Consider the following 111,297-nt stretch of genomic DNA (forward strand, 5'->3'; position numbering starts at 1 on the left):
CTCAGCCATCGTTGGCACCCCGTTGAAATCCGGTCGACAACGATCCGGGAACCGGTTGGTTGCATCCCTGTCCGGCGCCCCCTTCCGCCGGCGGCGGCATTGCGGCTCACCCAGCCTTGACGGAACCGGCGCGGCGGGTATAAGTCACGCACCGGCGCGGGCAGGTCTCGCGCCGGATTGTTTTTGTGCGGCCAGAGGCGTTTTTCGCCCGGCTCAAGTCCATCCGCACCGAAGCCGCGGCGCTTTCGTCGTCGCACCCCGTCATCGACTGACCAAAAAGCCGGCCCGGGTTAACCCGAGGCCGGGTTCGAACACGAAGGAAGAAAAAGATGTTCGCAGTCATCAAAACCGGCGGCCGGCAATACCGTGTCGTTCCGGAAGATGTACTCGAAGTAGGCAAGATCGACGGCGACGTCGGCAGCATCATCCAGCTCGGCGAAGTGCTCGTGCTGGGCGGCGACACCCCGGTTCTCGGCGCCCCCACCGTGGCCGGCGCGACCGTGGCGGCCGAAGTGCTGGACCACAAGCGCGGTCCGAAGGTGATCGCGTTCAAGAAGCGTCGTCGCAAGCACTCCAAGCGCAAGCGCGGTTATCGCGATGAAATCACCGTGCTGCGGATCACCGAGATCCTCGCCGACGGCAAGAAGCCTTCGGTCGGCCCCCGTGCCAAGCGCGCGAAGGCGGCCCCGGCTGCGGAAGCTGCCGAGTAAGGCACTGCGCGCAGCAGGCGTGACAAAAAAGCGGGATGATTCCGTAACGGGATTCATCTAAAAGGTATTTCGGATTTTGGAGACGAGCCATGGCTCATAAAAAGGCGGGCGGTTCCTCGCGCAACGGACGTGATTCCGCAGGCAAGCGCCTCGGCGTGAAGGCGTTTGGCGGCGAGCACGTGATTCCCGGCAACATCATTGCGCGTCAGCGCGGCACTCAGTGGCATCCCGGCCTCAACGTCGGCATGGGCACTGATCACACCTTGTTCGCCAAGGTCGAAGGCCGCGTCGAATTCCGCGCCAAAGCCAACGGCCGCACCTACGTATCGGTACTCCCGATTGCGATGCAGGCGGCCGAATAGACGGTGGACAAAAATATGTGTCCGCCGGGTCCTGTCAAACCGGCGGAGCACAACTAAGGGCTCCAGGGGAGGCGGGAAAACCGGCCTCCCCTTTTTCTTTGCGTACTTTCACGGCGCATCTTCAGGAGCCCGCCATGTTGCAGGAGATCCCGACCACCACGCCCTCGTTGCGCGAGGCGAGACCTTGCGTCCTCGAGACCGAGCGGCTCACGCTGCGTAAACCGGTTCTCGCGGACGTCCAGGCCATCGCTTCGCTCGCCAACGATCGCCGTGTCGTCGAGATGACCCGGCGGATGCCGTTTCCCTACACGCGCGACGACGCCGGGCGCTTCGTGACCGCGCTGCCCAAGAGCAGCGACAGCGTGTTTCTGATCGAGGCCGAGGATCTCGAGCCGATCGGACTCGTCGGCGTCGACTGGAGCGACCGCGACGCTCCGGAGCTCGGTTATTGGCTGGGCGTGCAGCATTGGGGCAACGGCTACGCCACCGAAGCCGCGCGGGCAGTGATCGACTTCACCTTCGAGGTGCACGGCGCCAAGCAGATGATCTCCGGCGCCCGCGTCATCAATCCAGCGTCGCGCAACGTGCTGGAGAAGTGCGGCTTCCAATGGACCGGCGTCGAGCTGCACCGCTTCGAGTCGATCGGATCGTCGACCCCGGTCGACTGCTTCCGTCTGACCCGCGGGGTGTGGTCGTCGCTGAAAAAGTGGGGCACCACCAAGCGGCGGTGCTGATCAGCGCCTCGACACGCTATCATTGAAGTGAACGGATCGGCCGGGTTGTGACCCGGCCGATGTTGTTTCGAGACAGTCGTATCAAGCCGCGACCTCGCCGTTACCGACCGCTTAACCACGGCCGGAGGACGAGCCGTCAGCCTCGGTCGGAACCGAGTTCAGCACGCTGCGCAGGCTGCGTAGGACAGACTTCCAAACAGGGAGTTCAGACATGTCCGCTCATCGCTACATCCAAGCCGTCCTCGCCCGCGACCTCGCCGAAGAAATCAAGCCGCTCGCGCCGGCGACGATCGCGCAGGTCGAACTCACCGCCGACCGCGCTGCGGAGGCCGAGCAGCACCGCGAGCGGACCGAGCAGCTCAGCTTCCGCTTCGTCGATCTCGATCGCCGTTTCGGGATCTGATGTCCGCGAGCAGGCGCGTTCAATCGGCGCTTAACCATCGCCGGCTGATCGCGCCGCCGCCCACTTTGCAAATACGCGATCTTCATCAACCCCGTGTAGTTAGGCGTCAGTTCGACCAGGGAGATCCCGATGTCCGATTCGCCCGACCAAGCCGTCGCCGTCCGCGACGTACGTGATGAATTCCGAGCCGATCTCGACGCTTTCGAGGCGACCGAGCGCAAGCTCCTGATCGAGGAACGCCGCGAACGCGCGCGCGTGCTGAGCGAGCGATTCAGCGGGCTGGCGCTCCGGGTCGGCGAGTAATCAACCGCCCTCGGACGGCCGCGGCGTGCTGCGTTCGCGCCAACCGAGATAAAGCCCGGACGCGATGATGATCGCGACGCCGGCCACCGTCGCCCGCGACGGCACATCGCCGAACAGCAGCCAGCCGAACGCAGCAGCGAAAATGATCATCGTGTACTGATACGGCACCACGACGCTCGCCGGCGCCAACCGCAGCGAGCGATTGACGCACAGCAGACCCACCGCCGACACCGCACCCGAGATCGCAAACCACACCAGATCGGTCGCCGACGGCGTGATCCAGCCCGATGGGGCCAGCACGAGGCCGAGCAGCAGCGTGCCGGCGAACTGCTGCGAGGCCAGCACCATGTCGGGGGTCTGGCGCAGGAACCGCGTCAGCAACAGCAGGCCTGCAAACAGCACGCTGGCAAGAATCGCGATCAGCGCCGGCCAGCTCATGGTCTGGGTCGACGGCTGCAGCGCGATCAGCACGCCGACAAAGCCGACGACGATCGCGATCCCGCGCGGCCGGTCGATGGTCTCACCCAGAAACAACGCAGCGCCGACCGAGACGAACAGCGACGAGGCGAGATAGAAGGTGATGACGTCGGCGAGTGGCAGATAGGCGGTCGCCAGATAGAACACCGCGACTTCGCAGGCCGCGATCAGCGTCCGCGCCAGTTGCAGACCCGGCCTCTCCAGCTGCAGGAACGCCTTGCGCTGGCGCCAGATCAGCGGCGACAGCACCAGCAGTCCGGCCAACGCCCGCAGCACCAGCAGTTGCCCGACCGAATAGATCGCCACGACGGTCTTGCCGGCTGCGTCGGCGAACGAAAACGCCAGCATCGCCAGCAGCATCAGCAGGATGCCGGCGATCCGGGCGGTGCGCGGGTCGGACGCGGTGGTGATTTTGGCGAACAGCCCCATATTGGCCCGTATGATTGCGGTCGGCGCTTATCGCCCCGAGGCGCAAGCGGGCGCAAGGTGGCGCAGGGTCGCTTCGACTTTCAGACCGCCGCAGCGGCGGACGGTGATCGAAGTGTTGCCGCGCCCCCCGACCTTACGATACGGATGACCCATGAAATTCCTCGATGAAGCTAAGGTTTACATCCGCTCCGGCGACGGCGGGAACGGCTGCGTGGCGTTCCGCCGCGAGAAGTTCATCGAGTTCGGCGGCCCCAATGGCGGCAATGGCGGCCGCGGCGGTGACATCATCATCGAGGCCGCCGACGGCCTGAACACGCTGATCGATTACCGTTACCAGCAGCACTTCAAGGCGCAGAAGGGCGGCAACGGCATGGGCAGCGACCGCCACGGCGCGGGCGGCAAAGACATCGTCATGAAGGTGCCGGTCGGCACCCAGATTTTCGACGAGGACAAGGAAACGCTGATCCACGACTTCACCAAAGTCGGCGAGCGTTTCGTGTTGGCCAAGGGCGGCAATGGCGGTTTCGGCAACGCCCATTTCAAATCCTCGACCAACCGGGCGCCGCGTCACGCCAATCCCGGACTGCCCGGCGAAGAACGCTGGATCTGGCTGCGGCTGAAACTGATCGCCGACGCCGGCCTGGTCGGGCTGCCGAACGCCGGCAAATCGACCTTCCTGTCCAAAGTCAGCGCCGCCAAGCCGAAGATCGCCGACTATCCGTTCACCACGCTGCATCCGCAGCTCGGGGTGGTGAACAGCGATGGCCGCGAATTCGTGCTCGCCGATATTCCCGGTCTGATCGAGGGCGCCCATGAGGGCGCCGGCCTCGGTGACCGCTTCCTCGGCCATATCGAGCGCTGCCGGGTGCTGCTGCACCTGATCGACGCCACCTGCGAGCACGCTGGCAAGGCCTACAAGACGGTGCGCGGCGAACTCGAAGCCTATGCCGAGACGCTGGTCGACAAAATCGAGATCGTTGCACTGAACAAGATCGATGCGGTCGAACCGGACGAGCTCAAGAAGCAGAAGGATCGGCTGAAGCGCGCCGCCAAGAAGACGCCGCTGCTGCTGTCGGGCGTGACTGGCCAGGGCGTGCCGGAGGCGTTGCGTGCGCTGGTCGCGGTGATCGGCGAAGCGCCGGTCTCCGACAAGGCGATCGGCACCGCCGACAATCCGGCCGAAGCCAAGCCCTGGGCTCCGCAGGACGCCTGAACCAATCACGCCGGGCCGGTCACAACAGGTCTGCCGGTCCGTTCGCACGGCTTGCGTGACCCGGCTTGGTGCTGCAAAACGGGCCTCTTCCTGCCAGTCGCCCGCTTTGCGCGCCGCGACGTTGTGATCGATACCTCCATGGCCAGCCCTAAGCTTCACGATTTCCGCCACATCGTCGTCAAGGTCGGCTCGTCGCTGCTGATCGACTCCGCCGCCGGCGAGGTGCGGGCCGGGTGGCTGGCGGCGCTCGCCGCCGACATTGCCGAGCTGCATCGTGGCGGCCGGGACGTGATGGTGGTGTCGTCGGGCTCGATCGCGCTCGGACGGAGCCGGCTGAAGCTGCCGCGCGGCCCGCTCAAGCTGGAGGAAAGCCAGGCCGCCGCGGCGGTCGGGCAAATCGAACTGGCGCGGACCTGGTCGGAAGTGCTCGGCGCCCATGGCATCGGCGCCGGCCAGATTCTGGTGACGTTCCAGGACACCGAAGAGCGGCGGCGCTATCTCAACGCCCGCTCGACCATCGCCAAGCTGCTGGAATGGCGAGCGGTGCCGGTGATCAACGAGAACGACACCGTCGCCACCACCGAGATTCGCTACGGAGATAACGACCGGCTTGCGGCGCGGGTCGCCACCATGGCGAGCGCCGATCTGCTGATCCTGCTGTCCGACATCGACGGGCTGTACACCGCGCCACCCGGCAACAATCCGGACGCCACGCTGATTCCTGTCGTCGAAGCGATCACCGCCGAGATCGAGGGCATGGCCGGGGCGGCAGGCTCGGAGCTGTCGCGCGGCGGCATGCGCACCAAGATCGAGGCGGCCAAGATCGCGACCTCCGCTGGCACTCATATGCTGATCGCTTCCGGCAAGATCGATCATCCGCTCAAAGCGATCGCCGACGGCGGCAAGTGCACCTGGTTCCTGACGCCGGCCAATCCCGTGACGGCACGAAAGCGCTGGATTGCCGGCACGCTGGAGCCGAAGGGCACGCTGACGATCGACGCCGGCGCAGTCAGCGCGCTGCGCGCCGGCAAGAGCCTGCTGCCGGCAGGCGTGATCCGGGTCGACGGCCAATTTTCCCGCGGCGACGCCGTGATCGTGCGCGGCCCGGACACCCATGAGATCGGCCGCGGCCTGGTCGCTTACGACGCCGAGGATGCCGAGAAGATCAAAGGCCGGTCGTCGCCGGACGTGATGATGATCCTCGGAATCACCGGCCGCGCCGAGATGATCCATCGCGACGATCTAGTCGTCGGAACGGCGCCGACCTGACGCGCAGTCCTTGGGTGCCCCTGCCGCGTGTTAGCAAGCAGGGGTTTCGTGGACGTCCGGTTAGCAATGAACCGCCTGATCGCGGCAATCTCGTCGATTGCCGAAAGGACCGGGATCACCCGGCTTCCCCGCAACCGGCTTGGCGTAGCGGTCTTTTCCCCCTATTTACATGACCTACCACGGATTTTTCAGGCTCAACGCTATGACCGCCTCGCTCAAAGCCATCGACGGCAGCGCCGAACTCACGACGCTGATGACCGACCTGGGTCGGCAGGCCCGCGCCGCCGCCCGGATCCTGGCTCTGGCGCCGCCGGAGCAGAAGAACCGCGCGCTGGAAGCGATGGAGCGTGCAATCCGCGCCGGCGCAGACAAGATCCTGGCGGCGAATGCCGAGGACGTCGCCGATGCCAAAGCTGCCGGTACCACGTCGGCATTCTTGGACCGCCTGACGCTGACGCCGGCGCGCGTCGAAGCGATGGCCGAAGGCATCGCGGTGGTGCGCGGCATCGCCGACCCGGTCGGCACCGTGACCGAGAGCTGGCAGCGGCCGAACGGCATGACCATCGAGCGCGTCCGCGTGCCGCTCGGGGTGGTGGCGGTGATCTTCGAAAGCCGTCCCAACGTTGCGGCTGACGCCGGCGTGCTGTGCCTGAAGTCGGGCAATGCGGTGATCCTGCGCGGCGGCTCGGAGAGCTTCCGCTCCTGCCGCGCGATTCACGACTGCCTGGTGCAGGGTCTGCGCGAAGCGGGGCTGCCGGACGCGGCGATTACTTTGGTGCCGACCCGCGACCGTGCGGCTGTTGGATTACTCCTCGCCGGCCTCGATGGGTCTGTCGACGTCATCGTACCGCGCGGCGGCAAGAGCCTGGTCGCGCGCGTCGAAAGCGAAGCGCGGGTGCCGGTGTTCGCGCATCTCGAAGGCGTCAATCACGTCTATGTCGATCGCAGCGCTGATCTCGAGATGGCCAAGTCGATCGTGCTCAATGCCAAGATGCGCCGCACAGGTGTCTGCGGCGCCGCCGAAACGCTGCTGATCGATCGCGCGGCCGCCACAACGCATCTCGCTCCTCTGGTGACGATGCTGATCGATTCCGGTTGCGAGGTGCGCGGCGACCAGACCGTGCAGCAGGTCGATCCCCGGGTGAAGCCGGCAAGCGATGAGGACTGGGATACTGAGTATCTCGACGCAGTCATCGCCGCCAAGCTGGTCGACGGCGTCGACGGAGCGATCGTGCATATTCACAATCACGGATCGCACCACACCGATGCGATCGTTGCCGAAGATGCGCAGGCGGCGGCGAAATTTCTCGGCGAAGTCGATTCAGCGATCGTGCTGCATAACGCATCGACGCAGTTCGCCGATGGCGGTGAGTTCGGCTTCGGTGCCGAGATTGGAATCGCCACCGGCAAATTCCACGCCCGTGGACCGGTCGGCGCCGAGCAACTGACGACGTTCAAGTATCGCATCCATGGCAGCGGACAGACCCGGCCGTGATGCGGCCGTGCCGCCGAGGCTGAGGTGACGACGGACCTCGCCGCAGCCCGCCGCGCAATCCCGCCCTTCGCGCCGGGGATGCGGATCGGCCTGCTCGGCGGCTCGTTCAATCCGCCGCATCTGGCGCATCGCGCGATCAGTCAGTTCGCTATCAAACGGCTGAAGCTCGATCGGGTGTGGTGGCTGGTATCGCCGGGCAATCCGCTGAAGGATATCTCAAGCCTGCGCGAGATCGACGCCCGGGTTGCCGCGGCGCAGGCGATTGCAGACGATCCGCGCATCCAGGTCAGTCGTCTCGAAGCCGTCATCGGCACCCGCTACACTGCAGACACTCTCCGCTATTTGCGCCGGCATTGCCCCGGCGCTCGCTTCGTCTGGATCATGGGCGCCGACAATCTGGCTCAGTTCCATCGCTGGCAGCAGTGGCAGCAGATCGCGGCCGAGATCCCGATCGCGGTGATCGACCGTCCGCCGACCAGCTTCCGCGCACTTGCGGCTCCCGCCGCTCGGCGCCTGATGCGAATGCGAATTCCTAATAACAAAGCTGCGACACTGGCGGATCGCGAGCCGCCTGCCTGGGTGTATCTCACCGGGCTGAAATCGCCGGTGTCGTCGACCGCCTTGCGGAACCCCGACGGAAGCTGGAAGACATGATGGTCGCGCCCGCTGGACTCTCGGCGCGGCGCTCCCCACATCGGATGTGTGACTTTTGCGAGACGGCGTGGCGGCGTTTACGGCTCCCTCAAGGCGCTCTGGATTCCACTTTGCTGGAAATTGCTTTAGAATGACCTGTGGGCGCCGGGAGTCGGCACCCGCGATACAGTGAAAGGAAAGGTCCCTGACCACTTCTGTATTGTCCACGTCGGCTTTGCCGAAATCGGTCGCGGCAAAGGCTTCGCGGTCCGCGTCAACCAGGACTGCGCCAGTACCGACCCCTGAGGCGATCGCTCCGGATGCATCGCAGTTCAAGACTGCGCCGGATGCGGAAGCGACGCTGAAACTGATCCTCTCCCGCCTCGACGAGATGAAGGCGGAGGAGACGGTGACCATCGACCTCCGCGGCAAATCAGCGATGTTCGACTACGTGGTCGTCGCCACCGGACGGGCTAACCGTCACGTTGGCGCGATCGCCGAGAACGTCGTCAAGGCCCTGAAGCAGGCCGGCATCGCCGCGCCGCACGTCGAAGGCTTGCCGAACTGCGATTGGGTGCTGATCGACAGCGGCGACGTGGTGCTGCACGTCTTCCGTCCCGAGGTCCGCGAATTCTACAACCTCGAACGGTTGTGGACTCAAGGTCCGTCGCCGGCGAAGACGCTGTAGTCATCGCACTCCGTGTAGCGTCGGCGCGGCTGAAAACGCGTGTCTGACGGATGAGTAGCGCGGCTCTCGCGCAAAGGGCGCGTGAGCCGATGCGACTATTGATCCTGGCTGTCGGGAAGCTGAAACAGGGGCCGGAGCGCGAGCTCGCCGAGCGCTATCGGGCGCGGTTCGACGACCTCGGCCGCAAGCTCGGCTTTCGCGGTCTCGATGTCCATGAAATTGCCGAAAGCCGCGCCCGCGAGGCGCCGGCACGGATGGCGGAAGAAGCCGCCGCGATCATCGCTCAGGTGCAGGACGGGGCTGTGCTGGTTACGCTCGACGAGCGCGGCCAGAGCCTTGGCAGCACGGCCTTCGCCGCTCAGCTCGGCCGCTGGCGGGACGAGCAGGTGCCCGGTACTATTTTCGTGATCGGCGGAGCCGACGGACTTTTGCCTGAATTGCGGCGCAAGGCAAAGCTGAGCATGTCGTTCGGGGGGGCGACATGGCCGCACCAAATGGTTCGCGTGATGCTGCTGGAGCAGATCTATCGGGCCGCGACGATTTTGGCGGGACATCCTTATCATCGTGCGTAACAGACGCCGTAGCGAACTGATGCATGCACCGCGCAACACGGCTGCGAGGCACCATGTGGCTGCCGGCTCCTGGCGGCCAGCGGTCCTATTGTCCGCAGGCCTCGCTGCGGGCTTGTGGGCGAACGACGTGGCGCGTCCCAACGGGGTGCTGATCAGCTCTGCGAAGGCGCAGACGGCGCCGGCCGCCACGACGACCGCGCCGTCGATGGCGGATCTGATCAAACAGCACGAGCAGGAGCTGGAAGCCGCGCGCGCGCAGCAGAAAAGCGCCGCCGAGCAGCAGGACAAGCTCAAGGCTGATCTGGCCGCGATCGGCGCCGATCGCACCAAGCTCAACCAGGAACTGATCGACGTCGCCGCCAAGGTGCGGGCGGTCGAAACCCGGATCAGCGACGCTGAGGCGCGCTTGCGCCCGCTCGACGCCCGCGAGGCTGAAATCCGCACCTCGCTGGACGCCCGCCGCGGCGAAATCGGCGAAGTGCTGGCTGCCCTGCAGCGCGCCGGGCGCCGCGCTCCGCCAGCGCTGCTGGTACGTCCCGAAGATGCCTTGGAGTCGCTGCGCACCGCAATCCTGCTCGGCGCCGTGGTGCCGGAATTGCGGACCCGCGCCGAGCGCCTCGCCACCGATCTCGGCGAACTGATCGCCGTGCGACAGAAAATTGCCGCCGAGCGCGACCAGCTCGCCACCGACCGCAGCCACCTGACCACCGACCAGACCCGGCTCGCCGCCTTGGTCGAGGAGCGGCAACGGCAACAAAGCGCGGTCGAGAAGGACATCGAGGCCGAGCGCGGCCGGGCGCTGACGCTGTCACGCCAGGTCGACAGCCTCCAGGGCCTGATCGCCAAGATGGAGCAGGACCTCAAGAGCGCCGCGAAGGCTGCGGCCGCCGCCGATCAGAAGGGCGCGCCGGCCGCCGGCAAGGCCAATCTGGCGGCCCTGAAGGATCCCGGCCGGCTGAGCCCGGCGATCGCGTTCGCGTCCGCAAAGGGCATGCTGCCGCTGCCGGTCAACGGCACCAAGATCCGCGAATTCGGCCGCCCCGACGGGGTCGGCGGCGTCGAGCGCGGCATCTCACTGTCAACGCGCGCAGGCGCCCAGATTACAACACCTTGCGACGGCTGGGTGGTCTATGCTGGGCCGTTCCGCTCCTATGGACAACTCTTGATCCTCAATGCCGGTGGCGGGTATCATGTCCTGATCGCCGGGATGGAGCGCATTTCAGTCAATATCGGCCAATTCGTGCTCACGGGAGAGCCGGTCGCGACCATGGGTTCGACCTCGCGGGTCGCCTCGATCCTCGCGGCCAACGCCAGTCAGCCCGTGCTCTACGTCGAGTTCCGTAAAGACGGCACTCCCATCGATCCAGGCCCATGGTGGGCCGCAAATGAAGGCGAGAAGGTTCGCGGATGATGCGCAAGACTTCGGTAATCCTCCTCAGCGCCGTCACCGGTGCCGCGCTGACACTTTTCGTCACCCAACCTCGCACGATGCTGATGGGCGCCACCGCCCGCGCCGCCACCTCTGACACCTACCGCCAGCTCAACCTGTTCGGCGACGTGTTCGAGCGCGTGCGCAGCGACTACGTCGAGAAGCCGGACGACTCCAAACTGGTCGAATCCGCCATCAGCGGCATGCTGGCCGGGCTCGATCCGCATTCCAGCTACATGGATGCCAAGAGCTTCCGTGACATGCAGGTGCAGACCCGCGGCGAATTCGGTGGTCTCGGCATCGAAGTCACGATGGAAGACGGCCTGATCAAGGTGGTGTCGCCGATCGACGATACGCCTGCGTCGAAGGCCGGCATTCTTGCTAACGACATCATCACCAATCTCGACGACGAGGCGGTGCAGGGCCTGACCCTGAACCAGGCCGTCGAGAAGATGCGCGGCCCGGTCAACACCAAGATCCGGTTGAAGATCGTCCGCAAGGGCCAGGACAACCCGATCGAAGTTACGCTGGTGCGCGACAACATCCGCGTCCGCTCGGTGCGCGCGCGCGTCGAAGACAGCGACATCGGCTATATCCGCATCACGACCTTCAACGAGCAGACCACCGAAGGGCTCAAGAAGGAGATTGCGAACCTGACCAACCAGATCGGCGCCGACAAGCTGAAAGGCTTCATCCTCGATCTGCGCAACAACCCGGGCGGTCTGCTCGAGGAAGCCGTGACGGTGTCGGACGCGTTCCTGGATCGCGGCGAGATCGTCTCGACTCGCGGCCGCAACGCCGAAGAGACCCAGCGCCGCTCCGCGCATGCGGGCGACCTCACCAAGGGCAAGCCGGTGATCGTGCTGATCAACGGCGGCTCTGCCTCGGCGTCGGAAATCGTCGCCGGTGCGCTGCAGGATCACAAGCGGGCCACCGTGGTCGGCACCCGTTCGTTCGGTAAGGGCTCTGTGCAGACCATCATCCCGCTCGGCTCCGGCAACGGCGCGCTGCGGCTGACGACGGCGCGCTACTACACGCCGTCGGGCAAGTCGATCCAGGCCAAGGGCATCACGCCGGATATCGAAGTGATGCAGGACGTGCCGGCCGACCTCAAGGCGCGGACCGACACCAAGGGCGAAGCCTCGCTGCGCGGCCACCTGAAGGGCGCCGACGGCGACGAGAAGACCGGCTCGCAGTCCTACGTGCCGCCGGAAGCCAAGGACGACAAGGCGCTGAAGGCCGCGGCCGATCTGCTGCACGGCATCAAGGTCAACGCTTCGGCCCCGGCCGACAAGCAGACCACCGGCGACAAGGCCGCGATCGACAAGCCAGCCGGCAACAAGGCGGCGAACTGATCGCTCCTCCTCGAGGTTGATGTATTTGCTGAAAGGGCGGCCGGTGGGCCGCCCTTTTTGCTGCGCGGTCCCTGCTCACACGGCGTCCGGCGGCGGTCTCCGGCTGTGTCGTGCTATCGTCGCTGCGACTGATTCGGGAGATCGTTGGCAGTGGCGGCGGACGAACTAAGCACCCCGCTGGGTCAAAAGCGGAACCGGTGGCAGCGGCTGCGCCACTACCGGCTGCCGTTCAACGCCACCCAAGGGATCGCGGCCCTTCTCGGCGTATTCGTGCTGACGTTCCTCGGCTTCGCGCTGTTCGGCAATGATCCGTTCGGCGGCGAGCCGGTGGTGCGGGTCGAGATCAAGGCAAGCCCCGACGAGGCGAAGCAGGCCGCTCCCGAAGCCGGCAAGGATCAAGGCGGCAAACCCGAGAATGCTGCGGCGGCTGCCGCCGAGAAGAAGGACGCCGAACCGAAGGACGCGGCCGCCGGGCAGAAGACCATCACCATCATCGACGGCTCCAAGGGCACGCGCCAGGACGTCGTGGTCGGCACCGACAGCCCCGACAAGGCCGAGCCTCCAGCAGGACCGACGACCTCAGACGGCATCAACCCGAAGCTGCTGGAACAGTCGCGCTACGGCATGATCCCGGTGATGGCGGGCGGGCTGAAGCCGTTCTCGGCCTATGCGATGACGACCGACGCCGATCGCGCCAAGGCCGAGCGGATGCCGACCGTGACAATCGTGGTCGGCGGGCTCGGCATCGGCGCGGCGCGCACCAACGATGCAGTGATGAAGCTGCCGGCCGCGGTGGCGTTGGCCTTCACCCCGTATGGATCGGACCCGGGCAAGCTTGCGACCGAAGCGCGGGCCAAGCGCCACGAGGTCATTCTGCAGATCCCGATGGAGCCGTTCGATTATCCCGACAACGACCCCGGACCGCAGACGCTGCTGACCTCCAGCGCGCCGGAGCAGAATCTCGACCGGCTGAATTGGCATCTCAGCCGGATCCAGGGCTATGTCGGCCTGTCGAATTTCATGGGCGCGCGGTTCGTCGCCACCGAGCCGGCGATGCAGGCGATCATCCGCGACGCCGCCAAGCGCGGCCTCGGCTATCTCGATGACGGCACCGCCCCGCGCAGCGTCGCCGGAACGCTGGCGAAGTCGCTGGCGATCCCGTTCGCGCGGGCCGACCTCACGATCGACCAGGTGCCGGCCGGTGCCGACATCGACAAGGCGCTGGCGCGGCTCGAGAGCATCGCCAAAGAGCGGGGCAGCGCTGTCGGCATGGCTTCTGCGCTTCCGGTGACGATTGAACGAATTGTCAACTGGAGCAAGAGCTTGGAGAGTCGAGGGATCCTTCTGGCGCCATTGACAACGGCGATGCTGAAATCAAAATCAAGTTGAGTCACCCCACCTCAGGGGATGCGGAAGGCACTGACGGAATGGCCCGCTACGAAGACCTGCCCTATCGAACCTGCGTCGGCGTGATGCTGATCAACCGGGAGGGTCTCGTCTTCATCGGGCGCCGCGCCGGTGGCATCGAACACGTCGACGACACCCACGTCTGGCAGATGCCGCAAGGCGGCGTCGATCCCGGCGAAGACACCTGGGAAGCCGCCAAGCGCGAGCTTTATGAAGAGACAAGCGTCAACTCGGTCGAGAAGCTCGCCGAGGTGCCGGACTGGCTGATCTACGATATCCCGCGCACCGTGGCCGGCCGAGCCTGGAAGGGACGCTATCGGGGTCAGCGCCAGAAATGGTTCGCGGCCCGCTTCACCGGTGCGGACTCCGAGATCAACGTCGTCCACCCCGGCGGCGGCCATAAGGCGGAGTTCACCAGCTGGCGCTGGGAACCGATGCACAACCTCCCGGAGCTGATCGTGCCGTTCAAGCGCCCGGTCTACGAGCGCGTCGTCAAGGAATTCTCCCAGCTCGCCGCGGCGGTGTAAGGCGACCGGCCATCTTCGTTCGTCATTGCGAGCCGAAGGCGAAGCAAGCCACAGCTCGGCGCACTGTGCGCCTGGATTGCTTCGTCGCCTCGCTCCTCGCAATGACGGAGAACCTGCGCACTCGGGAAGCGAATCCGGGCCGGAGCCTCAGGGCGACGGCTGCGTTGTGCGCATACTGATCACCTCGCCGCCATCGCCGCTTGCAGGATGTGATCGCAGTGCGCCTTCACGGTGTGATGGGCGAAGACGTGGTCGCGCGCGGCCAGCGCCATGCGGCGTAGGTTATCTTTATCCGCCAGCGCTGAGGTGACGGCGCGCTCCAGCCCGCCCGGTTCGACGTCGTAGTACACGCCGTGCTGACCGGACAGCAGCGGCGCGTAGCGCAGGATGGTCGGGTTGTTCATCAGCGGCACCGACTGCACGATCGGCGCTTCGTAGTGCCGATAGCAATCCCAGCCCATCCCCTCCGGCGACCACGCCAGCCAGGAATGCGACATCCGCTCCATGAAGGCGTCGTAGGGCAGCCGCTCGGTCGGCTGGTCGATCCGCACGCCCGCCGCGCGCAGCCGCTCCAGCTCCGGCAGGCCGTCGCGCCGCACCGTTGAATTGCCGTCGACCGAGCCGATGAAGAAGATGTCGTGGGTCTTCTCCGGAAATGGCGCATCCCGCCAGCGCGCATCGAACCGGAATTGCGGCAGTGAGATCGGCTGCAGCTTGTCGATCCGTCGCTGCCATTTCTCGCTGCGGCGGTAGCGCAGCGTCGGCAGATGCGGATGCACCGTGCCGGCGAGCGCCTGCCATTTGTCGCACGGCAGCTCGCGCTTGAAGTACGCCTCGGCCTTATCGAGCAGGAAGACGCTGCTCTTCGAGATCGCGAAGTGATCGTCCATCTCGACCGCGACCACCGGCACCGGCGACTTCACCCAGCGGAACACGCTGGGGCCGAATTGGCGGGTCAATGCGGCCCACGGATTGGTCGGGGTGTAGAAGATCCCGCGCGCCCAATAGCGCGGATGCCAGGGCGAATAGCGCAGGCTGTTGACCACCACGACGTCGTATTCGCCGCGGCCGGCGGCGCGCAGCTCGCGCAGCACGCGGTCCGGCGTCGAGAAACCGTCGAGCTTGCCGAAATCATCGGTCAGCTTGGTCCAGGTCCACAGGCAGGTGGTGCGCTCTGGATACTGCAGTTTGAAATAGCCGCCGCCGATTTCGAGGATGCGGAGCCTGGAGGTATCGACGGGCGTGGTCATGAATTGAATTCGCCTGGCGCAGATCGCAGCAGGCGCCGCGCCGCCCGCGTGGGTCGGCGACACCACTGGAATGGTCGTCGCCTAGGCCTATCGCCGCTGGCAGCAGCGAGGCCGGTTTCGGCGCTTGCCTAGCATGGGGTTTCTTGCCATTCAATGCGGCGGAAAACGGCCGCCGCGACCGCGTTCGGCCGTCCGTTTCGAGCCAAATGGGCACCCGTTCCCGCGACTGAGGCGCGTCCGAACCCGCCCCTGTCCAGGACCCAGCGATGCGATTGTCCCGACGAATTCTCGTGAGCGGCGGCGCCGGCTTCATCGGCTCGCACCTCTGCGACAAGCTGTTGGCCGAAGGCCACGAAGTGTTGTGCGTCGACAATTATTTTACCGGCTGGCGGCGGAACATCGAACATCTGGTCGGGACGCCGCGGTTCGAGGTGATGCGCCACGACGTCACCTTCCCGCTCTATGTCGAAGTCGACGACATCTACAACCTCGCCTGCCCGGCCTCGCCGGTGCACTATCAGCACGATCCGGTGCAGACGCTGAAGACCAGCGTGCATGGCGCGATCAACATGCTGGGCCTGGCCAAGCGGACCCGCGCCAAGATTTTCCAGGCCTCGACCAGCGAGGTTTACGGCGACCCGAACGTGCACCCGCAGCCGGAGAGCTATTGGGGCCACGTCAATCCGCTCGGCATCCGGGCCTGTTACGACGAGGGCAAGCGCGCCGCCGAAACGCTGTTCTTTGACTATCACCGCCAGCACAAGGTGAAGATCAAGGTCGCGCGGATCTTCAATACCTACGGGCCGCGGATGCATCCCAACGACGGCCGCGTGGTGTCGAACTTCATCGTCCAGGCGCTGTCCGGCAACGACATCACGATCTATGGCGACGGCAGCCAGACGCGGTCGTTCTGCTACGTCACCGACCTGCTCGACGGCTTCGCCAGACTGATGGCGACCGGCGACGAATTCATCGGCCCGGTCAATCTCGGCAATCCGGTCGAGTTCACCATTCGGCAGCTCGCCGAGTTGGTGATCGAGATGACCGACTCGAGATCGAAGCTGGTGATGATGCCGCTGCCGTCGGACGATCCGCGTCAGCGCCAGCCTGATATCTCGCTGGCCCGCCGCGCGCTCGGCTGGGAGCCGAAGGTGCCGCTCGCTGACGGGCTCAAGGAGACCATCGGCTACTTCCGCACCCTGATGGCATCGTGACGTCGCGCCCGCCCATCGAGTCCCTGCCGTATCGCCGCAACGTCGGCATTGCACTGTTCGGTGCCGACGGCAGGGTCCTGATCGGGCGTCGGTTTCGCGACGACGGTCCGGAGATCATCCTACCGGGGCTCGAATGGCAGATGCCGCAAGGCGGCATCGACGAAGGCGAAGAGCCGAGGATCGCGGTGATGCGCGAACTCTGGGAAGAGACCGGCGTGACCAACGCCGAGATCCTCGGCGAGACCGACTGGGTCAGCTACGACTTCCCGCCCTACGACGGCCCACCTCACCGCCTCGCCGTGTTTCGCGGCCAGCGCCAGAAGTGGTTCGCGCTACGCTTCACCGGCAGCGAGACGGAGATCGATCCGCTCGCCGTCCGCAACGACATGCCGCCGGAATTCGATGCCTGGCGCTGGGAGCAACTCGACCGCGTCGCCGATCTCGTCGTGCCGTTTCGCCGCGAGGTCTATCGCGAGGTGGCGCGGAGCTTTGCGCGGTTCACCGCTGCTCAGGCTTAGCCGCGGCGCCTTTTTCACCACGCAACGTCATGCGCGGGCTTGACCCGCGCATCCATCATTCTTGGGAAAAGGATGGATTGCCGGGTCAAGCGCGGCAATGACGGCTGGTAGAACGTCGCATCAAAAGCAAATGGCCGGGACGATGCCCGGCCATTCGAAACGTCAGAACACCTGACTGCGACTTAGTGCATCGCGGTGGTGTTGAGTTCGTGCTGGATGCTCTTGAAGTGATCCAGGCGCTCGATCGCGCGGTCGAGTTCGTCGCCGACCTTGCCAGGAATCTGCTGCTCCATCGTCTGGATGGTGGCGGCAAAGTCCTGCAGGTCAACGTCCGGCGCCGGAGTGGCGACGTCGGCCAGCACGGTGAGGCCCTTGTCGGACACTTCGGCGATGCCGCCGAGCACGACGATCTTCTGCTTGTTGGCGCCCGCCGTCACGGTGAGGATGCCGGGGCGGATCACCGCCACCACCGGCGCGTGGCCGGCGAGCACGCCGAAGTCACCCTCGGCGCCCGGAATGTCGACCTGATCGACATCGCCGGAGAAGGCGACCATTTCGGGCGAAACCAGATCGAAGTGGAAGGTGGACATGCTCGCTGCTCTCTCTGCGGTCACCCGCGGGCTCGACCCGCGGGTCCATCAGTGAAACTGATTTGAGGCGATGGATGGCCGGGTCAAGCCCGGCCATGACGTAGTCTCTCAGCTCAGGCCGCCTCGGCGGCGAGCTTCTTGCCCTTCTCGACCGCCTCTTCGATGGTGCCGACCATGTAGAACGCCGCTTCCGGCAGATGGTCGTACTTGCCTTCGCAGATCGCGCGGAAGCCCTTGATGGTGTCGGCGAGGTCGACGAACTTGCCCGGCGAGCCGGTGAACACTTCGGCGACGAAGAACGGCTGCGACAGGAAGCGCTCGATCTTACGGGCGCGAGCCACGGTGAGCTTGTCCTCTTCGGACAGTTCGTCCATGCCCAGGATCGCGATGATGTCCTGCAGCGACTTGTACTTCTGCAGGATCTGCTGAACCATACGCGCGGTGTTGTAGTGCTCTTCGCCGACGATCGAGGCGGACAGCATGCGCGAGGTCGAGTCGAGCGGATCCACCGCCGGGTAGATTCCCTTTTCCGAGATCGCACGATTGAGCACGGTGGTGGCGTCCAAGTGCGCGAACGAGGTTGCGGGCGCCGGGTCGGTCAAGTCGTCGGCCGGCACGTAAATCGCTTGCACCGAGGTGATCGAGCCCTTGGTGGTGGTGGTGATGCGCTCTTGCAGCGCGCCCATGTCGGTCGCGAGCGTCGGCTGATAACCCACCGCCGACGGGATACGGCCGAGCAGCGCCGACACTTCCGAACCCGCCTGGGTGAAGCGGAAGATGTTGTCGACGAAGAACAGCACGTCCTGGCCCTGATCGCGGAAGTGCTCGGCGACGGTCAGACCGGTCAGACCGACGCGAGCGCGGGCGCCCGGCGGTTCGTTCATCTGGCCGTACACCAGCGCGCACTTCGAACCCTCGCCGCCGCCCTTCTTGTTGACGCCGGATTCGATGAACTCGTGATAGAGGTCGTTACCTTCGCGGGTACGCTCGCCGACGCCGGCGAACACCGAGTAACCGCCGTGAGCGCGGGCGACGTTGTTGATCAGTTCCTGAATCAGCACGGTCTTGCCGACGCCGGCGCCGCCGAACAGGCCGATCTTACCGCCCTTGGCGTAAGGCGCCAGCAGGTCGACGACCTTGATGCCGGTGACGAGAATTTCAGCCTCGGTCGACTGGTCGGTGTAGGCCGGCGCTTCCTGGTGGATGGCGCGGAGGCCTTCCGACTTGATCGGGCCCTGCTCGTCGACCGGCTCGCCGATCACGTTCATGATGCGGCCGAGCGTGCCGGCGCCGACCGGCACCGAGATCGGCGCACCGGTGTCGGTGACTTCCTGGCCGCGTACCAGACCTTCGGTGGTGTCCATCGCGATGGTGCGGACGGTCGATTCACCGAGATGCTGCGCAACTTCGAGCACCAGGCGGTTGTCGCCGTTCTTGGTTTCGATGGCGTTCAGAATGGCCGGCAGGTGCCCTTCGAACTGAACGTCGACGACGGCGCCGATGACCTGCGTGATGCGTCCGGTCTGATTGGCGGGTGTAGCCATTTAAACTGTCTCCCTGAAGTCCGAAATCCAAACCACGGTCGGTCGACCGGATGTAAACCTGTGTAACGTCGTCAGATCGCCTCGGCGCCCGAGATGATCTCGATGAGTTCTTTGGTGATCATCGCCTGGCGGGTGCGGTTGTAGACCAGCGTCTGCTTGCGGATCATCTCACCAGCGTTGCGGGTGGCGTTGTCCATCGCGCTCATCTGCGCGCCGTAGAACGAAGCGTTGTTCTCGAGCAGCGCGCGGAAGATCTGCACCGCGAGATTGCGCGGCAACAGCCCCGAGAGGATCTCGTCCTCTTCCGGCTCATATTCGTAGGAGGTCGCCACCGTGCCTGCGGCCGGCGCCGTCACCTCCAGCGGAATCAGCTGCTGGGCGGTCGGGATCTGCGAGATCACCGACTTGAAGCGCGAATAGAACAGCGTGCAGACGTCGAATTCGCCGGCATTGAAGCGGGCGATCACCTTCTTGGCGATGTCCTCGGCGTTGACGAAACCGATCTGACGCACCGAGCGCAGCTCGACATTGTCGATGATCTGCTTCTCGAAGTTGCGGCGGAGCTGCTCGTAACCCTTGCGGCCGACGCAGAAGAACTTGACGGTCTTGCCCTGGCTCATCAGCTCGTACGCGCGCTCGCGGGCGAGGCGGACGATCGAGGAGTTGAACGCACCGGACAGGCCGCGCTCGCCGGTGCACACCAGCAGCAGATGAACCTGATCCTTGCCGTTGCCGGCCAGCAGCACCGGCGCGCCGGGCGAGCCCGCCGCGGCACCGGCGATATTCGAGATCACCGCTTCCATCTTCTCGGCGTAGGGCCGCGCTGCTTCCGCCGCCATCTGGGCGCGGCGCAGCTTCGAGGCGGCCACCATCTGCATCGCCTTGGTGATCTTCTGCGTCGCCTTCGTCGAGGCGATGCGGACGCGCATGTCTTTAAGTGAAGCCATTCTCAGTCCACCCCGGCGATCTGACCTGTGATCCGACCGCGAACCTCACACTCGTCATGCCCGGGCTCGCCCCGGGCATCCACGATGTCGAATAGCCACGTCGAGGACGTGGATGGCCGGGGAAAACCCCGGCCATGACAGCATCAAGCGAACGTCTTGGCGTAGCTTTCGACCACCGCCTTGAGCTTCGCAGCGGTGTCGTCGGAAAGATCGCGGCTGGTGCGGATCGCTTCCAGGATGCCCGACTCCTTGCCGCGCAGCAGCGCCAGCAGGCCGTCTTCGAACGCGCGCACCTTGTTGAGCGGCAGCGCATCGAGATAGCCGTTGGTGCCGGCCCAGATCACGCAGACCTGCTCTTCCATCTTTAGCGGCGAGAACTGCGGCTGCTTCAGGAGCTCGGTCAGGCGCGAACCGCGGTTCAGCAGGCGCTGGGTCGCGGCGTCGAGGTCGGAGCCGAACTGCGCGAACGCCGCCATTTCGCGGTACTGCGCGAGCTCGCCCTTGATCTTGCCGGCGACCTTCTTCATCGCCTTGGTCTGCGCCGACGAACCGACGCGCGACACCGACAGACCGACGTTCACGGCCGGGCGGATGCCCTGGAAGAACAGGTCGGTTTCCAGGAAGATCTGGCCGTCGGTGATCGAGATCACGTTGGTCGGAATGTAGGCAGAGACGTCGTTGGCCTGAGTTTCGATCACCGGCAGCGCGGTGAGCGAGCCGTTGCCCTGCTCGTCATTGAGCTTGGCGGCGCGCTCGAGCAGACGGGAGTGCAGATAGAACACGTCGCCCGGATACGCTTCGCGGCCCGGCGGGCGGCGCAGCAGCAGCGACATCTGACGATAAGCGACGGCCTGCTTGGACAAGTCGTCATAGATGATGACGGCGTGCATACCGTTGTCGCGGAAGTACTCGCCGATGGTGCAGCCGGTGAACGGCGCGATGTACTGCATCGGAGCCGGGTCCGACGCGGTCGCGGCGACGACGACCGAGTATTCCAGCGCGCCCTGCTCTTCCAGAACCTTCACGAACTGGGCGACGGTGGAACGCTTCTGACCGACCGCGACGTAAACGCAGTAGAGCTTCTGGCTCTCCGGCGCGCCTTCGACGTTCAGCGGCTTCTGGTTCAGAATGGTGTCGAGCGCGATCGCGGTCTTGCCGGTCTGACGGTCGCCGATGATCAGCTCGCGCTGGCCACGACCGATCGGGATCAGCGCATCGATCGACTTCAGGCCGGTCGCCATCGGCTCGTGCACCGACTTGCGCGGAATGATGCCGGGCGCCTTGACGTCGACGCGCTTGCGCTCGACCGCCTGGATCGGACCCTTGCCGTCGATCGGGTTACCCAGCGCGTCGACGACGCGGCCGAGCAGACCCTTGCCGACCGGCGCGTCCACGATCGAACGGGTGCGCTTGACGGTCTGGCCTTCCTTAATCTCGCGGTCGGCACCGAAGATCACGACGCCGACGTTGTCGGTTTCGAGGTTCAGCGCCATGCCGCGGGTGCCGTTCTCGAACTCGACCATTTCACCGGCGAGCACATTATCCAGGCCATAAACGCGGGCGATACCGTCGCCGACGGACAACACCTGTCCGACCTCGGAGACTTCGGCTTCCTGGCCGAAATTCTTGATCTGGTCCTTGAGGATCGCGGAAATTTCCGCGGCGCGGATGTCCATCAGCCTGCCTCTTTCATCGCGTGCTTGATCGAATTGAGTTTGGTGCGGAGCGAACTGTCGACCATGCGGCTACCGAGCTTGACGACAAGCCCGCCGATGATCGCCGGATCGACATTGATATTGAGGGCGACGTCCTTGCCGGTCACCGACTTCAGCGCCGCCTTCAGCGCTTCGAGATTCTTGTCGCTGAGCTTCTCGGCCACGGTCACGTCGGCGGTCGCCTCGCCCTTGAACTTGGCGACCAGCGCGCGATAGGCGCGGATCACGTCTGCGACCACGAACAGCCGGCGGTTGGCCGCGAGCACTTTCAGAAAATTGGCGCTGATGCCGGTGATGCCCGCCTTGTCGAGCACTGCGGCCAGCGCCTTGCCCTGCACCTCGGAGGCGAACACCGGACTGCGGACCAGGCGAACCAGATCGGGGCTGCCCGCCAGCATGGCGCTGAACTTGTCCAGATCGGCCGTCACCGCATCGATGGATTTCTCGTCGCGGGCCAGTTCAAACAAAGCGGTCGCGTAACGACCGGAGACTCCGGAAACCGATGGATCTTCAGATGCCACGAGCGCGCTCTTCTTGCTGTCAAATGGCCAAGGAAAAAACCGTCGCCACGAAGCGGCGCCCCCGATTTAAGCCCTTGGAATTCAAGCTGGACTTCGATTTCTGACCGGCACGATGGTCCGGCGGCCTTTAAAATCGCGGCTTTGCTAACATAGCGCGCGCGCAGGTGCAACACGATGGCACGAGCTCGCGGCGCCTTGTTGCAGATCAATCATCGAGGCGCCTGACAGAGCGTGGCATCGCGGCAGCGGGCGCCCCCTTCGGAGCAAGACCGGACCTGCGAGTGGACGCGGCGCTACGCCGGAGACGAGCCTCGCGGCCGCCAAATACGAGCCCGCAGCCCCTTCGCGCCACGCATGGGGCTAGTCCTACTGATCGCAACTTCTCTATTTGCGGTTGTAAAACCGCCGACTCTGCACGCGATCAGCCTTAACAATCGATTACTTGTGTGATTCGCCGTCGGCGTTCATGAAAACTTCGTAATTCAGTATCCGGCAAGCACTCGAAGTATTCGAGAAGTAAAATAGTTGTTAATATCAGAGTACCACGTCGTACTGCGAAGGATCATCAAATATTGCAGCGCGAAATATGGAGGATTGACCGTCAATATTCAGCCTCATTACAAGACCACTCGTTCGACTGCGAACATAGGGACGGGGGTTCCACTTGCCGCATATGGGGCAATACTCGACTTAAGGATAGGATATGGTTCGAAAGAAAACACCGGCGCTGCTCACCACCGGGCCGGCTGCGGCTGCGGCGATGATCGTCGCCTCTGTCTTCCTTGGCGGATCGGTAGGCGAGGCCTCGGCGAAGAGCCGGCATCACCGCCACCACCACCATAGCCACCACAGCGACTGGCGCTCAGCCAATGCGTCGGTGGAGAGCAGCGGTGGCCGCAGCTTCTCCGGTATGGCCTCGTACTACGGCAATGAGTCCGGCAGCCGCACCGCATCGGGCCAGCGCATGAACGCCAACGCGATGACCGCCGCGCACCGCACGCTGCCCTTCGGGACTAAGCTGCGCGTCACCCACGGAGGCCGCAGCGTCGTCGTCACCATCAACGATCGCGGGCCGTTCATTCGCGGCCGTGTTCTCGACCTCTCGACCGGAGCCGCGCGCGCGATCGGTCTGACCAGCCGCGGAGTCGGCCGGGTCGTTGCGGAAGTGATGTAACCGCGAAGCGGTTGCTCCTTCCCCTCTGCACTACAACGCCTGACGTCCGGATTGGTTCGGCAACAAGCCGCACTCCGCTCTGACGTCACGCGACAAAGGCCTGCCGCCGATTGCAGCGGCAGGCTTTTCTTTTGCGCGTCAGCCGAGCCGCAAGATCACAGAAAGCTTTGCGGATCGACGTCGACCTCGAGCTTGAGATTACCTTTTGTCTTGGGTCCTTTGGCCAGCCAAGAGCGTAAGTAGTTCGACAGATCGAAGCCGCGCACCGATTTCACCAGCAGCCGGAATCGATAGCGCCCCTTGATCACCGCGAGCGGCGCTTCGGCTGGGCCCAGTACCTGCACGCGCTCATCGAACGGCGCGGCACTGGCGAGCTGGCGGCCGAAGCCTTCTGCGGTCGGCCGGTCGCCGGCCGAGATGATCAGGCTCGCAAGCCGGCCGAACGGCGGATACAGCGTGCGCTCGCGGATGTCGATTTCGCTGGCGTAAAACGCCTCGCGGTCACAGGCGACCAGCGCCTTCATCACCGGATGCTCGGGCTGATGGGTCTGCAGGAAGCCGACGCCGCGGCCCTGATCGCGGCCGGCACGGCCGATCACCTGATTGAGCAGCTGGAAAGTGCGCTCGGCGGCGCGTGGATCGCCGTTGGACAGGCCGAGGTCGGCATCGACCACGCCGACCAGATTGAGCCGCGGGAAATTGTGGCCCTTGGCGACGAGCTGGGTACCGATGATGATGTCGACCCGGCCCTCCGCAATCTCGTTCAGCTCGGCGCGCATCGTCTCGATCGACGTAATCAGATCGCTCGACAGCACCATGGTGCGGGCATTGGGAAACAGGTTCGCCGCCTCTTCCTGCAGCCGTTCGACGCCGGGCCCGACCGCGACCAGCGAGCCCTCGGCGCCGCAATGCGGACAGGCTGGCGGCCGCGGCATCGAGAACCCGCAATGGTGACACACCAGGCGTTGCCGGAAGCGGTGATCGACCAGCCAGGCGTCGCAGATGGTGCAGGCAAAGCGATGGCCGCAGGCGCGGCACAGGGTCAGCGGCGCATAGCCGCGGCGATTGAGAAACAGCAGCGCCTGTTCACGCCGCTCGATCGCAAAACCGATCTGCTCGGCGAGCCGCGGCGAAATGAAGCGGCCGCGCATCGGTGGCTCGCGACGCAGATCGATCGCTTCGATCTGCGGCATGTGCTGACCGCCGAATCGTGACGGCAGCGGAATCCGCGTGTAGCGCCCCTTACGGGCATTGACCTCGGTCTCGACCGATGGCGTCGCCGACGCCAGCACGATCGGAATTTTCGCGATCGAAGCCCGCACCACCGCCATGTCGCGGGCGTGATAATGCGCGCCGTCCTCCTGCTTGTAGGCCTGGTCGTGCTCTTCATCGACGATGATCAGCCCGAGATCGGCGTAAGGCAGAAACAGCGCCGAGCGCGCGCCGACCACGACGCGGGCTTCACCGGCGGCGATCGAAGCCCAGTTGCGCGCGCGGGTGCGCGGGGTCAGTTCAGAATGCCATTCCAGCGGCCGCACACCGAATCGCTGTGCGAAGCGGTCGAGAAACTGCCCGGTCAGCGCGATCTCCGGCATCAGGATCAGGCTCTGCCGGCCCTGCCGAATGACCTCGGCGACCGCCTCGAAATACACTTCAGTCTTGCCGGAGCCGGTGACGCCGTCGATCAGCGCCGCCTGAAAGCCGCCGGCGGTCACAAGGCCGCGCATCGTCTCGGCCGCACGGGCCTGCTCGGGCGAAAAGTCGGCCGGCGCGAAATCCGGATCGGGCTCCGGTGCCGGGTTCTCCCGCGGCATCGGTTCGACCTGCAGGGTGCCCTCGTCGACCAGGCCGTCGATCACGCCGGGGCTGACGCCGGCTTCCTTGGCGACGTCGGATTTGCCGTGCAGCAGCCCGTCCGACAGGATCTCGAGCAGGCGGCGGCGCGCCGGCGTCATCCGCTGCGGCGGCGAGCCCACCAGCCGCACCCCCATGCGCTGCCGCTCCGGGCCGAGATGCTCGCCCATCCGCAAGCACATCCGCAGCACCATCCCGCGCGCCGACAGCGTGTAGGTCGAAACCCAGTCGACCATCCGGCGGAGTTCGTCGCGCAGCGGCGGTACGTCGAGCTTTTCGGCCACATCCTTGAGGCGGTTGTGCAGCCGCGGGTCGGGATTCGGATTCTCCGCCCAGACCACGCCGAGCACTTCACGAGCGCCCAGCGGCACCGCCACGACGTCTCCGGGCTTCAGCGAAAGGCCGCGCGGCACCCGGTACGAATAGGCCTGATCGATCGCGACCGGCACCAGCACGTCGACGACGCTGGCAGGCGCGTGGGAGGCCGGGCTGCTGGTCGGCAAATCATCCATCGGCCCGGTGTGCCGCCAAAGCCCGGTTTCATCAATGGGAAAGGAAATCGGCTATGATTGCCGCATCCTCTCCGCGTCATTGCGAGGAGCAAAGCGACGAAGCAATCCAGCGGGCCCAATGCGCTGAGCTCCTGGATTGCTTCGCTTCGCTCGCAATGACGGCGGTGGCTCATCATCCCATTACAGATGAACTGGCAATGGCCCCCTCCAAATCCGCGCCTCCGCCTCTCGAACTCAGCTGTGCGGCCGCAGATCTCACCGCCGAGATGACAAAATGGCTGTCGCATCTGCGGGCCGAGCGGCGGCTGTCGGGCAAGACGCTGGAAGCCTATGCGCGCGACGTACGGCAGTTTCTGCAATTCCTGGCGGGGCATTGGGGCGGCGAAGTCACGCTCGGCCGGTTCGCACGGCTGGAGGCGACCGACGTCCGCGCCTTCATGGCGGCGCGGCGGGCGGACGAGATCGCGGGGCGCTCGCTGATGCGCGCGCTGGCGGGCATGCGTTCGTTCGGGCGCTTTCTCGAACGCGAAGGCAAGGGGCGGGTCGGCGCGCTGGCCTCGGTGCGGGCGCCGAAGATCAAGAAAAGCCTGCCGAAGCCGCTGCCGATCGCGGCCGCCAAGCGGCTTGCGGACGCCGACGAGCGCGCCGGCGAGGAGCGCGAGACCTGGGTGCTGATTCGCGACGCCGCCGTGATGGCGCTGCTGTACGGCTCCGGCCTGCGTATCTCCGAAGCGCTCGGCCTGAAGCGCCGTGACGTGCCGGCGCCCGGCAAGGGCGACACCCTGATCGTGCACGGCAAAGGCAACAAAACCCGCATGGTGCCGGTGCTGCAGAACGTGCTCGCGCAGATCGCCGAGTATGCAGCGGCCTGCCCCTACAACCTGCCGCCGGATGGACCGATGTTCGTGGGGGCCCGCGGCGGGCCGCTCAGTCCGCGAATCATTCAGCTGGCGATGGAACGGCTGCGCGGCGGACTCGGGCTGCCGGACAGCGCAACGCCCCACGCGCTGCGGCATTCGTTTGCGACGCATTTGCTTAGTCGCGGCGGCGACCTGCGCGCCATCCAGGAATTACTCGGTCACGCCTCGCTGTCGACCACACAGGTCTATACCGGCATTGATACCGAGCGGCTGCTGGAAGTCTATAACAGCGCCCATCCGCGGGCCTGAGCGGCGGACGGGGTTGGGCTAAGCTGTTAGTCCGGTGCCGGCGGCCTTGACCCTGCCATTTATCCAACTGACAAGATCGCGGTGCTACAAGGCCTGCTCGACGCAGGCGCAATGATTGCTGTGACAGGAGATTCCGGACGATGGGGGCGCACGAAAGCATGGAGCACGCGGAGCATGCCGAGCATGCATCGGGCTCCAACAAGGGCATCGCGCTGCTGATTTCAGTGATCGCGCTGTTCCTGGCGTTCTCAGAAACGCTCGGCAAAGGTGCGCAGACCGAAGCTCTCGCCAAGAACGTCGAAGCTTCCAACCTGTGGGCGTTCTTCCAGGCCAAGAGCATCCGTCGAACCACGGTGCAGGCGGTATCCGAACACGCGCGACTCAGCCTCGGCACCGTACCGGACGAGGCCACCAAGGCGGCGCTGCAGAAGCAGATCGACGACTGGCAGAAGACCGCGGCGCGTTATCGCTCCGAGCCGGAGACCGGCGAAGGCTCCGAACAGCTCGCAGAACGAGCCAAGCACGCCGAACATGAGCGCGACCTGGCGATGGCCCGCTACCATCACTACGAAGTCGCCTCGGCGGCCTTCCAGATCGGCATCGTGCTGGCGTCGGCGACGATCATCACCGGCATGATGGTGCTGGCCTGGCTGTCGGGCCTGCTGGCGGTCGGCGGCCTCGGTTTCATGGCGATCGGCCTGCTCGCGCCGCACGCCGTGCATCTGATGTGAGCCAAGAAGAAAATCGCGCGGACCGAGCCTCGGTTCGCGCGATGAGACGATTTGAATCCTGAACCTACCGCGCCGTGCGGATGCGCCGGCGGAGCGCGCCGATCCGGCGCAGCACCTTCGATCCCCAGCCGTCGCCGTCACCCTTCAGCAGCTCGGCGAGCTTGGCCCGGATCTGCGCCATGATCGGCGCCACGATGGCATGCGCCTTGGCGCGCAGCTCGATCACCCAGCGATAGGTCGCGGCGAACCAGCGAAGCTGCAGCAGCTTCGGCTTGGTGACGTCGAAGATGAAGGCGGCGACGCCGAGACCGAACACCTGGGCGGCCGCGAAGATTCCGAGGCCGGCGATCCAGTGGCCTTGGGCGATCAGCGCCAGCGCGAACAGCTTCAGCGGATACAGCGGCGCCACCGGCACGAGAAATACCGGCAGCGTCATCGCGGGCGACAGACGGTCGACCCAGCGCGCCAGCCGCTCCTTGAGCTCGCACAGCGGAATCAGCGCAACGATGCGCGCAATCAGCGGCTCGACGTGGTCCCAGAACCACGCCTCGATCAGGAAAAGAACCGCCAGCAGCACCCACAGGGGCTGCCACAACCGACCTTTCATCACGCCACCATCCGTCGCGCCGGCCAACGCCGGCCCTCTGTCACATATGGATGGCGCGCTTACCGACCGTAAGGGCGGCTTCCTTGATGGCCTCCGAGCGGGTCGGATGGGCGTGGCAGGTGCGGGCCAGATCTTCGGCAGAGCCGCCGAACTCCATCAGCACGGCCGCTTCGTGGATCATCTCGCCGGCCTCACGGCCGATGATGTGGACGCCGAGAACACGGTCAGTCTTGGCGTCGGCCAAGATCTTCACAAAGCCGTCGGTGGTCTGGTTGACCTTGGAGCGGCCGTTGGCGGTGAACGGGAATTTCCCGACCGTATAGGCGACGCCGGCCTGCTTGAGGTCCTCTTCGGTCTTGCCGACGCTCGACACTTCCGGCGTCGTGTAGACCACGCCCGGAATGACGTCGTAATTGACGTGGCCGGCCTTGCCGGCGATCAACTCGGCAACCGCAACGCCTTCGTCCTCGGCCTTGTGGGCCAGCATCGGGCCGCGCACCACGTCGCCGATCGCGTACACGCCCTTGAGGCTGGTGGCGAAGTGGTCGTCGATCACCACCCGGCCGCGCTCGTCGAGCGCAACGCCGGCCTCCTTTAGGCCGAGGCCTTCGGTGTAGGGGACGCGGCCGATCGCGACCAGCACCACGTCGGCTTCCAGCGTTTCCGGATTGCCACCGGCCGCCGCCTCGACCTTCACGGCAAGCTTGGCACCCGAGGTGTCGACACCGGTGACCTTGGCGCCGAGCTTGAACGCAAAGCCCTGCTTCTCGAGGATGCGCTGGAATTGCTTGACCACCTCACCGTCCATGCCCGGCAGGATGCGGTCAAGGAATTCGACCACGGTGACCTCGGCGCCGAGGCGGCGCCACACCGAGCCGAGCTCGAGCCCGATGACGCCGGCGCCGACCACGATCAGCTTGCCCGGGACCTTGTCGAGCGACAGCGCGCCGGTGGACGACACCACCCGCTTCTCATCGATCTCGATGCCCTTGAGCTGAGCCACCGCCGAGCCGGAGGCGATCACGATGGATTTGGTGTCGACGCTGGTGGCCTTGCCGTCGGCGCCCGTCACCTCGACCTTGCCGGTGCCGAGGATCTTGCCCTTGCCGACCAGCACGTCGATCTTGTTCTTCTTCATCAGGTATTCGACGCCTTTGACGTTGCCGTCGATACCCTGCTGCTTGAAGTTCATCATCGCCGGCAGATCGAGGTTCGGGGCCGGCACGCCGATGCCCATCTTGGCAAACGAATGCCCGGCCTCCTCGAACAGCTCGGAGGCGTGGAGCAGCGCCTTCGACGGCATGCAGCCGACGTTGAGGCAGGTACCGCCGAGCGTGGCGTTTTTCTCGACCACCGCCACCTTGAGGCCGAGTTGCGCCGCGCGAATCGCGCAGACGTAGCCGCCGGGGCCGGTGCCGATGACGACGAGATCGTAGGTGGCCATAGTTCAATCCTGTGAGTTGGCGCCGGCGCGACTATCGTCCCCCCGACACGTCGATGATGGCGCTGGTGACATAGGAGGCCTCGTCGGACAGCAGCCAGACGACGGCGTTGGCGATTTCCTCGGCGCGGCCGACGCGCTTCATCGGCACGTTGACGCTGAGCCGATGCGCGCGTTCCGGATCGCCGCCCGAGGCGTGGATCTCGGTATCGATCAATCCAGGCCGGATCGCCGCGACGCGAATGCCTTCGCCGGCGACTTCGTGGCCGAGCCCGACCGTAAAGGAGTCGACCGCACCCTTGGAGGCCGCGTAGTCGACATAGGTATTTGGCGAGCCGAGTTTGGCCGCGACCGATGACAGATTGACGATGACGCCGCCCTTACCGCCGTGCCGGGTCGACATCCGCTTCACCGCCTCACGCGCGCACAGAATGCTGCCGGTGACGTTAACCGCCATCATCCGCTGAATGCGTTCGGCCGACATCTCGTCGACCCGCGCGGTCGGGCCGACGATGCCGGCATTATTGACCAGGGCGCCGAGCGGACCGAACGCGTCCGCGGCAGCGAACAGCGCAAGAATATCGGCTTCGCTGCCGACGTCGCATTTCACCGCGATAGCCTTGCCATTGCTGGCTGCGATCTCGGCCACCACCTCGTCGGCCGCCGCGGCATTACTGGCGTAGCCGACCACGACCTTGAAGCCGCGCTTCGCACAACCCAGCGCGGTGGCGCGGCCGATGCCGCGGCTGCCTCCGGTGATGATGACGACGCGATCGTTCATCGGCTCCTCAGCTCAACAGGCGGACCAGCATCGCGATCAGCGCCAATAGCGACACGAACCAGACAATGCTGCGGGCGAACGGGATTTCGACGATGTACAGCGGTGCATACAATGCGCGGGCGATCAGCCAGACCACCGAGGCCGTGGCAGCGTAGCCGCCCGCCTTGCCGGTGATCGCCAAAGCCAGCGCCAGACCGACGAACGCCGGATAGGTTTCGAGCAGATTGCGGAAGGCCCGGTTGGCGCGGCCGGCAAACCGTCCCGTCGGCGTTCGTAGCTCGTCTCGGGGACCTGCCTGATAGTCGCCGCCAAGCTCCATGGTGGTCGGGATGGAAGCCAGGAACATCTGCACGATCAGCAGCACCACGCTCCAGCCCAGCACCGTGATCTCGGTCGGCATCGGCGGCATCGTTTCCCCCAAGGTGAGCGGCGGCGCACAGGAGCACGCCGCCGGCACTTACTCCAGTGTCAGAGATCCAGCACCAAGCGCGCCGGGTCTTCCAGGCTCTCCTTGACGCGAACCAGGAAGGTCACGGCTTCCTTGCCGTCGATCACTCGGTGATCATAGCTCAGCGCCAAATACATCATCGGGCGCACTTCGATCTTGCCGCCGATCACAACCGGGCGTTCCTGGATTTTGTGCATGCCGAGAATGCCGGACTGCGGCGCATTCAGGATCGGGGTCGACATCAGCGACCCGTAGATTCCGCCGTTGGTGATCGTGAAGGTACCGCCCTGCATCTCCTCGATCTTGAGCTGACCGTCACGAGCACGCTTGCCGTAGTCGACGATGCTCTTTTCGATGTCGGCGATCGACTTCTCGTCGCAGTCGCGCACCACCGGGACCACGAGGCCCTTGTCGGTGCCGACGGCGACGCCGATGTGGTAGTAGTTCTTGTAGATCAGGTCGGTGCCGTCCATCTCGGCGTTCACCGCCGGGATATCCTTCAGGGCCTGAACGCAGGCCTTGGTGAAGAAGCCCATGAAGCCGAGCTTGGCGCCGTGCTTCTTCTCGAACACGTCCTTGTACTGCGCGCGCAGCGCCATGACGTTGGTCATGTCGACCTCGTTGAAGGTCGTCAGCATCGCGGCGGTGTTCTGCACTTCCTTCAGGCGGCGCGCGATGGTCTGGCGCAGCCGGGTCATTTTCACCCGCTCTTCGCGTGCGGCGTCGTCGGCCGGAGACGGCCCGCGGACCTGCACCGCGGCGGCAGGCTGATTGACCGGGGTCGGCGCCGAGGCCGCCTTCTCAATCGCCGCCAGCATATCGCCCTTGGTGACGCGGCCGTCCTTACCGGAGCCTGGCACGGTCGAGGCGTCGACGCCGCTCTCGGTTGACAGCCGGCGCACCGACGGCGCCAGCGGCGCATCGGACGGCGGAGCCTTGGCGGCGGGAGCAGCCGCAGGGGCCGGTGCGGTCGGGGCAGGCGCAGCCGGGGCCGCGGCCTTCGCCGGAGCAGCGGCGGCCGGCTTGGCCGGCGCCGCGCCATCGGTGATCTGGCCGAGCAGCGCGCCGACCGCGACGGTCTCGCCGTCCTTGGCGACGATTTCGCCGAGCGTACCGGCCGACGGGGCCGGCACCTCGATGGTCACCTTGTCGGTTTCGAGCTCGACGAGCGGCTCATCGACAGCCACCGCCTCGCCAGGCTTCTTGAACCAGCGGCCGATGGTCGCCTCGGTCACCGATTCACCGAGCGTCGGAACGCGAATTTCAGTCATCGTCTTCGTCCTTTTGCAGCGTCGCGGCTGTCGCGCCGGCGCCCGCCCCGTGATCCAAACTCAGGAAAAACCGAAGGGCCGCCGTCAGGCGGCGGCCCGATGCGTCAACGCAACGCTTCGTCGAGGAACGCCTTGAGCTGCGCGAGGTGCTTCGACATCAGGCCGGTCGCAGTCGCCGCCGAGGCGGCGCGGCCGACGTAACGCGGCCGGCGATGCTTGGCTTCGATCTGGTTCTGCACCCACTCCAGATACGGCTCGATGAAGTGCCAGCCGCCCATGTTGCGCGGCTCCTCCTGACACCACACCAGCTCCGCATCCTTGAAGCGCGACAGCTCATGCACCAGCGTCTTCACCGGCACCGGATAGAGCTGCTCGACGCGCAGCAGATAGACGTCGTCGATGCCGCGCTTTTCGCGCTCGTCGTAGAGGTCGTAATAGACCTTGCCGGAGCACACCACGACGCGACGGATCTTGGCGTCCGCCACCAGCTTGGTCTTGTCGTCCGGCAGCGTCTGCGCGTCGTCGAGCAGCACGCGGTGGAAGCTGGTATCGGGGCCGAGTTCTTCGAGCCGCGAGATCGCCCGCTTGTGGCGGAGCAGCGACTTCGGCGTCATCAGGATCAGGGGCTTGCGGATCTCGCGCTTGAGCTGACGGCGGAGCGCATGGAAGTAGTTCGCCGGAGTGGTCGGATACACCACCTGCATGTTGTCTTCGGCGCACATCTGCAGATAGCGCTCGAGGCGGGCCGAGGAGTGCTCCGGTCCCTGGCCCTCGTAGCCGTGCGGCAGCAGGCAGACCAGACCCGACATGCGCAGCCACTTGCGCTCGCCCGACGAGATGAACTGGTCGAACAGCACTTGGGCGCCGTTGGCGAAATCGCCGAACTGGGCTTCCCACAGCGTCAGCGCGTTCGGCTCGGCCAGCGAATAGCCGTATTCGAAGCCAAGCACCGCCTCTTCGGACAGCAGCGAGTTGATCACCTCATAGTGGCCTTGGTCGGGCGAGAGGTGATTGAACGGGGTGTAGCGGGTCTCGTCTTCCTGATCGATCAGCACCGAATGGCGCTGCGAGAAGGTGCCGCGTTCGGAGTCCTGGCCCGACAGCCGGATGCGATGGCCTTCCAGCAGCATGGTGCAGAACGCCAGCGCTTCGCCGGTCGCCCAGTCGAGACCGTTGCCGCTGTCGATCGCGCGGGCGCGGTTTTCGAGGAAGCGCTGCACGGTGCGGTGCAAGCGGAAGCCCTCCGGCACCTTGGTGATCCTGCGGCCGATTTCCTTGAGGGTCGGCAGGTCGACGCCGGTGATGCCGCGGCGCGGCTCCTCTTCCTGGTCGGCGGACTTGAAGCCGGCCCACTTGCCGTCGAGCCAGTCGGCCTTGTTCGGCCGATAGCTGGACGCCGCTTCGAATTCGGCATCGAGCCGGGCGCGCCAGTCGGCCCGCGCCTTCTCGACCTCGCCTTCGGTGATGACGCCGTCGGCGATCAGGCGCTTGGAGTAGATCTCCAGCGTGGTCGGATGGCCGGCGATCTTGCGGTACATCAGCGGCTGGGTGAACGACGGCTCATCGCCCTCGTTGTGGCCGTGCCGCCGGTAGCAGAACATGTCGATGACGACAGGCTTGTGGAACTTCTGCCGGTATTCGACCGCGATCTTGGCGGCGAACACCACCGCTTCCGGATCGTCGCCGTTCACGTGGAAGATCGGCGCGTCGATCATCTTCGCCACATCCGACGGATACGGCGAGGAGCGCGAATAGCGCGGATAGGTGGTGAAGCCGATCTGGTTGTTGACGATGAAGTGGATCGAACCGCCGGTGCGGTAGCCCTTCAGATCGGACAAAGCGAAGCACTCGGCGACCACGCCCTGGCCGGCAAACGCGGCGTCGCCGTGCATCAGCAGCGGCAGCACCGAGATGCGCTCTTCCGGCAGATCGCCATGCTGATCCTGCTTGGCGCGCACCTTGCCGAGCACCACCGGATCTACGATCTCGAGGTGGGACGGGTTGGCGGTCAGCGACAGGTGGACCTTGTTGTGGTCGAACTCGCGGTCCGACGAGGCGCCGAGGTGATATTTGACGTCGCCCGAGCCTTCTACCTCGTCCGGGTTGGCCGAACCGCCCTTGAACTCGTGGAACAGCGCCCGGTGGGCCTTGGCCATCACCTGGGTCAGCACGTTGAGGCGGCCGCGATGCGGCATGCCGAGCACGATTTCACGGACACCGAGGTTGCCGCCGCGCTTGATGATCTGCTCCAGCGCGGGGATCAGCGCTTCGCCGCCATCGAGACCGAACCGCTTGGTGCCGGTGAACTTCAGGTCGCAGAACTTCTCGAAGCCTTCGGATTCGATCAGCTTCATCAGGATCGCGCGACGGCCCTCGCGGGTGAAGCTGATCTCCTTATCCGGACCTTCGATCCGCTCCTGGATCCAGGCCTTCTGCGCACCGTTGGAGATGTGCAGAAACTCGATGCCCATGGTCTGGCAGTAGGTGCGCTCGCAGATCGCGACGATCTCGCGGAGCGAGCCGTATTCCAGGCCAAGGACGTGATCGAGGAAGATCTTGCGGTCGAGATCGGCCTCGGTGAAGCCGTAGGAGCGGATGTCCAGCTCCTCGTGATCCTTCGCCGGCGACAGGCCGAGCGGATCGAGCTTGGCGTGGAAATGGCCGCGCATCCGGTAGGCGCGGATCAGCATCAGGGCCCGGACCGAGTCGCGGGTAGCCTGCAGCACGTCGGCGGAGGATAGCTCGACGCCGCGGCTCTGAGCCTTGGCCTGGATCTTCTGGCCGACGGCCTTTTCGACCTGGTTCCAGTTGCCGTCGAGCGCCGAGGTCAGCTCGTCCCGCGGGGTCAGCGGCCAGTTCGCCTGCTCCCAGGACGGGCCCTCGGCATTCTTCTGGATGTCGCCGGGGGCGTCTTTGAGGCTCCGGAAGAATGCCTGCCAGTCGGCATCAACCGAGGACGGATCGCTTTCGTACCGAGAGTACAGATCGTCGATATAGGTGGCGTTGGCGCCCTGTAGAAAGGAGGATAGGGCGAAAGCGGCATTCGCGTCCTGGCGAGACATGATTGCTTCCTGATTATGAGATCGCGACTTAATCGCGATAAGCTGATCCGGTTACCGGATCAGCAACATAGTGCACCTTTTATCCTATTCTAGGGAAATGTAAGCTCGGAACGACACAAGGTTTGAATTACGACTTCAACTTTTCGGCAAGCGTTTTACCCAGGCGCGCCGGCGACGGCGACACGGTGATGCCAGCCGCTTCCATGGCTGCGGTCTTCGAGGCCGCATCGCCCTTGCCGCCCGAAATGATCGCACCGGCGTGGCCCATGCGGCGGCCGGGAGGGGCGGTGACGCCGGCGATGAATCCGACCATCGGTTTCTTGCGGCCGCGCTTGGCCTCGTCGATCAGGAACTGGGCGGCGTCTTCTTCGGCCGAACCGCCGATCTCACCGATCATGATGATCGACTCTGTCTTGTCGTCGGCTAGGAACATCTCCAGCACGTCGATGAATTCGGTGCCCTTGACCGGGTCGCCGCCGATGCCGACCGCGGTGGTCTGGCCGAGGCCCTCGGCCGAGGTCTGGAACACCGCCTCATAGGTCAGGGTGCCGGAGCGCGACACGATGCCGACCGAGCCCGGCTTGAAGATGTTGGCCGGCATGATGCCGATCTTGCACTCGCCGGCGGTCATCACGCCCGGGCAGTTCGGCCCGATCAGGCGCGACTTCGAGCCATTCAGCGACCGCTTTACCCGCACCATGTCGAGCACCGGGATGCCCTCGGTGATGCAGACGATCAGCGGGATCTCGGCGTCGATCGCCTCGCAGATCGCGTCCGCGGCGCCCGGCGGCGGCACGTAGATCACCGACGCATCCGCCCCGGTCTTGTCGCGCGCCTCACGGACGGTGTCGAACACCGGCAGGCCGAGGTGGGTCGAGCCGCCTTTGCCCGGCGAGGTGCCGCCGACCATCTTGGTGCCGTAGGCGATCGCTGCCTCGGAATGGAAGGTACCGTTCTTGCCGGTGAAGCCCTGGCAGATAACGCGGGTGTTGCTGTCGATCAGAATGGACATGGTCGGTGATGCTTTCGCGGTCGAACGGAATGGTCGGAGGCAGCGGAGAGGCCGAGAAGCGGCCTCAGGCTCCCTTCACGGCGGCGACGATCTTCTGCGCGGCGTCGTCGAGATTGTCGGCGGGCAGCACGTTGAGGCCGGAATGCTTGATGATCTTCTTGCCAGCTTCGACATTGGTGCCTTCGAGGCGGACCACCAGCGGCACGTCGAGACCGACTTCCTTGACCGCTGCGACCACGCCTTCGGCGATCACGTCGCACTTCATGATGCCGCCGAAGATGTTGATCAGGATGCCCTTCACGTTCGGATCGGCAGTGATGATCTTGAACGCCGCGGTCACCTTCTCCTTGCTGGCGCCGCCGCCGACGTCGAGGAAGTTGGCCGGGCTCATGCCGTACAGCTTGATGATGTCCATCGTCGCCATCGCGAGGCCGGCGCCGTTGACCATGCAACCGATGGTGCCGTCGAGGGTGACGTAGTTGAGGTCGTATTTAGACGCTTCGATTTCCTTGGCGTCTTCCTCGGTCTCGTCACGCAGCGCCTGGATGTCGGTGTGGCGGTACAGCGCGTTGCCGTCGAACGAGATCTTGGCGTCGAGGCACTTCAGATCGCCCTGCTTGGTCAGCACCAGCGGGTTGATCTCGAGCATATCCATGTCTTTGGCGACGAAGGCGGTGTAAAGCTTCGCCACAATCGCCTCGGCCTGCTTGGCCTGCTCGCCCTTGAGGTTCAGCGCCTTGGCAACGGTGCGGCCGTGATGGCCCATGATGCCGGTCGCCGGATCGACGGTGAACGACACGATCTTCTCGGGCGTCTCGTGGGCAACGTCTTCGATCGACATGCCGCCTTCGGTCGAGACCACGAAGGAAATCCGCGAGGTGGCGCGATCGACCAGCAACGACAGGTAGAACTCCTTGTCGATGTCGGAGCCTTCCTCGATGTAGAGGCGGTTGACCTGCTTGCCGTCGGCGCCGGTCTGCACCGTCACCAGCGTGGCGCCGAGCATCTGCTTGGCGAATTCCTTGACCTCGTCGATCGACTTGGCGAGGCGGACGCCGCCCTTGTCGCCGGCGGAGGCTTCCTTGAACTTGCCCTTGCCGCGGCCGCCGGCGTGGATCTGGCTCTTCACCACCCAGACCGGGCCGCCGAGCTGCTTGGCGGCAGCTTCCGCTTCGGACGCCTTGAAGATCGGGAAGCCGTGCCCCACCGGCACACCGAACTCGCGCAGCACCGCCTTGGCCTGGTATTCGTGAATATTCATGGAATTGCCCCTCGCCAGATCGCATCCAGCCGGTTGAACCGCGATGCTGCGCCGGTCCTTAAGGAGCCGGCGCAGCCAGTTTGGTTAGACGTTCCTCAGCGACCGAGCAGATCGGGCGCAATCTTCTTGCAGGCCTCGACCAGACCCTGAACGGCAGCGACCGACTTGTCGAACGCTTCCTTGTCCTTGCCGGCCAGCTCGATCTCGACGATGCGCTCGACGCCCTTGTCGCCGATCACCACCGGAACGCCGACATACATGTCCTTGACGCCGTATTCGCCGTTGAGGTGGGCCGCGACCGGCACCACCCGCTTCTTGTCCTTCAGATAGCTCTCGGCCATCGCGATCGCCGACGACGCCGGGGCGTAGAACGCCGAGCCGGTCTTCAGCAGGTTGACGATCTCGGCGCCGCCGTTGCGGGTGCGGTCGACGATCTCGTCGAGGCGCGCCTGCGAGGTCCAGCCCATCTTGACCAGGTCGGGCAGCGGAATTCCGGCGACGGTCGAGTACTTCACCAGCGGCACCATGGTATCACCGTGGCCGCCGAGCACGAAGGCGGTGACGTCTTCGACCGACACGTTGAACTCGTCGGCCAGGAAGTAACGGAACCGCGCCGAGTCGAGCACGCCGGCCATGCCGACGACCTTCTTGGCCGGCAGGCCCGAGGCCTTCTGCAGCGCCCAGACCATCGCGTCGAGCGGGTTGGTGATGCAGATCACGAACGCGTCGGGCGCGTACTTCTTGATGCCGGCGCCGACCTGCTCCATCACCTTGAGGTTGATGCTGAGCAGATCGTCACGGCTCATGCCCGGCTTGCGCGGCACGCCGGCGGTGACGATCACCACGCGGGCGCCTTCGATCGCCTCGTAGGAGTTGGCACCGGTCAGCTTGGAGTCGAAACCGTCGACCGGCGAGGACTCCGCGATGTCGAGCGCCTTGCCCTGCGGCACGCCCTCGGCAATGTCGAACAGCACCACGTCGCCGAGCTCTTTCAACCCGACCAAATGTGCCAGCGTACCGCCGATCTGGCCGGAGCCAATCAAAGCAATTTTATCGCGCGCCATGGGAAAGCAGTCCTTTGAGCCCGTGGGTGGGGAGGGGTGGGAAATCCGCTTGGGTGGTTATCGCTTTCGCCCCATGCGTTCAAGTCGGCGAGCGCCCATTTGTTGGACCGGCCGCCCTGCAAACTGCGGGAGGCTCGGAACACACCTAGGTTTCGACCAATCCGGTGGTCTCACCGGTGGCGGTGGAGTCGCGCCGGCCGTGCGGCAGCGCCAGATACGATTCCGACCCCATTTCTGTGAGACGGGAGACGGTGCGATTGAATTCCAGCGCCTCGAAGCCTTCCGTGGCGCGGTAGAGCCGTGCCGGCTCAGCGGCGGCTGAGGCCATCAGCTTCACCGAGTTGTCATACAGCGTATCGATCAGCGCGATGAACCGCTTGGCGGCGTTACGATCGGCGTAGTCCATCACCGGCACATGATCGATCATCAGCGTGTGATATTCATGTGCGAGCCGCAGGTAATCGCTGGCACCCAGCGGCTTCTGGCACAAATCGGCGAACGAAAACCGCGCGACGTGATGGTCGGCCTGCGGTACGTGCAGGATGCGGCCCTTGATCGAAATATCGCGAGGCTCACCCTTCGTCGTACCGGTGATCCGGTGCCACGCCCGGTCGATCGTCGCGGTCGCCTCGGCATCGTCGGGCGCCAGCCAGACCTTCATGCCGGCGAATTTCTCCAGGCGGTAATCGGTTCGCGCGTCGAGGCGGATCACCCGCATGTGCCGTTTCACCTGACCGATGAACGGCATGAACAGCGAACGGTTGAGGCCGCCCTTGTAGAGGTCATCGGGCGCGACGTTGGACGTCGCCACCACCACGGTGCCGAGCTCGAACAGTTTGGTGAACAGCCGGCCGAGGATCATCGCATCGGCGATGTCGGTGACGTGAAATTCGTCGAAGCACAGCAGCCAGGCTTCGTCGAGGATCGACGCCGCCGTCAGCTCCATCACGTCGGCATCCGGAATATCGCCGCGCTTGATCGCCTGGCGGAAGCCGTTGATGCGATCATGGGTCTCGGCCATGAATTCGTGGAAGTGTGACCGCCGCTTCAACGCGATCGGGCTCGCGTCGAAGAACAGATCCATCAGCATGGTCTTGCCGCGGCCGACCTCGCCATGGATGTAGAGCCCTTGCGGGGGCGCCTGGCCGGCATCGCCGCCGCCGAACAGACGGCCGAAAAAGCCTTGCTTCTTCGGTGGCTTATAGCCATCGAGCGTCTCGTTGAGGAGCGTGAAGGCCTGCACCGCGCGAGCCTGCGCCGGATCGGCTTCGATGCTGCCGGAGGCGATCAGGGATTGATATTGCTGGCGGAGCGAGTGCGGCGAGGACATGCGGCCTTTTACCGCCTGATCGGGCGGCAAAATGCAAGCCGGGAATCGGTCGGAGAGCTATGCGCGATAACGAGGTGCCTCGTCAGGCGGTCAGCTCGTAAGGCGCTTCGACGATATAGGGGCCGCCGCCGGTCGAGGCGCGGGCCGAATACAGCACGAACCGCTCGGCCTTGAACACCTTGGACGGGAAGTAGCCGCGGATCGACAGATAGTCGGCGACATCGCGGCTGGAGACGTCGCCGCGGAGCCGCGCCAGGGTGACGTGCGGGGTGAATTTCCGTCCCTCGGGATCGAGCCCGACCCGCTGCATCAGCCGCTCAAGCTCGGCCTGCAGCTCGATCAGCGGCTTCGACGGCACCACCGAGGCAACCACCGCGCGGGGCTTCTTGCCGCCGAAGCTCGACAGGCCCTGCAGGGTGACTTCGAACGGCTTGCGATTGACCCGAAACAGGGTCGAGGCGATCTCATTGGCGGTGACGCCGTCGATGTCGCCAATGAACCGCAAGGTGAGATGATAATCGTCCGGGTCGACCCAGCGCGCTCCCGGTAATCCGCCACGTAAACTCGACAGGGTCTGGCTGATCTCGGCCGGAATCTCCAGTCCCGTAAACAAACGCGGCATCGGCACACCCTCGAACCTGAGGCCCGATTGCGGCTGCCTATCCCGATTGGGGACCGTCCCACATCGGGTACGGCAGTCCGCAAAACGTCCGGCGAATCAACGATACGATTGTGTAGCGCGTTTGTGTAACAGCGCTACAGTGGAGCCCGCGCAGAGCTGAAAAAGCTGAGGGCAATCCTACCCTTAAGCCCGGATTGCCGTTTTCTCAGCGGCTCTGCACCAGGAGCGGGCGAAGCAGCGCCTCAACCTTGGGCAAAATCCGCTCGACGATGATGTCGACGCCCGCCGCGGTCGGATGGATGCCGTCGGCCTGATTGAGATTGGACACCGCCGCGACGCCGTCGAGGAAGAACGGATACAGCGGCACGTCGTACTGCTTGGCGAGGTCCGGATAGATTGCATCGAACTGCGCGGCGTAGTCCTTGCCGTAATTCGGCGGCGCCAGCATGCCGGCGAGCAGCACCGGCAGATTGCGTGCCTTCAACCGCTTCAGGATCTCGTCTAGCGCCTTGCGCGGGACCTTCGGATCGGTGCCACGCAGCGCATCGTTGGCGCCGAGCTCGACGATGACCGCGTCCGCATCAGGGGGGACCGACCAGTCGAGCCGCTGAAGGCCGCCGCTGGCGGTATCACCGGATACGCCAGCGTTCACCATCTCGGTGTCGATGCCTTCGGCCTTGAGTGCCTTTTGCAGCTTGGCCGGAAACGCATCGGCGGCCGGCAGGCCGTAGCCGGCGGTCAGCGAGTCCCCGAGCACCACCAGCTTCAGCGGCTTGGCGGCCGTCTCGGCCCGCGCGCTTTGTCCAGGCAGCGCCGCCATTATTCCAAGTCCCAGGACCAGCGCGATCGTGCGCGCCCACCCCTCGACCGCCACGATTGAATAGCCATATGAGGCAGCCATGGACAGTCTCATTGAACCCTCGTCATTGGCCGGCGGCGCGCCGGACAGCATCGCGATCTCCAACGTCAACCTGTCGCTGGGCAGCGGTGCCGCGCGGGTGCACATCCTCAAGGATATCAGCCTGCGCGTCGGCGCCGGCGAGACGATCGGGCTGATCGGCCCGTCCGGCTCCGGCAAATCCACCCTGCTGATGGTGATGGCCGGGCTGGAGCGGCCCGACAGCGGTCAGGTGGTGGTGGACGGGACCTCATTCAATGGTTTGGACGAGGACGCGCTGGCCCGCTTTCGCGGCCGCCAGATCGGAATCGTGTTTCAGTCCTTCCATCTGATCCCGACCATGACGGCGCTCGAGAACGTCGCGGTGCCGCTGGAGCTGGCCGGTCAGGCTGGTGCCGCGGACCGCGCGGCCCGCGAGCTGACCTCGGTCGGCCTCGGCGAACGGCTGCACCATTACCCGTCCCAGCTCTCCGGCGGCGAGCAGCAGCGCGTCGCGCTCGCCCGCGCGCTCGCGCCCGATCCGGCGATCCTGGTGGCCGACGAGCCGACCGGCAACCTCGACGAGACCACCGGCAAGCAGATCGTCGACCTGTTGTTCGCCAAGCATGCCGAGCGCGGCATGACGCTGGTGCTGGTGACGCACGATTCCGCATTGGCGCAGCGCTGCGACCGGGTGGTGCGGCTGCGCTCGGGGCGGATCGACACCACGCAGCCGGGCTCCGCCGCACGCGCACGGTCGGCCTGATCGATGACCGTCCTGACCGAGACGCCACCCCGCATCCCTTCCTGGTCGCTGCCGCTCCGCTACGCGCTGCGCGAGATGCGCGGCGGGCTGAACGGGTTCTACGTCTTCATCGCCTGCATCGCGCTCGGCGTGATGGCGATCGCCGGCGTCGGCTCGGTCGCAGCCAGCCTTGCTGACGGGCTCGCCCGCGAAGGCCGCACCCTGCTCGGCGGTGACGCCGCGTTCTCCCTGATCCAGCGCGAAGCGACGCCGAACGAAGTGGCGTTCTTGCGCAGCCGCGGCGATGTCTCGGTCGCCGCCACGATGCGCGGGATGGCGCGCACCGACGACGGCCGCTCGGCTCTGGTCGAGCTGAAAGCGGTCGACGGCGCCTATCCGCTGCTCGGCGACCTCAAACTCGAACCGCCGATGCCGGTGGCCGACCTGCTCGCCCGGCGTGACGATGCCTTTGGGGCCGCTGCGGACCCAGCCTTGCTGGCGCGGCTCGATCTGAAGATCGGCGACAAGGTCACGATCGGCAGCGCTACCTTCCAGATCCGGAGCGCGGTGGCGGCCGAGCCGGACAAGCTCTCCGGCAACATCGGCTTCGGCCCGCGCTTCCTGATCAGCGACGACGGCTTGCGCGCGACCCAGCTGCTGCAGCCCGGCAGCCTGGTGCGATGGACTTACCGGGTCCGGCTGCCGGACAACGGCACCGACGATCGCGCCGCGCAGCGGCTGGTCGACGACACCCGCGCGGCGCTACCGCAGGCCGGCTGGGAAATCCGCACCCGCGGCAACGCCTCGCCGCAGCTCGAACGCACCATCACCCGCTTCACTCAATTCCTGACTCTCGTCGGCCTCGCCGCGCTGGTGGTCGGCGGCGTGGGTGTCGCCAATGCGGTGAAGAGCCATATCGATCGCCGCCGCGACGTGATCGCGACGCTGAAGGCGGTCGGCGCCACCGGCCGCGACGTATTCGCGATCTATCTCACCCAAGTGATCGTGCTTGCGCTGATCGGTGCGGTGATCGGCCTGGCGCTCGGCGCCGCGATGCCGTTCGCGCTGGTCGGACTGTTCGGGCAGTTACTCCCGCTGCCGGTGGTGGCGGCGCTGCATCCCGGTGAGCTGGCGCTGTCGCTGGTGTACGGGCTGCTCACCGCTCTGGCGTTCGGACTGTGGCCGCTGGCGCAGGTGCGCGACGTGCCGGTGGCGACGCTGTTTCGCGAGGCCGCGACCGCCGACAGCCATCGCCCCCGGCTAAGGCACGTCGCCTTGATCGCAGCGGTCGTTGCAGTGCTGCTCGCGGTGGTGGTCGGGCTCGCCTACGACAAGCGCGTCGCACTGGCGGTGATCGGCGCCACCCTGGCGATCTTCGTGCTGCTGCGCGGCGTCGCCGCCGGGCTGATGGCGATCGCGCGCCGGCTGCCACGCTCGCGCATTACCATGCTGCGGCTCGCCATCGCCAACATTCACCGCCCAGGCGCGTTGACCCCGTCGGTAGTGCTGTCCTTGGGCCTTGGCCTCGCGGTACTGGTTACCGTCGCGCAAATCGACGGTAACCTGAGGCGACAGTTCAGCGCCGCGCTACCCGAGAAGGCGCCGACCTTCTTCTTCATCGACATCCCGTCCAGCGAGACTGATCAATTCGGCACATTCCTGCGCCAGATCGCGCCGAATGCGACGCTGGAAGACGTGCCGATGCTGCGTGGGCGGATCGTGGCCGCCCGCGGCGTTCGCGTCGAAGATCTCAAGCCGGCGCCCGACGCCGAATGGGTGCTGCAGAGTGATCGCGGCCTGACCTACGCGGCCGATATCCCGGCCGGTTCCAAGGTGGTCGAGGGACGGTGGTGGCCGAAGGACTACAGCGGCCCGCCGCTGGTATCGTTCGACAAGAAGCTGGCGCAGGGCCTCGGCCTTTCGATCGGCGACAAGGTCACCGTCAATGTGCTCGGCCGTGAGATCACCGCCACGATCTCGAATCTGCGCAGCATCGATTGGCAGAGCCTCGGGATCAATTTCGTCCTGGTGTTTTCACCGGACACCTTCCGCGGCGCGCCCCACACCCACATCGCCACGCTCACCGAGAGCGGCAGCACGCCGCAGAGCGATGCCGCGGTGATCAAGCAGGTCGCCGACCGGTTTCCGATGGTGACCTCGGTCCGGGTGCGCGAGGCGCTTGAGACGGTCGGCGGCGTGGTGTCGAACCTGGTGCTGGCGGTGCGCGGCGCCAGTGCGGTGACGCTGATCTCCGCCATCCTGGTGCTGGGCGGCGCGCTCGCAGCCGGCCATCGCCACCGGGTCTATGACGCGGTGATCCTGAAGACGCTGGGCGCCACTCGGGCGCGGCTGATCGGCGCCTTCGCGCTCGAATATGCGCTGATTGGCCTCGCCACCGCGGCGTTCGCGGTGCTGGCCGGCTCGGCCGCCGCGTGGCTGATTGTCACACGACTTATGACGTTGAGTTTCGCCTGGCAGGCCGGCTCGGCCGCCGGCGTGGTGGTGGCCGCTCTAGTGGTCACGGTCGGGCTCGGACTGATCGGCACGTGGCTGGCGCTCCACCAGAAACCAGCTTCCGTTTTGCGAAATTTATAGTATGCAGCGCCGACGGAACGGGCTGCGCGGCGCGCTGGCGCACCTCTCTGGCGGGTCCTGTTAGGGCTGGGAAATGGCCACTTTCGACCAAGGTCGGACGCAGATTTCTTTACCCTTCAGAGCGGAGCGACATTCAGCCGCGCATTAAAGCTTGCCCCGTCCGTGTTAGTTTCCCACATATCAGCATGGGTCGGGCGGCTCGATGAACAGGCGTTAATTTTGGGTCCTGGTCTGGATCTGGGCTCAAATTCCAGCGCACTTTCTTCGTCACCGTCCGGATAAATTAGCACTGGCTTTCGCCACCCTTCGCGACCGGCCAGACCAACTCGGGATCTCGACCATGTCGGACTTGGACCGCAACTACACTTCTCCCTTCGGCCGGGCCGCCGGACGCGTCGAAACCGCGACCGTCGACGCCGGGCTGCGCGCCTACATGCTGCGCATCTACAACTACATGACGATCGGCTTGGCCATCACCGGTCTGGCGGCTCTCGGCGTTTATATGGGCGCCGTGACCACAGACGCCGGTGCGGCCGCCGCGCGGGTCGGCAACACCATGCTGACCTCGTTCGGTGTGGCAATGTTCGTCAGCCCGCTGAAGTGGGTGTTCATCCTCGCGCCGCTTGCGATGGTGTTCGTCATCTCTTTCGGCATCAACCGACTGAAGCCGGCGACCGCACAGCTGCTGTTCTGGGCCTTCTCGGCTCTGATGGGCATCTCGCTGTCGTCGATCTTCCTGGTGTACACCCACACCTCGATCGTCCGGGTGTTCTTCATCACCGCCGCCGCGTTCGGTGCGTTGAGCCTCTATGGCTACACCACCAAGCGTGACATGACCGGGATGGGTTCGTTCCTGATCATGGGCCTGTTCGGCGTCGTGATCGCCAGCCTGGTGAACCTGTTCGTCGCCTCGTCGATGCTGCAGTTCATCGTGTCGGTGGTGGGCGTGCTGGTATTCGCCGGCCTGACCGCCTGGGACACCCAGCGCCTGAAGAACGATTACATCTACGGCTACGGCTCGATGGGCGGCGACGTCGCCGAGCGGGCCGCCATCACCGGCGCGCTGTCGCTCTACCTGAACTTCATCAACCTGTTCACGCTGCTGCTCCAGCTGCTCGGACAGAAGGAATAACGGTCTCCTCCCAGACCTGACGGATCGAAGCCCCGGCCCCAGTGCCGGGGCTTTTGTTTTTGGGCAGCCGGCCTTGCGTGAGACACGGTGGAAACGCACACGCGCCGAGCGTATGACGGCGCGACCGCCTCCCGCCGCGACTGCCGAGACATCCGATGTCCAATGCCCTGATTCGCCCGGCGACCTCCGCCGACCTGCCTGCCATTACGGCGATCTACGAGCAGGCGGTGCGCTTCGGCACCGCGACCTTCGAGTTGACCCCGCCCGATCTTGCCGAGATGACGCAGCGGTTTGCCACCCTGACCGAGGCCGGCTTTCCGTATCTGGCCGCCGAAGTGGACGGAGCGATTGCCGGCTACGCCTATGCGGGGCCGTACCGGCCGCGGCCGGCCTACCGGTTCACGGTGGAGAATTCGATCTACCTCGACCCGGCGGCGCACCGCCGCGGCATCGGCAGCGCGCTGCTGCGCGATCTGATCGCCGGGTGCACGGAGAGCGGCTTCCGCCAGATGATCGCGGTGATCGGCGATTCCGCCAACGCCGCCTCGATCGCCCTGCATCGCAAAGCCGGCTTCACACCGATCGGCACCCACGCCGACGTCGGCTTCAAGTTTGGGCGCTGGCTGGACTCAGTGCTGATGCAGCGGACGCTGGGTGACGGCGGTCGGACGGTGCCGGAAACCTGAACCGAATTCGTCATGCCGGGGCACGCACGCCAGCGAGCCAACCCGGATGACAGAGTGGCTCACACCAGCGCCAGCTTGCGGTCGATCACCAGCAGCACACGCTCCAGTTCGTGGCCGCGGCGCAGGATCTGGCCGGAAGCACCGATGACGCTGTAGGCGCCTTGCTTGCGCGCCAGCCGCGGGTCTTTGACGATGCGGTAGATTGGCACTTCGGAGGCGCGGCGGAAGATCGAGAACACCGCGGTGTCTTTGAGGAAGTCGATGGCGTAATCGCGCCATTCGCCGGCCGCGACCATCCGACCATAGAGGTTGAGGATGCGATTGAGCTCCAGGCGGTTGAAGGTGACCAGTCCCTGCAGCGGTGCGGTGCCTGGGCGCTCCGCTGCGCGGCTCTCGCTGGGATCAGCCTCCCCGGAAATCAGATCCATCGGCGCCTCCTGTCACGACGCTGACATGATTGCGCTGCGGGCGCCGGGCCGCAAGGGGACCGAAAGCAGCAGGCGCCGAAACCGCGCTTTTGCGCGTGCGCCTCACGCCTTCGTTAGCCGAATTCTTATTGCCGCCCGATTTTCGCCCAGCGCGCGCCAAGCCCGCTTGCGATAACGCTATCACTGCGTTGGCCCGGTCCCTTCGGCTTCGGATTCCTCAGCCCCCAGCCCCCCGAAGCAGTCGGGATCGGGCCTGTACGCAGAACCTCGATCCCCCTCCTGGGCCGACGCAAGTTGGTCCTTTTTTGTTTTAAGGGGGCCGGCTCGCTTCCGGTCATGAAGCACGCAGCCAAGGGTTACGCAGCAGCACAGGCTGCTTTCCCCCAATCGCAGATGTCAGCCTTTAGTTCAGCGACGTGAAGGCGGCCCCGAGCATCGCACCGGGCTTTTCGCGGCTACCGTTCTGCACATAGACCGCCGCCGCATCGACGCCGTCGCCGACGACATTCTCCAGCGGCACCGTCCAATGCTCCGCCGCACCGGTCCAATCGCCGACCTTCAGCAGATTGCGCACCACGTTGTGGTAGGTGACGTGCCGGCCGCGGTTCTCGCCGCGCCCGATCTCGATCGGAATCGCTTTGGACACCGCGCAAATCCAGACCTCGCCGCTCTTGGCGGTCTCGCCCTGGGGCGCCGCTGCGACCGAGACTTTGATCTCTTTGCCCTCGACCGCCACCGAGACCGGTACGGTCATCACCCCGTCGGTCTTGTCGGTGGTCTTGATCGCGCTGTCGATGCCGGCCCGATTGCTGCCGACGAGGTGCGCCGACCCGTTGACGACGACCTGTGGGGTGAACACGTCCCGATCGCCTCGCACTTGCGAGTAGGCTTTCTGGCGAGCGGTAAAACGCGAGTCGGCCAAGGTGTCTTTCCAGCCGAGATAGTCCCAGTAATCGATCGGGAGGCTTAGGGCGATCACCGACGGATCACGTGCAAGTTCGCCGATGATCTTGTCCGCCGGCGGACAGGACGAACAACCTTGCGAGGTGAACAGCTCAACCACGGCGCGGGGCTCGGCGGCAGCAAGGTCCGCCGTCGCGATCGTCACGCACAGGCCGAGTGCGCCGGACCACCGCGAAAATCCACCAACACCATTCATCGTCGTTTGCCGAGCCGCCTTTGCCGAGTGCTTCGGGACGGCGGCACGCCGCCATCCATCGAGGAGCCTTAAAACGAAAAGGCGGCCCTTTGCATAGGCCGCCTTCCGTTCACCTGCCACTCACTTCGCAGTGAGGCATTCTGCGCCTATCGGCGAAGATCGCGGCTCAGGCCGCGAGCTTGCGCAGCACGTAGTGCAGAATACCGCCGTTGCGGTAGTAATCGAGTTCGTCGAGCGTATCGATGCGGCACAGCAGCGGCACGCGCTTGCGCTTGCCTGCAGCCGAGGTGATCTCGGCTTCCAGCATCTGCCGCGGCTTGAGGTCGCCCTCGAGGCCGCGGATCGTGACCTTCTCGTCGCCCTTGAGGCCGAGCGAGGCCCACGAGGTGCCCTCTTCGAAGGTCAGCGGCAGCACGCCCATGCCGACCAGGTTCGAGCGGTGGATACGCTCGAAGCTCTGGCAGATCACGGCGCGAACGCCGAGCAGACGGGTGCCCTTCGCGGCCCAGTCGCGCGACGAACCGTTGCCGTATTCGGCACCGGCGAACACCACCAGCGGCACCTTCTCTTCCTGGTACTTCATGGCAGCGTCGTAGATCGACATCTGCTCGCCGTCGGGCCAGTGCTTGGTCAGGCCGCCTTCCGGAATGTTGCCGTCGGCGCCCTTCAGCATGTGGTTCTTGATGCGGATGTTGGCGAAGGTGCCGCGCATCATCACTTCGTGGTTGCCGCGGCGGGTGCCGTACTGATTGAAGTCGGCCGGGCGGACCTGACGCTCGGTCAGGTACTTACCAGCCGGCGACGTCAGCTTGATCGAACCGGCCGGCGAGATGTGGTCGGTGGTGATCTTGTCGCCGAACAGCGCCAGCACGCGGGCGTCGACCACGTCGGTGATCGGCTCCGGCTGCTTGGTCATGCCTTCGAAATACGGCGGGTTCTGCACGTAGGTCGACGACATGTTCCACTTGTAGGTCTCGGACTCGACCGTCTTGATCTTGCGCCAGTTGGTGTCGCCCTTGAACACGTCGGCGTAGCGCGCCTTGAAGATCTTGGAGGTCACGTACTTCTTGACGAAGGCGTTGATCTCCTTGGTGCTCGGCCAGATGTCCTTCAGGTAAACCGGCTTGCCGTCCTTGCCGGTGCCGATCGGATCGACCGCGAGGTTCTTGGTCACCGAGCCGGCGAGCGCGTAGGCCACCACCAGCGGCGGCGACGCCAGATAGTTCGCCTGCACGTCTGGCGAGACGCGGCCTTCGAAGTTGCGGTTGCCCGACAGCACGGCGGCGGCAACGATGCCGTTGTCGTTGATCGACTTCGAGATCTCCTCCGGCAGCGGGCCGGAATTGCCGATGCAGGTGGTGCAGCCGAAGCCGACCAGGTTGAAGCCGACCTTGTCGAGGTCCTTCTGCAGACCCGAGTTCGCCAGATACTCGGCGACGACCTGCGAGCCCGGGGCCAGCGAGGTCTTCACCCACGGCGCCGCTTTGAGGCCCTTGGCGGCGGCGTTACGCGCCAACAGGCCGGCGCCGATCAGCACGCTCGGGTTCGAGGTGTTGGTGCAGGAGGTGATCGCCGCGATCACCACGTCACCATGGCCGATATCGAAATTGCGGCCTTCGACCTTGTAGCGGGCGCCGTCGAGCGCCTTCTTGTATTCGGCGTCCATCGCCGTGGTGAAGCCTTCCGCCACCGCCGGCAGCGCGACGCGACCCTCGGGACGCTTCGGACCGGCCAGCGACGGCACCACGTCGGCGAGGTCCAGCGTCAGCGTCACGGTGAACACCGGGTCCGGCGACTTGGCGGTGCGGAACAGGCCCTGCGCCTTGGCGTACTTCTCGACCAGCGCGACCCGCGCCGAGGCACGGCCCGAGGTCTTCAAGTAATCGATGGTTTCACCGTCGACCGGGAAGAAGCCGCAGGTCGCACCGTATTCCGGCGCCATATTGGCGATCGTCGCCTTGTCGGCGACCGAGAGGTTGTCGAGGCCCGGGCCGAAGAATTCGACGAACTTGCCGACCACGCCCTGCTTACGCAGCATCTGGGTGACGGTCAGCACCAGGTCAGTCGCGGTGACGCCTTCCTTGAGCGCGCCCTTGAGCTTGAAGCCGACCACTTCGGGCAGCAGCATCGACAGCGGCTGGCCGAGCATCGCAGCTTCCGCCTCAATGCCACCGACGCCCCAGCCGAGCACGGCGAGACCGTTGACCATGGTGGTGTGCGAGTCGGTACCGACCAGCGTGTCCGGATAGGCGACTTCGAAGGTACCGGTCTTGCGGCCGATCGTCATCTTCTCCTTCTTGGTCCAGACCGTCTGCGCCAAGTACTCGAGATTGACCTGGTGGCAGATGCCGGTGCCGGGCGGCACCACCGCGAAGTTCGAGAATGCCTTCTGGCCCCACTTCAGGAACTCGTAGCGCTCCTGGTTCTGCTTGTACTCCTCGGCGACGTTCTTCTTGAACGCCTGGTTGTTACCGAAGAAGTTGACGATCACCGAGTGGTCGATCACGAGGTCGACCGGCACCAGCGGATTGATCTTCTCGGCATCACCACCGAGCTTCTGCATCGCGTTGCGCATCGCCGCCAGATCGACCACGGCCGGCACGCCGGTGAAGTCCTGCATCAGCACGCGCGCCGGGCGGAATGCGATTTCGTGCTCCAGCGCCTTCTTCCGCATCCACTTGGCGACCGCCATGATGTCGGCCTTTTTGACGGTGCGGTCGTCCTCGTTGCGCAGCAGGTTTTCCAGCAGCACCTTCATCGAGTAGGGCAGACGGGAGATCCCCTTCAGGCCGTTCTTCTCGGCAGTGGGCAGGCTGTAATAGACGTAAGACTTGCTGCCGACCTTGAGGATCTTCCGGCATTTGAAGCTGTCGAGCGAGGTCATGTAAGGCGGGTCCCAGATTATCGTTTTCGATTGGGCGAGCTTGTATGCTGGCTCCGGAGGGGCAGGCCGTCCGGCTTGCAGGCGCCGATCGTGTGCTGCATCAAGTTCCGGCTTATAGAACCTTTCCAATTGCGCCGCCAGTTCGACAATGACAGGCGAGCGCATCGATTTGTGAGCAGACCGTTCCGATCCCGGAGCGGAACAGGTTGGGATACATGCGGCTGTCGGGGCGCGACTTACGGTGTGTACGAGGTGGCCGCGAGGTATTCGCCGGACTGGCCTTCGAGGCGAGCGGCGGCGAAGCGCTGGCGCTGGTCGGACACAACGGCGCCGGCAAGACGTCACTATTGCGGCTGATCGCCGGGCTGCTGACACCGGAGGCTGGAACCATCGCGCTCGACGGCGGGGAACCGGATACGCCGGTCGCCGAACAGGCGCACTATCTCGGCCATCGCGACGCGCTCAAGCCGTCGCTGAGCGTCGCTGAAAATCTCGGCTTCTGGCGTGACTTTCTCGGCGGCGAACGCACCGATCTGAGCGCCGGCATCAAGGCGGTCGGGCTCGGCCATGCGGCCGAACTGCCGGCGGCGTATCTGTCGGCCGGCCAGCGCCGGCGGCTGTCGATTGCCCGCCTGCTGGTGGTGCGGCGGCCGATCTGGCTGCTCGATGAACCGACCTCGGCGCTCGACGTCAAAGGCCAGGAGCTGTTCGTCGGCCTGATGCAGGATCACCTCACCCGCGGCGGCATCATCGTCGCCGCCACCCACACGCCACTCGGCATTCCGGTGCGCGAGCAGCGGATCGGAGCCGCGACATGACCGCGCTCGGCGCCATCATTCGCCGCGATATCAAGATTGCGCTCCGTGTCGGCGGCGGCGCGCTGATCGGCGTACTGTTCTTCCTCACCGTGGTGGTGCTGATGCCGTTCGCGGTCGGCCCGGACCTTGCGCTGCTCAAACGCCTCGGCCCCGCGATCCTGTGGCTCGGCGCGCTGCTCGCCAGCCTGCTGACGCTCGACCGGCTGTTCACTGCCGACGCCGAGGACGGCTCGCTCGACCTGATCGTGATGAGCCGCACCCCGCTGGAGCTGACCTGCGCCGCCAAGGCGCTGGCGCACTGGCTGGCGGCGGGTCTGCCGCTGATCGTCGCCACCCCGGTGCTCGGCCTGCTGCTCAACCTCGACGGCAGCGCCTCGCTGGCCGTGATGGCGACGCTGCTGGCCGGCACCCCGGCGCTGACCTTCACCGGCATGATCGGCGCCGCACTGGCGGTGGCGCTGCGGCGCGGGGGCCTGCTGCTGGCCGTGCTGGTGCTGCCGCTGTCGATCCCGGTGCTGATCTTCGGAGTTTCCGCCTCCCAGGCAGCGATCGTCGGCCCGGTGTCGTTCGGCACCCCGTTCTCGATCCTGTGCGCGATCTCGCTGCTCAGCCTGGTGATCGGCCCGTTCGCCGCCGCCGCCAGCCTGCGGCAGGGACTGGATTAGGGCGAATCACCGCTGATCAACTCCTTCGGAAGTCGCCGCCGACCTGCGTCACGTCATTGCCTGTGCGGGCCCCGGCCATTATCAGGGACGTCATGAAGCTGACCGAACTCGCCAATCCGACCCGGTTCCTGACGCTCGCGGGGCGCCTGCTGCCCTGGCTGGCGGCCGCGACCGCATTGGCGCTGGCGGCGGGACTGACCCAGGGCATGCTGGCACCCGACGACTACCAGCAAGGCGCGACCGTCAAGATCATGTTCGTGCACGTGCCGAACGCCTGGCTGGCGATGTTCGTGTGGGGGGTGATGAGCGTCGCCTCACTCGGCACGCTGGTCTGGCGGCATCCGCTCGCCGACGTCGCGGCCAAGACCGCCGCGCCGATCGGCGCGGCCTTCACCTTTCTCGCGCTGGTCACCGGCTCGCTGTGGGGGCGGCCGATGTGGGGCACCTATTGGGAATGGGACGCCCGGCTGACCTCGATGCTGGTGCTGTTTCTGATGTATCTCGGACTGATCGCGCTGTGGCGCGCGGTCGAGGACCCGTCCCGAGCCGCTCGCGCCGCCGCCGTGCTGACCTTGGTCGGCGCCGTCAACCTGCCGATCATCAAGTTCTCAGTCGACTGGTGGAATACGCTGCATCAGCCGGCCTCGGTGGTGCGGGTGGGCGGATCGACGCTCGACAAGGCGTTCCTGATCCCGCTACTGGTCACCGCGATCGGGTTTTCACTGCTGTTTCTGACGCTGCATCTAGCCGCGATGCGGAACGAGATCCTGCGCCGGCGGGTGCGTTCGCTGCAGATGATGCAGGCCAGCCGGGCCGAGGCGGCGTGATGTTCGGCAAATACGCGGACTTCATCGTCTCATCCTACGCCGCGACCGCGATCGTGGTGCTGCTGCTGATCGGCTGGGTGGTGCTGGATTATCGCAAGCAGAAGGCGCGGCTGCGCGACCTCGAAGCCCGCGGCGCCGTCCGCCGCTCCGGCCGCAGCGCCACCGATCACTAACAACGCACGGATCATCATGAGCGACACCTTCGATCCCGCCTCGCCGAAGCGCCGCTCCTGGCTGGTGGTGCTGCCGGCGCTGCTGTTCGCCGGGCTGGCGGTGTTGTTCTGGTTTCGGCTGGGCGACAGCGACGTGTCGCGGATCCCCTCGGCCCTGATCGGGCGGCCGGCGCCGCAGACGCCGCTACCGCCGCTGGACGGCCTGAGCCGTGACGGCAGCCAGGTCGCGGGACTCGATCCGGCGATGTTCAAGGGCAAGGTCAGCGTCGTTAACGTCTGGGCGTCGTGGTGCGTGCCTTGCCATGACGAAGCGCCGCTGCTGATGACGCTGGCGCAGGACACCCGCATCCAGCTCGTCGGGATCGACTACAAGGACAAGCCCGACAATGCCCGCCGTTTCCTCGGCCGGTACGGCAATCCGTTCGCCGCTGTCGGGGTCGATGCCTCGGGCCGCGCTGCGATCGAATGGGGCGTGTACGGCGTGCCGGAGACCTTCGTCATCGGGCGCGACGGCAAGATCGCCTACAAGCTGGTCGGACCGATTACGCCGGACAACATCGAGAGGGTGCTGAAGCCGGAAATCAGCAAGGCGCTGGCGGCGTCGCAGAGCTGACCAACCTGTTAGCACCGCCAAAAGCCCCTCGAAAATAAATCAGACCGTTTATCGGTCGTTCATCGCACCGCCATTGCGGCGCCATGAATCCGGGATGAGCTTCGGGCGTTACTAACAACGTCCTTTGGAGGGACATCCGATGGGTACTTCGACTTTCCGTCGTCTCACGCTCGCCCCGCTCGCCGTCGCGCTCGGCCTGCTCGCCTCCGCGCCGGCGATGGCGCAGGCTCCGCAGCCGGCCACGCCGCCGACCGCCAAATCCGACAAGATGGCCCCTCCGCCGAAAGCTGAGACCAAGGCGGCCGCTCCGGCGAAGTCGGAGAAGGTCGAGCTCCTCGATATCAACTCGGCGACCGCCGAACAGCTCGACGCGCTCCCCGGCGTCGGCAAGGCGTACTCCGCTGCGATCATCAAGGGCCGGCCCTACAAGGGCAAGGACGAGCTGGTGCAGAAGAAGATCGTGCCGCAGAAGACCTACGACGGCATCAAGGACAAGATCATCGCCAAGCAGAAGTAAGTCAGGCGATCACGCGACGCCAACGCGTCAACGTACTACGTCATGCCCGGGCTCGACCCGGGCATCCATCCCTTCACAACAAGATGGATTGCCGGGTCAAGCCCGGCAATGACGGCCTGGGGCCAAGCAGCCTCACCGCCCCGACACGTCGCCTTCGTCGGCTGCGCTCTGTTCGAGCGTGGCGGGTTCAGCCGCGTAGCGCTTGGTCAGCGGCATCTGCAGCAGCGCGAACAGCATGGTGAGCGGCACCACGCCGAACACCTTGAAGTTGACCCAGAAGTCGGTCGACTGCGTCCGCCAAACTGCTTCGTTCAGCAGCGCCATCGCAAAGAAGAACAGCGCCCAGCGCAGCGTCAGCTTGCGCCAGCCCGCCGCCGTCAGGTTGAACACCTGATCGAACATGATGGCGATGAAGCTGCGGCCGAACAGCAGCCCGCCGCCGAGCACCGCGCCGAACAGCGAGTACACGATGGTCGGCTTCATCTTGATGAAGGTCTCGTCGTGCAGCACCAGCGTCAGGGTGCCGAACACCAGCACCACCACGGCGGTGACCAGCGCCATCACCGGCACATGCCGGGTGACGACGTAGGACGCGATCACGGCCGCCACCACCGCCACCATGAAGGCACCGGTCGCGGCGAACAGATGAAACTTGGCGTTGACGATGAAGAACACCAGCAGCGGCCCAAGCTCGGTCGCCAGCTTGAACAGCGGGTGCGGCCGGTTGGGCTTGAGCAGGTCGTCCGTCATGCCGCCTCCGTGCCGGCGATCGCCTTGGCGAAATCGCGCGCGGTGAACGGCGCCAGATCCTCGACGCCCTCGCCGACACCGATGAAATGCACCGGCAGCTTATGCTTCTCGGCGATCGCCACCAGGATGCCGCCGCGCGCCGTGCCGTCGAGCTTGGTCATCACCAGGCCGGTGACGCCGGCGGTCTTGGTGAACGCCTCGACCTGCGACAGCGCGTTCTGGCCGACGGTGGCGTCGAGCACCAGCAGCACCGCATGCGGCGCGGTGGCATCGACCTTCTTGATGACCCGCACCACCTTTTCGAGCTCGCTCATCAGTTCGGTGCGGTTCTGCAGCCGACCGGCGGTATCGATCAGCAGCACGTCACGGCCTTGCTCTTTGGCTGCGGTCAGCGCGTTGAAGGCGAGGCCTGCGGCGTCCGAACCCTGCGCGCCTGCGACCACCGGGGTGCCGGTGCGATCGCCCCAGACCTTGAGCTGATCGATCGCCGCAGCCCGGAAGGTGTCGCCGGCGGCCAGCATCACCTTGTGGCCCTCGGAGGCGAACCGGGCCGACAATTTGCCGATGGTGGTGGTCTTGCCGGAACCGTTGACCCCGACCATCAGGATCACGAACGGCTTGTTGCCGGCGTCGACCTCGAGCGGCTGCGCCACCGGCGCCAGCACCTTCTCGACCTCCGCGGCCACGATCTCTTTGACGTCGCTGGCCGAGATCATCTTGTCGTAGCGGCCCTCGCCGACCGCCTTGGCGATCCGCGCCGCCACCTCGGTACCGAGATCGGCGCGCAGCAGCACGTCCTCGATCTCCTCGAGCATCGCCCGATCGAGCTTGCGCTTGGAGACGAATTCCGACAGCGCGGTCCCGATCGAGCTCGAGGTGCGCTTCAGTCCGCTGGACAGCCGTCGCCACCAGCTCTGTTTCGAATTTTCCGGAGTGTCGCTCATCAGGGCGCTGTGTTAGCCGTTTCGCGCCATGAACGAAAGCCACCCAGATCAATTCGAGCCGCCGGAACTGACCCCCGACGAGATCCAGGCCCGCGTGCTGTATCGCGACGGGCTGATGCTGGTGATCGATAAACCGCCGGGGCTGCCGGTGCATCGCGGCCCCAAGGGCGGTCCGAACCTGGAGGCTTCGTTCGATGCGCTCCGCTACGGTTTGCCGCGCCCCCCGGTGCTGGCGCATCGGCTCGACCGCGACACCTCCGGCTGCCTGGTGCTCGGCCGCCACCGCAAGGCCACCGCCACGCTGGGGCTGCTGTTCAAGCATTCGCGGATTTCCAAGACCTATTGGGCGATCGTCGAAGGCGGCCCGACCGAAGACCAAGGCAGCATCGACCTGCCGATCGCCAAGCTCAACGCCGAACGCGGCTGGTGGCAGAAGGTCGACCAGGAAAGTGGGCTCCCGTCGCTGACGAAATGGCGGGTGATGGGGCGGTCGGGAGTTTTGCCGGCCGCCGCGACGACCACCTCCGCAACATCCGCCCCGATCCGCGACGCCACGGCGAGCGGCTCCCCTCCCCCTTGCGGGGAGGGGTCGGGGGTGGGGGTCCACAGCGGCAGCCTTACTTCGGGGCGCCCTCACCCCAACCCTCTCCCGCAAGCGGGAGAGGGAGTTCGCCCTGCTCGGGGAGAGGCAGATAATCTGTCTCGAAAGCCGGGCGCGATCCTTGGCGCGCCGCCTCCGACGCAGCTCACATGGCTCGCGCTCGAACCGATCACCGGCCGGACCCATCAGCTCCGGGTTCATTGCGCCGCGATGGGCTGGCCGATCCTCGGCGACAACATCTATGGCAATGGCCCGCGGTTCGGCGAACCGCGGCTGCATCTGCATGCCCGCGAGATCGTCATCCCATTGTCACGCAACAAGCCGCCTGTGGTGGTCACAGCGCCGCCGCCGACGCATATGCACCCGCGGCTCTCGGCCTGCGGCTGGACAGCAGACTGACCCACGGCCTCAGGCGGTCGCGGCCCACGCCGTGATGCCAGGCATCCCGCCGCAGCGCACGCATTCCGATCACGCCCCTGCACATGCGCGCGATCAGCGCCGAAAGTCGGATGACTGCACCGCTTGTCGCGGCCCGGCGTACCGACGCATAATTGCCTTAACAACAACAGCCGGAGGCTGAGACGATCGCACGTCTCTTCACCGGCGATGCTCCCCCGTAACGTTTCCATGACTTCGCCCGGATCGCAGGATCAACGATCGGCGGAGCCAGACTCGTTGGCGGGTGAGTCGCCGGTTGCAGCGGGGTTGCGGTCGAGCACCGACGGCGGGTGCGGCATCGGCCGCGTTTTTGTGGAGGAACGAATGTCCGAGAAGATCTACGACGTGCCCGCAGAGTGGGCGAGCCGCGCCTTCGTCGACGACGCCAAATATCGCCAGATGTACGAGCGCTCGGTCACGGATCCGACCGGATTCTGGGCGGAGCACGCCAAGCGTGTCGATTGGATCAAGGCGCCGACCAAGATCGACAACTGGTCGTTCGCGCCCGGCAACGTTTCGATCAAGTGGTTCGAGGACGGCGTCCTCAACGCCGCCTACAACTGCATCGACCGCCACCTCGACAAACGCGGCGACCAGGTCGCGATCATCTGGGAAGGCGACGATCCTTCGCAGTCGCGCAGCATCACCTATCGCGAGCTGCACGACGAAGTCTGCAAGTTCGCCAACATCCTGCGCAACCGCAATGTCGGCAAGGGCGACCGCGTCACCATCTATCTGCCGATGATTCCGGAAGCCGCGTTCGCGATGTTGGCCTGCGCCCGGATCGGCGCGATCCACTCGGTGGTGTTCGCCGGCTTCTCGCCCGACAGCCTCGCGGGCCGCATCAACGACTGCAACTCGAAGATCGTCATCACCGCCGACGAAGGCCTGCGCGGCGGCCGCAAGGTGCCGCTGAAGGCCAATGTCGACGCGGCGCTGAAGAAGTGCGAGGGCGTCGACTGGGTGATGGTGGTCAAACGCACCGGTGCCGCGGTCGAAATGGATGACGTCCGCGACTTCTGGTACCACGAAGCGGCCGAGGTGGTGACGACCGAGTGCCCGGTCGAGCACATGCACGCCGAAGACCCGCTGTTCATCCTCTACACCTCGGGCTCGACCGGCCAGCCGAAGGGCGTGCTGCACACCACCGGCGGCTATCTGGTGTTCGCGTCGATGACGCACCAATACGTCTTCGATTATCACGACGGCGACATCTACTGGTGCACCGCGGACGTCGGCTGGGTCACCGGCCACAGCTACATCCTGTACGGGCCGCTCGCCAACGGCGCCACGACGCTGATGTTCGAAGGCGTGCCGAACTATCCGACCAATTCCCGGTTCTGGGAAGTGATCGACAAGCACAAGGTCAACATCTTCTACACCGCACCGACCGCGATCCGCGCGCTGATGCAGGCCGGCGACGAGCCGGTGAAGAAGACCTCGCGCAAGTCGCTCCGCCTGCTCGGCTCGGTCGGCGAGCCGATCAATCCGGAGGCCTGGGAGTGGTACCACCGCGTCGTCGGCGAGGACCGCTGCCCGATCGTCGACACCTGGTGGCAGACCGAGACCGGCGGCATCCTGATCACCCCGCTGCCCGGCGCCACCAAGCTGAAGCCCGGCTCAGCGACCCGGCCGTTCTTCGGCGTGGTGCCCGAGATCCTCGATCCGGAAGGCAACGTTCTGGAAGGCGAATGCACCGGCAACCTCTGCCTCGCCCGCTCCTGGCCGGGACAGATGCGGACCGTGTACGGCGACCATGCCCGATTCGAGCAGACCTACTTCTCGGCCTACAAGGGCAAGTACTTCACCGGTGACGGCTGCCGGCGCGACACCGACGGCTTCTACTGGATCACCGGCCGGGTCGACGACGTCATCAACGTCTCGGGTCACCGGATGGGCACCGCCGAGGTCGAATCCTCGCTGGTGGCGCATCCGAAGGTGTCCGAGGCGGCGGTGGTCGGCTATCCGCACGACATCAAGGGCCAGGGCATCTACGCCTATGTGACCCTGATGGCCGGCGAAGAGCCGACTGAGGAGCTGCGCAAGGAATTGGTCGCCTGGGTCCGCAAGGACATCGGCCCGATCGCCTCGCCCGACCTGATCCAGTTCGCGCCCGGCCTACCCAAGACTCGCTCCGGCAAGATCATGCGCCGAATCCTACGCAAGATCGCGGAGGACGAACCGTCCTCGCTCGGTGACACCTCGACACTGGCCGATCCCGCGGTGGTCGACGATCTGGTCGAGCATCGCCAGAACAAGCACCACAAGGCGAGCTGACCGACCCCGCCGCCGCCGCTGCCGACAGCGGCCGCTGCTCTCTCCAGAGGCCCCACCTGTGATTCGCAGGCGGGGCCTCTTCTCGTCTGGCGGGTACACGGGCCAGGATCTCTTTGTAGTTGATCGATGGCGGCTTCCAGCTCGCTTCCGCCTCGTTCCGGCTGTGCTGATTCGATCACATCCGAGCGAGGAACGCAGCTCCCGGGCGTTTTACCGGCGGGTGTTGTTTGCCGGACATTTACTTTGTTCCCCGGATTTTTCTTCAATGGTACGCTCGCGTTCATTTCGGTCGTCCAGCACACACCGGTTGGTTAGTTCGCGCTGCGACCATCGCGGGCGCTGGGGAGCGCCGGAGCGAAGCTGACCGGTGCGAGGAAACTGGAGAGACTGAATGTCTTTTGGATTTCGTTCGGCGAAATTGGCCATGGTGGCCGTGGTCTTGGCGGGCGCCAGCGTGCTGACCGCGCCGCGGGCCGAAGCGCGGCCCGACCTGGTCGTCTTCCGCGGCGACTATTCGCCGGGGACGATCGTGGTGCGGACCGGCGAGCGGCGGCTGTACCTGGTGGTCGAGCCGGGCCACGCGGTGCGTTATCCGGTCGGCGTCGGCAAGGCCGGCAAGCAATGGGCCGGCGTCACCAAGATCGACGGCAAATTTCGCAATCCGGCCTGGGCCCCGCCGGCCGAGGTCAAGCGCGATGTCCCGACCATTCCGGACGTGATCCCGGGCGGATCGCCGGCCAACCCAATGGGCGTCGCTGCGATGACGCTGGCAGGTGGCGAATACGCCATCCACGGCACCAACCGGCCACAGTCGATCGGCGGCTTCGTGTCCTATGGCTGCATCCGGATGCTGAATGACGACATCACCGACCTCTACGAGCGCGTCCCGGTCGGCACTCAGGTGGTGGTGATGCGCTGAGGACATCAGCGCGGTCTAAAAGGAAAAGCCGCGGACGGATCCGCGGCTTTTTTGTTACGTGAGATCGCGTCCGCTCAGCGCGGCGGCGCCACGCCCGGAGGCGGCGGCGGCAGTGCTGCCTGGCCGCCGTTGAGCAGCGGCGTGATGCGCCGGATGGTGACGCGGCGGTTCTGACGCTCCGGAGCCTGGGTCTGGATCTTCAGATACTGCTCGCCATAGCCCTGCGAGGTCAGGTTCTCGGCCGGCACCCCGAACTGCTGGGTGAGCAGTGCGGCAGCCGCCTCGGCGCGACGATCCGACAGCGACAGATTATCGGTGTCGTTGCCGACCGCGTCGGTGTGGCCTTCGATCAGGAACACCTCACGCGGGTTACGCTGGATCGCCCGGTTGAGACCGTCCGCAATCGCCTGCAGCTTCGCGGCCTGATCCGGGGGAATGTCCCACGAGCCCAGGTCGAAGTTGATGGTGTTGAGATCGATCGACGGCATCCGCTGCCGCACCGCCGGGCTGTAGCGGATCTCGTCCATGGTGTAGCGACGCTCGATCCGTTCGACCGGCGGCGCTTCCAGGGTTTCGTAGATCAGCTCCGGCGAAGCGTCCTCGTAGTCGACGATGTAGCGGTCGCGGGGAATCCGGATCACCGGGGGCGGCAGATCGACGTAGAAGTTGGCCCGGTCGCGCGGACCGTAGCTGTTGTCGATGATAATGATTTCGCGGCCGTCACGATCGCGGCGGATCCGTCGCATCAGTTGGCCGTCGTCGCCGGTGATGTTGATGATCTCGGTGCCATCGGGGCGCACCACGATCGTGCGCGTGCCACCGCCGCGAATCTGCTCGGTGCGGATGTCGCGCGCGCCGTAGCGGAAGCGATCCACCTCGTTGTGGCGGATGAACTCCTGGCCGCTCGGGTCGCGCACGATGATGCGGCCCGGCTCGGTGATAACGATGCGGCCGTTCTCGTTGACCTCGCGGCGCTGGCCACGGAAGTCGGACATGTTGCGCGGCCCAGGCGCCTGCGCGCCGGGAGCGATGGGGGTCAGCGCCTGCGGTGGCGGAGGCGCGGGCGGGATCGGCGCGGTTACGGCCGGCGGCGGAGGTGCCGGCGGAGCGACAGCGGGACCTGCCGGCGGCTGACCGGGCTGCGGCGGAACCGGCTGCGGTTGGCCGGGCGGCGGGGCAACGGCGGGACCGGCGCCGGGAGCGCCCGGACCGGCTTGCGGACGCGGCGGGGGACCGCCGGCGGGGGCGCCGGGTTGCGGACCGCGTTCGCCGGACGGTCGGGCGCCGGGCGCGACGGCGGGGCCCGACGGATTCGCCGGCGAAGTCGGGGCGGCCTGCGGCGCGGCCGAGGGGGCCGGTGTCGGTGCCGCAGCAGGCGGCGGATTGGCGGCCGCAGGCGGGGGCGGCGGACCGCGACGCGGCGCTTCGCCCGGCGGCGGGGTCATGCCCGGCGCAGTCCCATTCGGCGGAGTGCCCGGCGCTCCTGGAGGCGGACCGCGGCGCTCGCCCGGGGGCTGCTTGGCGGCATCCGGCTTGGCAGCATCCGGCGCGGCCGCATTGGGCGGAACCGCACCGGGCGGCGGGCCACGGCGCTGTGGTGCTTCGCCTGCGGGCGGCGCGGGCGGACGGACGGGAGCGGCGGCGGGCGGCGGCGCAGCCGGACGCTCAGCAGGCGCAGCGGGCGGCGGAGCCGAGGGCTTCGGAGCCGGCGGAGGTGGCGGGGCCGCATGCGGAGGAGGCGGCGGAGCGCTGTGGCTCGGCGGCGGAGGCGGAGGAGGCTCAGCGCGCTTGGGCGCGGGCGCCGGAGCGGCTGCCGGCGGCGGAGGAGGCGGTGCGGCCCGCGGAGGAGCAGGCGGCGGGGGCGGCGGCGCGGCATGGGGCGGAGCTGCGGCCGGCGGGGGCGGCGGAGCGCTCGGGGCGGCCTTGGGCGGCGCGGGCGCAGGGCGCGGACCGGGCGGCGGCGCTTCCTTGGCCTTTTCCTCGGACGGGGCCGGCGCTGGGCCGCCCTGCACCGCCTGCGCGAGCAGCACCGGCGCGGACGCGCTCTCGGCCACCGCGGGATGACCGATCAGCGATCCCAGCGTCAGCGCCGTGGTCGCGAGCAGTGCAACATTTAACTTCGTCATCAAACAGACCCTCAATGGAGCAGGCGGACTGCGCGCGACGCAGTCGAACGGTCAGCCGCCGTGTTCCGATCAACGACAAGGCGTGAGGCCCAATTGTGGCAACCGGCTTCGGCCGAAGAGAAATAATTCCGCCGCGTCCGAGCTTCGGACGCGGCGTCATTCATCACAAGTTCAGGACCAGGATAAGCATCGCGGCAGATCAGTGACTCGTTTGTGAGCCTAGTACCAACAGCCGCGTGGAGAAGTCATGCGACGCCAGGATTCGGCACACTGCGTCCAGGACTCTGCATCGGCACTTCGGCCGGCATCTGACCCGGTAATTCGTTCGGCTGCGGCGGCGCGCCGGGCTCCTCGATCGGCGGCGGAATGTCGGGATTGGGATTGCCGGGAGGTTGCTCCAAAGGCGGCTCGGTCGGCGTGCCGGGCGTACTCGGGGGCACCTCCGGCGGAGGAGTGACAGGTCCAGGATCGTTCGGGACTTCCTTCGGCTCGCCGGGCGCCATTAGATCGCCACCTTGGCGTTCTCGCCGAGGTCGGGCCGGCTCCCGGTCGCAGCCGCCACCAACATCTTGGCGTAGCTCACGAGGGTGCCGGGCGAATCCCAATACTCGGCTTCCTCCGGCATCACCTTGAGCACTCGGATGTTTGGATCATCCGCGCTGTCCCACCACGCCTTGGCCTCTGTGCCGAACAGCTCCTTGATCTTGGCGCGGTCGTTGCTGATCGCCGCATAGCCGTTGACCGAGACGTACTTCTGCGCGCTGGCATTGGCGAAGCCGAGATTGACGTGATGGTCCTGAGCGATCTCCTCGTCCTTGTGGCGGCGCACATCGGTGAGGAAGTAGATCGCGCCCTCTTCGGGCCTCACATAGGCGGCCATCGGGCGCGACCGGATCTTTTCGCCGTCGCGCGTCGCCAACATCGCGAAGGTGATCTTCTTCATCAGATCCCAGGCGTGCTGTGCGTTGCCCTCGTTCATCGTCGCCGCCATCTCGCTCTCCCTTGTTCGTCAGCAGCGATAACGATCGCTTTGCGGTGATGTTCCGCGAGAGCCAGGCAATGAGGCTGCACAGTCATTGCGCGGGAGCGCAGCGACGAAACAATTCAGAAACTTCCTTCACGCGACTGGATTGCTTCGCTTCGTTCGCAATGATGGGGAGAGATCGGTGACCAAAACAAAACGGCCGGGCGTAAGCCCGGCCGTTGGTATCAGCAATAACCTGCGCGCGTCAGATCTGGCGTTCAACCAGCTTGAGCTTGAGGTTGGCGATCGCTTCCGACGGGTTGAGACCCTTCGGGCACGCCTTGGCGCAGTTCATGATGGTGTGGCAGCGATAAATCCGGAACGGATCTTCGAGATTGTCGAGGCGCTCGCCGGTGGCTTCATCGCGGCTGTCTTCGACCCAGCGGGTCGCCTGCAGCAGCGCGGCCGGGCCGAGGAAGCGATCCGAGTTCCACCAATAGCTCGGGCACGAGGTCGAGCAGCAGGCGCACAGGATGCACTCGTACAGGCCGTCGAGCTTTTCGCGATCGGAGTGGCTCTGCCGCCATTCTTTCTGCGGGGTCGGTGTCACGGTCTGCAGCCAGGGCTGGATCGAGGCGTACTGCGCATAGAAGTTGGTCAGGTCTGGAACCAGATCCTTCACCACCGGCTGGTGCGGCAGCGGGTTGATCTTCACCGCGTCGTCGCGAACGTCGTCCATCGCCTTGGTGCAGGCGAGCGTGTTCTCGCCGTCGATGTTCATCGCGCACGAGCCGCACACGCCTTCGCGGCAGGAGCGGCGGAAGGTCAGGGTCGGGTCGATGTTGTTCTTGATCCAGATCAGGCCGTCGAGAACCATCGGGCCGCAGTCGTGCTTGTCGACGTAGTAGGTGTCGACGCTCGGGTTCTTGCCGTCGTCCGGATTCCAGCGATAGACGCGGAATTCACGAACCTCGGTCGCGCCTTCCGGCTTCGGCCAGGTCTTGCCGCCGACAATCTTCGAATTCTTCGGAAGTGCGAATTCAACCATGGATCTGCCTCTGGTCTCTCCTGGTCATTGCCGGGCTCGACCCGGCGATCCATCTCGTTGGGAAGAAGATGGATGCGCGGATCAAGTCCGCGCATGACGATTTTGAATCAATACACCCGCGGCTTCGGCGGGATGTACTGGACGTCGTTGGTCATCGTGTAGTCGTGCACCGGCCGATAATCGATGGTCACGTCGCCCTTGTCACCGATCCAGGCCAGCGTGTGCTTCATCCAGTTGGCGTCATCGCGATCCGGGAAGTCTTCGCGGGCGTGGGCGCCGCGGCTCTCGGTGCGGTTGGCGGCGGAGTTCATCGTCACCACCGCCTGGACGATCAGATTGTCGAATTCCAGGGTCTCGACGAGATCGGAATTCCACACCAGCGTTCGATCCGACACGCCGACGTCGCCGACGCTGCCATGGACGTTGGCGATCAGTTCCTTGCCCTCGGCGAGCACTTCGCCGGTGCGGAACACCGCGCAGTTGTTCTGCATCACGTGCTGCATCCGCTCGCGCAGCTTGGCGGTCGGGGTGCCGCCCTTGGCGTAGCGATACTTGTCGAGCCGCGACAGCGACATGTCGGCGGAGCTGGCCGGCAGTTCAGGCTGCTTGCCGTTCGGCACCAGCTTCTCAGCGCAGCGCAGCGCTGCGGCGCGGCCGAACACCACGAGGTCGATCAGCGAGTTGGAGCCGAGGCGGTTGGCGCCGTGCACCGACACGCAGGCGGCTTCGCCGATCGCCATTAGGCCCGGCACCACTGCGTTGTCGTCGCCGTCCTTCTTGGTGACGACTTCGCCGTGGAAGTTCGTCGGGATGCCGCCCATGTTGTAGTGCACGGTCGGCAGGATCGGGATCGGCTCGCGGGTGACGTCGACGCCGGCGAAGATCCGTGCCGATTCCGAGATGCCCGGCAGCCGCTCGTGCAGCACTTCCGGCGCCAGATGGTCGAGGTGCAGGAAGATGTGGTCCTTCTTCTTGCCGACGCCGCGACCTTCGCGCATTTCGATCGTCATCGCGCGCGAAACGACGTCGCGCGAGGCGAGATCCTTGGCCGACGGCGCATAGCGCTCCATGAAGCGCTCGCCCTCGGAGTTGACCAGATAGCCACCCTCGCCGCGGGCGCCTTCGGTCACCAGACAGCCCGAGCCGTAGATGCCGGTCGGGTGGAACTGAACGAACTCCATGTCCTGCAGCGGCAGGCCGGCGCGCAGCGCCATCGCGCCGCCGTCGCCCGTGCAGGTGTGCGCCGACGTGCAGGAGGCGTAGGCACGGCCGTAGCCGCCGGTCGCCAGGATGGTGGTCTGCGCCTTGAAACGATGGATGGTGCCGTCGTCGAGCTTCAGCGCCACGACGCCGCGGCAGCAACCCTGATCGTCCATGATCAGGTCGATGGCGAAGAACTCGATGTAGAACTCAGCCGAGTGGCGCAGCGCCTGACCGTACATCGTGTGCAGCATGGCGTGGCCGGTGCGGTCGGCGGCCGCGCAGGTGCGCTGCGCCTGGCCCTTGCCGAAATCCATCGTCATGCCGCCGAACGGCCGCTGATAGATCTTACCGTCTTCGGTGCGCGAGAACGGCACACCCCAATGCTCGAGTTCGTACACGGCTTCCGGCGCGTTGCGGACCATGTACTCGATCGAGTCCTGATCGCCGAGCCAGTCCGACCCCTTCACGGTGTCGTACATGTGCCAGCGCCAGTCGTCCTTGTGCATGTTGCCGAGCGAGGCCGAGATGCCGCCCTGGGCCGCCACGGTGTGCGAGCGGGTCGGGAACACCTTGGTGATGCAGGCGGTGCGGAGGCCCGCTTCGCTGCAGCCGACCACCGCGCGCAAACCCGCGCCGCCGGCGCCGACCACCACGACATCGTAGGTGTGGTCCTCGATCGGATAGGCGTTGCCGCCCGCCGCCGGGGCGCCGTTGACGTTCGCCGCCATACCTTAAACTCCGGATGCCATTTTGAAGATCGCAAAGATCGCGGCCAGCGCCACGGCGATCGAGAAGAAGTTGTTGGCCATGATGGTGACCAACTTGAGCTTTTCGTTCTGGACGTAGTCCTCGATCACCACCTGCATGCCGATCTTCATGTGGATCGCGGAGGCAATGATGAACAGGATCATGATCAGCGAGATCAGCGGAGAGCCGAGGATCTGCGCGGCGGCCGCCTGGTTGCGGCCGAGCAGCATCATGATCACCACGATGGTCGGCAGGATCAGCAGCGCCATGGCGACGCCGGTGATGCGCTGCTGCCAGAAATCCGAGGTTCCGGAGCCGGCGGGGCCGAATTTGCGCACCTTGCCGATCGGGGTGCGCATCGAGGTCGGCGTGCGCTTGCCGTGGGCGTCGCTGCTCATCGGGCCACCCCCATCGAATAGGCAATCACCCAGAGCAGAACGGTCAGCACGATGCCACCGATCAGCGCCGCCCAGGTCAGCCACTCGCGGTCGGCGGTCTTGAAGCCGTAGCCGAGGTCCCAGACGAAGTGGCGGACGCCGCTGAGCATGTGGTGCATCAGCGACCACGTGTAGCCGAACACGATCAGCCGGCCGATCCACGAGCCGGTAAAGGCCTGGACATTGGCGTAGGCGGTCGGGCCGGCGGCGCAGGCGATCAGCCACCACGCCAGCAACAAGGTTCCAGAATACAGGGCAATGCCGGTGGCGCGATGGACGATGGACATCGTCATCGTCAGGCTCCAGCGGTAGGCCTGCATGTGAGGCGAAAGCGGTCGTTCGATCCTGGCGGTCATCGGCTCAATCGGTTGGCGGCGAGCGGACAGGGCCCCGGGGAGAGGCTCGCGAAGGTGCCTCTATTTACGGAGCTCATTGATTGAGCGCAACGATGAAATGACATCCACAGAATTTCAATTCAGTTCTTGAAGTCTCATCGATGCAAGGCCCTGGAGGCCTCCCTCTGGTGCTCGGGTGGCGCGAGCGCTGAAGTGCGATTCACAACCCGGGAGCCGGCGTCCAGTTGCTCGCGCGAGGCGACGGCGGCGGTGCGATGCGAACTGGACGAATTCTGATCAGCAACTTGCGCCACTGCTTTCGCGACCAGCCGCCGCATGCGACAGTTTAGCCGTCATCGCCGGGATTTCCCTGTCCCGCAGCACCGCGTTCAGTCTGCATGAGCCACGATCATCATCACCATCATGGGCCCGGTGCCGCGCACGGCGCCGGTGGCCACAGTCACGCGCCGCAGGATTTCGGCCGCGCGTTTGCGATCGGCATCGCGCTCAACATGGTGTTCGTGGTCGCCGAAGCGGCATTCGGTTACTTCAGCAATTCGATGGCGCTGATCGCCGACGCCGGCCACAACCTGTCCGATGTCGCCGGGCTGGTGGTGGCGTGGATCGCCGCCGGGCTGTCGAAGCGGCCGCCCTCGGCGCGCTACACCTACGGACTGCGCGGCTCCTCGATTCTGGCAGCGCTGTTCAACGCGGTGTTTCTGCTGCTCGCTGTCGGCGCAATCGGATGGGAAGCGGTGGTGCGGCTGTTCGCGCCGGAGCCGGTCGCAGGTATCACCGTGATGGTGGTGGCCGGGATCGGCATCGTCATCAATGCCGTGACCGCCTGGCTGTTCGCGTCGGGCCGTCACAGCGACCTCAACATCCGCGGCGCTTACTTGCACATGGCGGCGGATGCTGCGGTGTCGGCCGCAGTGGTGGCGGCCGGCGTGATCATCCTGTTGACCGGCTGGTACTGGATTGATCCGGCCGTCAGCCTGATCGTCGCGGTGGTGATCGTTTGGGGCACCTGGGGCCTATTGCGCGATTCCACCGCGCTGTCGCTCGCCGCCGTGCCGCGCGACATCGATCCCACAGCGGTGCGGGCGTTCCTGTCGAAACTTCCCGGCGTCACGCAGGTCCACGACCTGCACATCTGGGGGATGTCGACCACCGAAGTGGCGCTGACCTGCCATCTGGTGATGCCCGGCGGCTCGCCGGGAGATCCCTTCCTGGTCGACCTTGCCCACGAACTGCAGCACGATTTCGGCATCGCGCACACCACGGTGCAGATCGAGACCGATCCCAACACGGTGTGCGCACTGGCGCCGGATCACGTGGTGTAGGTGCCCTCCTCGCATCGAAGGCTGCTGCTGAGCGGGAACGATTTATAAGACCGCGCCTGCAATTCCCCCTCGTCAGAAGTCATTCCGGGGCGCTCGCGATAGCGAGCGAACCCGGAATCTCGATGTGACGGAAAAGAACGGGTGCACAACAACGTCTGGATTCCGGGTTCGCGCTGCGCGCGCGCCCCGGAATGACGGTGTGTGAAGAGTGATGGTGAAGGCGGCGCGCGCGATTACTTATAAATGTCCTTGTACGTCTCGCGCAGGACGTTCTTCTGGACCTTGCCCATGGTGTTGCGCGGCAGGTCGTCGACGAAGATCACCTTCTTCGGCATCTTGAACTTGGCGAGCTGGCCGTCGAGGCCGTGCAGCACCTGCGCTTCGTCGATCGTGGCACCCTTGTCGCGCACCACCACGGCAGTGACGCCCTCGCCGAAATCGGCGTGCGGCACGCCGATCACCGCGGATTCGACCACGCCCGGCATGGCGTCGATCTCGCTCTCGATTTCCTTCGGATAGACGTTGAAGCCGCCGGTGATCACCAGATCCTTGCCGCGGCCGAGGATGTGGACGTAGCCGCGCTCGTCGATCTTGCCGAGGTCGCCGGTGATGAAGAAGCCGTCGTCGCGGAATTCAGACTTGGTCTTCTCCGGCATCCGCCAGTAGCCCTTGAACACGTTCGGGCCCTTCACCTCGATCATCCCGATGTCGCCGCGCGGCAGTTCCTTGCCGGTTTCCGGATCGGTCACGCGCGCCGAAACGCCGGGCAGCGCCGGGCCGACCGCGCCGGGGACGCGGTCGCCGTCATACGGGTTCGAGGTGTTCATGTTGGTCTCGGTCATGCCGTAGCGCTCGAGCACGGCGTGACCGGTCTTCGCCGACCATTCGCGATGCGTATCGGCGAGCAGCGGCGCCGAACCGGAGATGAACAGCCGCATGTGGCCGGTCGCTTCCTTGGTCAGCCGCGGGCTCTGCAAGAGCCGCGTATAGAACGTCGGCACGCCCATCAGCACGGTGGCGCGCGCCATCAGGTCGAGGATCTTGTCGGGATCGAACTTCGGCAGGAAGATCATCGATCCGCGCGCGAACAGCGTAACGTTGCTGGCCACGAACAATCCATGGGTGTGATAGATCGGCAGCGCGTGGATCAGCACGTCATCCGGCGTGAAGCGCCAGTAATCGACCAGCGTCAGCGAGTTCGACGCCAAATTGTCGTGGCTGAGCATCGCGCCCTTGGAGCGGCCGGTCGTCCCTGAGGTGTAGAGGATCGCCGCCAGATCATCGGCGCCGCGGTCGATCGTGGCAAACGCCTCGCTCGCTCCAGCTGCCGCATCGGTGAGCGAGCCCCGACCGTCGGGGCCAAGCGTCTCCACCGTTGCGCCGACCTTGGCGGCAATCGGCGCGATACCGTCGCGCTTGGACGGATCGCACACCACGATCTTCGGCTCGGCATCGGTGATGAAGTAATCGAGCTCGTGCAGCGTATAGGCGGTGTTGAGCGGCAGATACACGCCGCCGGCCCGCACCGTGGCGAGATACAGCACCAGCGCTTCCACCGACTTCTCGGTTTGCGCCGCAACGCGGTCGCCGACCTGCAGGCCGCGCGCCACCAGCACGTTGGCGACGCGGCCCGCCCGCGCCACCAGCTCGGCGTAGCTGATCTTGTCCCCGGCCGCGGTTTCGATCGCGAGCTTGTGGGGGTCGTCGAGCTTATCGAACAGGCGGGCGAACAGGTTGGCGTTCATGTCGGTGTTCCGGAGCGCGTCAGGTGAGCGGGAAAGCGCCGTTGGATACCAAGAACGCTCCGGCCAGCGCAACGGCTGAACTCAGCATAAACGGCGAGGAACGAACGACGAAACGAACGGTTTCACCCTGCGACAAAAAAGAAATCCTGAAACCGTGCCTGAAAACCTCGCGTAGCTCGCGGCGACGAGGCACCCCGCCCTCCAGGCGTGCGCCGCCGTCCTCAACCTCGCCCGCGACGGTCGCGGGCTTGCAATCACTCTCGGGAGACGAACCATGACGAAGCGAATTGCTCTGCTGACCGCCGCTGCCTTCAGCGCTCTGGCGCTCGCCGCCACTGTGAGCGTCCCGGCCTCCGCCGAATCCGGCAAGATGATGAAGAGCTCCGGCGACACCGTGATGGTCGGCGGCGCGCCGATGTATCCGTCGAAGACGATCGTCGAGAACGCCGCGAAATCCAAGGATCACACCACGCTGGTCGCCGCCGTGAAGGCCGCCGGCCTGGTCAAGACGCTCGACGGCAAGGGTCCGTTCACGGTGTTCGCGCCGACCAACATGGCGTTCGACAAGCTGCCGGCCGGCACCGTCGACACCCTGATCAAGCCGGAAAACAAGGCCCAGCTCACCAAGATCCTCACCTACCACGTGGTACCCGGCAAGCTCGAAGCCGCTGATCTCACCGACGGCAAGAAGCTGAAGACCGTCGAAGGCGAGACCCTGACGGTGAAGCGGATGGGCGATCAGGTGACGCTGATCGACGCCAAGGGCGGCAGCTCGACCGTGACGATTCCGAACGTCAACCAGTCGAACGGCGTCATCCACGTGATCGATACCGTGCTGATGCCGTCGTAATTCGCAGTCGGCTTCGCCGCGACGTTGTCCCCCGGCGCGGCGGGACGGTGACGCAAGTCGCCGCAAATGAAGGCGCGGGCCGGGTGACCGGCTCGCGCTTTCGTGATCCCGATCGCGCGCGGTTGCGTGACGGTCGGCAGACGATCGATATTCGGCAGTAACGAAATCGGCGCGTTGCCCGTAATGTCAGGAGCAACTGCTGCCTTTCAGGAATAGGGCCGATGTCCACCACCACCCTGACCGACCCCGCCCCGACTACCGTGCCCGCCGAGAGCGGCGCCGTCCTGCAGCCGTTGTGGGTGCGGGTGATGCACTGGATCAACGCCGCCGCGATGCTGGCGATGATCCTGTCCGGCTGGCAGATCTACAACGCCGCACCGCTATTCGATTTCCAGTTCTCGCGCGCCTTGACGCTCGGCGGATGGCTCGGCGGCGGATTGCTCTGGCACTTCGCCGCGATGTGGGTGCTGGTGATCAACGGCTTGTTGTACGTCATCCTCGGTTTCGCGACCGGACGATTCCGCCACAAGCTGTGGCCGATCACGATGTCGGGCGTCGCCTCCGATCTGGCGCAGGCGATCCGGCTACGGCTGTCACATGACGACCTCAGCCGCTACAACGCGGTGCAGAAGGTGCTGTATGTCGGTGTGCTGCTGGTCGGCCTGGTGTCCGTGGCATCGGGGCTGGCGATCTGGAAGCCGGTGCAGTTTCATTCGCTCACTGCCCTGCTCGGCGGCTACGACACCGCGCGCTACGTGCATTTCTTCGCGATGAGCGCGATCGTCGGTTTTTCAGCGATCCACATCGTGCTCGCCGCCCTGGTGCCGAAGGCGCTGCGGGCGATGATTATCGGACGCTGAACCTAAAGGCAGTTTCTCCGTCATGGCGAGCACCGGGAAGCAATCCTACCTCCGTGCATCGAGCTGGATTGCTTCGCCGCTTCGCTCCTCGCAATGACGCCAAGAGGACAAACATATGCTGCGCATCAACAGACTGCTGATCCCGGGCGTCGACAAGAAGCTGCTGGTTCGCGACGCTGCCAAGCTGATACCCGATGTATCGCGGCGGCGCTTCCTCGCCGGCGGCGCCAGCCTCGGCGCGCTGACGCTGCTGACCGGCTGCGACGTCGTCGACGGCGCCTCGGCCGAGACGCTGCTCGCCAAGGTGTCGAAATTCAACGACGCGGTGCAGGCGGCGATCTTCAATCCGAACACACTGGCGCCGACCTTCAGCGAGAAGGACATCACCCGGCCGTTCCCGTTCAACGCCTACTACTCACTTGACGAAGCGCCGACGATCGACGGTGGCGATTGGAAGCTGGAGGTTTCGGGCCTGGTCCAGAACAAGAAGAGCTGGACGTTGCAGGAGCTGACGCAGCTGCCCGAGGTGTCGCAGATCACCCGCCACGTCTGCGTCGAAGGCTGGAGCGCGATCGGCCAGTGGAGCGGGGTGCGGCTGCGCGACTTCCTCGACCTGATCGGCGCCGACACCAAGGCAAACTACGTCTGGTTCCGCTGTGCCGACGACTACACCTCGCCGATCGACATGCCGACCGCGCTGCATCCGCAGACCCAGATGACCTTCAAGTTCGGCGGCGACGTGCTGCCGCGGGCCTACGGCTATCCGATGAAGATCCGGATTCCGACCAAGCTTGGCTTCAAGAATCCGAAATACGTCGTGTCGATGGAAGTCACCAACGACTACAAGGGCGGCTATTGGGAAGATCAGGGTTATAATTCGTTCAGCGGGTTGTAGTCGTCCTCATCCGCCCGTCATTCCGGGGCACGCGCAACGCGCGTGAGCCCGGAATACCGCGGTTATTGTGATCGGCGCGTGCCCCGCATGTCGAGATTCCGGGCTCGCTCACTGCGTGAGCGCCCCGGAATGACTCGGGGGACGTCTGTCACATCCCAACAATCACAAATGGTTCCTCGCCAGATCCGCGGCCAATCGCGTGTTGGCGTCGCGGCGGTCGCGGTGTTAGCGTCGCGCATACGTTTTCAGAACACACGTCACGGGAGGTCCTGATGATCCTGCGAGCTTTGTTGTGCACCGGCGCGCTGCTCGGCGTCACCACGGCGGCGATGGCGGCGGACAGCGCCAAGGCGACGCTGAAGAACGCCGAAGGCGCCGAGATCGGCACCGCGACGCTGACCGAGGGTAGCAAGGGCGTCACCATCAAGCTGGCGCTGAAGGGACTGCCGCCGGGCGAACACGCCTTCCACATCCACGCAGTCGGCAAATGCGAGCCGCCATTCACCTCGGCGGGCGGCCATTTCAATCCGGAGAACAAGAAGCACGGCAAGATGGCAGAGGGCGGCGCCCATGCGGGCGATATGCCGAACCTCGACGTGCCGGCCTCCGGCGCGCTGAGTATCGACGTCGTCAACGACGCGGTGACGCTCGCCAAGGGCAAGCCGAACTCGGTGTTCAAGGACGGCGGCACCGCGCTGGTGATCCACGCCAAGGCCGACGACTACAAATCCGATCCCGCCGGCAACGCCGGCGACCGCATCGCCTGCGGCGTGATCGAGGAAGCGAAGTAACGCGGGCAGGTCATTCCGGGGCACGCGCAACGCGCGTGAACCCGGAATCTCGACATGTTCAGCGCGGCCACACGTCGCACCAACTTCTGGATTCCGGGTTCGCTCGCTATGCGAGCGCCCCGGAATGACGGTGCGAGTTGGGACTACTTAGGCAGCGGTCGCTGGAAGGCCGACAGCGCTGCGCCGAGTGCCAGCGTCGCGGCGGAGACGGCGAGCGCGGAAGACAGCGAGCCGATCGCGTCGGTGATGGCACCAACCACCAGCGGGCCGAGCGTCTGGCCAATGCCGAATGCGATGGTCATCGCGGCGATCGCGCCGGGCCAGCCGGCCTGCGGATAGTTGAAGCGGACGAACGCGGTGGTCGAGGCCACCACCGCGAAGAACGACACCCCGAACACCAGCGCCGAGGTCGCCAGCATCACGGGCGACAGGCTGAACAGCGGCAACACCGCGCCGACCGCATTGACCGCCAGGATGATGGTGGTCGACAGCCCGCCGCGGTGCAGCGCCATCACCCGGCGCCAGACCCAGGGCGTAACGAAAGCACTGATCCCGATCAGACACCAGAACGCGCTCTGCGCCGCGGCACCGCCGCCGGCATCGCGCACATAGGCGATCATGAACGTCATGTAGGCGATGTAGCCGGCACCGAACATGAAGTAGCCGGCGAGATAAACCAGCACGGGGGCAATCCGGAACGGCGCTGCGCGGCCGCCGCCGAGCCCGCCATCGACCCCGATCGGCGCCAGCAGCACCGGTAGGGTCATCGCGGCCGACAGCGCCGCCAGTACCAGCCAGCCGATCCACCATGAGCCGGGGCCGGCCGCCTGCAGCAGAAACGGCGCGATCAGCCCCGACGACAGGATGCCGATGCCGGGGCCGGCATAGAACAGGCTGAGCAGAAATGCCGACCGCGCCGGCTGCGCCTGGGCGATCGTGGTGGCGAGCGCCCCCGCCGGCCACGAACGCCAGCGCCGCGCCGATCCCGGCAATCAGCCGGGCCGCCGACAGGACGGCGAAATTGCCCGACAGCGCGCATAGCGCCAACGAGGCGACGCAGGCCAGCGTGCCAACCCGCACGATCGCCGCCATGCCGAACCGGGCGACCAGCCGGGACGTCACCAGCGCGCCGACCAGATAGCCCGCCGCATTGATGGTGTTCATGAATCCGGCCGCCGAATACGACCAGCCGAGGCTGTCGCGCATATCCGGCAGCAGCAGCGAATAGGCGAAGCGGCCAATCCCGAGCCCGACGGTCGGCGCAAGCGACAGGATCAGGATCAGGCGCGCGGGGTGAGCGGGCGCCGCCTCGGTGCGGTCGAGCAGGGTCAAGAAAGGGTCTCCGGCTCGGTCATTCTGGCAGCGAATGCGCCCCACCCGCAACACGCAGCGGCGGCAACACTGTCTTGCCAAGCCCGCACCGGCGATCTAGCACTCGGCCCCGCGAATTCATTTCTTCCTGTCATGCCCGGGCTCGACCCGGGCATCCATCCGTCTCGAAACGATGGATCGCCGGGTCAAGCCCGGCGATGACGCTTGCAAGGACCCGATCATGGCAACGCACAAACTGCTTCTTCTCCCCGGCGACGGCATCGGCACCGAAGTGATGGCCGAGGTCAGCCGGCTGATTGACTGGCTCAACAAGGCCGGCATTGCCAGCTTCGAGACCGAGCACGGCCTGGTCGGCGGCGCCGCCTATGACGCCGACAAGGTGGCGATCACCGACGCCACCATGGCGCTGGCGCAGGACTCCGACGCGGTGATCTTCGGCGCGGTCGGCGGCCCGAAGTGGGACGGCGTGCCCTACGACGCCCGCCCCGAAGCCGGCCTGCTGCGGCTGCGCAAGGATCTCGGCCTGTTCGCCAATCTGCGGCCGGCAGTGTGCTACCCGGCGCTGGCGGATTCCTCGAGCTTGAAGCGCGACGTGGTCGAAGGCCTCGACATCATGATCGTCCGCGAGTTGACCGGCGGCGTGTATTTCGGCGAGCCGAAGACCATCACCGATCTCGGCAACGGCCAGAAGCGCGCGGTCGACACTCAGGTCTACGACACCTACGAGATCGAGCGGATCGGCCGGGTCGCGTTTGACCTCGCCCGCAAGCGCCGCAACAAGGTCACCTCGATGGAGAAGCGCAACGTCATGAAGACGGGCGTGCTTTGGAATGAAGTGATCACCGCCGTGCACGACCGCGAATACAAGGACGTCCAGCTCGACCACCAGCTCGCCGACTCGGGCGGCATGAACCTGGTCAAGTGGCCGAAGCAGTTCGACGTCATCGTCACCGACAACCTGTTCGGCGACATGCTGTCCGACATCGCCGCGATGCTGACCGGCTCGCTCGGCATGCTGCCGTCGGCCTCGCTCGGCGAAGTCGACGCCAAGACCGGCAAGCGCAAGTCGATGTACGAGCCGGTGCACGGCTCGGCCCCGGACATCGCCGGCAAGGGCATGGCCAACCCGGTGGCGATGCTGGCCTCGTTCGGCATGGCGCTGCGCTATTCGCTCGACATGGGCGCGCTGGCCGACAAGCTTGACGAAGCGATCGCCGCGGTCCTGGCCAAGGGCCTGCGCACCGCCGACATCAAGAGCGAAGGCACCACGGTGATCTCGACCTCGCAGATGGGCGAAGCGATCGTCACCGAACTGCAGACCCTGCACGCCTGACGAGATCATTCGCGGGCCAGCCGCCGCGAACCGATCTTCAACAATGCGAGGAACCGCCGGGCCCAGCCCGGCGGGGACCTGAACCCAAACAAAAACGCCCGCCGGATCGGCGGGCGTTTTCGTTTCTGAAGCTGTCGCTACGGGTGCCGCAGCGGATCAGTACAGCGGGAAACCGGTCGGAGAGCCGCCGAGATCGGAGGCCGGGTTGAGCGGCCAACGGTCGAGCGGGCGCTGGCCGTTCTCGCGGGCGAACGAATAGCCCGGCGGGAAGGCGTAGTCCGAGAAGTGACGTTCGCCCGGCTGCACTTCGGTGCCGGCATCGAGCCAGGACCGCTTGGTGACGTACACTCGGGTGCGGGGACCGGCCTGATAGACCACGTTCGGGCCGCGGGAGCCGTAGCGGATCTGGTCGGAGGTGCCGTAAACCCGCTTCTTCTTCGGCGCGGCATCGGCATTGCTGACGCCGATCACGGCGACGGCGGCTGCCGCGAGCAGGACCGGCAACAGTCTGGCGGCAGTGGATTTCACGAACATCGGGGTCCCCATCGGCAGGCGCATTCCAGGTTCGTCCTTTGTAGCCGCCGCCGCACACCGGCCACAAGATCAATCCGGCAACACCAGCCGACAATCATTCAATCCGCCCGTCGCCAAAATGTTGCATCAACTCCAGGGCGTTACGCCGCCCCCGGCCCGTCTTTCGCTCATAGCCGACCGCGCAGCAGAGGGTCCTGCGGACCGGTCAGCCAGTCGGCGGACGCCTCCGAAGCCGCGGACTGATTCGGCGCGCAGCTGCCGCGCCGCAACTCCGCCTGGGCGAACGCAGCGGCCGTCGCGGCATCACCACCCAGCAGCACCAGCCGGTCGAGCAGGCAGGCCGCCGCGGACCGGCGCTGCGGCCCGCTGTCGCCGCGACAGGAGAAACCGGAAATCCTCAAACTCGCGGCATCGATCGCTTTGACGAAGCCCAGACAAGAACCGGCCGGCCGATCGCTCCCCGGGAGGCTGAACAGCGGCACCGGGCCGAACTTGGTATCGATCACCCCGGCGGTCTCGATCGTCGCAGTTCCAGCCGGGTCCATGCGGGCCGCCAGGGCCGCTTCTGCCGCGACACGGGAGGTCTCACGACCGATCCGGTAGATCTCGATCTCGGCCGTCACCGGCTCTCCCGGCGCAGCCAAGCGCAGGATGTCTTTGCGGCCGCCATCGGGGTGGCGCAGAATTTCGGTCGTCTCGGCCTTGCCCGGCCAATCGAGCTGACTGAGCGCGTAGGCCGGTTGCGACCGCGTCGCCACGCTCCAGCCCAGTCCGGCCTCGGCGGTGGTCGCCGCGGTGATCGCGGCGTCGGTCAGCGGATTGGCGGTGTAGAATACGATGAGGCCGATCAGCGCCAGCGCGCCCACATAGGCCATCGTCCGCAGCAGGGTGTCACGACATTCCTCGGCGAAGCTCTGCAGCGCCGGATAAATCCGGTGCCGGGAGGCTGCGGCGCGGAGGGCAGGGCTGCTTCGCATTGCGCGGGCTCGAACGGCTACTACGTTGTGTCCGAGGCGTTTCTCGCATAGAAGCGCTGACTTCTCCTTGCTGCGGCCTGCCGCAGCGGAGCAAATTCCTTCGGAGAGTGAACGATGGGTTACAAAGTCGCGGTAGTGGGTGCGACCGGCAATGTCGGGCGTGAGATGCTCGCCATTCTGGACGAACGCAAATTCCCGGCCGACGAGGTGGTGGCGCTGGCATCGCGCCGCTCGGTCGGCGTCGAGGTGAGCTACGGCGACAAAACCCTGAAATGCAAGGCGCTCGAGCACTACGACTTCAGCGACGTCGACATCTGCCTGATGTCGGCCGGCGGCGAAGTGTCGAAGGAATGGTCGCCGAAGATCGGTGCGCAGGGCGCGGTGGTGATCGACAACTCCAGCGCGTGGCGGATGGACCCGGACGTGCCGCTGATCGTTCCCGAAGTGAACGCAGCGGCCGCGGCCGGCTTCACCAAGAAGAACATCATCGCCAATCCGAACTGCTCGACCGCGCAGCTCGTGGTGGCGCTGAAGCCGCTGCATGATCACGCCAAGATCAAGCGCGTGGTGGTGTCGACCTATCAGTCGGTGTCGGGCGCCGGCAAGGACGCGATGGACGAGCTGTTCTCGCAGACCAAGGCCGTCTACACCAACAGCGAGCTGGTGAATAAGAAATTCCCGAAGCGGATCGCCTTCAACCTCATCCCGCAGATCGACGTCTTCATGGAAGACGGCTTTACCAAGGAAGAGTGGAAGATGGTGGTCGAGACCAAGAAGATCCTCGACCCCAAGATCAAACTGACCGCGACCTGCGTGCGGGTGCCGGTGTTCGTCAGCCACTCGGAATCGGTCAACATCGAGTTCGAGAACCCGATCAGCGCCGACGAAGCGCGCGAGATCTTGCGCAAGGCGCCGGGCTGCCTCGTCATCGACAAGCACGAGCCGGGCGGCTACGTCACGCCGTATGAAGCCGCCGGCGAGGATGCGACCTATATCAGCCGCATCCGCACCGACCCGACCGTCGACAACGGTCTGGTGCTGTGGTGCGTGTCCGACAACCTGCGCAAGGGCGCGGCGCTGAACGCGATCCAGATCGCCGAAGTGCTGATCAACCGTAAGCTGATCACCGCCAAGAAGCAGGCGGCATAGCCGTCAGGAATTTTGATATCGACAGGCAATGGCCGGGGCTCGTCCCCGGCCATTTTCGTTCGGGGTGCGCAACGGTACTGACGCGAGCGCGCCCGCACGTTAGGCTGGCGCAGCTTCATTGCCCACGGCCGCCCCATGACCGACCAACCTGATCCGACGCCATCCCCGTCCTCCGCGAAACACGTCGAGCGCGGCTTCGAGACCTTGCTGTTCAACAGCCGCTGGCTGATGGCGCCGTTCTATTTCGGTCTGGTGATCAGCCTCGTCGTGCTGCTCTATAAATTCGTGATGCTGCTGTACGAGTTCATCGTGCACGCGACGCTCGCCAAGGAATCCGACATCATCCTCGGCGTGCTCAGCCTGATCGACGTGTCGCTGACCGGCAATCTGGTGCTGATCGTGGTGTTCTCCGGCTACGAGAACTTCGTGTCGCGGATCGACCCCGGCAATCATCCGGATTGGCCGGAATGGATGACCAAGGTCGATTTCGCCGGACTGAAGCAGAAGCTGCTGGCCTCGATCGTGGCAATCTCGGCGATCCAGGTGCTCAAAGCGTTCATGAACATCGACAGCTACGATCAGACCAAACTCACCTGGCTGGTCGGCATCCATCTGGTGTTCGTGGTCTCGACCCTGATCATGGCGCTATCCGACCGCTGGGGCCACAGCGACGATAAAGGCGGACATTAGCCGCTTCCTTGGCGCTCTCCCGGCACAGCGTCATGCGCGGGCTTGACCCGCGCATCCATCCCGCGCGAAGCGCAGTGAACGATTAGCTGATTGGCTTCCAAACGATGGATTGCCGGGTCCAGCCCCGGCCATGACGTCGCGTCTGCTCTCACACGACTTTTGCGGCCGGCACGAACTGCTTGTTCTCCTGATCGAGCACGAACAGATCGCCGTCGGCGACACCGAAATAGGCGCCGTGGAGCTGCAGCTTGCCACGCTCGACCAGGATTTTGATGCACGGGAACGTCATCAGGTTCTCGATGCTGCGGAACACCGCTGCCTTTTCGATCCGGGTGCGGAAGTCCTGCACGGTTTCGTGGTCGCGCTTTTCGACCACTTCGCCCGGCTTGGTGAACATCTGCATCCAGCGGCCGATGAAGTCGCTTTCGGTCAGCGGCGGGGTCTTGTCGGTGAACGCCTTGATGCCGCCGCACAGCGCGTGGCCGAGCACCACGATGTGCTTCACCCTGAGCACCTGCACGGCGAATTCCAGCGCCGCCGAAACGCCGTGGGCGCCGCCGTCCGGCTCGTACACCGGCACCAGATTGGCGACATTGCGCACCACGAAAATCTCGCCCGGCCCGGCGTCGAAGATGACCTCCGGCGAGACGCGGCTGTCGCAGCAGCCGATCACCATCACTTCCGGCGACTGACCGCGCTCGGAGAGTTCACGGAAGCGGCTCTGCTCGGTCGGCAGCCGCTGCGTCCGGAACGCCTCGTAACCGTCGATCAGTGACTTCGGAAAGGATGTCATCGGCGCAGTTCCCTCCTTCAGGGTGCGGGGGTGGGGCACGTCGGCGAACGATACCGCCATCGCGACGCGCGCGGCCTGATGCCGCTCGCATAATCACAGGACGGGGCCGCGAACAAGCCTTCCGACCGGATGATCGAGATGCTATCGGCTCGGACGTTTTCGTGACGCCGAAGGGGGAACCATGATTCGACCGCGCCGCAGCCTCTTGTTCATGCCGGGATCGAACGCGCGGGCGCTTGAAAAGGCCCGGCTGCTGCCCGTCGACGGCCTGATCCTGGACCTCGAAGACGCGGTGGCGCCCGACGCCAAGGATACGGCGCGCGACCAGATCGCAGCGGCTGTGGCGGCCAAGGGCTACGGCAAGCGCGAAGTCCTGGTGCGGATCAACGCGCTCGACACCGCGTGGTGGCAGGACGACATCGCGATGGCCGCAAAGGCCGGGCCGGACGGCATTCTGGTGCCGAAGGTCTCGAGCATCGAAGACATCGCCACCGTGGGCAACAAGCTCGCCGAACTCGGCGCCGATCCATCGATCCGGGTCTGGATCATGATCGAGACCGCGCGCGGCGTGCTGCATGCCGAGGAACTGGCCGCACAGAAGCACGAGGCCAAGTCGCGGCTGGAAGGCTTCGTGTTCGGCCCCAACGACATCTCGCGCGAAACCGGCATTCGAATGCTGCCCGGCCGCTCCACCATGCTGTCGATGATCACGCATTGCGTGCTCGCCGCGCGCGTCCACGGCCTGATCGCGCTGGACGGACCGTACAGCGACATCGGCAATGTCGACGGCCTGTCGGAAGAGTGCGCGCAGGCGCGCGACCTCGGCTTCGACGGCAAGACGCTGATCCATCCCGGCCAAATCGACGCCTGCAACGCCGCCTTCACGCCGCCGCCCGAAGACGTCGCCCAGGCCCGCAAGATCCTCGCCGCATTCGAGCGCCCGGAGAACCAGGGCCGCGGCGCGATCCAGCTCGACGGCCGCATGGTCGAACGCCTGCACGCCGAAATCGCCAAGAAGACGATTGCGATCGCCGACGCGATCGAGACCGCAGGCCATTAAGGCCGCAAGCGGCTAATACAGCGGATGGTCATTCCGGGGCGCGAGCGCACAGCTCGCGAACCCGGAATCCCGAGATTGTTTTGCGATCGTTGGTTATTTGAACATCGCGATTCCGGGTTCGCCGCTGCGCGGCGCCCCGGAATGACGTGTTTCTGACTGCAAAGAGCGGTGCCCGATCAGGCCGCGCGCACCGACGCCAGGAAGTTGCCGACCTCGGCGCGCAGGCGGCTGCTCTCGCTCGACAGCGATTTGGCGGCGGACAGTACCTGCACCGAGGCTGCGCCGGTCTCGCGGGCGCCGGCCTGGACGCGGGCGATGTCCTCGTCGACCTGCGAGGTGCCGTGGGCCGCGTGCTGGATGTTGACGGCGATGTCCTTGGTGGCCATGCCCTGCTCCTCGACCGCGGAGGCGATCGAGGAGGAGATCTCCGACATCTGGCCGATGATCGAGCAGATCTCCTTGATGGCAGCCACCGACTCGCCGGTCGCCGCCTGAATGCCGGTGATCTGCTGACCGATCTCGCCGGTGGCCTTGCCGGTCTGCTCGGCCAGCGCCTTGACCTCCGACGCGACCACGGCGAAGCCGCGGCCTGCTTCACCGGCCCGGGCGGCTTCGATCGTCGCGTTCAGCGCGAGCAGATTGGTCTGCCCGGCAATGTTGCTGATCAATTCGACGACATCCCCGATCCGGGCCGCAGCGGCCGACAATTCGCTGACCCGTTCATTGGTCTGGCGCGCCTGATCGGCCGCCTCGTTCGCCACGTTCGCAGAAGTCTGCACCTGCCGGCCGATCTCGTGGACCGATGCGGTCAGTTCCTCGCTGGCGGACGCCACCGACTGCACGCCGGCGGAGGCCTCCTGGGACGACGAGGCGACGCCGACCGCAAGCTCGAGCGAGCGAGCCGCGGTCGAGGACAGCGAGTGCGCGGCGGCTTCCAATTCGTTGGCGGCGGACGACACGGTCTTGATGATCTCTCCGACCGCGTCTTCGAAACCGTCGGCGAGCCGCGCCATATCGGCCTTGCGCTGCTCGGCGACAAGATGCTCCTGCCGGCTCTTCTCGGCGGCTTCCTGGTTCGCCTTGTGCTCGGCGTTGGTCTTGATCGCGGTGATCGCTTTGGCCATGCCGCCGATCTCGTCGCTGCGGCCTGCACCCGGGATCACGACGTCGAGCATGCCGGCGGCCATCGCCTGCATGGCCGCGGTGAGCCGCACTAACGGACGGACCATTCCGACCGCGAGGCCGGCGACGCCGAGCGCGATCAGCAGCGCCGCAAAGCCTGACAGAATCCACACGATTGTCGAGTAGCTGCCGACCTGACGAGCGGCTTCGGTTTCAAGCTCGGCGTTCTCGGCGTTGGCGCGCTTGACGATGTCGTCGATAATGGCGCGATGCGCCGCGTAGCTTGCATCGAGCTTCGTGTAGGCAACCTCCGCCGCTGCCTCGTCACCAGCACTCAAGGCCGGGATCAGCTCCTGCTCCGCCGCTCTCCAGAACTTCTGCACGGCCGCGTCGGAGTCGACGGTCAGCCGCGTCTTCAGGACCGGATCGAGCTCTGAGCCTGACCAGTATTTCTGCCGATCGAGATAGTCGCGGTGAAGCTGCTCGAGCTTGGCGGCATGGGCGCGCCACTCGGTGGGCCGGCGCAGCGCCAGCGTCGCTTCGAGGTAGGCTTCGATCACATAGGCCGGCGGCGGCAGAATGTCGGCGACCAGATCGTTGCCGAGCTTGATCTGCGAATACAGCGGCCCGCCGACCCGCAATTGATTGAGCGCCATGAAGTTGGTGGTCAGCATCGCCGTGAGGCTCACCAGAACAACCACGGCGAAAGCGACGATCATCGATGTGATCGAAAGACGAATTTTCATGACGTTAGTCTCGGGTGGATCGGTTTCGACCTGATTAGTTCCAGCCGCTTAAGACGACGTTACGTCGCAGGAAAATCCGCCCCTAAAGATCGTAATCATACCAAGTGAGAGCGACACACTCTTGTCATTCAACGAACACGCGAATGCGCGGTTCTGCGCAACGCAGAACCGTTATCGGATCACTTTCGATCGGATGAATTGTGCAACGTCTGCGTAGTTAGTTCGAGACGGGGCAGGTCGGAAACTCCCGTCATTGCCGAACGCAAACTTCAAACCGCGTAGCACGGCATGCATTGCGACGATGCAGCGCGCGAGTCCATACGACCATCGTGGCACAATCTCGGATCGCACCCACGCCACGCTTGGCATCGTCATTGCAGACGATCAGAGTCTGCGGCAGCGCCTCGATCCGAGGCAAGCGTCGGCATTGCGGGTTTAAGAAGCTTGAAGTGAGCGCAGACGCAATTGCGTGGTCGCATAGCGCACTTCATAGATTAACTGACGCGATGCGGCTCAAGGGAGCCTCAGGGCCTGGTTGAAACTCAACCGGCGATGTCGAACGCCTACTCTCGCCGCGTCATGCTCGGACAGCCCGAGAATCTACGCCTTGGAGCCGACGTGACGACAAAGACGAAAATGGCCGGGGCGAACCCGGCCATCACGAAGCTTGATCGGCGAACTTTCCGACAGACCGCAAGCGGGGCCACCGGTTCGCCGCGTGTCTTCCCGCCAAGCGAGGAAACCGGGGCGTTACGCCCAGGCGCGCTCGGTCTTCAGCTTGGTCTCGTAGGCGTCGATCGACGGCTTCTTTTCCAGCGTCAGGCCGATGTCGTCGAGACCGTTAATCAGGCAGTGCTTGCGGAACGGGTCGATCTCGAACTTGATCGCGCCGCCGTCGGGACCGCGGATTTCCTGCGCCTGCAGGTCGATCGTCATCGTGGCATTGGAGCCGCGCTCGGCGTCGTCGAACAGCTTGTCGAGATCGGCCTGCGACACCCGGATCGGCAGCACGCCGTTCTTGAAGCAGTTGTTGTAGAAAATGTCACCGAACGAGGTCGAGATCACGCAGCGGATGCCGAAATCGAGCAGCGCCCACGGGGCATGCTCACGGCTCGAGCCGCAGCCGAAATTGTCGCCGGCGACCAGGATCTTGGCGCCGCGATAGGCCGGCTTGTTGAGGATGAAATCCGGGTTCTCGCTGCCGTCGTCCTTGTAGCGCTGCTCCGAGAACAAGCCCTTGCCGAGACCGGTGCGCTTGATGGTCTTCAGGTACTGCTTGGGAATGATCATGTCGGTGTCGACATTGATGATCTTCAGCGGCGCAGCGACGCCTTCCAGCGTGGTGAACTTGTCCATCGTCAGGTCTCCGGGGTTTGGAATGGTCTTAACGCCCCTTGGCCGGCGGTCAAGCCGGCAAACCGCAGAGCCGCGCGCGGCAGGCTCAATCCTCGGCCAGTTCGTCGGCCTTGGCCTCGATCGCTTCCATATCGTCGTCCGACAGGCCGAAATGGTGGCCGATCTCGTGCACCAGGACATGGCGGACGATCTCGCCCAGACTGTCGTCGTGCTCGGCCCAATAGTCGAGGATCGGCCGGCGATACAGCCAGATCATATTGGGCATCGGGGCGACGTCCTGGCTGGAGCGCTGCGGCAAGCCGATGCCCTGAAACAGCCCGAGCACGTCGAATTCGGTCTCGGCCCCGAGCTCGTCGAGCACCTCCTCGGTGGCGAAATCGTCGACCCGGATGATGACGTCCTCGCACAGCGACCGGAACTCGCCGGGCAGGCGGGCGAACATCTCGTGCGCCATCTGTTCCAGATCGGCGAGGGAGGGGGCTTTGGCATTGATCCACATACCGGCCGTTGTACGCGATCGGGTGGGGGCGGCAAGCGGCTTGCGGTTGACGACGGCGCCATGATCGGGGACGTTGCCGCGGGGCTTAGAAGGGGCGATGGCAGCATGGACCAGCTCGGCAAGGGGCGGATCACGATCACAGCGGCAGCGCTGGGACTTGGGCTGGCGTTTGGCCTGCCGGCAACGACCTCGGCTCAGGCCCAGCAGACCGCGGCAGCGAACGCGGATCGCGCAGCGGCCGATCGCCTCACCGACGTCTCGTCGCAGGACCGTGTTCGCCGGGCGCCGCGACGGGTGCCGGTCTATCCCCGCGACGAGGGCGACGACGTCATCCCGCGCTACAACCCCGGCCCGAACGCAGTACGCGACTGCACCGCCAGCTACGTCCAGGAATATCGCCCAAGCGGCACCGTGATCGTGCCCCGGATGAACTGCTTCTGGCGTCGCGGCTGAGCATCACCTTCTGCGAAAGGCTTCGCAGCAGCGCCTCGTTGGTACGCCAACTACCAAGCAAATCCATTGATTTTCGGAACTTCGCGCTCGTGTCGCGCATTTCTGCGCGGCGGGTGATGCATTCACACCGCATTCACGTCGTGCGCGTCAGCCTGATCTCCAGGGGGTCATGCCGAGGCACGCCAGCCGCATCGAGCGGGCGGACGCGCGTCGCAACCAAGGAGTTGTCGGATGAAGATTCTGAAATTGTCGGGTCTGGCTGCGATCGCCGGTCTGTTGCTGATCGCCGCGCCCGGCGAGCGTGCGCAGGCGGCACCGCTGTCGACCCCGGGCATCGCCGCCTCGGTGCAGCGCGACGCGATCCCGCAGACGACCGAGGTGCAGTACCGGCACCACCGGCACATGCACCGCCATCATCATCGGTCGCACCGGCACCATCATGTTCGCCGGCATTACGGTCACCGGCACCACCACCATCATCATTACCGGCACCATCATCACCGCCACTGGCGCTGATACGGATCGGTTACCAACGGGCCCGCAAACGCGGGCCCGTTTTCGTTGCGGCAGTTGCATTTCGGCGGGTTACGCCGACATGATGGCCAGTAGCAGCCGATGGAGGTGACGATGCGGACATGGATCGGAGCGGCCATTCTGGCGACGGCGCTCGGCGCGGCCGGTCCCGCGGGCGCAACACCGGCAACTGCCGCCAAAGCGACCGGTGTCTCGGCCGCGGAGGCAACCGATATCAGCGCCCGGCAGCGCAAGCCGCACGCCAAGCATCGTCACGTCCGGCGGCATTCGGCGCCGCACCGCACCTATGTGTATGGGCCGCGCGGCAGCTACGACTACAATGCCCGCCCGCATTGGTACCGGCCCGATCCGGTATCGCCGTTCTTCCCGTTCAGCTACGGCTGGGGCCTCGGGCCGTCCTGGTAAGCGCCGCGGCGCTGCCGCTGGAAGTCGTCCGCGCATTCATCACGCGTTCAGTCGGCCAACCCTAGCGTCGCCCAGTTGGTGCAACGACAATGCGCCGCCTGCGGCGCAGGGAGAGGCGAGATGGCCGATCTGCGCGTGATCCGTATGCCTGCGGCTCAATCCTCACGACCTTCGCCCGGACCGCTGCGGCTGGTCCGGCGGATCGGCGTGGCGCTGATGGCGGCTACGGCGCTGACGATCTCGGCGATCACGCCCCGTCCGGCGCTGGCGCTGTCACCGGTCACGCCGGCAACAAAATCGATCAGCTCTGCCGCCGCAACGCAGCCGATCCAGGTGCAGCATCATTTCGGCCATAGCGGCGGCGGTCCACGCGTCGGCGGATTCCATGGCGGTGGATTCCGCGGCGGTGGTTTCCGTGGCGGCCCTGCATTCCATGGCGGATTCCGCGGCGGCCCGGCGGTTGGACCCCGGTTCTACGGCGGCGGACGGCATTTCTACGCCGGCCCGCGGGTCTATGGCGCGCCGCGCTTCTACGGACGGCCGCGCTATTTCGGCGCTCACCACTACGGCTTTCACCGCCGTTACTACCGGCCGCGCGTATACGGCTATTACGGGCCGGCCTATTATGGATCCGCCTACTACTATCCGGCCTACTACGGCTACTACCGGCCGCGAGTCTGCCGCGTGGTGTGGACTTATTACGGCCCGCGCCGGGTCTGCCATGTCCGACATTGGCGGCACCATTGGCACCGGCACTGGCGGCATCATCACCGCCACCACCATCATCACCGCCACTGGCGGGTGTACTGATCGATCCCGAAAAAGCAAAACAGGCGCCCAAAACGCCTGTTCGTGTTGGAGCTCAGGATAACGGCCGCGTTCCGGGCTGGTCCTTGGGACGTCGAGCAGGTCGGGGGGGCTCCCCACGCACTTCCTCGAATAGATCATCAAGCCGCCGCACAAGCCGGAGACCTGCTTCCGTATGATCCTCAACCTCGCTCAGACGAAATAGCTGAGCATTGGGATCTCTCAGCGAGAGAACTGATAGATCGTCTGGCCCGTCGTCTGCCACGGCATAAATTGGCTTAAAGAGCGACAACGCGGCGAACATCATTCGTTTGTCCAGATCTGGCTTGCCGGTGTTCCAGATATGAACTGCTACACTACGGCCGGCGATCTCAATTCCGAAGTTTGGCGTGTAGTTGACCTTAAAGGTTTTACCGGGGCTCTCGTATAGGGCAGCCCCCACGTCAACTACCACACCAGGATTGCGCGCTCTCCACAATCCGAGGCGCTCCAGTCCAGATCGAGCCGACCTGCGCTCTGGCAGACGGGGAATTGCGGCTACCGTTGCTAGCACGTCGTCGAGAGGCTCATTTTCGATGAGATATCGACGAGCCCGGAGCTTTAAGCTTCTGTGGAAGTCGTATCCGTCAGATCGGTCCCGAAGACGCTGTCTTACGATGGTGCGTTGGGGGCGCTGCCCCAAAGAGATCAATTTAAGGAATGCAGAGAATCCAAAAGTGGGCACGCAAGTCTCCATCGTGGAGAAGAATGGCCTCGTCTTCTCGCGAGATGGTTGTCCGCACGCCTGATGTCAAGTTCTACGCGATTACTTACAGTTCCCACCACCAGAACTCACGCGAATAAGAGCTAAAAGCCACTGGTCTCTTCTATGACCCATCACCACAGAAGCTAATTGCTTAGCGGTGATGGGTTTAAGACGGCCTCCAGGAGGAAGCCGGTTAACGACGACGTTGTCCTTAGTGCCAGTCGCGGATGTCGACGAAGTGGCCGGCGATCGCGGCGGCGGCGGCCATTGCCGGCGACACCAGATGGGTGCGGCCCTTGAAGCCCTGACGGCCCTCGAAGTTGCGGTTCGAGGTCGAGGCGCAGCGCTCTTCCGGCGCCAGCTTGTCGGGGTTCATCGCGAGGCACATCGAGCAGCCCGGCTCGCGCCATTCGAAGCCGGCCTTGATGAAGATCTTGTCCAGACCCTCGGCCTCGGCCTGCTCCTTCACCAGACCGGAGCCCGGCACGATGATGGCGTTGACATTGGCGTTGACGGTCTTGCCCTCGGCGACCTTGGCGGCGGCGCGCAGATCTTCGATGCGGCCGTTGGTGCAGGAACCGATGAACATCCGGTCGATCTTGATATCGGTGATCTTGGTGCCCGGGGTCAGGCCCATATAGGCCAGCGCGCGCTCCTTGGAGAGCCGCTTGGCCTCATCGGCGATGTCGGCCGGGTTCGGCACGCGGCCGGTGACCGAGATCACGTCCTCAGGCGAAGTGCCCCAGGTGACGATCGGCGGCAGCGCGGCGGCGTCGAGCTTGAGCTCGTGATCGAAATGCGCGCCGTCGTCGGAGCGCAGCGTCTCCCAATAGCGCAGCGCTGCGTCCCAGGCGGCGCCCTTCGGGGCCAGCGGCCGGCCCTTCAGGAACTCATAAGCCTTGGCGTCGGGCGCGATCAGGCCGGCGCGGGCGCCGCCTTCGATCGACATGTTGCAGACCGTCATGCGGCCTTCCATCGACAGCGAGCGAATCGCGTCGCCGGCGTATTCCAGCACGTAGCCGGTGCCGCCCGCGGTGCCGATCTCGCCGATGATCGCCAGGATCACATCCTTGGCGGTGACGCCGTCCGGCAACTGGCCGTCGACCGTCACCCGCATGTTCTTGGCCTTCTTCTGGATCAGCGTCTGGGTCGCCAGCACATGCTCGACCTCGGAGGTGCCGATGCCGTGCGCCAGCGCGCCGAACGCGCCGTGGGTCGAGGTGTGGCTGTCACCGCAGACGATGGTGGTGCCGGGCAGCGTGAAGCCCTGCTCCGGACCGATGACGTGGACCACGCCCTGACGCTTGTCGAACTCGTTGTAGTAGGTGATGCCGAAGTCGCGGGCATTCTCGGCCAGCGCGGCGATCTGCTCGGCGCTTTCCGGGTCGGGATTCGGTTTGGAGCGATCCGTGGTCGGCACGTTGTGGTCGACCACCGCCAGCGTCTTCTCCGGCGCGTGGACCTTGCGGCCGGCGGTGCGCAGCCCTTCGAACGCCTGCGGCGAGGTGACTTCGTGCACCAGATGACGGTCGATATACAGCAGGCAGGTGCCGTCCTCGGCCTCGTGGACCAGATGGTCGTTCCAGATCTTGTCGTACAGCGTGGTGGGCTTAGCGGACATGGTGGTCGGTCCTTCGGAAGGATCTTTGAATTGTCGAAGTGAGGTTGATCGCGCGGCGCGAATACGCCGTCGGCTGATCAGCTAATCAGCGCGGCCGTGGTCAGCCGGCCGAAGAACCGCCACGGCAGGCGGCTGCGGTCGTCGAGCACAATCTTCGAGGCGCGGCGGCGGTTTGGAAACATTCCATCCATATAGCACGTCGCGGCAGGGCCACAACGTTTCGCCGTGCAGGCCGGCGCGCAGCGCAGGCGCAACAAAAAAGCGCGACCCGAAGGCCGCGCTTTCTAAGAACCAAAATGTCGAAGCGCCGATTACTCGGCGGCAGCAACCGCAGCGGTGCGGTCCTGCTTCTTCTCGACGATGCGGGCCGACTTGCCGCGCAGGTTGCGCAGGTAATACAGCTTGGCGCGACGCACCTTGCCGCGGCGCACAACCTTGATCGAGTCGATCATCGGCGACAGCAGCGGGAACACGCGCTCCACGCCCTCACCGTACGAGATCTTGCGCACCGTGAAGCTCTCGTTGATGCCGCCGCCCGAGCGGCCGATGCAGACGCCTTCGTAGGCCTGCACGCGCGAACGCTCGCCTTCGACGACCTTCACGTTGACGATCACGGTATCACCGGGACCGAACTCCGGAATCGTCTTGCCGGCCGACAGCTTGTCGAACTGCTCTTTTTCGAGCGTCTGAATCAGGTTCATCGATAATTCTCCATCGGCGGCGCGCCCGACCATCCCGGCGCGGGCTGCGCAAAGATCCATTGTCCTGCCATTGCACGGATTTGGCGGTGCTATACGGCAATCTTGGGGGTTTGTCACCCGTCCGTCTTGTTTTTTGGCGTTTTTTGCGATTCGCCCTTTGCCCGAATGGTTTGCGCCGGTCTGGCGGCCCACAAATCGGGCCGCCGGGCCTTGGTCAGGGCCTCGGCCTCGCCCAACCGCCAGGCCGCAACCTTGCCGTGGTCGCCCGACAGCAGCACCTCGGGGATCGGCCGGCCCTCGAATGTCTGCGGCCTGGTGTATTGCGGGTATTCGAGCAGGCCAGCCGAAAAGCTCTCGTCGGTCGAGGATTCCAGCTTGCCCATCACGCCCGGCAGCAGCCGGACGCAGGCGTCGATCAGCGCCATCGCGGCGATCTCGCCGCCCGACAGCACATAATCGCCGATCGAGACTTCCTCGAGCCCGCGCGCGTCGATCACCCGCTGGTCAATGCCTTCGAACCGGCCGCAGACGATCAGCGGCCCGGGCCCGGCCGCAAGCTCGGCCACGCGTGCCTGGGTCAATGGCCGACCACGCGGGCTCATCACCAAACGCGGGCGATCCGCAGCAGCATCCACGGCGTCGATTGCGGCCGCCAGCACGTCGGCGCGCAGCACCATGCCGGGCCCGCCGCCCGCCGGGGTGTCGTCGACGCTGCGGTGTCGGTCAGTGGCCGAGTCCCGGATATCGCGCGCCTCCAGGGCCCACAGCCCCGACGCCAGCGCCCGCCCCGCCAGGCTAACGCCGAGCGGGCCGGGAAACATCTCCGGAAACAAGGTGAGGACAGTGGCGCGCCAGGTCATGCAGAGCCTGCAACAGGTGAGGCGTCATGCCCGGACTTGATCCGGGCATCCATCATCTTTGCGAGACGATGGATCGCCGGACCGAGCCCGGCGACGACAACGTAGAGTGTAGCAGCGTTCGGCCGGACCGATCGACGAGCCTTCACGCCTCCGGATGGTTCGGCGTGTCGCCTTCGATCTCGTTCGGCAGCTCGATCACCACCTGGCCGGCGTCGAGGTCGACGGTCGGCACCACCGCGTTGGTAAACGGCAGCAGCAGCGTCGGACCTGACGGCGGCGCGATTTCGATGATGTCGCCGGCGCCGAAATTGTGGATCGCCACCACCTTGCCGAGCGCGTCGCCAGCCGTGGTGACGGCGGCGAGCCCGATCAGGTCGGCGTGGTAGTACTCGTCGGCCTCGGTCGGCGGCAGCTTGTCGCGTGCCACATAGAGCTCGACGCCGTTGAGCCGTTCGGCCTCATCGCGCGTGGTGACGCCCTTCAGCGTCACCACCAGATGGCTCTTGGCCTCGCGCGCGCTCGCGATTTCGAACTGGCGCGCGCCGTCCTTGGTCACAAGCGGACCGTAGTCGCTGACGGCGAACGGGTCGGCGGTGAAGCTCCACAGCCGCACCGCACCGCGCACGCCATGCGGCGCGCCGATCCGGGCGACGCAAATGAGCCCGGACGGCATCAATCGCCCCGCTTACTTGCCGTCGGCGGCCTTGCGCTCCTTGCGCGGCACCGCCTTCTCGGGGTTGTTGCGGGCTTCACGCTTGCGGACACCGGCGGTGTCGAGGAAGCGGGCGACGCGGTCCGACGGCTGCGCGCCCTTGGCGAGCCAATCCTTGACCTTGTCGAGGTCGAGCTTGAGGCGGGCTTCGTTGTCCTTCGCCATCAGCGGGTTGAAGTAGCCGAGACGCTCGATGAAGCGGCCATCGCGCGGGAAGCGCGAGTCGGCGACGACGACGTGGTAGAACGGGCGCTTCTTGGTACCAGCGCGCGCGAGTCGGATGACGACGGACATTGCGGATCTCCTAGGTGGGGGTTCGTGTGTGTTGGTATTTCTAAAGTCGTCAGCTCGTCATTCCGGGGCGCGCGCTAAGCGCGCGAACCCGGAATCCCGAGGTGTTCTGGAAGCCGAGATTCCGGGTTCGCGAGCTGACGCTCGCGCCCCGAAATAACGACGAAAGCAAAATCCCGCGACCTCATTTCTTCTTCCCGAATCCCGGGAAGCCGCCGAGGCCGGGCAGCGTCGGCTTGCCGGCCAGGCCGGTGAGGCCGGGCAGATTGGGCATGCCGCCACGCAACGAGGCAGGCAGGTCCTTCGGCAGCTCCGGCAGGCCTTCGGGCATGTCGCCGCTCTTCATCTTTTCCTGCATCGCCTTGATCTCGTCGGGCGAGGGCAGACCACCGCCGAAGCCCATCGCCTTGGCGAAGCCGGCCATCGGGCCGCCCTTGCCGCGACCCACGGCCTTCATCATGTCGGCCATGTTGCGATGCATCTTCAGCAGCTTGTTGACGTCCTCGACCTTGATGCCGGCGCCGGCGGCGATGCGCTTCTTGCGGCTGGCCTTGAGGATGTCGGGGTTCTTGCGCTCCTCGCGCGTCATCGAATCGATGATCGCGACCTGGCGCTTGAGCACCTTGTCGTCGATGCCGGAGGCGGCGATCTGGTTCTTCATCTTGGAGATGCCGGGCATCAGGCCCATCAGCCCGCCGATGCCGCCCATCTTGGTCATCTGCAGCAACTGATCGCGCAAGTCCGTCAGATCGAACTTGCCCTTGCGCATCTTCTCGGCGACGGCGGCGGCCTTCTCGGCATCCAGCGTCGCGGCGGCCTTTTCGACCAGCGAGACGATGTCGCCCATGCCGAGAATGCGGCTGGCGATCCGGCTCGGATGGAAGTCTTCGAGCGCATCGGTCTTTTCGCCGGTGCCCATCAGCTTGATCGGCTTGCCGGTGACGGCGCGCATCGACAGCGCGGCACCGCCACGACCATCGCCGTCAATTCGGGTCAGCACGATGCCGGTGAGGCCGACGCGCTGATCGAACGCGCGGGCGAGATTGACGGCGTCCTGACCGGTCAGGCTGTCGGCGACCAGCAGCACTTCGTGCGGGTTCGCGGCGGCTTTGATTTCCGCCGCCTCGGTCATCATGTCTTCGTCGAGCGTGGTGCGGCCGGCGGTGTCGAGCAGCACGACGTCGTAACCGCCGAGCTTGCCGGCTTCCATCGCGCGCCGGGCGATATCCGGCGGCTGCTGACCGGCGACGATCGGCAGCGTGTCGATCTGCAGATCGCGGCCGAGCACCGCGAGCTGCTCCATGGCGGCCGGACGATAGACGTCGAGCGAGGCCATCAGCACCTTGCGCTTGTCGCGCTCGGTCATGCGGCGTGCCAGCTTGGCGGTGGTGGTGGTCTTACCCGAGCCCTGCAGACCGACCATCATGATCGGCACCGGCGGCACGGCGTTGAGGTCGATCGACTGGACCTCGGACCCCAGCGTGGCGATCAGCTCGTCATTGACGATCTTGACCACCATCTGGCCGGGCTTGACCGACTTGACGACGGTGGCGCCGACGGCCTGCTCGCGGACCCGCTCGGTGAACGAGCGCACCACTTCGAGGGCAACGTCGGCTTCCAGCAGCGCGCGGCGGATTTCGCGCATCGCCGCGTCGACATCGGCCTCGCTGAGCGCACCGCGCCCCGTCAGCCGATCGAGAATGCCACCCAGCTTTTCCGACAGATTGTCGAACATCGGCCCAATTCCAGCGACGGCCTTCCGGCGAAAGGCCTACAAAACCAAACACTTATGGCGCCCGAGGGCGCATCGCGCTGTCGGACGTTGACCTCCGGCCTCTTAGGACCGGGCGGCGGATCGAAAAGAGCACTTTTCGAGATTTCGGCGGCATCAATACGCGACCTCGCCCCGAAGTCAAGAAATCCGGCGCTTCGGCGCCTTGGAGGGGCTCCCGACTGGGCGGAAAAGCGCTATATTTCGTGAACTTAACGAGGTCCAAGGTCATGAAGCACGTCAGTCTGGCAGATGCGCGGGCCAACATTGCGAAACTGCTCGATGAGGTCGAGCGCGGCGAAACGGTGACGATCAGCCGTGATGGGGTGCATGCGCGGGACGTCGCGGTGCCGGCCCAAGAGCGTTCCGCGGATGTTGTGCAGGCCATCGAAGAGCTCAAGCAGCTCCGCAAGGCAAACGGACCTGCGACGGTCGAGGAGATTCTGTCCTGGCGCGACGAGGGGCGGCGGTTCTGAATGGCATTCGTGTTGGATGCTTCGACTGCCGTCGCCTGGTGTTTCGACGAACACCACCCCGCTGCCGATCGAACCCTTGAGCTCGCTAAAGTCAGCGAGCCGCGAGCTCCTGCGATCTTGTGGTTCGAGCTTCGCAATGCGGCCCTGATGGGGATTCGGCGAGGTCGGGTGAAAGCGGAAGCCGCCGACGGAGCGCTTGCCCGGATCGAGCGCATTCGCATCTCGATAGCGCCACTTCCGCCCGCGGCAGACCCGATCTTCGCCTTGGCCCAGCGCCACCGCCTGACCTTCTACGACGCCGCCTATCTCGAACTGGCGCAGCGCGAGCGGATCGGGCTGGCAACACTCGACGCGGCGCTGGTCCGGGCGGCGACCGCCGAAGGCGTGGCGCTGGTCGGCGCATGAGCGGATGAACGCGATCACACGCCGCCGCCTGCTGGCGACCGCTGCTGGCCTTGCCGCGACGGCCGGGCTCTCCTCCCTATGGATCTCCCGCATGAGCTATTACCAAGGCCCGGTCACCGATCACTTCGACGGCACGCGCTTCTTCGATCCCGATGGCGCGCCGCCGAAGAGCTTCTGGGAGGTGATGCGCTGGCGGTTCAGCCACAAGCCGGCGCAATGGCCCGAATGGGCACCGAGCCCGTTCGCCGACACCCCGCCGCCCCGCGTCGACGGCGCCGGCGTCAGGCTGGTTTATGTCGGCCATGCGAGCTGGCTGATCCAGACCGCCGGGCTCAACATTCTGATCGACCCGGTATGGTCGGAGCGGGTGTCGCCGGTGAGCTTCGCCGGGCCGAAGCGGCACAACGATCCGGGCATCGCGTTCGACCGCCTGCCGAAGATCGACGTGGTGCTGGTGTCGCACGGCCATTACGACCATCTCGACCTCGCTACGCTGTCGCGGCTTGCCGCTGCGCATGCGCCGCGGGTGATCACGCCGCTCGGCAATGATCTGACGATGACGGCGCATGACGACAGCATCCGCGCCGAAGCTTATGACTGGAGCGACCGGGTCGAACTGAACGATCGCGTCGCCGTGACGCTGGTGCCGACCCGGCACTGGACCGCGCGCGGCCTGTTCGACCGCAATCGCGCGCTGTGGGCCAGCTTCGTGCTCGAAACGCCTGCCGGCAGGATCTACGTGGTGTGCGACTCCGGCTATGGCGACGGCCGGCATTTCCGCCGCGTCCGCGATGCGCACGCCCCGCTGAAGCTGGCGATCCTGCCGATCGGCGCCTACGAGCCGCGCTGGTTCATGCAGGATCAGCACATGAACCCGGCCGATGCGGTGAAGGCGCTGGCCGATTGCGGCGCCGAGCGGGCGCTCGCCAATCACCACGGCACTTTCCAGCTCACCGACGAGGCGATCGATGCTCCCGAGCAGGCGCTGTATGCGGCGCTCGATGCCGAGGGCGTGCCGCGTGAGCGGTTTCCGGTGCTGAAGCCCGGGCAGGTGTTCGAGCTGTGAGCGTCGTGCTTACTGCGCCTTGACGCCCCAGTTCACCGTGACCGACACGTTCAGGGATTGCTCGCCCGGCGCAACCTGAGCGCCGGCCGACAGATCCGCCGCCATCTTGCGCATCGGCATGACGCCGGGGCCGGAATCCTCCGCGATCGACACCGGCGCCCCGAGTGTGAGGCCGGCGGCACGGGCGTAGATTTCGGCTTTGCGGCGCGCATCGGCGACCGCTTCGGTCCGCGCTTCGTCGAGCAGTTTCGATGCGTTGCTGACCGTGAAGCTGATGCCGCGAACCTCATTGGCGCCGGCCACCATCAGCCGGTCGAGAATGCCCGCCACCGCCGCGATGTCGCGCACCCGCACCGATACGATGTTCTTGGCCACATAGCCGGTGACCTCGCTCGGGCCGGGACGGTCGGCGTATTGCGGCTGCAGCGACAATTGCGAGGTCTGGATGTCCTTGCCGTCGATGCCGGCATTCTTCAACTCCAGCAACACCTTGCCGATCGCCAGATTGGTGGCTTCCGCCGCCGCGCGGGCCGACTTGGCGAAGTTCGACACCCCGGCTTCGATCACGGCGGTGTCGGGCGCGACCGACTTCTGGGCTTCCCCGCGCACAACGATGCCCGGCGGCGGGACATCCTGGGCGCGGGCCGGGAGCGTGACGAACAGGCAGCAGGTGGCGGCAGCGATGGAGAGCGAGCGGAGCATATTCATTTCATCGGCACGTAAACGTTGATCACCAGCTTGTCTTCGGCGGTCTTCAGCGGGTCGGTCATGTATTCCTCGATGAAGGTGTCCTTGGCCTCGAGCTTCTTGTCGTCGAGGAAGTTGGTGATCGCCTCGTAGGTGTTGTCCATGTTGTCGTAGGAGCCGCGGTGGACGAATTTCAGCGCCTTGCCGTCAGGCGACTTGCCGATGCTCATCGACTTGCCGAGGTTCTTCGGTTCCTGCGGCACCGGGATTTGCGCCTGGAAGGTGAAGCCGGCGTCGTCGGTCGAGGTGTAGACGATCATCGGGTTGCCGTTCGGCGCGATGCCTTGCTTGTCGAGCAGCGCGGTCAGCGACTTGAACGCGTCCATCAGGCTGTCGAAGGCGTTGTCCCAGTTCGCCTTGCCCTTCAGGATCACCACCGTCTTCGGCTCCAGCGTGCTCTCTTCGCCGAACGGATCGGCGGTCTGCACCGGCGCGGGAGCGGACGGCGCCGCCGGGGTCTGGGTCGCTGACGGAGCCGACGGCGTGGTCGGAACAGGCGTCGCGGACGGCGCTTCGCTCGCGGCCGGCGGCGTGGCAGGCGCGGGGGCCGCCGGAGTTGCGGACGTGGCAGGCGCCGCCGGCGTCTGAGCTTGTGCCGGTGCTGCGGCCGGCGGCTTGTCCTTGGCGTCCTTGCTGGCATCGGGGGCGGTCTGGGCCGATGCGCCGGCGATTCCGAGCGTCAGCACCAGCGCCGGCATCAGCCCGACACGCGTAAGACCAAACAGGCAGGGGCGTTCCATTCCATCTCTCCCAAGGCCACCGCGAACGTCGCCCGACCTTCCCGCGTGGCGCAGCATCGGACTTCGCGCGAGTCACCGAGTCGAGCGGTTTCTCATAACATCCGATCCGCGATTTCGTCCCATTCCGGCGAGCCATGCGACGGCCGTGTGGCTTCCCTGTGGCCGCGCGCCGCCGTGGGCGACGGACTGGCCAAACCAGCCCGGCTTCGCCATATAGGCGCAACGAGGACGAGAGCATGAGCGCGCTGGATAACCGCCTGTTTGCCAAGATGAACGGCATCGGCAACGAGATCGTGGTGGTCGACCTGCGCGATCAGCCGGCGCCGGTGACGCCGGCCGATGCGCGGGCGGTGGCGGCCCACGTGCCCTACGATCAACTGATGCTGTTGCAGCCGGCGCGGCTGCCCGGCACCGAAGCCTTCGTCCGGATCTACAACAATGACGGCTCCGAATCCGGCGCCTGTGGTAACGGCATGCGCTGCGTCGCGCGGCAGATGTTTGCAGGCAGCGACAAGAACGGCCTGACCTTCGAGACCCGCGCCGGCCTGCTCAATTGCTGGCGGGGCCCGGCCGACGGCCTCTACACCGTCGACATGGGTGAGCCGAAGTTCGGTTGGCAGGACATCCCGCTCGCCGAGGAATTCCGCGACACCCGGATGATCGAACTGCAGATTGGCCCGATCGACGCGCCGGTGCTGCATACGCCGTCGGTGGTCAGCATGGGCAATCCGCACGCGATCTTCTGGGTCGACGATGTGAACGCCTATGATCTCGGCCGGTTCGGACCGCTGCTGGAGAACCACCCGATCTTCCCGGAGCGCGCCAACATCACGCTCGCCCACATCGTCGACCGTCAGCACATCACCATGCGGACCTGGGAACGCGGCGCCGGGCTGACCAAGGCGTGCGGCTCCGCCGCCTGCGCCACCGCGGTCGCGGCGGCGCGGCTGAAGCGCACCCACCGGACTGTCGAGATGACGCTGCCGGGCGGCCAACTCACCATCGAGTGGCGCGAGAGCGACAATCACGTGCTGATGACCGGCGGTGCCGCATTCGAGTTCGAAGGCCGGTTCGACCCGGCGCTATTCTCCGGCGCGCTCGACCCGACTGGCGCCTGATGGCCGTCGAGGTCGTCACCTTCGGCTGCCGCCTCAATGCGTTCGAGTCCGAGCTGATCCGGCGCGAAGCGGAAGGCGCCGGCCTCGCCGACGCCATCGTGGTCAATAGCTGCGCAGTCACCAACGAGGCCGTGGCGCAGGCGCGGCAGCAGATCCGCAAGCTGAAGCGCGCGCGCCCCGAAGCCCGGATCATCGTCACTGGCTGCGCGGCGCAGACCGAGCCGGCGACGTTCGCCGCAATGGCAGAGGTCGACCGCGTCATCGGCAACGACGACAAGACCCGCAGCGATGCCTGGCACGCCGCCAAGAGTGCACTCGAGGCCAGCCCAAGCTTCGGACTCGACACCGAGCAGAAGATCGCGGTCGCCGACATCATGGCGGTGCGCGAAATGGCGCCGCATCTGCTGGACGGTTACCAGAGCGGGCTGCCGCGGGTGTTCGTGCAGGTGCAGAACGGCTGCGACCATCGCTGCACCTTCTGCATCATCCCGTATGGACGCGGTAACTCCCGATCGGTGCCGGTCGGCGCGGTGGTCGAACAGGTGCGGCTGCTGGCCGAGCGTGGCCACGCCGAGATCGTGCTGACCGGCGTCGACCTGACCAGCTATGGGGCCGACCTGCCGGGCGCGCCGAAGCTCGGCACGCTGGTTAAGAAAGTGTTACGGCACGTGCCGGAGCTGCAGCGGCTGCGGATCTCGTCGATCGATCAGGTCGAGGCCGATCGCGACCTGATCGATGCGCTCGCCACCGAGCCGCGGCTGATGCCGCATCTGCACCTGTCGCTGCAGGCCGGCGATGATCTGATCCTCAAACGGATGAAGCGCCGGCATGCGCGGGCCGATGCGATCGCGTTCTGTGCCGAGGTGCGGCGGCGGCGGCCGGACATCGCGCTCGGCGCCGATCTGATCGCCGGATTTCCGACCGAGACCGAGGAGATGTTTCAGCGCTCGCTCGACCTGGTCGAGGAATGCGGCCTGACGTTTCTGCACGTTTTTCCGTATTCACCGCGCCCCGGCACACCCGCGGCGCGGATGCCGCAGCTCGATGGCCGCGTGATCCGCGACCGCGCCGCCCGCCTGCGTGCCGCAGGCGAAGCAGCGCTGCAGCGGCGGCTGGCCGCGGAGATCGGCGCCACGCGCGCGGTGCTGATCGAGAGCCCGACACAGGGCCGCACCGAGCACTTCCTTCCGGTCGCGATCTCAGGCGCGACGCCGGGCGAGGTGCAGACCCTGCGGATCATCGGGCACGATGGCGCGCGACTGACCGCGTAGAGACGCGAATTACTTCAGCGTCCACACGCCGGTGTGTTTGATTTCGGAATCCTCCAGTTCGCGCGTCACCGGCACACCGTAGCTCGCGAGCTGCACGAGCTGGTCCTTCGGCAGATAGTAACGCCCCGGATCACCGATCAGCACCCGCGCGCCTTGCGCGACACGGTTTTGCAGAAACGTAAACGCAAGCCCGGCGATGTCCTGCTGATAGAAGATATCGCCGGCGAGCACAGCCTGCGCGGGCAGCGGGTGCGGCCCGGCAAGCAGATCGTCGCCGCAGACGTCGATCGCGACGCCGTTGGCCGCAGCGTTGACCAGGATCGCCTCGCGCGCGAAGCCGTCGATATCGAACGCGGTGACGCTGCGCGCGCCGGCCTTCATCGCCGCGATCGCCACCAGCCCGGAGCCGGAGGCGAGATCGATCACCTCCTTGCCCGCGACATCCTGCGGATGATCCAGCACATAGCGCGCCAGCGCCTGTCCGCCGGCCCAGGCGAACGCCCAGAATGGCGGAGGCAGCCCGGCCTCGCCAAGCTCTTCTTCGGTCTTGCTCCACAACGGCAGCGCCTCGTCGGCGACGTGCAGCCTCACCTCCGGCACCAACGGCACCTCGCGCAGCCGGGTGTTGGCGTGGATGAAGGCGATCGGATCGGTAATGGTGGAGGTGCTCATCGCGCGGTGATGGGCGAGCTACGAAGAGATGTAAAGCGTTGCTCTAAGCCAACCACGTCATCGCCCGCGCAGGCGGGCGATCCAGTATCGGAGAGAGCCCGAGATCCGATCGCGAACGCTCTGGAATACTGGATCCCCCGCATCCGCGGGGGATGACGTCACAATATAATCAGTGCGACTTAGGCTACAGCCCGCCCATCTTGCAGACCAGTTTCCACTCTTCGGCCGTCACCGGCTGCACCGACAGCCGCGAATATTTCATCAGCGCCATTTCGGCGAGCCGGGGTTCGGCCTTGACGGCGGCGAGGGTCACCGGGGTCTTCAGCGGCTTATCGGCCTTGATATCGACGCAGACGAACTTGCCGCTGGCATCGGTCGGATCCGGATAGGCCTCGCGGATGATTTCGGCGATGCCGACGATCTCCTTGCCTTCATTGGAGTGATAGAAGAATGCGCGGTCGCCGCGCCGCATCGCCACCATGTGCAGCTTGGCGGAGTGATTGCGCACGCCGGTCCAGGCTTCGCCGGCGGCGCCCTTGGCGACCTGCTGGTCCCACGACCACACAGACGGCTCGGATTTCACCAGCCAATACGCCACGTCTATTCCTCCGCCTTGAGAGGGCGCGTCAGCAGCCCTTCGATCGCTGCATCGACGCTGAGCTTGCCGCCGAGCACGGCCGCCACCGCGGTCGAGATCGGCATGTCGATGTCTTTGGCCTGCGCCATCTCCAGCAGCACCGGTGCGGTGTAGTAGCCTTCCGCCAGCTTGCCGTGCGCGGCGGACTCGATCCCTTCGCCGCGGCCGAGCGCCATGCCGAACGAGAAGTTACGCGACTGCGGCGTCGAGCAGCACATCGTCAAATCGCCGAGACCCGACAGGCCATGCATGGTCTCGATCCGCGCCCCATAGGCCTTGCCGAACCGCACCAGTTCGACGAAGCCACGCGTCGTCATCGCCGCCAGCGCCGAGGCGCCGAGCTGCCGGCCCTCGACGATGCCGGCCGCGATCGCCAGCACGTTCTTGGTAGCGCCACCAAGTTCGACACCGCGCACGTCGGTCGAATGATACGGGCGGAAGCTGCCGGAATTCATCGCCTGGGCCAGCGCCTGCGCGCAGGCTGCGTCAGTGGCGGCGATCGTCACCGCGGTCGGCAGGCCGCGCGCGACGTCGGCCGCAAAGCTCGGGCCCGAAAGGATCGCCGGGATCGCGGCCGGCGCCGCTTCGGCAATGATCTCAGTCATGAACCGATGGGTGCCGTGCTCGATACCCTTGGCGCAGGCGACCAGCGGCGTGCGCGGCGCGATCAGCGGCTGCAGCGACGTGACCACCTGGCGCAGCACCTGTGCCGGAACCACCAGCAGCAGCGCATCGGCGCGCGCCGCTTCGGCAAGATCGCGCGTCACCTGGATCGACGGCTCCAGCCGCACGCCCGGCAGGAAACGGCTCTCGCGCGCCGCGATCAGATGCTCGGCGTTGCCGGCATCGTGCTCCCACAACGTCACCTTTCGCCCGGCGCGCGCAGCAGTCTGCGCCAGCGCGGTGCCCCAGGCGCCGCCGCCGAGCACGGCAATCGAATTCAACGAACCCATCGCAACATCATCCAAGCCACCGACACAGCCCGGCCTTAGAACCCGGCACGCGTGTTGGCAAATTTCGCCGGTGCGGTGGCGTTGGCGTCGAGCAGCCAACGCGCGCGCGGCGCGGTATCCATCGTGTCGGTGAGGCCGAGCGCCAGCCGCTCGGCTCCGGCCCAGGCGATCATCGCGCCGTTGTCGGTGCACAGCGCCGGCGGTGGCACGATCAGCGTGGTCTGCACCTTGGCGGCGACTTCGCGCAGCATCCGGCGGATCGCCTGATTGGCGGCGGCGCCGCCGGCCGCGACCAGCGCCTTCGGCGGCCCGAACCGTTCCTTGAACAGCCGCAGCCCGGCGCCGAGCCGGTCGGCCACCGATTCCAGCACCGCGGCCTGAAAGCCCGCGCACAGATCGTTGATGTCCTGCGGATCGAGCGGCGTCAGCTTACCGGCCTCGTTGCGGACCGCAGTCTTCAGCCCGGACAGAGAGAAATTGGCATCCTGGCGCCCGAGCATCGGGCGAGGAAATGCGAAGCGGTTGGGATCGCCGGCTTCGGCGGCGCGCTCGACCTGAGGGCCGCCGGGGTAGGGCAGGCCGAGCATCTTGGCGATCTTGTCGAATGCCTCGCCGATCGCGTCGTCGACCGTGGTGCCGAGCCGGACGTAGTTGCCGACGCCGAGCACCGCGACGATCTGAGTGTGGCCGCCGGACGCGAGGAACAGACAGTAGGGAAACTCGACCGCGTCGGTCAGCCGCGGCGTCAGCGCATGGGCTTCGAGATGATTGACCGCGATCAGCGGTGTGCCGTGCACCAGCGCAATCGCCTTGGCGGTGGTCAGTCCGACGATCACGCCACCGATCAGCCCTGGCCCGGCGGCTGCCGCAACCCCGGACAGACTGGCGAACGCCACGCCGGCTTCGTTCATCGCCGCCGCAATGATGCCGTCGAGCACATCGACATGGGCGCGCGCGGCGATCTCCGGGACGACGCCACCAAAGGGGGCGTGTTCATCGGTCTGGGAACGCACGATATTGGAGAGGAGGCGCCCGCTGCCGTCGGCGGGACGCTCGACCACGGCGGCTGCGGTTTCATCGCAGGTGGTCTCGATCCCCAGCACCAGCAAGGCTTGTTCACTAGTCAAATTGAGCCCTTGCGTTTGCGCCCGAACCGGCGTTCTCCTTGCCTCGCGTAGCATTGCGGGGTCTTGGAATGCAATCATCCCCTTGGCGCCCTGCGGCCCCGGCAGATTGCGTGGGAGCAGCGAAGCGGGGCATTGCAGCGCGACCGGTTTTCACGCGGCTCAGGGTCATGCGGCCGGGCTTCTTCGGATTCATTTTCATCAATCGACAGGCGAGGACGTAACGCGTGGCTTTGCTCGTCACCCGCCCGCAACCCGATGGCGACGCGACCGCGAAAGCGTTGCGCGCCAAGGGCTATGACGTGCTGCTGGCGCCGATGCTGCGGTTCGAGCCGGTGCCGTTCCCCGACGATCCCGACGCCCACTACACCGGCGTGATCGTCACCAGCGCCAATGCGCTGCGCGCGCTGGACGACCAGCCGGTGCTGGCGCGGCTGTTGAAACTGCCGCTGTTTGCGGTCGGCAAGCACACTGCTCGCAAGGCGCAGGACGCCGGCTTCAGCGACGTGATCGTGGCGGACGGCGACGCCGCCAAGCTCAGGATCAAGATCCGCGACAGCCTCCGCGGCACAGACAAGCGGGCTGGCGCGTTGCTGTATCTGGCGGGCGCCGATCTGTCGCGAGACCTCGCCGGCGAATTGCGCGAAGATGGCTTCGACGTCGTGATGCAGACCGCCTACCGGATGGTGCCGTTGCCGAGCCTGCCGGCGGACGTATGCGATGCCTTTGCGGCCAATCGCATCGAGGCGGTGCTGCACTACTCGCGGCGGAGCGCCCGGGCGTTCATCGACGCGACGCGGACCTCCGGCATCGAGATTTCGGCGCTGGCGATTCCGCAATGCTGCCTGTCGGAGGCGGTCTCCGAGGTAGTGCGCGAGGCTGGCGCCAACCAGGTGATGGTGGCGCGCAAGCCGGACGAAAAAGCGCTGCTCGAAGCGCTGGATCGGGCCCTCGGCCCGGCCAAAGTGAATTGATGCCGCGCCGGACCGCCGGCGCCGACAGGTAGCGACGAGGAAAATCCAAGGATGGTCGAGAACAGGCCCGAACACGAACAGGCTGCGGAACCGGCCGAGCATCACCAGCCGACCGGCGAGGAGACCAGCACCGCGGCCACTAGTGCCGAGGCAGAAGCTGCAGCGGAGATAGCGCCCGAGGCCGAACCGGCGCAGGGACCGGAGCAGGCCTTCGACATCGCCGCCGATCAGCGCGAGCAGGCCGAGCAGGCTGCCGGCCTGCCGGAACCGGAATTCGCCACCACCACAGCTGCAGCCGATGCGTCGGCGACCGCGCAAAGCTCTGCAGCGCCGCGGAACAGCATTGCGTCGCTGATTCTGCCACCGGTGCTGACGATCGCGATAGCCACCGGCCTCGTCGTCGGTGCCGCCAAGATGGGCCTGCTGCCGCAATTTCTGTCGTCGACCAGCGTCACGGCCCCGCAGGCAGATCCTGCAGCGTTCGATGCGCTGAACGCCCGGATCGCCAAGCTCGAAGCCGCTCCCACGGCTGGCGGCGCAACGGCCGTGCCGAGCGACAGCGCGGCGCTGGAAGCGCTCGCGATCCGGATCACAAATCTCGAAGCGCGGCCAAAGGCGGCATCCGATGGGGCTGCCGCTGCCGATCCGGCCGCTACCGGCCGGATCGATGCGCTGGAGAAGTCGGTGGCGTCGCTGCGGGACGACCTGACAGCGCTGCGGAGCCAGACCGATCAGCTCGCGGCAACCGTGAAGGACTTGAAGGCTGCGCCGGGCGCCAGCGCCGACGAGGCCAAGCCGAGTGCGGAGGCAGCCGGCGCCGACAAGGCGGCCGCGCTGGAGCAGACCACCGCCGCGTTAGCCGCGATCGATCGGCGGCTCGGCGCACTGGAAACCGCCGCCAAGGCCGAGGCGGAGAAACCGGCGCCGAAATCCACCCCCGCCGAAGACGGCGCTCTGCGCCGCGCGGTCGCCGCCACCTTGCTCGACCTCGCCGTCACGCAAGGCCAACCGTTCCAGGCCTTGCTGAAGGCCGCGGCGCCACTCGCGCCCGATGCTGGGTCGCTGAAGCCGCTCGACCGCTTCGCCGCGACCGGCGTTCCGAGTGCCCGTGCGCTCGGCCAGGAGCTGATCGACCAACTGCCGAACCTGCTGCCCGACAAAACCCATTCGAATGCCAATTTCATCGACCGGTTTCAGGCCAATGCCGAGCGGCTGGTGAAGATTCAGCGCTCGGATGCGGTCGAGGGCATCGATCGCACCGCGATCGTCGGCCGGCTGAGCGCGGCCGCCAAGCAGGGCGACATCGCCGCCGCGCTGAAAGAGATGAAAGCGCTTGCGCCGGGTGACCGCGCTCCTGTTCAATCCTGGATCGACAAGGCCGAGGCGCGCGACCAAGCGCTCGCGGCGTCCCATCAATTTGCCACCGCAGCGCTCGGGGCGCTGCAAAAACCGTCGCCATAGGTCTGCCCATGCTGCGCATCGTTCTGTTTCTCGTGATCATCGCGCTCGCGGCGGCGGGCGCCGCCTGGGTGGCCGACCAGCCCGGCGAAGTGGTGCTGTCCTGGAACGACTGGAAGGCGTCGATGACGCTGCCGGTGTTCGCGCTGGTGATCGGCGCCGGCGTGGTCGCCGTGATGCTGGCCTGGGCGATCATCCTCGGCGTGGTGCGCGCGCCCAGCTGGATGAAGCGCGGCCGCAGCTCGCGGCGCAGTGCCCGCGCGCGCAACGCCATCACCCAGGGCCTGCTCGCGGTCGGCCATGGCGACAGTAGCACCGCCCGCCTGCACGCCAGCGCGGCCCGTCGCCACGCACCGCACGATCCGCTCGCTTTGCTGCTACAGGCGCAGTCGGCCCAGCTCGAAGGCGACCGCGAAGGCGCGCGCCGCGCGTTCCTGGCGATGGCCGCCCGCAAGGACACCAAGTCGCTCGGCATGCGCGGGCTGTATATCGAAGCGCAGCGCGCCGACGATCCTTACGCGGCGCTGGCAATCGCCGAAGAGGCGCTGCGGGTTCAGCCGAATTGTGCGTGGGCGTCGCAGGCGGTGCTCGGCTTCCGCTGCGCCCGCTCGGACTGGACTGGCGCGCTGGAAATTCTCGAGCGCAACCTGTCGGCCGGGCTGATCGACAAGAAGGCGTTTCGCCGGCAGCGCGCGGTGCTGCTGACTGCGCGGGCGATCGATCTGGAAGAGAGCGACGAAAGCCTCGCCCGCGACAGCGCACTCGAAGCCAACAAGCTGGCACCGACCCTGGTGCCGGCGGCGGTGCTGGCGGCCAAATATCTCGCCGAAGCTCATCAGGTCCGCCGCGCCATGAAGGTGATCGAGGCCGCCTGGCAGGCGCAGCCGCATCCGGATCTGGCTTCGACCTACGCCAATCTGAAGCCGGGCGACACCGCCACCGCGCGGCTCGGCCGGGTCGAAAATCTGGTCGGCAAGGGTCCGCAGCAGCTCGAAAGTGCCCTCGCGATCGCTCGTGCGGCGATCGACGCCGGCTCGTTCAGCCGCGCCCGCACGGTGCTGCAGCCCTATCTCGACATGCCGACCCAGCGGGTCGCGATGCTGATGGCCGAGATCGAACACGGCGACCGCGGCGATACTGCGAAGGCGAGGGCCTGGACGCTGCGGGCAGTGCGCGCGCTGCACGACCCGGTGTGGACCGCCGACGGCTATGTGTCGGATCACTGGCGGCCGGTGTCGCCGGTCACCGGGCGGCTCGACGCGTTCCAGTGGCAGGTCCCGGTCTCGGCGCTGCCGTCCAGCAAGGCGGTGGTGGTCGATGACAAGTTCCACGACGCACTGATTGCCTCCTCGGCTGGCGAGACGCTGCCCGCCAGTACGACGTCGGAGGCCGTGACGGTGACGGTCGAGGCGGCTCCCGAAGCGCCGATCGTGGCCCCGAAGGAACCGACCGCAGTGTTGGAAGAGACGGCCAAGGCCGACAAGCCCGCCAAGACGACCGAAGCTCCGGCCGAAGCGGTCGCCCCGCCGGCGGCGTCCTCGTCGCCGCTGTTCCACCGCCGCAAGGAAGCTGCTCCGGTAATCCCGATCGTGCGGGCTCCGGACGATCCGGGCGTGGACGAAGACGCCGCGCCGGAAGAGTTCCCCGAACGCGCGCCGACAACGGCCGGGCAGAGCAGCGGCTGGCGGGGTTACCGGCCGCCGCGCTGAGTTGCACGGCGCGTTTCGGTTGTTGGGACCGAGTTCGACAAAACCACATCGGCGGACGCTCCGGCCGCCGGTTCAGGCGCCCTGGTTCTTGCCAATCAGGCCGCCGCCCGATATCAGGAGCCAACGTTTCGGGCCGCTTCGTCAGCGCGCCCGCGGTCGCCGCAATAGCTCAGCTGGTAGAGCACGTCATTCGTAATGACGGGGTCGGGGGTTCGAATCCCTCTTGCGGCACCACCCTCTCTTCATCCGCACTGCTCCGCCTCGCGCGACTTGGCATCGCCGGTGCAGGCTGCCGCCTCCACTTCAGCGGGGCTGGTCGGAACGTTCCGAAACGGGAGCCAGCTTCCAGTCGAACGGTCTCCGTTCTCGACGGATGCGGAGTGAACCGACGAGCGGATCTCCATCCTGGCTCCTCCCAGCGCTTGTCACGACCACGCACGTCCTTGGAGCGAACACCTGCCTGGCTTCGACGAGCCCCGCCGGAACGTTCGGAGACATCGCCGACACATGGGCCGTCGTTGGACGGGGGCAGGGGTCAAATAGAAAAGCCCGCGGCGATGCGCGGGCTTTTGTTGGTACCGGCTCACCCGACCGGGTGAGCCTCGATGTGATGATCTCAACGCTTGGTTTTGATCGTCGCGCCTTCAATGACTCCAGGAGGCGCGTTCAGGGTCGCGGAACGAGGCGCCGATCAGGCGCGCTTCGGAACGCCCAAACCGTTGTGCAGCCAGCTGCTCCAAGACCGCGACAGCGTCTCGCTGACCGTCCGTCCGTCCGTGAACAGCATCTCGCGGGCATTGCTGACCGCCCCCTTCAGATCCATCCACATTTCCTTGAGATTGGACAGAATGCCGTTGGTGCCGTCGAGGACCCGATGGCTCTTCAGCTTCGCCAGTTCGATCAGCGACTGCTGAATCTTGGCGATCGACCGCGCGATCCGGCCGATTTCATCCGAGCGGCTCAGCGCATGAATGCGAACGCTCGTGTCGCCAGAGGCGAGGCGCTCGACGTCCTTCTCCAGTTCGCCAAGCGGGGCGAGCAGGCCGCGCGAAATCCGGGTACCGACCAGACCGACCACCGCGAACACCACGACACCGGCGAGCAGCAGCATGGTGCGAGCAGCGCCGACGCCGTAATCCGGAGTCGAGGTGACCACCGTCTCGGACGCCTGAACCACCAGACCCTGACCTTCGTACGACGCCGGCATCACCACCGGCCCGGCATCCTGCTGCATCACCAGCATGCCGACGATGCTGCCGTCCGCGGCGCGGACTGGCGACAGCGTCGCTCCCCCTTGGCCGACCAGGCGGTCGAGCGACGCGACGCTCGCGGCCTGCTTGGCATGGCTATCGGTGACCTTATGCAAGACCATTTCGCCGACGCCACCGATGGCGACCGAGGCGAACAGCGTAATTCCCAAGACGAGGATCGAGATCTTCTGGGCTAGGTTTCGGTTGGACAGATCGAATTGCATCGTAGTTCTCCAGCTTTCTTCAATTAGGGGCGGCTTGCCCCCTAAGGTGAACAGCGTGAACAACGCTTTACTTATTAACGTTAACGATTCGCTAACTCCCGCGTAGACCTGCTTGGGACCACGCTAAGAAAACGCCTCACGCTGGAACGGTGAACGAGCGCTGGTAACCAGGCACTCGTTCGAGAGAATCGCGAATCACGATGAGCCAATTAGCCGTCTAACTCTTTGATTAAACAGGTAGTTGCTCAGTAACTCACGGTCCGTGGAATCAGTTTTGCTCCGATTCGCGCGGCTGTAAATATATAGAGAAGTCAGTACCGTCGCTTGACCCAAGGCAATGGGAGTAAGTGGGCTTCACTCCTTTGACGGAACGCTGTTCGGGCGGTGTTCGTTTACTAATTCCCGACACTGGGCATACCGCTCAACCGGCCGCCGTCATGCCGAAGTAACAATCAGCGACGCCGCTGCCTCGCGGCTTCTGCAGTCGCGCCAAGCTCATCGGCAGGATCTGGACGCCGATCCGCCGACCACGTCTGGCGTGACACTCAGCCGGGCAGACCAGTTCATGCGCCGCGACCCTATGCCGCTGGTCGTGCTGCGCTGCAGTCCGGCGACGCCGCCTGATCGAGGCGGCAGATGCGAATGCTTCGTTTTGATCCAGAGCAAAGACGAGTCTCCGTTTCCGGGGCTCCCTTCGCACCGCGGCAACGGCGCTGCCGGCTTTTCGACGGGCCAACAGCCGCGCGAGGCGATCCAATCCCTGCTCTCCCCTCGGCAGCGGCCACGGTCTCATCGCACTCGTTCAGCATTCTGTTTTTTGGTCGAGGGCAACCAGATCGAGTGCGTGCCGTGCATACCGAAAGCATTGTCTCGACTGTTATTCCGCATCTCGTCGTCAAACACACCTCCGCCAAGACCCGCGTTGCGCAGGATCCGGCGGAAGCTCGAGCCGCGGAACTCGCCCGGCTCCTGATCGCGCCGAACCTCGCCGACGCGTTCGACCTGATCGACAAATCACTGGCGCGGGCGGCGTCGCCGACCGCGCTGTTCACCGGACTGTTCGAACCGACCGCCCGCAGTCTGGGCAATCTGTGGGCCGAGGACGCCTGCAGCGAATTCGAAGTCACGATCGGCCTCTGTCATCTGCAGACGGCGATGCGCCGGATCAGCTTCGATCTGTTGTCGGCGCCGCTGGCGCGGTCGCAGCCGCGCAGCGTGCTGCTGGTGTCGCAGCCAGGCGAGCCGCATTCGTTCTGCGCGGCACTCCACGCCGAGCTGCTGCGTCAGGCCGGCTGGAATACCGTCAGCGAATTCCCAGACACCGATCGCGCACTGTCGGAGCTGGTCGCCAACGGTTGGTTCGATGCAGTCAACATCTCGCTGTCGCCGGCGCTGCGACGCGAACACTGGCTGCCGCGAATGGCCGAGACCATCCGCAAGCTGCGCGCCGCGTCGCGCAACCCGGCGCTGGCGGTGGTCGCCAGCGGCCGCGTATTCGCCGAACGCAGCGATGCCGTCGCTCTCGTCGGGGCCGACGCCGCGACGATCTCTTCGGTGCAGATCGAGCGTTGCCTGATGCGCTCATTGCTCAATCGCACTGCGCGTCCGGCGGCGAACTTCGCCTGGATCTGATCTCCGCCGCACCTTTCCACATCTCACGGCCGCTTCGGATACCGAGGCGGCCGTTGCGTTGAGTCGCATCGCTGTGCGTGTTGGCCGGATTGCCAACTCGCCCGACTCGCGCCCCACCGCCATATTCCAATCGTGCGTCCGTGCTATCGGTGATGCCTTCAGAGGGGCTGGTCATGCAATCCGAAACAAAATCCTATCCGTTCGATCACCTGCCGATGATCGACTACGACGCCCACCCGGCCTATGGGCGCGTGATGTCGATGCCGATGCTCGGCGCACGGCTAAAGGCGATCACGATTTTCGGCTACGGATTC

General features: G+C 65.7%; 109 protein-coding genes, 1 tRNA gene and 1 pseudogene (2 of these 111 only partly in view). 57 read left to right on the top strand and 54 right to left on the bottom strand.

All coding sequences use genetic code 11. The features are described from left to right. Window positions 1–9: the 5' portion of an ROK family protein gene (locus HZF03_RS00790; RefSeq protein WP_011155725.1), read on the bottom strand. The gene continues 1,155 nt to the left of window position 1, outside the view; 9 of the gene's 1,164 nt are visible here — the first part of the coding sequence; its start codon is at window positions 7–9; the stop codon falls past the left edge of the window. A gap of 320 nt (window positions 10–329) precedes the next feature. Here HZF03_RS00790 and rplU point away from each other — a divergent pair, with 320 nt between their 5' ends. The 5 genes from rplU to HZF03_RS00815 all read left to right on the top strand — a co-directional run bounded on the left by rplU (window position 330) and on the right by HZF03_RS00815 (window position 2,512). Next, window positions 330–710 carry a 50S ribosomal protein L21 gene (gene rplU, locus HZF03_RS00795; protein ID WP_119018912.1) on the top strand — a complete coding sequence of 127 codons (381 nt, stop codon included), beginning with the start codon at window positions 330–332 and terminating at the stop codon, window positions 708–710. 89 nt (window positions 711–799) lie between these two features. Further along, window positions 800–1,072 (top strand): 50S ribosomal protein L27, encoded by a 273-nt coding sequence (gene rpmA / locus HZF03_RS00800; protein WP_011155727.1) that lies wholly within the window; start codon window positions 800–802, stop codon window positions 1,070–1,072. A 134-nt stretch (window positions 1,073–1,206) separates the two neighbouring features. Then, window positions 1,207–1,806: a GNAT family N-acetyltransferase gene (locus tag HZF03_RS00805; protein WP_119018913.1), complete on the top strand. Its 600-nt coding sequence runs from the start codon at window positions 1,207–1,209 to the stop codon at window positions 1,804–1,806. A 211-nt stretch (window positions 1,807–2,017) separates the two neighbouring features. Beyond that, the gene (locus HZF03_RS00810; RefSeq protein ID WP_119018914.1) at window positions 2,018–2,209 is read left to right on the top strand and encodes a hypothetical protein; all 192 of its coding nucleotides are present in this window, start codon (window positions 2,018–2,020) and stop codon (window positions 2,207–2,209) included. 129 nt (window positions 2,210–2,338) lie between these two features. Continuing rightward, on the top strand, window positions 2,339–2,512 hold the full coding sequence (locus tag HZF03_RS00815) for a hypothetical protein (RefSeq protein ID WP_012493954.1): 174 nt from the start codon (window positions 2,339–2,341) through the stop codon (window positions 2,510–2,512). Here HZF03_RS00815 and HZF03_RS00820 read toward each other — a convergent pair whose 3' ends face one another. Next, on the bottom strand, window positions 2,513–3,418 hold the full coding sequence (locus HZF03_RS00820; protein ID WP_119018915.1) for a DMT family transporter: 906 nt from the start codon (window positions 3,416–3,418) through the stop codon (window positions 2,513–2,515). 151 nt (window positions 3,419–3,569) lie between these two features. On the opposite strand from HZF03_RS00820, the gene obgE reads away from it, so the two are divergent. The 10 genes from obgE (at window position 3,570) to HZF03_RS00870 (ending at window position 14,006) form a co-directional block, all read left to right on the top strand. Next, window positions 3,570–4,631 carry a GTPase ObgE gene (obgE, locus tag HZF03_RS00825; RefSeq protein ID WP_119018916.1) on the top strand — a complete coding sequence of 354 codons (1,062 nt, stop codon included), beginning with the start codon at window positions 3,570–3,572 and terminating at the stop codon, window positions 4,629–4,631. 138 nt (window positions 4,632–4,769) lie between these two features. Continuing rightward, window positions 4,770–5,900 carry a glutamate 5-kinase gene (gene proB, locus HZF03_RS00830; protein WP_119018917.1) on the top strand — a complete coding sequence of 377 codons (1,131 nt, stop codon included), beginning with the start codon at window positions 4,770–4,772 and terminating at the stop codon, window positions 5,898–5,900. A gap of 202 nt (window positions 5,901–6,102) precedes the next feature. Further along, window positions 6,103–7,395, top strand: coding sequence for a glutamate-5-semialdehyde dehydrogenase (locus HZF03_RS00835; RefSeq protein ID WP_119018918.1), 1,293 nt, complete (start codon window positions 6,103–6,105; stop codon window positions 7,393–7,395). Window positions 7,396–7,419: 24 nt separating this feature from the next. Continuing rightward, window positions 7,420–8,049, top strand: a complete 630-nt coding sequence (locus tag HZF03_RS00840; protein WP_119018919.1) for a nicotinate-nucleotide adenylyltransferase — start codon at window positions 7,420–7,422, stop codon at window positions 8,047–8,049. Window positions 8,050–8,263: 214 nt separating this feature from the next. Next, window positions 8,264–8,716, top strand: a complete 453-nt coding sequence (rsfS, locus tag HZF03_RS00845) for a ribosome silencing factor (RefSeq protein WP_420853863.1) — start codon at window positions 8,264–8,266, stop codon at window positions 8,714–8,716. A gap of 89 nt (window positions 8,717–8,805) precedes the next feature. Continuing rightward, window positions 8,806–9,288: a 23S rRNA (pseudouridine(1915)-N(3))-methyltransferase RlmH gene (gene rlmH / locus HZF03_RS00850; protein ID WP_012493960.1), complete on the top strand. Its 483-nt coding sequence runs from the start codon at window positions 8,806–8,808 to the stop codon at window positions 9,286–9,288. 19 nt (window positions 9,289–9,307) lie between these two features. Beyond that, entirely contained in the window at window positions 9,308–10,699 is a 1,392-nt protein-coding gene (locus HZF03_RS00855) for a murein hydrolase activator EnvC family protein (protein WP_179906243.1), read from the top strand. Next, window positions 10,696–12,072: a S41 family peptidase gene (locus HZF03_RS00860; protein WP_011155737.1), complete on the top strand. Its 1,377-nt coding sequence runs from the start codon at window positions 10,696–10,698 to the stop codon at window positions 12,070–12,072. Before HZF03_RS00855 ends, HZF03_RS00860 begins: the two co-directional genes overlap by 4 nt. Before the next feature lie 150 nt (window positions 12,073–12,222). After that, window positions 12,223–13,461, top strand: coding sequence for a divergent polysaccharide deacetylase family protein (locus HZF03_RS00865; protein WP_119019113.1), 1,239 nt, complete (start codon window positions 12,223–12,225; stop codon window positions 13,459–13,461). A 38-nt stretch (window positions 13,462–13,499) separates the two neighbouring features. Continuing rightward, entirely contained in the window at window positions 13,500–14,006 is a 507-nt protein-coding gene (locus tag HZF03_RS00870; protein ID WP_012493963.1) for an RNA pyrophosphohydrolase, read from the top strand. A gap of 179 nt (window positions 14,007–14,185) precedes the next feature. On the opposite strand, the gene HZF03_RS00875 is transcribed toward HZF03_RS00870, so the two are convergent. After that, window positions 14,186–15,256: a glycosyltransferase gene (locus HZF03_RS00875; protein WP_119019112.1), complete on the bottom strand. Its 1,071-nt coding sequence runs from the start codon at window positions 15,254–15,256 to the stop codon at window positions 14,186–14,188. 266 nt (window positions 15,257–15,522) lie between these two features. Here HZF03_RS00875 and HZF03_RS00880 point away from each other — a divergent pair, with 266 nt between their 5' ends. After that, a complete protein-coding gene (locus HZF03_RS00880; RefSeq protein ID WP_119019111.1) occupies window positions 15,523–16,470 on the top strand; it encodes a UDP-glucuronic acid decarboxylase family protein in 948 nt (315 codons plus the stop codon). Beyond that, window positions 16,467–16,988 carry an RNA pyrophosphohydrolase gene (locus HZF03_RS00885; protein WP_119019110.1) on the top strand — a complete coding sequence of 174 codons (522 nt, stop codon included), beginning with the start codon at window positions 16,467–16,469 and terminating at the stop codon, window positions 16,986–16,988. The genes HZF03_RS00880 and HZF03_RS00885 overlap by 4 nt, the downstream gene beginning before the upstream one ends. Window positions 16,989–17,170: 182 nt before the next feature. Here the strand turns inward: HZF03_RS00885 and HZF03_RS00890 are convergent, their stop codons facing one another. From HZF03_RS00890 to HZF03_RS00910, 5 genes are all read right to left on the bottom strand, one after another. Then, entirely contained in the window at window positions 17,171–17,578 is a 408-nt protein-coding gene (locus tag HZF03_RS00890) for a F0F1 ATP synthase subunit epsilon (RefSeq protein WP_011155743.1), read from the bottom strand. Between the two features lie 113 nt (window positions 17,579–17,691). Beyond that, window positions 17,692–19,122: a F0F1 ATP synthase subunit beta gene (atpD, locus tag HZF03_RS00895; protein ID WP_011155744.1), complete on the bottom strand. Its 1,431-nt coding sequence runs from the start codon at window positions 19,120–19,122 to the stop codon at window positions 17,692–17,694. 71 nt (window positions 19,123–19,193) lie between these two features. Further along, window positions 19,194–20,069: a F0F1 ATP synthase subunit gamma gene (locus HZF03_RS00900; protein WP_011155745.1), complete on the bottom strand. Its 876-nt coding sequence runs from the start codon at window positions 20,067–20,069 to the stop codon at window positions 19,194–19,196. Between the two features lie 143 nt (window positions 20,070–20,212). Further along, window positions 20,213–21,745: a F0F1 ATP synthase subunit alpha gene (atpA, locus tag HZF03_RS00905; protein WP_011155746.1), complete on the bottom strand. Its 1,533-nt coding sequence runs from the start codon at window positions 21,743–21,745 to the stop codon at window positions 20,213–20,215. Then, window positions 21,745–22,305 (bottom strand): F0F1 ATP synthase subunit delta, encoded by a 561-nt coding sequence (locus HZF03_RS00910; RefSeq protein ID WP_011155747.1) that lies wholly within the window; start codon window positions 22,303–22,305, stop codon window positions 21,745–21,747. Before HZF03_RS00910 ends, atpA begins: the two co-directional genes overlap by 1 nt. A 703-nt stretch (window positions 22,306–23,008) precedes the next feature. On the opposite strand from HZF03_RS00910, the gene HZF03_RS00915 reads away from it, so the two are divergent. Next, window positions 23,009–23,479, top strand: a complete 471-nt coding sequence (locus HZF03_RS00915; protein ID WP_011155748.1) for a septal ring lytic transglycosylase RlpA family protein — start codon at window positions 23,009–23,011, stop codon at window positions 23,477–23,479. Window positions 23,480–23,634: 155 nt separating this feature from the next. Here HZF03_RS00915 and HZF03_RS00920 read toward each other — a convergent pair whose 3' ends face one another. Next, window positions 23,635–25,845 carry a primosomal protein N' gene (locus HZF03_RS00920; protein ID WP_119019109.1) on the bottom strand — a complete coding sequence of 737 codons (2,211 nt, stop codon included), beginning with the start codon at window positions 25,843–25,845 and terminating at the stop codon, window positions 23,635–23,637. Window positions 25,846–26,042: 197 nt separating this feature from the next. Here HZF03_RS00920 and HZF03_RS00925 point away from each other — a divergent pair, with 197 nt between their 5' ends. Both HZF03_RS00925 and HZF03_RS00930 read left to right on the top strand, forming a co-directional pair. After that, on the top strand, window positions 26,043–27,014 hold the full coding sequence (locus tag HZF03_RS00925; protein WP_085977318.1) for a tyrosine recombinase XerC: 972 nt from the start codon (window positions 26,043–26,045) through the stop codon (window positions 27,012–27,014). A gap of 140 nt (window positions 27,015–27,154) precedes the next feature. Further along, entirely contained in the window at window positions 27,155–27,745 is a 591-nt protein-coding gene (locus HZF03_RS00930) for a DUF4337 domain-containing protein (RefSeq protein ID WP_119019108.1), read from the top strand. A gap of 64 nt (window positions 27,746–27,809) precedes the next feature. On the opposite strand, the gene HZF03_RS00935 is transcribed toward HZF03_RS00930, so the two are convergent. From HZF03_RS00935 to HZF03_RS00990, 12 genes are all read right to left on the bottom strand, one after another. Continuing rightward, window positions 27,810–28,352: a hypothetical protein gene (locus HZF03_RS00935; RefSeq protein WP_119019115.1), complete on the bottom strand. Its 543-nt coding sequence runs from the start codon at window positions 28,350–28,352 to the stop codon at window positions 27,810–27,812. 40 nt (window positions 28,353–28,392) lie between these two features. After that, on the bottom strand, window positions 28,393–29,796 hold the full coding sequence (lpdA, locus tag HZF03_RS00940) for a dihydrolipoyl dehydrogenase (RefSeq protein ID WP_119019107.1): 1,404 nt from the start codon (window positions 29,794–29,796) through the stop codon (window positions 28,393–28,395). Window positions 29,797–29,827: 31 nt separating this feature from the next. Continuing rightward, complete coding sequence (locus HZF03_RS00945; protein ID WP_011155754.1) at window positions 29,828–30,574, bottom strand: SDR family oxidoreductase; 747 nt, start codon at window positions 30,572–30,574, stop codon at window positions 29,828–29,830. A 7-nt stretch (window positions 30,575–30,581) separates the two neighbouring features. Further along, a complete protein-coding gene (locus HZF03_RS00950; RefSeq protein ID WP_119019106.1) occupies window positions 30,582–30,983 on the bottom strand; it encodes an MAPEG family protein in 402 nt (133 codons plus the stop codon). Window positions 30,984–31,042: 59 nt separating this feature from the next. Further along, on the bottom strand, window positions 31,043–32,293 hold the full coding sequence (gene odhB / locus HZF03_RS00955; RefSeq protein WP_119019105.1) for a 2-oxoglutarate dehydrogenase complex dihydrolipoyllysine-residue succinyltransferase: 1,251 nt from the start codon (window positions 32,291–32,293) through the stop codon (window positions 31,043–31,045). A gap of 104 nt (window positions 32,294–32,397) precedes the next feature. Beyond that, entirely contained in the window at window positions 32,398–35,355 is a 2,958-nt protein-coding gene (locus HZF03_RS00960) for a 2-oxoglutarate dehydrogenase E1 component (RefSeq protein WP_011155757.1), read from the bottom strand. Window positions 35,356–35,482: 127 nt separating this feature from the next. Further along, window positions 35,483–36,367 carry a succinate--CoA ligase subunit alpha gene (sucD, locus tag HZF03_RS00965; protein WP_012493972.1) on the bottom strand — a complete coding sequence of 295 codons (885 nt, stop codon included), beginning with the start codon at window positions 36,365–36,367 and terminating at the stop codon, window positions 35,483–35,485. Window positions 36,368–36,431: 64 nt separating this feature from the next. Further along, a complete protein-coding gene (gene sucC, locus HZF03_RS00970) occupies window positions 36,432–37,628 on the bottom strand; it encodes an ADP-forming succinate--CoA ligase subunit beta (protein WP_119019104.1) in 1,197 nt (398 codons plus the stop codon). A gap of 95 nt (window positions 37,629–37,723) precedes the next feature. Further along, complete coding sequence (mdh, locus tag HZF03_RS00975) at window positions 37,724–38,692, bottom strand: malate dehydrogenase (RefSeq protein WP_012493973.1); 969 nt, start codon at window positions 38,690–38,692, stop codon at window positions 37,724–37,726. 145 nt (window positions 38,693–38,837) lie between these two features. Further along, on the bottom strand, window positions 38,838–40,022 hold the full coding sequence (zapE, locus tag HZF03_RS00980; protein WP_011155761.1) for a cell division protein ZapE: 1,185 nt from the start codon (window positions 40,020–40,022) through the stop codon (window positions 38,838–38,840). A gap of 82 nt (window positions 40,023–40,104) precedes the next feature. Then, window positions 40,105–40,644, bottom strand: coding sequence for an RNA 2',3'-cyclic phosphodiesterase (thpR, locus tag HZF03_RS00985; RefSeq protein WP_011155762.1), 540 nt, complete (start codon window positions 40,642–40,644; stop codon window positions 40,105–40,107). A 205-nt stretch (window positions 40,645–40,849) separates the two neighbouring features. Beyond that, the gene (locus tag HZF03_RS00990; protein ID WP_420853834.1) at window positions 40,850–41,545 is read right to left on the bottom strand and encodes an arylesterase; all 696 of its coding nucleotides are present in this window, start codon (window positions 41,543–41,545) and stop codon (window positions 40,850–40,852) included. Here HZF03_RS00990 and HZF03_RS00995 point away from each other — a divergent pair. The 4 genes from HZF03_RS00995 to HZF03_RS01010 all read left to right on the top strand — a co-directional run bounded on the left by HZF03_RS00995 (window position 41,544) and on the right by HZF03_RS01010 (window position 46,679). Then, window positions 41,544–42,287 carry an ABC transporter ATP-binding protein gene (locus tag HZF03_RS00995; protein WP_011155764.1) on the top strand — a complete coding sequence of 248 codons (744 nt, stop codon included), beginning with the start codon at window positions 41,544–41,546 and terminating at the stop codon, window positions 42,285–42,287. The genes HZF03_RS00990 and HZF03_RS00995 overlap by 2 nt on opposite strands. Window positions 42,288–42,290: 3 nt before the next feature. After that, window positions 42,291–44,861 carry an ABC transporter permease gene (locus tag HZF03_RS01000; protein WP_119019102.1) on the top strand — a complete coding sequence of 857 codons (2,571 nt, stop codon included), beginning with the start codon at window positions 42,291–42,293 and terminating at the stop codon, window positions 44,859–44,861. A gap of 340 nt (window positions 44,862–45,201) precedes the next feature. Further along, entirely contained in the window at window positions 45,202–45,993 is a 792-nt protein-coding gene (locus HZF03_RS01005) for a Bax inhibitor-1/YccA family protein (RefSeq protein ID WP_011155766.1), read from the top strand. A gap of 155 nt (window positions 45,994–46,148) precedes the next feature. Then, entirely contained in the window at window positions 46,149–46,679 is a 531-nt protein-coding gene (locus HZF03_RS01010) for a GNAT family N-acetyltransferase (RefSeq protein WP_119019101.1), read from the top strand. Window positions 46,680–46,738: 59 nt separating this feature from the next. Here HZF03_RS01010 and HZF03_RS01015 read toward each other — a convergent pair whose 3' ends face one another. From HZF03_RS01015 to acnA, 3 genes are all read right to left on the bottom strand, one after another. Beyond that, window positions 46,739–47,107 carry a DUF2794 domain-containing protein gene (locus HZF03_RS01015; RefSeq protein ID WP_011155768.1) on the bottom strand — a complete coding sequence of 123 codons (369 nt, stop codon included), beginning with the start codon at window positions 47,105–47,107 and terminating at the stop codon, window positions 46,739–46,741. Between the two features lie 403 nt (window positions 47,108–47,510). Continuing rightward, window positions 47,511–48,266, bottom strand: a complete 756-nt coding sequence (locus HZF03_RS01020; RefSeq protein WP_119019100.1) for a DUF1223 domain-containing protein — start codon at window positions 48,264–48,266, stop codon at window positions 47,511–47,513. A 166-nt stretch (window positions 48,267–48,432) separates the two neighbouring features. Continuing rightward, window positions 48,433–51,150 carry an aconitate hydratase AcnA gene (gene acnA / locus HZF03_RS01025; protein WP_011155770.1) on the bottom strand — a complete coding sequence of 906 codons (2,718 nt, stop codon included), beginning with the start codon at window positions 51,148–51,150 and terminating at the stop codon, window positions 48,433–48,435. 215 nt (window positions 51,151–51,365) lie between these two features. Here acnA and ccmA point away from each other — a divergent pair, with 215 nt between their 5' ends. The 6 genes from ccmA (at window position 51,366) to HZF03_RS01055 (ending at window position 54,763) form a co-directional block, all read left to right on the top strand. Further along, the gene (gene ccmA, locus HZF03_RS01030; RefSeq protein ID WP_119019099.1) at window positions 51,366–51,968 is read left to right on the top strand and encodes a heme ABC exporter ATP-binding protein CcmA; all 603 of its coding nucleotides are present in this window, start codon (window positions 51,366–51,368) and stop codon (window positions 51,966–51,968) included. Next, the gene (ccmB, locus tag HZF03_RS01035) at window positions 51,965–52,633 is read left to right on the top strand and encodes a heme exporter protein CcmB (protein ID WP_119019098.1); all 669 of its coding nucleotides are present in this window, start codon (window positions 51,965–51,967) and stop codon (window positions 52,631–52,633) included. Before ccmA ends, ccmB begins: the two co-directional genes overlap by 4 nt. Window positions 52,634–52,725: 92 nt before the next feature. After that, entirely contained in the window at window positions 52,726–53,460 is a 735-nt protein-coding gene (locus tag HZF03_RS01040) for a heme ABC transporter permease (RefSeq protein WP_119019097.1), read from the top strand. After that, window positions 53,460–53,633, top strand: a complete 174-nt coding sequence (gene ccmD, locus HZF03_RS01045; protein ID WP_013500270.1) for a heme exporter protein CcmD — start codon at window positions 53,460–53,462, stop codon at window positions 53,631–53,633. The genes HZF03_RS01040 and ccmD overlap by 1 nt, the downstream gene beginning before the upstream one ends. A 16-nt stretch (window positions 53,634–53,649) precedes the next feature. Then, window positions 53,650–54,246 (top strand): DsbE family thiol:disulfide interchange protein, encoded by a 597-nt coding sequence (locus HZF03_RS01050; RefSeq protein WP_119019096.1) that lies wholly within the window; start codon window positions 53,650–53,652, stop codon window positions 54,244–54,246. Window positions 54,247–54,385: 139 nt separating this feature from the next. Beyond that, window positions 54,386–54,763 carry a ComEA family DNA-binding protein gene (locus HZF03_RS01055; RefSeq protein ID WP_119019095.1) on the top strand — a complete coding sequence of 126 codons (378 nt, stop codon included), beginning with the start codon at window positions 54,386–54,388 and terminating at the stop codon, window positions 54,761–54,763. Window positions 54,764–54,895: 132 nt separating this feature from the next. Here HZF03_RS01055 and HZF03_RS01060 read toward each other — a convergent pair whose 3' ends face one another. Both HZF03_RS01060 and ftsY read right to left on the bottom strand, forming a co-directional pair. After that, on the bottom strand, window positions 54,896–55,513 hold the full coding sequence (locus HZF03_RS01060) for a septation protein A (protein ID WP_012493981.1): 618 nt from the start codon (window positions 55,511–55,513) through the stop codon (window positions 54,896–54,898). Beyond that, window positions 55,510–56,457 (bottom strand): signal recognition particle-docking protein FtsY, encoded by a 948-nt coding sequence (ftsY, locus tag HZF03_RS01065; RefSeq protein ID WP_011155777.1) that lies wholly within the window; start codon window positions 56,455–56,457, stop codon window positions 55,510–55,512. The genes HZF03_RS01060 and ftsY overlap by 4 nt, the downstream gene beginning before the upstream one ends. Before the next feature lie 28 nt (window positions 56,458–56,485). Here ftsY and HZF03_RS01070 point away from each other — a divergent pair, with 28 nt between their 5' ends. The 3 genes from HZF03_RS01070 to HZF03_RS01080 all read left to right on the top strand — a co-directional run bounded on the left by HZF03_RS01070 (window position 56,486) and on the right by HZF03_RS01080 (window position 60,692). Beyond that, window positions 56,486–57,457: an RluA family pseudouridine synthase gene (locus HZF03_RS01070; protein WP_179906245.1), complete on the top strand. Its 972-nt coding sequence runs from the start codon at window positions 56,486–56,488 to the stop codon at window positions 57,455–57,457. Window positions 57,458–57,820: 363 nt separating this feature from the next. After that, window positions 57,821–59,773, top strand: a complete 1,953-nt coding sequence (gene acs / locus HZF03_RS01075; protein ID WP_011155779.1) for an acetate--CoA ligase — start codon at window positions 57,821–57,823, stop codon at window positions 59,771–59,773. Window positions 59,774–60,197: 424 nt separating this feature from the next. After that, window positions 60,198–60,692, top strand: a complete 495-nt coding sequence (locus HZF03_RS01080) for a L,D-transpeptidase (protein WP_375164944.1) — start codon at window positions 60,198–60,200, stop codon at window positions 60,690–60,692. Window positions 60,693–60,766: 74 nt separating this feature from the next. Here HZF03_RS01080 and HZF03_RS01085 read toward each other — a convergent pair whose 3' ends face one another. The 7 genes from HZF03_RS01085 to sdhC form a co-directional block, all read right to left on the bottom strand. After that, entirely contained in the window at window positions 60,767–62,818 is a 2,052-nt protein-coding gene (locus HZF03_RS01085; protein ID WP_179906247.1) for an OmpA family protein, read from the bottom strand. Between the two features lie 245 nt (window positions 62,819–63,063). Next, entirely contained in the window at window positions 63,064–63,321 is a 258-nt protein-coding gene (locus HZF03_RS24410; protein ID WP_119017691.1) for a hypothetical protein, read from the bottom strand. Then, window positions 63,321–63,809: a pyridoxamine 5'-phosphate oxidase family protein gene (locus tag HZF03_RS01090; RefSeq protein ID WP_119017690.1), complete on the bottom strand. Its 489-nt coding sequence runs from the start codon at window positions 63,807–63,809 to the stop codon at window positions 63,321–63,323. The genes HZF03_RS24410 and HZF03_RS01090 overlap by 1 nt, the downstream gene beginning before the upstream one ends. Before the next feature lie 238 nt (window positions 63,810–64,047). Continuing rightward, complete coding sequence (locus tag HZF03_RS01095) at window positions 64,048–64,830, bottom strand: succinate dehydrogenase iron-sulfur subunit (RefSeq protein ID WP_011155784.1); 783 nt, start codon at window positions 64,828–64,830, stop codon at window positions 64,048–64,050. 107 nt (window positions 64,831–64,937) lie between these two features. Next, window positions 64,938–66,761 carry a succinate dehydrogenase flavoprotein subunit gene (gene sdhA, locus HZF03_RS01100; protein WP_011155785.1) on the bottom strand — a complete coding sequence of 608 codons (1,824 nt, stop codon included), beginning with the start codon at window positions 66,759–66,761 and terminating at the stop codon, window positions 64,938–64,940. A 3-nt stretch (window positions 66,762–66,764) separates the two neighbouring features. After that, complete coding sequence (sdhD, locus tag HZF03_RS01105; RefSeq protein ID WP_011155786.1) at window positions 66,765–67,178, bottom strand: succinate dehydrogenase, hydrophobic membrane anchor protein; 414 nt, start codon at window positions 67,176–67,178, stop codon at window positions 66,765–66,767. Then, complete coding sequence (gene sdhC, locus HZF03_RS01110; RefSeq protein ID WP_011155787.1) at window positions 67,175–67,573, bottom strand: succinate dehydrogenase, cytochrome b556 subunit; 399 nt, start codon at window positions 67,571–67,573, stop codon at window positions 67,175–67,177. Before sdhC ends, sdhD begins: the two co-directional genes overlap by 4 nt. 377 nt (window positions 67,574–67,950) lie before the next feature. Between sdhC and HZF03_RS01115 the strand changes: the two genes are divergently transcribed. Then, window positions 67,951–68,895: a cation diffusion facilitator family transporter gene (locus tag HZF03_RS01115; RefSeq protein ID WP_119017689.1), complete on the top strand. Its 945-nt coding sequence runs from the start codon at window positions 67,951–67,953 to the stop codon at window positions 68,893–68,895. 233 nt (window positions 68,896–69,128) lie between these two features. Here HZF03_RS01115 and HZF03_RS01120 read toward each other — a convergent pair whose 3' ends face one another. Further along, window positions 69,129–70,640 carry a malonate--CoA ligase gene (locus tag HZF03_RS01120; protein ID WP_119017688.1) on the bottom strand — a complete coding sequence of 504 codons (1,512 nt, stop codon included), beginning with the start codon at window positions 70,638–70,640 and terminating at the stop codon, window positions 69,129–69,131. A 274-nt stretch (window positions 70,641–70,914) separates the two neighbouring features. Between HZF03_RS01120 and HZF03_RS01125 the strand changes: the two genes are divergently transcribed. The 4 genes from HZF03_RS01125 (at window position 70,915) to HZF03_RS01140 (ending at window position 74,036) form a co-directional block, all read left to right on the top strand. Continuing rightward, the gene (locus HZF03_RS01125; protein WP_012493991.1) at window positions 70,915–71,490 is read left to right on the top strand and encodes a fasciclin domain-containing protein; all 576 of its coding nucleotides are present in this window, start codon (window positions 70,915–70,917) and stop codon (window positions 71,488–71,490) included. 221 nt (window positions 71,491–71,711) lie between these two features. Next, window positions 71,712–72,350 (top strand): cytochrome b/b6 domain-containing protein, encoded by a 639-nt coding sequence (locus HZF03_RS01130; RefSeq protein WP_119017687.1) that lies wholly within the window; start codon window positions 71,712–71,714, stop codon window positions 72,348–72,350. 115 nt (window positions 72,351–72,465) lie between these two features. Beyond that, the gene (locus HZF03_RS01135) at window positions 72,466–73,245 is read left to right on the top strand and encodes a molybdopterin-dependent oxidoreductase (protein WP_119017686.1); all 780 of its coding nucleotides are present in this window, start codon (window positions 72,466–72,468) and stop codon (window positions 73,243–73,245) included. Between the two features lie 272 nt (window positions 73,246–73,517). After that, window positions 73,518–74,036, top strand: coding sequence for a superoxide dismutase family protein (locus HZF03_RS01140; RefSeq protein ID WP_119017685.1), 519 nt, complete (start codon window positions 73,518–73,520; stop codon window positions 74,034–74,036). A gap of 143 nt (window positions 74,037–74,179) precedes the next feature. Here HZF03_RS01140 and HZF03_RS01145 read toward each other — a convergent pair. After that, window positions 74,180–75,368: pseudogene (locus HZF03_RS01145) on the bottom strand (YbfB/YjiJ family MFS transporter). 220 nt (window positions 75,369–75,588) lie between these two features. Here HZF03_RS01145 and leuB point away from each other — a divergent pair. Beyond that, window positions 75,589–76,701, top strand: a complete 1,113-nt coding sequence (leuB, locus tag HZF03_RS01150; RefSeq protein ID WP_119017702.1) for a 3-isopropylmalate dehydrogenase — start codon at window positions 75,589–75,591, stop codon at window positions 76,699–76,701. A gap of 156 nt (window positions 76,702–76,857) precedes the next feature. Here leuB and HZF03_RS01155 read toward each other — a convergent pair whose 3' ends face one another. Beyond that, complete coding sequence (locus HZF03_RS01155; protein ID WP_012493995.1) at window positions 76,858–77,259, bottom strand: hypothetical protein; 402 nt, start codon at window positions 77,257–77,259, stop codon at window positions 76,858–76,860. Between the two features lie 143 nt (window positions 77,260–77,402). Continuing rightward, complete coding sequence (locus HZF03_RS01160; protein WP_420853835.1) at window positions 77,403–78,110, bottom strand: hypothetical protein; 708 nt, start codon at window positions 78,108–78,110, stop codon at window positions 77,403–77,405. A gap of 216 nt (window positions 78,111–78,326) precedes the next feature. Between HZF03_RS01160 and HZF03_RS01165 the strand changes: the two genes are divergently transcribed. Both HZF03_RS01165 and HZF03_RS01170 read left to right on the top strand, forming a co-directional pair. Further along, on the top strand, window positions 78,327–79,361 hold the full coding sequence (locus tag HZF03_RS01165) for an aspartate-semialdehyde dehydrogenase (protein ID WP_011155798.1): 1,035 nt from the start codon (window positions 78,327–78,329) through the stop codon (window positions 79,359–79,361). A 135-nt stretch (window positions 79,362–79,496) separates the two neighbouring features. After that, window positions 79,497–80,051, top strand: a complete 555-nt coding sequence (locus HZF03_RS01170) for a TIGR00645 family protein (protein WP_119017683.1) — start codon at window positions 79,497–79,499, stop codon at window positions 80,049–80,051. Window positions 80,052–80,199: 148 nt separating this feature from the next. On the opposite strand, the gene HZF03_RS01175 is transcribed toward HZF03_RS01170, so the two are convergent. Next, the gene (locus tag HZF03_RS01175) at window positions 80,200–80,844 is read right to left on the bottom strand and encodes a carbonic anhydrase (RefSeq protein ID WP_119017701.1); all 645 of its coding nucleotides are present in this window, start codon (window positions 80,842–80,844) and stop codon (window positions 80,200–80,202) included. Window positions 80,845–81,025: 181 nt separating this feature from the next. On the opposite strand from HZF03_RS01175, the gene HZF03_RS01180 reads away from it, so the two are divergent. Further along, window positions 81,026–81,904 (top strand): HpcH/HpaI aldolase/citrate lyase family protein, encoded by an 879-nt coding sequence (locus HZF03_RS01180; RefSeq protein ID WP_011155801.1) that lies wholly within the window; start codon window positions 81,026–81,028, stop codon window positions 81,902–81,904. A gap of 176 nt (window positions 81,905–82,080) precedes the next feature. Here the strand turns inward: HZF03_RS01180 and HZF03_RS01185 are convergent, their stop codons facing one another. From HZF03_RS01185 to HZF03_RS01195, 3 genes are all read right to left on the bottom strand, one after another. After that, a complete protein-coding gene (locus tag HZF03_RS01185) occupies window positions 82,081–83,772 on the bottom strand; it encodes a methyl-accepting chemotaxis protein (RefSeq protein WP_119017682.1) in 1,692 nt (563 codons plus the stop codon). Between the two features lie 750 nt (window positions 83,773–84,522). After that, window positions 84,523–85,128, bottom strand: coding sequence for a 3-isopropylmalate dehydratase small subunit (gene leuD, locus HZF03_RS01190; RefSeq protein ID WP_011155803.1), 606 nt, complete (start codon window positions 85,126–85,128; stop codon window positions 84,523–84,525). 85 nt (window positions 85,129–85,213) lie between these two features. Continuing rightward, window positions 85,214–85,627, bottom strand: a complete 414-nt coding sequence (locus HZF03_RS01195; RefSeq protein WP_011155804.1) for a metallopeptidase family protein — start codon at window positions 85,625–85,627, stop codon at window positions 85,214–85,216. Window positions 85,628–85,732: 105 nt separating this feature from the next. Between HZF03_RS01195 and HZF03_RS01200 the strand changes: the two genes are divergently transcribed. The 4 genes from HZF03_RS01200 (at window position 85,733) to HZF03_RS01215 (ending at window position 87,829) form a co-directional block, all read left to right on the top strand. Then, window positions 85,733–86,080 (top strand): hypothetical protein, encoded by a 348-nt coding sequence (locus HZF03_RS01200; protein ID WP_012494000.1) that lies wholly within the window; start codon window positions 85,733–85,735, stop codon window positions 86,078–86,080. Between the two features lie 231 nt (window positions 86,081–86,311). After that, the gene (locus HZF03_RS01205) at window positions 86,312–86,596 is read left to right on the top strand and encodes a hypothetical protein (protein WP_011155805.1); all 285 of its coding nucleotides are present in this window, start codon (window positions 86,312–86,314) and stop codon (window positions 86,594–86,596) included. Window positions 86,597–86,707: 111 nt separating this feature from the next. Further along, window positions 86,708–87,019, top strand: coding sequence for a hypothetical protein (locus HZF03_RS01210; RefSeq protein WP_042441361.1), 312 nt, complete (start codon window positions 86,708–86,710; stop codon window positions 87,017–87,019). 120 nt (window positions 87,020–87,139) lie between these two features. Next, window positions 87,140–87,829, top strand: a complete 690-nt coding sequence (locus tag HZF03_RS01215) for a hypothetical protein (RefSeq protein WP_119017681.1) — start codon at window positions 87,140–87,142, stop codon at window positions 87,827–87,829. 953 nt (window positions 87,830–88,782) lie between these two features. Here HZF03_RS01215 and leuC read toward each other — a convergent pair. From leuC to ffh, 6 genes are all read right to left on the bottom strand, one after another. Then, entirely contained in the window at window positions 88,783–90,192 is a 1,410-nt protein-coding gene (gene leuC / locus HZF03_RS01220; protein WP_119017680.1) for a 3-isopropylmalate dehydratase large subunit, read from the bottom strand. 311 nt (window positions 90,193–90,503) lie between these two features. Continuing rightward, entirely contained in the window at window positions 90,504–90,893 is a 390-nt protein-coding gene (gene rplS / locus HZF03_RS01225) for a 50S ribosomal protein L19 (protein ID WP_011155809.1), read from the bottom strand. A 113-nt stretch (window positions 90,894–91,006) separates the two neighbouring features. Further along, window positions 91,007–91,753 (bottom strand): tRNA (guanosine(37)-N1)-methyltransferase TrmD, encoded by a 747-nt coding sequence (gene trmD, locus HZF03_RS01230; RefSeq protein ID WP_013500232.1) that lies wholly within the window; start codon window positions 91,751–91,753, stop codon window positions 91,007–91,009. Between the two features lie 142 nt (window positions 91,754–91,895). Then, on the bottom strand, window positions 91,896–92,426 hold the full coding sequence (gene rimM, locus HZF03_RS01235) for a ribosome maturation factor RimM (protein WP_119017679.1): 531 nt from the start codon (window positions 92,424–92,426) through the stop codon (window positions 91,896–91,898). Between the two features lie 12 nt (window positions 92,427–92,438). Beyond that, the gene (gene rpsP, locus HZF03_RS01240; protein WP_011155812.1) at window positions 92,439–92,759 is read right to left on the bottom strand and encodes a 30S ribosomal protein S16; all 321 of its coding nucleotides are present in this window, start codon (window positions 92,757–92,759) and stop codon (window positions 92,439–92,441) included. A 181-nt stretch (window positions 92,760–92,940) separates the two neighbouring features. Continuing rightward, a complete protein-coding gene (gene ffh, locus HZF03_RS01245) occupies window positions 92,941–94,491 on the bottom strand; it encodes a signal recognition particle protein (protein ID WP_011155813.1) in 1,551 nt (516 codons plus the stop codon). A 266-nt stretch (window positions 94,492–94,757) separates the two neighbouring features. On the opposite strand from ffh, the gene HZF03_RS01250 reads away from it, so the two are divergent. The 3 genes from HZF03_RS01250 to HZF03_RS01260 are packed head-to-tail and all read left to right on the top strand — an operon-like array spanning window position 94,758 to window position 96,474. Next, window positions 94,758–95,003, top strand: a complete 246-nt coding sequence (locus tag HZF03_RS01250) for a type II toxin-antitoxin system Phd/YefM family antitoxin (protein ID WP_042440678.1) — start codon at window positions 94,758–94,760, stop codon at window positions 95,001–95,003. Beyond that, entirely contained in the window at window positions 95,004–95,408 is a 405-nt protein-coding gene (locus tag HZF03_RS01255; protein WP_119017678.1) for a type II toxin-antitoxin system VapC family toxin, read from the top strand. Window positions 95,409–95,412: 4 nt separating this feature from the next. Beyond that, on the top strand, window positions 95,413–96,474 hold the full coding sequence (locus HZF03_RS01260) for an MBL fold metallo-hydrolase (RefSeq protein ID WP_119017677.1): 1,062 nt from the start codon (window positions 95,413–95,415) through the stop codon (window positions 96,472–96,474). Between the two features lie 9 nt (window positions 96,475–96,483). On the opposite strand, the gene HZF03_RS01265 is transcribed toward HZF03_RS01260, so the two are convergent. Then, the gene (locus HZF03_RS01265; RefSeq protein ID WP_119017676.1) at window positions 96,484–97,182 is read right to left on the bottom strand and encodes an SIMPL domain-containing protein; all 699 of its coding nucleotides are present in this window, start codon (window positions 97,180–97,182) and stop codon (window positions 96,484–96,486) included. Beyond that, a complete protein-coding gene (locus HZF03_RS01270; RefSeq protein WP_119017675.1) occupies window positions 97,179–97,961 on the bottom strand; it encodes a GyrI-like domain-containing protein in 783 nt (260 codons plus the stop codon). Before HZF03_RS01270 ends, HZF03_RS01265 begins: the two co-directional genes overlap by 4 nt. 236 nt (window positions 97,962–98,197) lie before the next feature. Between HZF03_RS01270 and dapF the strand changes: the two genes are divergently transcribed. Then, window positions 98,198–99,079: a diaminopimelate epimerase gene (gene dapF, locus HZF03_RS01275; RefSeq protein WP_119017674.1), complete on the top strand. Its 882-nt coding sequence runs from the start codon at window positions 98,198–98,200 to the stop codon at window positions 99,077–99,079. Further along, on the top strand, window positions 99,079–100,350 hold the full coding sequence (mtaB, locus tag HZF03_RS01280; RefSeq protein ID WP_119017673.1) for a tRNA (N(6)-L-threonylcarbamoyladenosine(37)-C(2))-methylthiotransferase MtaB: 1,272 nt from the start codon (window positions 99,079–99,081) through the stop codon (window positions 100,348–100,350). The genes dapF and mtaB overlap by 1 nt, the downstream gene beginning before the upstream one ends. 9 nt (window positions 100,351–100,359) lie before the next feature. Here mtaB and HZF03_RS01285 read toward each other — a convergent pair whose 3' ends face one another. From HZF03_RS01285 to tsaD, 4 genes are all read right to left on the bottom strand, one after another. Next, window positions 100,360–101,022 (bottom strand): class I SAM-dependent methyltransferase, encoded by a 663-nt coding sequence (locus tag HZF03_RS01285; RefSeq protein ID WP_119017672.1) that lies wholly within the window; start codon window positions 101,020–101,022, stop codon window positions 100,360–100,362. A gap of 184 nt (window positions 101,023–101,206) precedes the next feature. Further along, complete coding sequence (locus HZF03_RS01290) at window positions 101,207–101,620, bottom strand: EVE domain-containing protein (RefSeq protein WP_119017671.1); 414 nt, start codon at window positions 101,618–101,620, stop codon at window positions 101,207–101,209. A gap of 2 nt (window positions 101,621–101,622) precedes the next feature. Beyond that, a complete protein-coding gene (locus HZF03_RS01295; RefSeq protein WP_011155822.1) occupies window positions 101,623–102,612 on the bottom strand; it encodes an NAD(P)H-dependent glycerol-3-phosphate dehydrogenase in 990 nt (329 codons plus the stop codon). A gap of 35 nt (window positions 102,613–102,647) precedes the next feature. Continuing rightward, window positions 102,648–103,721 carry a tRNA (adenosine(37)-N6)-threonylcarbamoyltransferase complex transferase subunit TsaD gene (gene tsaD, locus HZF03_RS01300; RefSeq protein ID WP_119017670.1) on the bottom strand — a complete coding sequence of 358 codons (1,074 nt, stop codon included), beginning with the start codon at window positions 103,719–103,721 and terminating at the stop codon, window positions 102,648–102,650. 242 nt (window positions 103,722–103,963) lie between these two features. On the opposite strand from tsaD, the gene HZF03_RS01305 reads away from it, so the two are divergent. From HZF03_RS01305 to HZF03_RS01320, 4 genes are all read left to right on the top strand, one after another. Further along, window positions 103,964–104,710, top strand: a complete 747-nt coding sequence (locus HZF03_RS01305; protein WP_119017669.1) for a uroporphyrinogen-III synthase — start codon at window positions 103,964–103,966, stop codon at window positions 104,708–104,710. A 51-nt stretch (window positions 104,711–104,761) separates the two neighbouring features. Next, window positions 104,762–106,171 (top strand): COG4223 family protein, encoded by a 1,410-nt coding sequence (locus HZF03_RS01310; RefSeq protein ID WP_119017668.1) that lies wholly within the window; start codon window positions 104,762–104,764, stop codon window positions 106,169–106,171. 8 nt (window positions 106,172–106,179) lie between these two features. Next, complete coding sequence (locus tag HZF03_RS01315; protein WP_119017667.1) at window positions 106,180–107,877, top strand: heme biosynthesis protein HemY; 1,698 nt, start codon at window positions 106,180–106,182, stop codon at window positions 107,875–107,877. A gap of 158 nt (window positions 107,878–108,035) precedes the next feature. After that, window positions 108,036–108,111, top strand: a tRNA-Thr gene (locus tag HZF03_RS01320). A 457-nt stretch (window positions 108,112–108,568) separates the two neighbouring features. Here HZF03_RS01320 and HZF03_RS01325 read toward each other — a convergent pair. Continuing rightward, complete coding sequence (locus HZF03_RS01325) at window positions 108,569–109,351, bottom strand: HAMP domain-containing protein (protein ID WP_011155827.1); 783 nt, start codon at window positions 109,349–109,351, stop codon at window positions 108,569–108,571. An 849-nt stretch (window positions 109,352–110,200) separates the two neighbouring features. Between HZF03_RS01325 and HZF03_RS01330 the strand changes: the two genes are divergently transcribed. Together HZF03_RS01330 and HZF03_RS01335 are read left to right on the top strand one after the other, a co-directional pair. Next, entirely contained in the window at window positions 110,201–110,983 is a 783-nt protein-coding gene (locus HZF03_RS01330; RefSeq protein ID WP_234832178.1) for a cobalamin B12-binding domain-containing protein, read from the top strand. A 173-nt stretch (window positions 110,984–111,156) separates the two neighbouring features. Then, window positions 111,157–111,297, top strand: the beginning of a protein-coding gene (locus tag HZF03_RS01335; RefSeq protein WP_119017665.1) for a phytanoyl-CoA dioxygenase family protein. The gene runs 945 nt beyond the window's last position; the window shows 141 of its 1,086 coding nt (coding positions 1–141); the start codon lies at window positions 111,157–111,159; the stop codon falls past the right edge of the window.

The sequence above is a fragment of the Rhodopseudomonas palustris genome (genome assembly GCF_013415845.1).
Taxonomy (GTDB): domain Bacteria; phylum Pseudomonadota; class Alphaproteobacteria; order Rhizobiales; family Xanthobacteraceae; genus Rhodopseudomonas; species Rhodopseudomonas palustris_F.

Excerpts from the sequence above, each read along its gene's own strand:
- HZF03_RS00920 (WP_119019109.1), bottom strand. The coding sequence starts at position 25,845 with ATGGATGATTTGCCGACCAGCAGCCCGGCCTCCCACGCGCCTGCCAGC.
- HZF03_RS01155 (WP_012493995.1), bottom strand. The coding sequence starts at position 77,259 with ATGCGCCTGCCGATGGGGACCCCGATGTTCGTGAAATCCACTGCCGCC.
- HZF03_RS01085 (WP_179906247.1), bottom strand. The coding sequence starts at position 62,818 with ATGACGAAGTTAAATGTTGCACTGCTCGCGACCACGGCGCTGACGCTG.
- HZF03_RS00925 (WP_085977318.1), top strand. The coding sequence starts at position 26,043 with ATGGCCCCCTCCAAATCCGCGCCTCCGCCTCTCGAACTCAGCTGTGCG.
- HZF03_RS01200 (WP_012494000.1), top strand. The coding sequence starts at position 85,733 with ATGGACCAGCTCGGCAAGGGGCGGATCACGATCACAGCGGCAGCGCTG.
- HZF03_RS01130 (WP_119017687.1), top strand. The coding sequence starts at position 71,712 with ATGTCCACCACCACCCTGACCGACCCCGCCCCGACTACCGTGCCCGCC.
- mdh (WP_012493973.1), bottom strand. The coding sequence starts at position 38,692 with ATGGCGCGCGATAAAATTGCTTTGATTGGCTCCGGCCAGATCGGCGGT.
- ftsY (WP_011155777.1), bottom strand. The coding sequence starts at position 56,457 with ATGAGCGACACTCCGGAAAATTCGAAACAGAGCTGGTGGCGACGGCTG.
- HZF03_RS00880 (WP_119019111.1), top strand. The coding sequence starts at position 15,523 with ATGCGATTGTCCCGACGAATTCTCGTGAGCGGCGGCGCCGGCTTCATC.
- HZF03_RS00870 (WP_012493963.1), top strand. The coding sequence starts at position 13,500 with ATGGCCCGCTACGAAGACCTGCCCTATCGAACCTGCGTCGGCGTGATG.
- HZF03_RS01285 (WP_119017672.1), bottom strand. The coding sequence starts at position 101,022 with ATGAGCACCTCCACCATTACCGATCCGATCGCCTTCATCCACGCCAAC.
- HZF03_RS01020 (WP_119019100.1), bottom strand. The coding sequence starts at position 48,266 with ATGAATGGTGTTGGTGGATTTTCGCGGTGGTCCGGCGCACTCGGCCTG.
- HZF03_RS00860 (WP_011155737.1), top strand. The coding sequence starts at position 10,696 with ATGATGCGCAAGACTTCGGTAATCCTCCTCAGCGCCGTCACCGGTGCC.
- HZF03_RS00890 (WP_011155743.1), bottom strand. The coding sequence starts at position 17,578 with ATGTCCACCTTCCACTTCGATCTGGTTTCGCCCGAAATGGTCGCCTTC.
- HZF03_RS01015 (WP_011155768.1), bottom strand. The coding sequence starts at position 47,107 with ATGGATCTGATTTCCGGGGAGGCTGATCCCAGCGAGAGCCGCGCAGCG.
- rimM (WP_119017679.1), bottom strand. The coding sequence starts at position 92,426 with ATGCCGTCCGGGCTCATTTGCGTCGCCCGGATCGGCGCGCCGCATGGC.
- HZF03_RS00995 (WP_011155764.1), top strand. The coding sequence starts at position 41,544 with ATGGACAGTCTCATTGAACCCTCGTCATTGGCCGGCGGCGCGCCGGAC.
- HZF03_RS01090 (WP_119017690.1), bottom strand. The coding sequence starts at position 63,809 with ATGGCGGCGACGATGAACGAGGGCAACGCACAGCACGCCTGGGATCTG.
- ccmD (WP_013500270.1), top strand. The coding sequence starts at position 53,460 with ATGTTCGGCAAATACGCGGACTTCATCGTCTCATCCTACGCCGCGACC.
- HZF03_RS01070 (WP_179906245.1), top strand. The coding sequence starts at position 56,486 with ATGAACGAAAGCCACCCAGATCAATTCGAGCCGCCGGAACTGACCCCC.
- rpsP (WP_011155812.1), bottom strand. The coding sequence starts at position 92,759 with ATGTCCGTCGTCATCCGACTCGCGCGCGCTGGTACCAAGAAGCGCCCG.
- proB (WP_119018917.1), top strand. The coding sequence starts at position 4,770 with ATGGCCAGCCCTAAGCTTCACGATTTCCGCCACATCGTCGTCAAGGTC.
- HZF03_RS01260 (WP_119017677.1), top strand. The coding sequence starts at position 95,413 with ATGAACGCGATCACACGCCGCCGCCTGCTGGCGACCGCTGCTGGCCTT.
- ccmA (WP_119019099.1), top strand. The coding sequence starts at position 51,366 with ATGCGGCTGTCGGGGCGCGACTTACGGTGTGTACGAGGTGGCCGCGAG.
- zapE (WP_011155761.1), bottom strand. The coding sequence starts at position 40,022 with ATGTCCTCGCCGCACTCGCTCCGCCAGCAATATCAATCCCTGATCGCC.
- HZF03_RS01010 (WP_119019101.1), top strand. The coding sequence starts at position 46,149 with ATGTCCAATGCCCTGATTCGCCCGGCGACCTCCGCCGACCTGCCTGCC.
- lpdA (WP_119019107.1), bottom strand. The coding sequence starts at position 29,796 with ATGGCCACCTACGATCTCGTCGTCATCGGCACCGGCCCCGGCGGCTAC.
- HZF03_RS01080 (WP_375164944.1), top strand. The coding sequence starts at position 60,198 with ATGGTGGCCGTGGTCTTGGCGGGCGCCAGCGTGCTGACCGCGCCGCGG.
- acnA (WP_011155770.1), bottom strand. The coding sequence starts at position 51,150 with ATGACCTCGCTCGACAGCTTCAAATGCCGGAAGATCCTCAAGGTCGGC.
- HZF03_RS01040 (WP_119019097.1), top strand. The coding sequence starts at position 52,726 with ATGAAGCTGACCGAACTCGCCAATCCGACCCGGTTCCTGACGCTCGCG.
- HZF03_RS00820 (WP_119018915.1), bottom strand. The coding sequence starts at position 3,418 with ATGGGGCTGTTCGCCAAAATCACCACCGCGTCCGACCCGCGCACCGCC.
- HZF03_RS01325 (WP_011155827.1), bottom strand. The coding sequence starts at position 109,351 with ATGCAATTCGATCTGTCCAACCGAAACCTAGCCCAGAAGATCTCGATC.
- rplS (WP_011155809.1), bottom strand. The coding sequence starts at position 90,893 with ATGAACCTGATTCAGACGCTCGAAAAAGAGCAGTTCGACAAGCTGTCG.
- HZF03_RS00875 (WP_119019112.1), bottom strand. The coding sequence starts at position 15,256 with ATGACCACGCCCGTCGATACCTCCAGGCTCCGCATCCTCGAAATCGGC.
- sdhC (WP_011155787.1), bottom strand. The coding sequence starts at position 67,573 with ATGACCGCCAGGATCGAACGACCGCTTTCGCCTCACATGCAGGCCTAC.
- mtaB (WP_119017673.1), top strand. The coding sequence starts at position 99,079 with ATGGCCGTCGAGGTCGTCACCTTCGGCTGCCGCCTCAATGCGTTCGAG.
- leuD (WP_011155803.1), bottom strand. The coding sequence starts at position 85,128 with ATGGACAAGTTCACCACGCTGGAAGGCGTCGCTGCGCCGCTGAAGATC.
- HZF03_RS01055 (WP_119019095.1), top strand. The coding sequence starts at position 54,386 with ATGGGTACTTCGACTTTCCGTCGTCTCACGCTCGCCCCGCTCGCCGTC.
- rpmA (WP_011155727.1), top strand. The coding sequence starts at position 800 with ATGGCTCATAAAAAGGCGGGCGGTTCCTCGCGCAACGGACGTGATTCC.
- ccmB (WP_119019098.1), top strand. The coding sequence starts at position 51,965 with ATGACCGCGCTCGGCGCCATCATTCGCCGCGATATCAAGATTGCGCTC.
- HZF03_RS01005 (WP_011155766.1), top strand. The coding sequence starts at position 45,202 with ATGTCGGACTTGGACCGCAACTACACTTCTCCCTTCGGCCGGGCCGCC.
- HZF03_RS01205 (WP_011155805.1), top strand. The coding sequence starts at position 86,312 with ATGAAGATTCTGAAATTGTCGGGTCTGGCTGCGATCGCCGGTCTGTTG.
- HZF03_RS01165 (WP_011155798.1), top strand. The coding sequence starts at position 78,327 with ATGGGTTACAAAGTCGCGGTAGTGGGTGCGACCGGCAATGTCGGGCGT.
- HZF03_RS01215 (WP_119017681.1), top strand. The coding sequence starts at position 87,140 with ATGGCCGATCTGCGCGTGATCCGTATGCCTGCGGCTCAATCCTCACGA.
- HZF03_RS00805 (WP_119018913.1), top strand. The coding sequence starts at position 1,207 with ATGTTGCAGGAGATCCCGACCACCACGCCCTCGTTGCGCGAGGCGAGA.
- thpR (WP_011155762.1), bottom strand. The coding sequence starts at position 40,644 with ATGCCGCGTTTGTTTACGGGACTGGAGATTCCGGCCGAGATCAGCCAG.
- HZF03_RS01000 (WP_119019102.1), top strand. The coding sequence starts at position 42,291 with ATGACCGTCCTGACCGAGACGCCACCCCGCATCCCTTCCTGGTCGCTG.
- atpD (WP_011155744.1), bottom strand. The coding sequence starts at position 19,122 with ATGGCTACACCCGCCAATCAGACCGGACGCATCACGCAGGTCATCGGC.
- HZF03_RS01180 (WP_011155801.1), top strand. The coding sequence starts at position 81,026 with ATGATTCGACCGCGCCGCAGCCTCTTGTTCATGCCGGGATCGAACGCG.
- HZF03_RS01310 (WP_119017668.1), top strand. The coding sequence starts at position 104,762 with ATGGTCGAGAACAGGCCCGAACACGAACAGGCTGCGGAACCGGCCGAG.
- sucC (WP_119019104.1), bottom strand. The coding sequence starts at position 37,628 with ATGAATATTCACGAATACCAGGCCAAGGCGGTGCTGCGCGAGTTCGGT.
- HZF03_RS01315 (WP_119017667.1), top strand. The coding sequence starts at position 106,180 with ATGCTGCGCATCGTTCTGTTTCTCGTGATCATCGCGCTCGCGGCGGCG.
- HZF03_RS01060 (WP_012493981.1), bottom strand. The coding sequence starts at position 55,513 with ATGACGGACGACCTGCTCAAGCCCAACCGGCCGCACCCGCTGTTCAAG.
- HZF03_RS01255 (WP_119017678.1), top strand. The coding sequence starts at position 95,004 with ATGGCATTCGTGTTGGATGCTTCGACTGCCGTCGCCTGGTGTTTCGAC.
- acs (WP_011155779.1), top strand. The coding sequence starts at position 57,821 with ATGTCCGAGAAGATCTACGACGTGCCCGCAGAGTGGGCGAGCCGCGCC.
- HZF03_RS01170 (WP_119017683.1), top strand. The coding sequence starts at position 79,497 with ATGACCGACCAACCTGATCCGACGCCATCCCCGTCCTCCGCGAAACAC.
- HZF03_RS01135 (WP_119017686.1), top strand. The coding sequence starts at position 72,466 with ATGCTGCGCATCAACAGACTGCTGATCCCGGGCGTCGACAAGAAGCTG.
- HZF03_RS00810 (WP_119018914.1), top strand. The coding sequence starts at position 2,018 with ATGTCCGCTCATCGCTACATCCAAGCCGTCCTCGCCCGCGACCTCGCC.
- HZF03_RS01250 (WP_042440678.1), top strand. The coding sequence starts at position 94,758 with ATGAAGCACGTCAGTCTGGCAGATGCGCGGGCCAACATTGCGAAACTG.
- sdhA (WP_011155785.1), bottom strand. The coding sequence starts at position 66,761 with ATGGCGGCGAACGTCAACGGCGCCCCGGCGGCGGGCGGCAACGCCTAT.
- HZF03_RS01195 (WP_011155804.1), bottom strand. The coding sequence starts at position 85,627 with ATGTGGATCAATGCCAAAGCCCCCTCCCTCGCCGATCTGGAACAGATG.
- HZF03_RS00855 (WP_179906243.1), top strand. The coding sequence starts at position 9,308 with ATGCATGCACCGCGCAACACGGCTGCGAGGCACCATGTGGCTGCCGGC.
- HZF03_RS01140 (WP_119017685.1), top strand. The coding sequence starts at position 73,518 with ATGATCCTGCGAGCTTTGTTGTGCACCGGCGCGCTGCTCGGCGTCACC.
- rplU (WP_119018912.1), top strand. The coding sequence starts at position 330 with ATGTTCGCAGTCATCAAAACCGGCGGCCGGCAATACCGTGTCGTTCCG.
- HZF03_RS01050 (WP_119019096.1), top strand. The coding sequence starts at position 53,650 with ATGAGCGACACCTTCGATCCCGCCTCGCCGAAGCGCCGCTCCTGGCTG.
- HZF03_RS01270 (WP_119017675.1), bottom strand. The coding sequence starts at position 97,961 with ATGGAACGCCCCTGCCTGTTTGGTCTTACGCGTGTCGGGCTGATGCCG.
- HZF03_RS00915 (WP_011155748.1), top strand. The coding sequence starts at position 23,009 with ATGGTTCGAAAGAAAACACCGGCGCTGCTCACCACCGGGCCGGCTGCG.
- HZF03_RS00815 (WP_012493954.1), top strand. The coding sequence starts at position 2,339 with ATGTCCGATTCGCCCGACCAAGCCGTCGCCGTCCGCGACGTACGTGAT.
- HZF03_RS00945 (WP_011155754.1), bottom strand. The coding sequence starts at position 30,574 with ATGAACGATCGCGTCGTCATCATCACCGGAGGCAGCCGCGGCATCGGC.
- HZF03_RS00900 (WP_011155745.1), bottom strand. The coding sequence starts at position 20,069 with ATGGCTTCACTTAAAGACATGCGCGTCCGCATCGCCTCGACGAAGGCG.
- HZF03_RS01120 (WP_119017688.1), bottom strand. The coding sequence starts at position 70,640 with ATGAACGCCAACCTGTTCGCCCGCCTGTTCGATAAGCTCGACGACCCC.
- HZF03_RS00835 (WP_119018918.1), top strand. The coding sequence starts at position 6,103 with ATGACCGCCTCGCTCAAAGCCATCGACGGCAGCGCCGAACTCACGACG.
- HZF03_RS24410 (WP_119017691.1), bottom strand. The coding sequence starts at position 63,321 with ATGGCGCCCGGCGAGCCGAAGGAAGTCCCGAACGATCCTGGACCTGTC.
- dapF (WP_119017674.1), top strand. The coding sequence starts at position 98,198 with ATGAGCGCGCTGGATAACCGCCTGTTTGCCAAGATGAACGGCATCGGC.
- HZF03_RS01295 (WP_011155822.1), bottom strand. The coding sequence starts at position 102,612 with ATGGGTTCGTTGAATTCGATTGCCGTGCTCGGCGGCGGCGCCTGGGGC.
- HZF03_RS01095 (WP_011155784.1), bottom strand. The coding sequence starts at position 64,830 with ATGGTTGAATTCGCACTTCCGAAGAATTCGAAGATTGTCGGCGGCAAG.
- sdhD (WP_011155786.1), bottom strand. The coding sequence starts at position 67,178 with ATGAGCAGCGACGCCCACGGCAAGCGCACGCCGACCTCGATGCGCACC.
- sucD (WP_012493972.1), bottom strand. The coding sequence starts at position 36,367 with ATGTCCATTCTGATCGACAGCAACACCCGCGTTATCTGCCAGGGCTTC.
- HZF03_RS00950 (WP_119019106.1), bottom strand. The coding sequence starts at position 30,983 with ATGCCGCCGATGCCGACCGAGATCACGGTGCTGGGCTGGAGCGTGGTG.
- HZF03_RS00960 (WP_011155757.1), bottom strand. The coding sequence starts at position 35,355 with ATGTCTCGCCAGGACGCGAATGCCGCTTTCGCCCTATCCTCCTTTCTA.
- HZF03_RS01115 (WP_119017689.1), top strand. The coding sequence starts at position 67,951 with ATGAGCCACGATCATCATCACCATCATGGGCCCGGTGCCGCGCACGGC.
- HZF03_RS00930 (WP_119019108.1), top strand. The coding sequence starts at position 27,155 with ATGGGGGCGCACGAAAGCATGGAGCACGCGGAGCATGCCGAGCATGCA.
- HZF03_RS01160 (WP_420853835.1), bottom strand. The coding sequence starts at position 78,110 with ATGGCCTATGTGGGCGCGCTGGCGCTGATCGGCCTCATCGTATTCTAC.
- HZF03_RS01185 (WP_119017682.1), bottom strand. The coding sequence starts at position 83,772 with ATGAAAATTCGTCTTTCGATCACATCGATGATCGTCGCTTTCGCCGTG.
- HZF03_RS00990 (WP_420853834.1), bottom strand. The coding sequence starts at position 41,545 with ATGGCTGCCTCATATGGCTATTCAATCGTGGCGGTCGAGGGGTGGGCG.
- HZF03_RS00935 (WP_119019115.1), bottom strand. The coding sequence starts at position 28,352 with ATGAAAGGTCGGTTGTGGCAGCCCCTGTGGGTGCTGCTGGCGGTTCTT.
- odhB (WP_119019105.1), bottom strand. The coding sequence starts at position 32,293 with ATGACTGAAATTCGCGTTCCGACGCTCGGTGAATCGGTGACCGAGGCG.
- leuB (WP_119017702.1), top strand. The coding sequence starts at position 75,589 with ATGGCAACGCACAAACTGCTTCTTCTCCCCGGCGACGGCATCGGCACC.
- rlmH (WP_012493960.1), top strand. The coding sequence starts at position 8,806 with ATGCGACTATTGATCCTGGCTGTCGGGAAGCTGAAACAGGGGCCGGAG.
- HZF03_RS01125 (WP_012493991.1), top strand. The coding sequence starts at position 70,915 with ATGACGAAGCGAATTGCTCTGCTGACCGCCGCTGCCTTCAGCGCTCTG.
- HZF03_RS01210 (WP_042441361.1), top strand. The coding sequence starts at position 86,708 with ATGCGGACATGGATCGGAGCGGCCATTCTGGCGACGGCGCTCGGCGCG.
- HZF03_RS01175 (WP_119017701.1), bottom strand. The coding sequence starts at position 80,844 with ATGACATCCTTTCCGAAGTCACTGATCGACGGTTACGAGGCGTTCCGG.
- trmD (WP_013500232.1), bottom strand. The coding sequence starts at position 91,753 with ATGACCTGGCGCGCCACTGTCCTCACCTTGTTTCCGGAGATGTTTCCC.
- leuC (WP_119017680.1), bottom strand. The coding sequence starts at position 90,192 with ATGTCCGCTAAGCCCACCACGCTGTACGACAAGATCTGGAACGACCAT.
- ffh (WP_011155813.1), bottom strand. The coding sequence starts at position 94,491 with ATGTTCGACAATCTGTCGGAAAAGCTGGGTGGCATTCTCGATCGGCTG.
- obgE (WP_119018916.1), top strand. The coding sequence starts at position 3,570 with ATGAAATTCCTCGATGAAGCTAAGGTTTACATCCGCTCCGGCGACGGC.
- atpA (WP_011155746.1), bottom strand. The coding sequence starts at position 21,745 with ATGGACATCCGCGCCGCGGAAATTTCCGCGATCCTCAAGGACCAGATC.
- HZF03_RS01265 (WP_119017676.1), bottom strand. The coding sequence starts at position 97,182 with ATGAATATGCTCCGCTCGCTCTCCATCGCTGCCGCCACCTGCTGCCTG.